Origin of the sequence: Microvirga lotononidis, from assembly GCF_034627025.1 — a bacterium.
Taxonomy (GTDB): domain Bacteria; phylum Pseudomonadota; class Alphaproteobacteria; order Rhizobiales; family Beijerinckiaceae; genus Microvirga; species Microvirga lotononidis.
Genome location: NZ_CP141048.1, coordinates 1,245,914 through 1,358,818, shown reverse-complemented (window position 1 = coordinate 1,358,818; position 112,905 = coordinate 1,245,914). Strand labels below are relative to the sequence as shown.

108 protein-coding genes and 1 tRNA gene (2 of these 109 only partly in view) are annotated in these 112,905 nt (G+C 62.2%); 49 read left to right on the top strand and 60 right to left on the bottom strand.

Features of this window, described 5'->3' with window-relative positions:
- From U0023_RS06405 to bcsN, 14 genes are all read right to left on the bottom strand, one after another.
- A protein-coding gene (locus U0023_RS06405; protein ID WP_009763163.1) for a response regulator crosses the window boundary here: on the bottom strand, nt 1-1,392 show its 5' portion. 525 nt of this gene lie to the left of the window's left edge; the window shows 1,392 of its 1,917 coding nt (coding positions 1-1,392); its start codon is at nt 1,390-1,392; its stop codon lies beyond the left edge, outside the window.
- Nucleotides 1,389-3,113 carry a response regulator gene (locus tag U0023_RS06400; protein ID WP_009763164.1) on the bottom strand — a complete coding sequence of 575 codons (1,725 nt, stop codon included), beginning with the start codon at nt 3,111-3,113 and terminating at the stop codon, nt 1,389-1,391. Before U0023_RS06400 ends, U0023_RS06405 begins: the two co-directional genes overlap by 4 nt.
- A complete protein-coding gene (gene cheB, locus U0023_RS06395; RefSeq protein WP_009763165.1) occupies nt 3,110-4,186 on the bottom strand; it encodes a chemotaxis-specific protein-glutamate methyltransferase CheB in 1,077 nt (358 codons plus the stop codon). The genes U0023_RS06400 and cheB overlap by 4 nt, the downstream gene beginning before the upstream one ends.
- A 10-nt stretch (nt 4,187-4,196) precedes the next feature.
- Nucleotides 4,197-6,410: a hybrid sensor histidine kinase/response regulator gene (locus U0023_RS06390; protein WP_009763166.1), complete on the bottom strand. Its 2,214-nt coding sequence runs from the start codon at nt 6,408-6,410 to the stop codon at nt 4,197-4,199.
- 27 nt (nt 6,411-6,437) lie between these two features.
- Nucleotides 6,438-8,114: a methyl-accepting chemotaxis protein gene (locus tag U0023_RS06385; protein ID WP_009763167.1), complete on the bottom strand. Its 1,677-nt coding sequence runs from the start codon at nt 8,112-8,114 to the stop codon at nt 6,438-6,440.
- A gap of 1 nt (nt 8,115) precedes the next feature.
- On the bottom strand, nt 8,116-8,715 hold the full coding sequence (locus U0023_RS06380) for a chemotaxis protein CheW (protein WP_009763168.1): 600 nt from the start codon (nt 8,713-8,715) through the stop codon (nt 8,116-8,118).
- Between the two features lie 2 nt (nt 8,716-8,717).
- A complete protein-coding gene (locus U0023_RS06375) occupies nt 8,718-10,157 on the bottom strand; it encodes a CheR family methyltransferase (RefSeq protein ID WP_009763169.1) in 1,440 nt (479 codons plus the stop codon).
- Entirely contained in the window at nt 10,157-10,663 is a 507-nt protein-coding gene (locus tag U0023_RS06370; RefSeq protein WP_009763170.1) for a chemotaxis protein CheW, read from the bottom strand. Before U0023_RS06370 ends, U0023_RS06375 begins: the two co-directional genes overlap by 1 nt.
- A 98-nt stretch (nt 10,664-10,761) precedes the next feature.
- On the bottom strand, nt 10,762-12,891 hold the full coding sequence (locus U0023_RS06365) for a tetratricopeptide repeat protein (RefSeq protein ID WP_009763171.1): 2,130 nt from the start codon (nt 12,889-12,891) through the stop codon (nt 10,762-10,764).
- A complete protein-coding gene (locus tag U0023_RS06360; RefSeq protein ID WP_245272984.1) occupies nt 12,867-13,151 on the bottom strand; it encodes a hypothetical protein in 285 nt (94 codons plus the stop codon). Before U0023_RS06360 ends, U0023_RS06365 begins: the two co-directional genes overlap by 25 nt.
- The gene (locus U0023_RS06355; RefSeq protein ID WP_009763173.1) at nt 13,144-13,980 is read right to left on the bottom strand and encodes a glycosyl hydrolase family 8; all 837 of its coding nucleotides are present in this window, start codon (nt 13,978-13,980) and stop codon (nt 13,144-13,146) included. Before U0023_RS06355 ends, U0023_RS06360 begins: the two co-directional genes overlap by 8 nt.
- On the bottom strand, nt 13,977-16,544 hold the full coding sequence (locus tag U0023_RS06350) for a cellulose biosynthesis cyclic di-GMP-binding regulatory protein BcsB (protein WP_009763174.1): 2,568 nt from the start codon (nt 16,542-16,544) through the stop codon (nt 13,977-13,979). Before U0023_RS06350 ends, U0023_RS06355 begins: the two co-directional genes overlap by 4 nt.
- A 9-nt stretch (nt 16,545-16,553) precedes the next feature.
- On the bottom strand, nt 16,554-18,749 hold the full coding sequence (gene bcsA / locus U0023_RS06345) for a UDP-forming cellulose synthase catalytic subunit (protein WP_009763175.1): 2,196 nt from the start codon (nt 18,747-18,749) through the stop codon (nt 16,554-16,556).
- A gap of 161 nt (nt 18,750-18,910) precedes the next feature.
- Nucleotides 18,911-19,876: a cellulose biosynthesis protein BcsN gene (gene bcsN, locus U0023_RS06340; RefSeq protein WP_322883775.1), complete on the bottom strand. Its 966-nt coding sequence runs from the start codon at nt 19,874-19,876 to the stop codon at nt 18,911-18,913.
- Between the two features lie 361 nt (nt 19,877-20,237).
- Here bcsN and U0023_RS06335 point away from each other — a divergent pair, with 361 nt between their 5' ends.
- Nucleotides 20,238-21,425: a multidrug effflux MFS transporter gene (locus tag U0023_RS06335; RefSeq protein ID WP_009763177.1), complete on the top strand. Its 1,188-nt coding sequence runs from the start codon at nt 20,238-20,240 to the stop codon at nt 21,423-21,425.
- Here U0023_RS06335 and U0023_RS06330 read toward each other — a convergent pair.
- Nucleotides 21,416-22,318: a LysR family transcriptional regulator gene (locus tag U0023_RS06330; RefSeq protein WP_009763178.1), complete on the bottom strand. Its 903-nt coding sequence runs from the start codon at nt 22,316-22,318 to the stop codon at nt 21,416-21,418. The two genes, U0023_RS06335 and U0023_RS06330, sit on opposite strands and share 10 nt — an antisense overlap.
- Before the next feature lie 134 nt (nt 22,319-22,452).
- Between U0023_RS06330 and U0023_RS06325 the strand changes: the two genes are divergently transcribed.
- The 3 genes from U0023_RS06325 to U0023_RS06315 are packed head-to-tail and all read left to right on the top strand — an operon-like array spanning nt 22,453 to nt 25,651.
- Complete coding sequence (locus U0023_RS06325; RefSeq protein ID WP_009763179.1) at nt 22,453-23,649, top strand: acyl-CoA dehydrogenase; 1,197 nt, start codon at nt 22,453-22,455, stop codon at nt 23,647-23,649.
- Between the two features lie 17 nt (nt 23,650-23,666).
- Entirely contained in the window at nt 23,667-24,473 is an 807-nt protein-coding gene (gene dapB / locus U0023_RS06320) for a 4-hydroxy-tetrahydrodipicolinate reductase (protein ID WP_009763180.1), read from the top strand.
- A gap of 2 nt (nt 24,474-24,475) precedes the next feature.
- A complete protein-coding gene (locus U0023_RS06315; protein ID WP_040638969.1) occupies nt 24,476-25,651 on the top strand; it encodes a CaiB/BaiF CoA transferase family protein in 1,176 nt (391 codons plus the stop codon).
- Nucleotides 25,652-25,666: 15 nt separating this feature from the next.
- Here U0023_RS06315 and U0023_RS06310 read toward each other — a convergent pair whose 3' ends face one another.
- A complete protein-coding gene (locus U0023_RS06310; RefSeq protein ID WP_009763182.1) occupies nt 25,667-26,239 on the bottom strand; it encodes a TetR/AcrR family transcriptional regulator in 573 nt (190 codons plus the stop codon).
- Nucleotides 26,240-26,403: 164 nt separating this feature from the next.
- Here U0023_RS06310 and U0023_RS06305 point away from each other — a divergent pair, with 164 nt between their 5' ends.
- Together U0023_RS06305 and U0023_RS06300 are read left to right on the top strand one after the other, a co-directional pair.
- Nucleotides 26,404-27,537 (top strand): efflux RND transporter periplasmic adaptor subunit, encoded by a 1,134-nt coding sequence (locus U0023_RS06305; protein ID WP_009763183.1) that lies wholly within the window; start codon nt 26,404-26,406, stop codon nt 27,535-27,537.
- 9 nt (nt 27,538-27,546) lie between these two features.
- A complete protein-coding gene (locus U0023_RS06300) occupies nt 27,547-30,630 on the top strand; it encodes an efflux RND transporter permease subunit (RefSeq protein ID WP_009763184.1) in 3,084 nt (1,027 codons plus the stop codon).
- A 105-nt stretch (nt 30,631-30,735) separates the two neighbouring features.
- Here U0023_RS06300 and U0023_RS06295 read toward each other — a convergent pair whose 3' ends face one another.
- From U0023_RS06295 to U0023_RS06265, 7 genes are all read right to left on the bottom strand, one after another.
- Nucleotides 30,736-31,188 carry a Fur family transcriptional regulator gene (locus U0023_RS06295; RefSeq protein ID WP_009763185.1) on the bottom strand — a complete coding sequence of 151 codons (453 nt, stop codon included), beginning with the start codon at nt 31,186-31,188 and terminating at the stop codon, nt 30,736-30,738.
- A 175-nt stretch (nt 31,189-31,363) separates the two neighbouring features.
- Nucleotides 31,364-31,801 carry a Fur family transcriptional regulator gene (locus U0023_RS06290; protein WP_009763186.1) on the bottom strand — a complete coding sequence of 146 codons (438 nt, stop codon included), beginning with the start codon at nt 31,799-31,801 and terminating at the stop codon, nt 31,364-31,366.
- Nucleotides 31,802-31,912: 111 nt separating this feature from the next.
- Entirely contained in the window at nt 31,913-33,088 is a 1,176-nt protein-coding gene (locus tag U0023_RS06285; RefSeq protein WP_009763187.1) for a Gfo/Idh/MocA family protein, read from the bottom strand.
- 17 nt (nt 33,089-33,105) lie between these two features.
- Nucleotides 33,106-34,167 (bottom strand): sugar phosphate isomerase/epimerase family protein, encoded by a 1,062-nt coding sequence (locus U0023_RS06280; protein ID WP_009763188.1) that lies wholly within the window; start codon nt 34,165-34,167, stop codon nt 33,106-33,108.
- A 124-nt stretch (nt 34,168-34,291) separates the two neighbouring features.
- The gene (locus U0023_RS06275) at nt 34,292-35,242 is read right to left on the bottom strand and encodes a substrate-binding domain-containing protein (protein WP_009763189.1); all 951 of its coding nucleotides are present in this window, start codon (nt 35,240-35,242) and stop codon (nt 34,292-34,294) included.
- A 66-nt stretch (nt 35,243-35,308) separates the two neighbouring features.
- Nucleotides 35,309-36,307: an ABC transporter permease gene (locus U0023_RS06270; protein ID WP_009763190.1), complete on the bottom strand. Its 999-nt coding sequence runs from the start codon at nt 36,305-36,307 to the stop codon at nt 35,309-35,311.
- Nucleotides 36,304-37,824 (bottom strand): sugar ABC transporter ATP-binding protein, encoded by a 1,521-nt coding sequence (locus U0023_RS06265; protein WP_009763191.1) that lies wholly within the window; start codon nt 37,822-37,824, stop codon nt 36,304-36,306. Before U0023_RS06265 ends, U0023_RS06270 begins: the two co-directional genes overlap by 4 nt.
- Nucleotides 37,825-38,096: 272 nt before the next feature.
- On the opposite strand from U0023_RS06265, the gene U0023_RS06260 reads away from it, so the two are divergent.
- Entirely contained in the window at nt 38,097-39,155 is a 1,059-nt protein-coding gene (locus tag U0023_RS06260; protein ID WP_009763192.1) for a LacI family DNA-binding transcriptional regulator, read from the top strand.
- Nucleotides 39,156-39,164: 9 nt separating this feature from the next.
- Here the strand turns inward: U0023_RS06260 and U0023_RS06255 are convergent, their stop codons facing one another.
- Entirely contained in the window at nt 39,165-39,482 is a 318-nt protein-coding gene (locus U0023_RS06255) for a hypothetical protein (RefSeq protein ID WP_245273014.1), read from the bottom strand.
- Between the two features lie 403 nt (nt 39,483-39,885).
- On the opposite strand from U0023_RS06255, the gene U0023_RS06250 reads away from it, so the two are divergent.
- Entirely contained in the window at nt 39,886-40,299 is a 414-nt protein-coding gene (locus tag U0023_RS06250) for a VOC family protein (protein WP_040638662.1), read from the top strand.
- Nucleotides 40,300-40,313: 14 nt separating this feature from the next.
- Here the strand turns inward: U0023_RS06250 and U0023_RS06245 are convergent, their stop codons facing one another.
- A complete protein-coding gene (locus U0023_RS06245) occupies nt 40,314-41,945 on the bottom strand; it encodes an alpha-D-glucose phosphate-specific phosphoglucomutase (protein WP_009763195.1) in 1,632 nt (543 codons plus the stop codon).
- 220 nt (nt 41,946-42,165) lie between these two features.
- On the bottom strand, nt 42,166-42,423 hold the full coding sequence (locus U0023_RS06240) for a hypothetical protein (protein WP_009763196.1): 258 nt from the start codon (nt 42,421-42,423) through the stop codon (nt 42,166-42,168).
- 203 nt (nt 42,424-42,626) lie between these two features.
- Between U0023_RS06240 and U0023_RS06235 the strand changes: the two genes are divergently transcribed.
- Nucleotides 42,627-43,613: a Bug family tripartite tricarboxylate transporter substrate binding protein gene (locus U0023_RS06235; protein WP_009763197.1), complete on the top strand. Its 987-nt coding sequence runs from the start codon at nt 42,627-42,629 to the stop codon at nt 43,611-43,613.
- A gap of 54 nt (nt 43,614-43,667) precedes the next feature.
- On the opposite strand, the gene U0023_RS06230 is transcribed toward U0023_RS06235, so the two are convergent.
- Nucleotides 43,668-44,465: a DUF1194 domain-containing protein gene (locus U0023_RS06230; RefSeq protein WP_154661115.1), complete on the bottom strand. Its 798-nt coding sequence runs from the start codon at nt 44,463-44,465 to the stop codon at nt 43,668-43,670.
- Between the two features lie 334 nt (nt 44,466-44,799).
- Here U0023_RS06230 and U0023_RS06225 point away from each other — a divergent pair, with 334 nt between their 5' ends.
- From U0023_RS06225 to U0023_RS06210, 4 genes are all read left to right on the top strand, one after another.
- Nucleotides 44,800-45,219 carry a DoxX family protein gene (locus U0023_RS06225; RefSeq protein WP_009763199.1) on the top strand — a complete coding sequence of 140 codons (420 nt, stop codon included), beginning with the start codon at nt 44,800-44,802 and terminating at the stop codon, nt 45,217-45,219.
- Between the two features lie 296 nt (nt 45,220-45,515).
- The gene (locus U0023_RS06220; protein ID WP_009763200.1) at nt 45,516-45,806 is read left to right on the top strand and encodes a hypothetical protein; all 291 of its coding nucleotides are present in this window, start codon (nt 45,516-45,518) and stop codon (nt 45,804-45,806) included.
- A 429-nt stretch (nt 45,807-46,235) separates the two neighbouring features.
- A complete protein-coding gene (locus U0023_RS06215; protein ID WP_195904211.1) occupies nt 46,236-47,000 on the top strand; it encodes a LuxR C-terminal-related transcriptional regulator in 765 nt (254 codons plus the stop codon).
- Between the two features lie 245 nt (nt 47,001-47,245).
- Complete coding sequence (locus U0023_RS06210; protein ID WP_009763202.1) at nt 47,246-47,461, top strand: hypothetical protein; 216 nt, start codon at nt 47,246-47,248, stop codon at nt 47,459-47,461.
- 97 nt (nt 47,462-47,558) lie between these two features.
- Here U0023_RS06210 and U0023_RS06205 read toward each other — a convergent pair whose 3' ends face one another.
- From U0023_RS06205 to U0023_RS06190, 4 genes are all read right to left on the bottom strand, one after another.
- A complete protein-coding gene (locus U0023_RS06205) occupies nt 47,559-47,759 on the bottom strand; it encodes a hypothetical protein (protein WP_009763203.1) in 201 nt (66 codons plus the stop codon).
- Between the two features lie 181 nt (nt 47,760-47,940).
- Nucleotides 47,941-48,831 carry a LysR family transcriptional regulator gene (locus tag U0023_RS06200; protein WP_009763204.1) on the bottom strand — a complete coding sequence of 297 codons (891 nt, stop codon included), beginning with the start codon at nt 48,829-48,831 and terminating at the stop codon, nt 47,941-47,943.
- Nucleotides 48,832-48,920: 89 nt separating this feature from the next.
- Nucleotides 48,921-52,565 carry a CheR family methyltransferase gene (locus U0023_RS06195; RefSeq protein WP_009763205.1) on the bottom strand — a complete coding sequence of 1,215 codons (3,645 nt, stop codon included), beginning with the start codon at nt 52,563-52,565 and terminating at the stop codon, nt 48,921-48,923.
- Between the two features lie 79 nt (nt 52,566-52,644).
- Nucleotides 52,645-53,673 (bottom strand): chemotaxis protein CheB, encoded by a 1,029-nt coding sequence (locus tag U0023_RS06190; protein WP_040638663.1) that lies wholly within the window; start codon nt 53,671-53,673, stop codon nt 52,645-52,647.
- A 219-nt stretch (nt 53,674-53,892) separates the two neighbouring features.
- Here U0023_RS06190 and U0023_RS06185 point away from each other — a divergent pair, with 219 nt between their 5' ends.
- The 3 genes from U0023_RS06185 (at nt 53,893) to U0023_RS06175 (ending at nt 56,105) form a co-directional block, all read left to right on the top strand.
- Entirely contained in the window at nt 53,893-54,633 is a 741-nt protein-coding gene (locus U0023_RS06185; RefSeq protein WP_322883774.1) for a Crp/Fnr family transcriptional regulator, read from the top strand.
- Nucleotides 54,634-54,704: 71 nt separating this feature from the next.
- A complete protein-coding gene (locus U0023_RS06180; protein WP_009763208.1) occupies nt 54,705-55,817 on the top strand; it encodes an NADH:flavin oxidoreductase/NADH oxidase in 1,113 nt (370 codons plus the stop codon).
- Between the two features lie 42 nt (nt 55,818-55,859).
- Nucleotides 55,860-56,105, top strand: coding sequence for a LexA family transcriptional regulator (locus U0023_RS06175; RefSeq protein ID WP_009763209.1), 246 nt, complete (start codon nt 55,860-55,862; stop codon nt 56,103-56,105).
- A 25-nt stretch (nt 56,106-56,130) separates the two neighbouring features.
- Here U0023_RS06175 and U0023_RS06170 read toward each other — a convergent pair whose 3' ends face one another.
- Both U0023_RS06170 and rocF read right to left on the bottom strand, forming a co-directional pair.
- Nucleotides 56,131-57,492 carry an NAD(P)/FAD-dependent oxidoreductase gene (locus U0023_RS06170; protein ID WP_009763210.1) on the bottom strand — a complete coding sequence of 454 codons (1,362 nt, stop codon included), beginning with the start codon at nt 57,490-57,492 and terminating at the stop codon, nt 56,131-56,133.
- A gap of 141 nt (nt 57,493-57,633) precedes the next feature.
- A complete protein-coding gene (gene rocF / locus U0023_RS06165; protein WP_009763211.1) occupies nt 57,634-58,584 on the bottom strand; it encodes an arginase in 951 nt (316 codons plus the stop codon).
- 93 nt (nt 58,585-58,677) lie between these two features.
- On the opposite strand from rocF, the gene U0023_RS06160 reads away from it, so the two are divergent.
- The 8 genes from U0023_RS06160 to U0023_RS06125 all read left to right on the top strand — a co-directional run bounded on the left by U0023_RS06160 (nt 58,678) and on the right by U0023_RS06125 (nt 65,953).
- Nucleotides 58,678-58,845 (top strand): hypothetical protein, encoded by a 168-nt coding sequence (locus tag U0023_RS06160; protein ID WP_009763212.1) that lies wholly within the window; start codon nt 58,678-58,680, stop codon nt 58,843-58,845.
- A gap of 105 nt (nt 58,846-58,950) precedes the next feature.
- Entirely contained in the window at nt 58,951-60,759 is a 1,809-nt protein-coding gene (locus U0023_RS06155; RefSeq protein ID WP_009763213.1) for a methanol/ethanol family PQQ-dependent dehydrogenase, read from the top strand.
- Nucleotides 60,740-61,318 (top strand): c-type cytochrome, encoded by a 579-nt coding sequence (locus U0023_RS06150; protein ID WP_009763214.1) that lies wholly within the window; start codon nt 60,740-60,742, stop codon nt 61,316-61,318. The genes U0023_RS06155 and U0023_RS06150 overlap by 20 nt, the downstream gene beginning before the upstream one ends.
- Before the next feature lie 7 nt (nt 61,319-61,325).
- Nucleotides 61,326-62,330: a cytochrome c oxidase subunit II gene (gene coxB, locus U0023_RS06145; RefSeq protein ID WP_009763215.1), complete on the top strand. Its 1,005-nt coding sequence runs from the start codon at nt 61,326-61,328 to the stop codon at nt 62,328-62,330.
- Between the two features lie 107 nt (nt 62,331-62,437).
- Nucleotides 62,438-64,339, top strand: a complete 1,902-nt coding sequence (gene ctaD / locus U0023_RS06140; RefSeq protein WP_040638975.1) for a cytochrome c oxidase subunit I — start codon at nt 62,438-62,440, stop codon at nt 64,337-64,339.
- Nucleotides 64,336-64,971: a cytochrome c oxidase subunit 3 gene (locus tag U0023_RS06135; RefSeq protein WP_009763217.1), complete on the top strand. Its 636-nt coding sequence runs from the start codon at nt 64,336-64,338 to the stop codon at nt 64,969-64,971. The genes ctaD and U0023_RS06135 overlap by 4 nt, the downstream gene beginning before the upstream one ends.
- 4 nt (nt 64,972-64,975) lie before the next feature.
- Nucleotides 64,976-65,326 (top strand): hypothetical protein, encoded by a 351-nt coding sequence (locus U0023_RS06130; RefSeq protein ID WP_009763218.1) that lies wholly within the window; start codon nt 64,976-64,978, stop codon nt 65,324-65,326.
- Nucleotides 65,327-65,380: 54 nt separating this feature from the next.
- Entirely contained in the window at nt 65,381-65,953 is a 573-nt protein-coding gene (locus U0023_RS06125; protein ID WP_009763219.1) for a c-type cytochrome, read from the top strand.
- Between the two features lie 21 nt (nt 65,954-65,974).
- Here U0023_RS06125 and U0023_RS06120 read toward each other — a convergent pair whose 3' ends face one another.
- The 8 genes from U0023_RS06120 to U0023_RS06085 all read right to left on the bottom strand — a co-directional run bounded on the left by U0023_RS06120 (nt 65,975) and on the right by U0023_RS06085 (nt 74,025).
- Nucleotides 65,975-66,832, bottom strand: coding sequence for a c-type cytochrome (locus tag U0023_RS06120; protein WP_009763220.1), 858 nt, complete (start codon nt 66,830-66,832; stop codon nt 65,975-65,977).
- Nucleotides 66,833-66,995: 163 nt separating this feature from the next.
- Nucleotides 66,996-67,403, bottom strand: coding sequence for a hypothetical protein (locus U0023_RS06115; protein ID WP_009763221.1), 408 nt, complete (start codon nt 67,401-67,403; stop codon nt 66,996-66,998).
- An 87-nt stretch (nt 67,404-67,490) separates the two neighbouring features.
- Nucleotides 67,491-68,384: a carbohydrate kinase family protein gene (locus tag U0023_RS06110; protein ID WP_009763222.1), complete on the bottom strand. Its 894-nt coding sequence runs from the start codon at nt 68,382-68,384 to the stop codon at nt 67,491-67,493.
- Nucleotides 68,381-69,451: an ABC transporter ATP-binding protein gene (locus U0023_RS06105; protein WP_009763223.1), complete on the bottom strand. Its 1,071-nt coding sequence runs from the start codon at nt 69,449-69,451 to the stop codon at nt 68,381-68,383. Before U0023_RS06105 ends, U0023_RS06110 begins: the two co-directional genes overlap by 4 nt.
- The gene (gene argH / locus U0023_RS06100) at nt 69,451-70,959 is read right to left on the bottom strand and encodes an argininosuccinate lyase (RefSeq protein WP_009763224.1); all 1,509 of its coding nucleotides are present in this window, start codon (nt 70,957-70,959) and stop codon (nt 69,451-69,453) included. Before argH ends, U0023_RS06105 begins: the two co-directional genes overlap by 1 nt.
- A gap of 5 nt (nt 70,960-70,964) precedes the next feature.
- Nucleotides 70,965-71,819 (bottom strand): carbohydrate ABC transporter permease, encoded by an 855-nt coding sequence (locus tag U0023_RS06095; RefSeq protein WP_009763225.1) that lies wholly within the window; start codon nt 71,817-71,819, stop codon nt 70,965-70,967.
- Complete coding sequence (locus U0023_RS06090; protein ID WP_407667409.1) at nt 71,819-72,694, bottom strand: carbohydrate ABC transporter permease; 876 nt, start codon at nt 72,692-72,694, stop codon at nt 71,819-71,821. The genes U0023_RS06095 and U0023_RS06090 overlap by 1 nt, the downstream gene beginning before the upstream one ends.
- A 77-nt stretch (nt 72,695-72,771) precedes the next feature.
- A complete protein-coding gene (locus U0023_RS06085; protein WP_009763227.1) occupies nt 72,772-74,025 on the bottom strand; it encodes an extracellular solute-binding protein in 1,254 nt (417 codons plus the stop codon).
- Nucleotides 74,026-74,197: 172 nt separating this feature from the next.
- Here U0023_RS06085 and U0023_RS06080 point away from each other — a divergent pair, with 172 nt between their 5' ends.
- The 5 genes from U0023_RS06080 to U0023_RS06060 all read left to right on the top strand — a co-directional run bounded on the left by U0023_RS06080 (nt 74,198) and on the right by U0023_RS06060 (nt 80,197).
- Nucleotides 74,198-75,451 carry an ROK family transcriptional regulator gene (locus tag U0023_RS06080; protein ID WP_009763228.1) on the top strand — a complete coding sequence of 418 codons (1,254 nt, stop codon included), beginning with the start codon at nt 74,198-74,200 and terminating at the stop codon, nt 75,449-75,451.
- Nucleotides 75,441-77,837: a PIG-L family deacetylase gene (locus U0023_RS06075; protein WP_009763229.1), complete on the top strand. Its 2,397-nt coding sequence runs from the start codon at nt 75,441-75,443 to the stop codon at nt 77,835-77,837. The genes U0023_RS06080 and U0023_RS06075 overlap by 11 nt, the downstream gene beginning before the upstream one ends.
- Before the next feature lie 6 nt (nt 77,838-77,843).
- Nucleotides 77,844-78,743, top strand: coding sequence for a DMT family transporter (locus U0023_RS06070; RefSeq protein WP_009763230.1), 900 nt, complete (start codon nt 77,844-77,846; stop codon nt 78,741-78,743).
- A gap of 412 nt (nt 78,744-79,155) precedes the next feature.
- Nucleotides 79,156-79,470, top strand: coding sequence for a hypothetical protein (locus U0023_RS06065; protein WP_009763231.1), 315 nt, complete (start codon nt 79,156-79,158; stop codon nt 79,468-79,470).
- A gap of 127 nt (nt 79,471-79,597) precedes the next feature.
- A complete protein-coding gene (locus U0023_RS06060) occupies nt 79,598-80,197 on the top strand; it encodes a M15 family metallopeptidase (protein WP_009763232.1) in 600 nt (199 codons plus the stop codon).
- 9 nt (nt 80,198-80,206) lie between these two features.
- On the opposite strand, the gene U0023_RS06055 is transcribed toward U0023_RS06060, so the two are convergent.
- Nucleotides 80,207-80,704 (bottom strand): DedA family protein, encoded by a 498-nt coding sequence (locus U0023_RS06055; RefSeq protein ID WP_040638664.1) that lies wholly within the window; start codon nt 80,702-80,704, stop codon nt 80,207-80,209.
- 186 nt (nt 80,705-80,890) lie between these two features.
- Between U0023_RS06055 and U0023_RS06050 the strand changes: the two genes are divergently transcribed.
- Complete coding sequence (locus U0023_RS06050; RefSeq protein ID WP_009763234.1) at nt 80,891-81,460, top strand: HNH endonuclease; 570 nt, start codon at nt 80,891-80,893, stop codon at nt 81,458-81,460.
- A 34-nt stretch (nt 81,461-81,494) separates the two neighbouring features.
- Here the strand turns inward: U0023_RS06050 and U0023_RS06045 are convergent, their stop codons facing one another.
- Genes U0023_RS06045 through U0023_RS06035 form a run of 3 tightly spaced genes read right to left on the bottom strand, consistent with a single transcriptional unit; the run spans nt 81,495 to nt 83,701 of the window.
- The gene (locus U0023_RS06045; RefSeq protein ID WP_009763235.1) at nt 81,495-82,577 is read right to left on the bottom strand and encodes a D-TA family PLP-dependent enzyme; all 1,083 of its coding nucleotides are present in this window, start codon (nt 82,575-82,577) and stop codon (nt 81,495-81,497) included.
- A gap of 29 nt (nt 82,578-82,606) precedes the next feature.
- Nucleotides 82,607-83,107 carry a disulfide bond formation protein B gene (locus U0023_RS06040; RefSeq protein WP_009763236.1) on the bottom strand — a complete coding sequence of 167 codons (501 nt, stop codon included), beginning with the start codon at nt 83,105-83,107 and terminating at the stop codon, nt 82,607-82,609.
- Nucleotides 83,108-83,119: 12 nt separating this feature from the next.
- Nucleotides 83,120-83,701, bottom strand: a complete 582-nt coding sequence (locus U0023_RS06035) for a YqaA family protein (protein WP_009763237.1) — start codon at nt 83,699-83,701, stop codon at nt 83,120-83,122.
- A gap of 250 nt (nt 83,702-83,951) precedes the next feature.
- On the opposite strand from U0023_RS06035, the gene U0023_RS06030 reads away from it, so the two are divergent.
- Nucleotides 83,952-84,036: transfer RNA gene (locus U0023_RS06030), tRNA-Leu, on the top strand.
- Nucleotides 84,037-84,172: 136 nt separating this feature from the next.
- Here the strand turns inward: U0023_RS06030 and U0023_RS06025 are convergent.
- From U0023_RS06025 to U0023_RS06015, 3 genes are all read right to left on the bottom strand, one after another.
- Nucleotides 84,173-84,868 (bottom strand): hypothetical protein, encoded by a 696-nt coding sequence (locus U0023_RS06025; protein WP_009763238.1) that lies wholly within the window; start codon nt 84,866-84,868, stop codon nt 84,173-84,175.
- 203 nt (nt 84,869-85,071) lie between these two features.
- Complete coding sequence (locus U0023_RS06020) at nt 85,072-85,782, bottom strand: ParB N-terminal domain-containing protein (protein ID WP_009763239.1); 711 nt, start codon at nt 85,780-85,782, stop codon at nt 85,072-85,074.
- On the bottom strand, nt 85,779-86,513 hold the full coding sequence (locus U0023_RS06015) for a hypothetical protein (RefSeq protein WP_154661118.1): 735 nt from the start codon (nt 86,511-86,513) through the stop codon (nt 85,779-85,781). The genes U0023_RS06020 and U0023_RS06015 overlap by 4 nt, the downstream gene beginning before the upstream one ends.
- Before the next feature lie 225 nt (nt 86,514-86,738).
- Between U0023_RS06015 and U0023_RS06010 the strand changes: the two genes are divergently transcribed.
- Nucleotides 86,739-87,344, top strand: coding sequence for a response regulator (locus tag U0023_RS06010; RefSeq protein WP_009763241.1), 606 nt, complete (start codon nt 86,739-86,741; stop codon nt 87,342-87,344).
- On the opposite strand, the gene U0023_RS06005 is transcribed toward U0023_RS06010, so the two are convergent.
- A complete protein-coding gene (locus U0023_RS06005; protein ID WP_009763242.1) occupies nt 87,226-87,780 on the bottom strand; it encodes a recombinase family protein in 555 nt (184 codons plus the stop codon). The genes U0023_RS06010 and U0023_RS06005 overlap by 119 nt on opposite strands.
- Nucleotides 87,781-88,005: 225 nt before the next feature.
- On the opposite strand from U0023_RS06005, the gene U0023_RS06000 reads away from it, so the two are divergent.
- Nucleotides 88,006-89,223, top strand: a complete 1,218-nt coding sequence (locus tag U0023_RS06000; RefSeq protein ID WP_009763243.1) for a hypothetical protein — start codon at nt 88,006-88,008, stop codon at nt 89,221-89,223.
- Between the two features lie 199 nt (nt 89,224-89,422).
- On the opposite strand, the gene U0023_RS05995 is transcribed toward U0023_RS06000, so the two are convergent.
- Nucleotides 89,423-89,779 carry a Rap1a/Tai family immunity protein gene (locus U0023_RS05995; RefSeq protein WP_009763244.1) on the bottom strand — a complete coding sequence of 119 codons (357 nt, stop codon included), beginning with the start codon at nt 89,777-89,779 and terminating at the stop codon, nt 89,423-89,425.
- Nucleotides 89,780-90,310: 531 nt separating this feature from the next.
- On the opposite strand from U0023_RS05995, the gene tnpA reads away from it, so the two are divergent.
- The 3 genes from tnpA to tnpC all read left to right on the top strand — a co-directional run bounded on the left by tnpA (nt 90,311) and on the right by tnpC (nt 92,739).
- The gene (gene tnpA / locus U0023_RS05990; RefSeq protein ID WP_009763245.1) at nt 90,311-90,682 is read left to right on the top strand and encodes an IS66-like element accessory protein TnpA; all 372 of its coding nucleotides are present in this window, start codon (nt 90,311-90,313) and stop codon (nt 90,680-90,682) included.
- On the top strand, nt 90,679-91,026 hold the full coding sequence (tnpB, locus tag U0023_RS05985; RefSeq protein ID WP_009763246.1) for an IS66 family insertion sequence element accessory protein TnpB: 348 nt from the start codon (nt 90,679-90,681) through the stop codon (nt 91,024-91,026). The genes tnpA and tnpB overlap by 4 nt, the downstream gene beginning before the upstream one ends.
- Nucleotides 91,027-91,122: 96 nt before the next feature.
- Entirely contained in the window at nt 91,123-92,739 is a 1,617-nt protein-coding gene (tnpC, locus tag U0023_RS05980; protein WP_009763247.1) for an IS66 family transposase, read from the top strand.
- Between the two features lie 9 nt (nt 92,740-92,748).
- Here the strand turns inward: tnpC and U0023_RS05975 are convergent, their stop codons facing one another.
- Nucleotides 92,749-92,973, bottom strand: a complete 225-nt coding sequence (locus U0023_RS05975) for a DUF6429 family protein (protein ID WP_009763248.1) — start codon at nt 92,971-92,973, stop codon at nt 92,749-92,751.
- Between the two features lie 48 nt (nt 92,974-93,021).
- Between U0023_RS05975 and U0023_RS05970 the strand changes: the two genes are divergently transcribed.
- A complete protein-coding gene (locus U0023_RS05970) occupies nt 93,022-93,420 on the top strand; it encodes a hypothetical protein (protein WP_009763249.1) in 399 nt (132 codons plus the stop codon).
- A 49-nt stretch (nt 93,421-93,469) separates the two neighbouring features.
- A complete protein-coding gene (locus U0023_RS05965) occupies nt 93,470-93,700 on the top strand; it encodes a hypothetical protein (RefSeq protein WP_154661120.1) in 231 nt (76 codons plus the stop codon).
- Nucleotides 93,701-93,728: 28 nt separating this feature from the next.
- Here U0023_RS05965 and U0023_RS05960 read toward each other — a convergent pair whose 3' ends face one another.
- The gene (locus tag U0023_RS05960) at nt 93,729-95,114 is read right to left on the bottom strand and encodes a site-specific integrase (protein WP_009763250.1); all 1,386 of its coding nucleotides are present in this window, start codon (nt 95,112-95,114) and stop codon (nt 93,729-93,731) included.
- 238 nt (nt 95,115-95,352) lie between these two features.
- On the opposite strand from U0023_RS05960, the gene U0023_RS05955 reads away from it, so the two are divergent.
- Genes U0023_RS05955 through U0023_RS05945 form a run of 3 tightly spaced genes read left to right on the top strand, consistent with a single transcriptional unit; the run spans nt 95,353 to nt 98,426 of the window.
- A complete protein-coding gene (locus tag U0023_RS05955) occupies nt 95,353-96,705 on the top strand; it encodes a phage integrase (RefSeq protein ID WP_154661121.1) in 1,353 nt (450 codons plus the stop codon).
- A gap of 7 nt (nt 96,706-96,712) precedes the next feature.
- Nucleotides 96,713-97,840, top strand: a complete 1,128-nt coding sequence (locus U0023_RS05950; RefSeq protein WP_009763252.1) for an HNH endonuclease — start codon at nt 96,713-96,715, stop codon at nt 97,838-97,840.
- A 1-nt stretch (nt 97,841) separates the two neighbouring features.
- Nucleotides 97,842-98,426 carry a class I SAM-dependent methyltransferase gene (locus U0023_RS05945; RefSeq protein ID WP_040638668.1) on the top strand — a complete coding sequence of 195 codons (585 nt, stop codon included), beginning with the start codon at nt 97,842-97,844 and terminating at the stop codon, nt 98,424-98,426.
- Nucleotides 98,427-98,457: 31 nt separating this feature from the next.
- On the opposite strand, the gene U0023_RS05940 is transcribed toward U0023_RS05945, so the two are convergent.
- Nucleotides 98,458-99,087, bottom strand: coding sequence for a GIY-YIG nuclease family protein (locus U0023_RS05940; RefSeq protein ID WP_009763254.1), 630 nt, complete (start codon nt 99,085-99,087; stop codon nt 98,458-98,460).
- Nucleotides 99,088-99,120: 33 nt separating this feature from the next.
- Here U0023_RS05940 and U0023_RS35520 point away from each other — a divergent pair, with 33 nt between their 5' ends.
- From U0023_RS35520 to U0023_RS05930, 3 genes are all read left to right on the top strand, one after another.
- A complete protein-coding gene (locus U0023_RS35520) occupies nt 99,121-99,660 on the top strand; it encodes an HNH endonuclease (protein ID WP_083861433.1) in 540 nt (179 codons plus the stop codon).
- A 213-nt stretch (nt 99,661-99,873) separates the two neighbouring features.
- Nucleotides 99,874-100,446 carry a hypothetical protein gene (locus U0023_RS05935; protein WP_154661122.1) on the top strand — a complete coding sequence of 191 codons (573 nt, stop codon included), beginning with the start codon at nt 99,874-99,876 and terminating at the stop codon, nt 100,444-100,446.
- Between the two features lie 445 nt (nt 100,447-100,891).
- Nucleotides 100,892-101,515, top strand: coding sequence for a hypothetical protein (locus U0023_RS05930; protein WP_154661123.1), 624 nt, complete (start codon nt 100,892-100,894; stop codon nt 101,513-101,515).
- A gap of 8 nt (nt 101,516-101,523) precedes the next feature.
- On the opposite strand, the gene U0023_RS05925 is transcribed toward U0023_RS05930, so the two are convergent.
- Nucleotides 101,524-102,195 carry a recombinase family protein gene (locus U0023_RS05925; protein WP_009763257.1) on the bottom strand — a complete coding sequence of 224 codons (672 nt, stop codon included), beginning with the start codon at nt 102,193-102,195 and terminating at the stop codon, nt 101,524-101,526.
- Between the two features lie 1,105 nt (nt 102,196-103,300).
- Here U0023_RS05925 and U0023_RS05920 point away from each other — a divergent pair.
- From U0023_RS05920 to U0023_RS05910, 4 genes are all read left to right on the top strand, one after another.
- A complete protein-coding gene (locus U0023_RS05920; RefSeq protein ID WP_009763259.1) occupies nt 103,301-103,573 on the top strand; it encodes a helix-turn-helix domain-containing protein in 273 nt (90 codons plus the stop codon).
- A complete protein-coding gene (locus U0023_RS35515; protein WP_083861434.1) occupies nt 103,570-103,782 on the top strand; it encodes an HNH endonuclease in 213 nt (70 codons plus the stop codon). Before U0023_RS05920 ends, U0023_RS35515 begins: the two co-directional genes overlap by 4 nt.
- Complete coding sequence (locus tag U0023_RS05915; protein WP_009763260.1) at nt 103,766-105,436, top strand: DEAD/DEAH box helicase; 1,671 nt, start codon at nt 103,766-103,768, stop codon at nt 105,434-105,436. Before U0023_RS35515 ends, U0023_RS05915 begins: the two co-directional genes overlap by 17 nt.
- A gap of 276 nt (nt 105,437-105,712) precedes the next feature.
- A complete protein-coding gene (locus tag U0023_RS05910) occupies nt 105,713-106,432 on the top strand; it encodes an HNH endonuclease (protein WP_009763261.1) in 720 nt (239 codons plus the stop codon).
- 876 nt (nt 106,433-107,308) lie between these two features.
- Here U0023_RS05910 and U0023_RS05905 read toward each other — a convergent pair.
- On the bottom strand, nt 107,309-108,238 hold the full coding sequence (locus tag U0023_RS05905) for a hypothetical protein (protein WP_154661124.1): 930 nt from the start codon (nt 108,236-108,238) through the stop codon (nt 107,309-107,311).
- Between the two features lie 520 nt (nt 108,239-108,758).
- Nucleotides 108,759-108,947 carry a hypothetical protein gene (locus U0023_RS05900; protein ID WP_009763263.1) on the bottom strand — a complete coding sequence of 63 codons (189 nt, stop codon included), beginning with the start codon at nt 108,945-108,947 and terminating at the stop codon, nt 108,759-108,761.
- 295 nt (nt 108,948-109,242) lie between these two features.
- Between U0023_RS05900 and U0023_RS05895 the strand changes: the two genes are divergently transcribed.
- Nucleotides 109,243-109,437, top strand: coding sequence for a hypothetical protein (locus U0023_RS05895; protein ID WP_009763264.1), 195 nt, complete (start codon nt 109,243-109,245; stop codon nt 109,435-109,437).
- 236 nt (nt 109,438-109,673) lie between these two features.
- Here the strand turns inward: U0023_RS05895 and U0023_RS05890 are convergent, their stop codons facing one another.
- From U0023_RS05890 to U0023_RS05875, 4 genes are all read right to left on the bottom strand, one after another.
- A complete protein-coding gene (locus U0023_RS05890; protein WP_009763265.1) occupies nt 109,674-110,375 on the bottom strand; it encodes a DUF1236 domain-containing protein in 702 nt (233 codons plus the stop codon).
- Between the two features lie 221 nt (nt 110,376-110,596).
- Entirely contained in the window at nt 110,597-111,145 is a 549-nt protein-coding gene (locus tag U0023_RS05885) for an RNA pyrophosphohydrolase (RefSeq protein ID WP_009763266.1), read from the bottom strand.
- A gap of 356 nt (nt 111,146-111,501) precedes the next feature.
- Entirely contained in the window at nt 111,502-112,818 is a 1,317-nt protein-coding gene (locus U0023_RS05880) for a S41 family peptidase (protein WP_009763267.1), read from the bottom strand.
- A protein-coding gene (locus U0023_RS05875; RefSeq protein ID WP_009763268.1) for a murein hydrolase activator EnvC family protein crosses the window boundary here: on the bottom strand, nt 112,818-112,905 show its final stretch. The gene runs 1,265 nt beyond the window's last position; 88 of the gene's 1,353 nt are visible here — the last part of the coding sequence; its start codon lies off the right edge, out of view — the gene reads right to left on this strand; its stop codon occupies nt 112,818-112,820. The genes U0023_RS05880 and U0023_RS05875 overlap by 1 nt, the downstream gene beginning before the upstream one ends.

Sequence of the window (112,905 nt, the reverse complement as noted above, 5' to 3'; positions counted from 1 at the left end):
GGGCAGCCCGAGCCCGGTTCCTTTGCCCACCTCCTTGGTGGTGAAGAAGGGTTCGAGCACTCTGGCCAGGACCTCGGGAGGAATGCCGCTGCCCGTATCCGCAACCGAGATCACTATATATTCGCCACCGCCCAAGTCGGGAATCCGGCCTTCGCTCACCCTCTCGTTGCGGGTCGAGAGGGTCAGAATGCCGTTTTCAGCCATGGCGTCGCGGGCATTGATGCACAGATTGAGGATCGCGAGTTCAAGCTGGTCCGGGTCGACCATGGCCGTCCACAGGGCCTCGCTCAAATGCCGCTCGATCCGGATCACGCCGCCCAGGGTGCGGGTCAGCAGGTCGTTCATGCCCATGATGACTTGGTTCACGTCCACGGCCTGAAGCCGCAGGTCGCGCTGGCGGCTGAAGCTCAGAAGCCGTTGGGTCAGGGAGGCGCCGCGCTCCGCCGCGTAGGTGGCATTCTGCAGAAGCCGGGTCAGCCGGGGATCGTCCGGAGCACGGCGCGAGGCGAGATCCAGGCTGCCGAGGACGGCCATCAGGAGATTGTTGAAGTCATGCGCGACGCCGCCCGCGAGGGTCCCGAGAGCCTGCATCTTGTCCGCTTGCCGCAGGCGCATTTCCATCAGCTTGCGCTCGGTGATGTCGCGCTCGATGGTGGCCAGGTTCGTGACCGTTCCCGCCTCGTCGAGGATCGGGATGTGATTGATGAGGATCCACTGGGTCGTGCCGTCGGGGGCGTTCCGCTCCTCGATCACCTCGTCCGGCGCGCGCGCCGCGACGGCACGGCGCTCAGCCTCCTCGATCATCGTGGCTCGCTCCGGCGAGACGTAATCCCGCTCCTTGCGACCCAGGCAATCCTCCGCGCCGCAGCCGAGGCTGCGCGCCTTGCTGGCATTCAGGCGGACGAAGCGGCCTTCCAGGTCCTTGAACGAGATCAGGTCCCCGGTGCTCTCCATCAGCCCGCGCAGAAGCGCGCGTTCCGTGTCGAGCTTGCGGGCCAGCATGCGCCGCTGATAGGCCGCAGCGACCATGTTGGAGAGGGCGGCCGGATCCCACGGCTTGGGGACATAGGCCATGATACGGCCCTTGTTGACCGCGCCGATGACGGCCTTGAGATCCGCGTATCCGGTGAGAAGGATCGCATCGGCATCGGTCTCGTGGCGGGCCTTCGCCAGGAACTCGTCCCCCTGCATCTCGGGCATGCGCTGGTCCGAGATGATGATGGCAATGTCGGGTTCATGCCGGATGATGTCGAGCGCCTGAATGGGCGAGGAGGCCGTCAGGACCCGGTAGTCGTTCTCGAACAGATCCTCGAGCGCAATGAGGATGTCCGGCTCGTCGTCGACGACCAGGATCGTGCCATGGGTTGATTTCATCTCGCTCGACAACGTCATGAAACAATACGCCTCGGGATCGTGATGGTGAATTGGGCACCCCCGTGGGGGCCCGCATCCACCGCGATCGATCCTTTATGGGCCTGAACGACGCTATAAGCGATGGCGAGGCCAAGTCCAGTTCCAGACCCTACGGGCTTGGTTGTAAAAAACGGTTCGAAGATGCGCTCCCGCAATTCTCCTGGGATCCCCGGCCCAGTATCGCTGATCTTGATCGTATAGGTTGTCTCGTTGCTCTCAGTTTCAATGTCTATGCCGCCGGTTCCCTTGATCGCATCGGCGGCATTCCCGACGATGTTCATGACCACCTGGTTCAGAAGGGCCGGCGAGCAGTAGAGATCGGGGACTGCATGGTAATGGCGACGCACATCGATCCGGGTGCCGAGCTTGTGGCCCAGAAGAGCCAGGACCGTTTCGATCGATTCCGGCACGTTGACCGTCTGGAAATCGCCTTCGTCCAGGCGGGAGAACCGTCTCAGATTGAGGACGAGTTCTTGGATCCGGGCGAGCCCCAGCTTCATGGCGCCGACCCGGTCGCGGGATTTCTGCACCTGTCGTTCGAGGCCGGCCTCCGGCGGAAGCTTCGCGGCGATCTCCGTCAGCAGCTTATCCACGGTCCCCTGATGAGCCTGAATGAAGGCCAGGGGATTGTTGATCTCATGGGCGATGCCAGCCACCAATTCACCGAGGGACGCCATCTTGGCGGCCTGGACGAGCTGCGCCTGCGTGCCTTTGAGGAGATCGTTGGCTTCCTCCAGCTCGCGGTTGGCATTGGCGAGCGCCTCGGCGGAGGCGGCCTCCGCCCGGGCCCTGGCGAGGGCCAGTTCCCGCTCGCGCAGTTCCGCCTCGATGCGCCAGTTCTCGTCCTGCATGAGCTTGCGCCGGACGAGCGCGCGGATGCGTACGCGCATCACATCGGCTTCGACCGTCGAGGGAACGATGTCGTCGACGCCCGCCGCAAACGCGCGTGCGAGCAGTTCACCGCCATCTTCGTGACCGAGCCCCACGATGGCAAAGCTCGGCGCGTCCGCGCCGGGCAGGGGAGCAAGGCCACGATAGAGGTTCAACTGACGGCACAATTCGATGCCGTCGAATCCCGCGCTCAGCAGATTGACCAGAATGCAGTCCCAGGTTGCATCTACCCTGCGGACGAGCCGGAGTGCTTCGGCTGGCTCCGAGGCTGGCGTCACCGCGTAACCTTCATGGGTCAGCAGGTTCTGGAGGTAGGTGCGGTGCGTCGAGCTGTCGTCCACGATCAGGACGCAGGCCCGGCGGAAGGTGCCGAAACTCGGGGATTGCCGCTCTTCTCGGGAATCTCCGATGGGAGAGGAGCGCCGGCGCAGGAGCGCCTTGATCCGCAGAACGACCAGTTCCTGTTCTGCAGATTTTGAAATATAGGCGTCCGCGCCGCTCTCCAGCCCCTGCCGCTCGACGGTTCGTTCCCTGGCTTCGGTCAGCATGATGACCGGGATCGCCCGCGTTCTTACGTTGAGGCGCATCTGGCGGGTCAGTTCGTCTCCATTCATGCCGGGCAGATGATAATCGGCGATGACGAGATCGGGCAGTTTCTCGTTCAGGCTGTCGAGAGCCGCTTCCGCCGTGGAGCGCCAGGAGACGTTGAACCCGTTCGTCTCGAGCATGTGGCGCAGCTGAAGGGCCTGGGTTTCCGAATCCTCGACCAGGAGAATCTCGGCCGCCTGGGCAACGGAACCGGCACTCATTCGCCCTCTCCCCGCGCCAGCCTCAGGATCCGGGGACCGATCAGGTCCAGGGGCAGGCTGACATTGACGCCACCCATGCGGGAGGCCGCGGCGGGCATCCCATAGACGACGGCGGTGCTTTCGTCCTCGCCGAGCCCGTAACCTCCGGCCTGGCGCAGTTCGACGAGGCCCTGCGCTCCGTCCTCGCCCATGCCGGTGAGGATGACCCCGAGGCCCCTCCGGCCCACAGACCGGGCCATGGACTGGAACAGCATGGTCGCGGAGGGCCGCTGGTTGCCCAAATGGGGCTCGGCGCTCACCTTCAGGGTACCGGCAGGGGAGAGCAGGAGGTGACGGTCGCCGGGCGCCACATAGACATGGCCTGCGGCCGGAATCTCCTGATCCTGCGCCAGGCGGACCTTCAAGGGCACCAGCCCGTTCAGCCAGGAGGCGAAGCCCTCCATGAACGGAGCGCCCATGTGCTGGACCAGGAGGACCGGCAGGGAGAAATCCGCTGGCAGGGCCCCCAGGACCTTCGCGAGGGCCGGCGGTCCACCCGTGGAAGCGGCGATCCCCATGATGCTCGGGCGTGCCGCGCTCCATTCCGGATCGCGCCTGGGAGGCGCGATCGTCGTCCTCTCGCGCCATGGGGCAAAGGAGCGCTGCCGGACCACCGGGACCTGACTCATGATGTAGAGCTGGGTGCAGATGGTGCTGGCAATTCCCGCATAATTGGCGCTGGAGAGGCCAACGGGCTTTTCCACCACCGTCAGCGCTCCGGCCCGCAGGGCATTCATGGAGATCTTGAGAGAGGAATCCTCGATGCTGTCGGCGATGACGACGATGGGCGTCGGGTGTTCCGACATGATCCGGCGCGTCGCCTCGAGCCCGTCCATTCCGGGGAGGCGGATATCCATGGATACCACATCCGGCTGCACGCGGCCGATTTCCTGGAGGGCTTCCTCGGCCGAGCTGACGGCGGCCGCCACCACAAGGCGAGGGTCGCTGGCGATGATATGGACGAGCAGCTGACGGACGACGAGGGAATCCTCGACGACCATCACACGCACCCGTGGCTGAGACGCCATGCTCATCGCCGGAAACTCACAGCACCTGCCCGATCGTCGCCAAGAGTTCGCGTTGATCGAACTTCTGCTTGGTAATATAGGCGCTCGCGCCCAGATCCAGGCCTTTGCGGACGTCCTCCGGGTCTGCCCGCGACGTCATGAGAATGACCGGAAGCGTGGAGAGCCGCGGATCGTTCTTGACCGCCTGCAGCAACCCGAACCCGTCCATGCGCGGCATCTCCACGTCGGCAATGACGAGATCCACGATGGCTTCGCCCGACCGCAGGACGTGAAGGGCGTCGATGCCGTCGACGCTGAGGAGGACCTCGTAGCCCTGCGCCTCCAGAATGCTCTTTTCGAGAGTGCGGGTCGTGATGGAATCGTCGACCACGAGGATCGTCCGCGCCCGCCGCTCTTCCTCGGGATTCCACCGGGCGAGCCCGAGGCCTCCGGCCGCGAGACTGCCTTCATTCTTGACCCAATGCTCGATCAGCTTGTCGGGGCTCAGCACCAGGGCCGGCATCTCGTTTTCCAGAAGGACGGTACCCGAGACCAGATCGTTGAGCCCGACCGCCTGAATGTCACTGACCAGCATCGTCCGGACATCGTGGAACATATTGACGGCGAGCGCGCAGGTGCGAGAGCCGTGACGGACGAGCACGGCCTTCACGTGTCCAGCCTCGGTGGGGAGGGGGGCATTCGGAGATCCTGTCAGGGCTGCGAGGGCGACGACTGGAACGATAACGTCCTGTCCCCCGATCTCGATCCGTGTCGTGGGGCGGCCTTCCACACTTTCCAGCGTGTCGGCAGGCAGCCGCAGGAGGCGCACCACCGCATGGGAGGGCAGGCCGAACATCCGCTCCTCCGCTTCCAGGAGCAGCAGGGGCTGACGCGCCGCCGTGAAGGGCACGTTCAGCAGAATCTCCGTCCCATGGGGATAGCGCGGTCGCATCAGAACGGAGCCCTGCAGTTTGCGGGCGGCCTCCGCAACCACGGACAGGCCCATGCCCCGGCCGGAAAGCCGGTCGACTCCATCTGCCGTCGAGAAGCCGGGGGCAAAGACGAGGGACAGCAGCTGGTCCATCATCGGCGGTGGATGGCCGGCAGCCCTTGGCTGCAGCAGCCCACGTTCGATGGCGACGTCCTCGATCCGCGCCAGGTTCGGTCCCCGTCCGTCGTCGCGAACGGTGATGACCAGGCGTCCGCCGCGGGAGGCCAATTCCAGGGTGACCTCGGCCCGCTCCGCCTTGCCCTTCGCGAAGCGCTCGTCCGGCGGCTCGATCCCGTGGCTCACCGCGTTGCGCAGGAGGTGCATCACGGGATCCTTGAGGGCTTGGAGCACTTGCCGATCCGCCTGGATGTCGAGGCCGATGCTGCGCACGTTCACGTCGCGTCCGGCCTTGCGCGCGATCTCGCGAACCATATGGCCGAACCCGCCGAAAACCGTCTCCGCCGACACGAGGGAGACGCGGTCGATGTTGTCGCGAACCAGACGCGCCGCTTGATCGATGGACCAGCTCGACTGCCGTCTGTCGCGGGACAGGGCGGACAGCCTGCGAAACAGCGCTTTCAGGCCTTGATCGAAATCGCGCAGGCGCGGGGCGAAGGATGGGCTGTTGCGGGAACCGTTGGCTTGGGGAGTGCGCTGCGTGGCGGACCCCAGCGTATTGACCTGCGCGTGAAGCTGATCCCAGCTTCGTCTGAGCCCCCGGATTTCCAGCTCGATCTGTCGCAACGTGTCGTCGATTCCCTCATTGGTCTGCAACTCGGCCAGAAGCTGATGCATGGAATCGGACAGTTCCTCCATCAGCCCGGTGGCGACACGGAGATAGGCTCCCGTGCCGGCATCGGTGTGGGCGGGAGCATCCGCCTTCGGCGCTGCCGGTTCCGGTTCGAGCGGCGCTGGCTTCGAAACCGATGCCGTCTCCCGCTCCGTCGGCTTCAGGATATTCGCGACCAGATCCTCGATGAGGTCGAGGTTCAGCCTCACATTCGCGATGGTGGGCTCGTCCAGGGATTGCTGGCCGTCGAGCACCTGGGAGAAGAGCGATTCGAGCTGATGGGCCACTTCCTCCACGGCCGGCAGGTCGACGGCGCGGGCTGCGCCCTTGAGGCTATGCGCCCGGCGAAATACGTCCGTCAGGTCGATCTCGCCCCCGGCGGCATGGTCGAGCGCGGTCCGGATCGCCTGAAGATGCTCCCGGTGCTCCGCCTCGAAGGCTGCCAAAAGCTGCTTGCGAATATCCGTCACGACACGCGCGTCCCCACCGTCGGCCGGTTACAGACGATAGCGCTCGGCGAGGCCGAGAAGCTGCTGCGCAAGGGACGACAGGTTGGCGGCCGCCGTATCGAGCTGGCGGGTGCCTGCGGCCGTCTGCTGGCTTGCCTGACGGATGTTCTGGAGAGCACCCATCACCTGCTCGATGCCGAGCTGCTGCTGATTGGTCGACGCGATGATCTGCTGGAAGGTCTGGACGCTCTCCTGAATCTGGCCGGAGATGCCGGTAATGGTCTGCTGGGTGATGTCGGTGCGCTCCTTGCCGGCCGCGACCCGCTTCACGGCTTCCTCCGTGAGCATCACGGACGAGTTGATGCCGCGCTGAATGTCGCCCAGGATCGAGCGGACTTGCAGCGTCGCATCCTTCGCCTGATCGGCGAGCGTCTTCATCTCGGAGGCCACCACCGCGAAGCTGCGCCCGTTCTCGCCGGCCGCCGCCGCCTCGATGGCGGCGTTCAGCGCGAGCAGATGCGTGCGTTCGGAAATGTCGTTGACGGAGGTGATGATCTCGCCGACGGCCTGCGTCTTCTCGCTCAGGGCGACGATGTTCTCCGCCACCGCTTCCGCCTGTTCGCGGATGGCGTCCATGGCACGGGCCGTTTCCTCGACAGCCTGCAATCCTGAGACGCTGGTCTGCGCCGCGGCCTGGGCGGATGCGATGACCTCCTGCGCACGCTTTCCGATCTGGGTTCCCGAATGCGTGATCTCGTCGACCGTCGCGGCGGTTTCCTGAACGGCCGCCAGTTGCTCCTCGACCGAGGCCGCCTGTTCCTGGGTCGAGGCCCGGATTTCCGCCGCCGCGGCATTCAGGTTTTCCGTCGCCTCCCGGCTCTGTTGGGCGAGCTGGCGCAGGCCGTCGACCATGGTGTTGAGCGTGGCGCCGAGATGTCCGATCTCGTCCTTGCCGGCCAGAGCCTTCTGGCCGCCGAGTTCCCCGCGCCCGACCCGCTCGACGAAGCTCATGAAGTTGCCGAGGGGGCCTGTTATCGAGGAGCGCAGGGCATAGGTGATCAGGACGCTCAGGAGCGCCGCGACCGCCACGGCCAGGATGATCGACATCCTGCTCTGCTCGTAGACCTCGCCGATCCGCCTCTGCCCGATCGTGATGGCTTCGCCGAGAACGCTGCGGGCCTGAACGAGATTCCTGTTCCAGGATTCGCGGCTGGCGTTGAGGCCGTTCTGGGTCGCGGCGACGGCTGCGAGATCATTGCCCTGCTCGGCGGCGAACTGCCTCTCCGTCAAGGTGCGGATCTGGCGCAGATCCCCGCTGGCGCGGCTGAAAATTTCGGCGATGCGCCGCCAGGCCTCCGCTCTCTGCGCGGTGACCGATCTGTTGACGAAATCATTCACCGTCGCGATGGCCTGGGCCATCGCAGATTCGGTGGCAGCGGCCTGCTGTTCCCAGGCACGGGTCAGATCTTCGCCCGATGATTGCTGCTGTCCCAGGGAGCGCAGGTAGAAGCGGGAGAGGATTTCCTCCCGCAGGCCTCGCATGTTGTTCTGCAGATCGCCGAGGTCCTCGATCTGACGCATCAGCATCAGATCGCGTGTCACGATCGTCTCCGTGGACTGGCGGACATCGTCCAGCTGGTTGATGGCGTAGACGCAGAGGCCGACCATCAGCGCGACGATGACGGCGAAGCCGAGAAGAATGCGGTTGGCGATCGAGATCGTCACGTCAGACTCCGGGAACAAGAGATGTGGGCAGGAAGGGTCGCAGGAGGCGCTCGGTGTCGAGAAGAGAGATCGTCTCGTCCTGCTCGTCAGGGCCGGATCGAAGCTTGCCGTAGCCGATGACCGCATCGTTGCGGAAGCCGGTGGCATCGTCGCCTGCCAGAGGCAGGATGTCCTCGACGGCATAGGCACGCTCGACCCGTAACGCCACCTGCGGCTGCTCGCGCCGCAGCAGGACGAAGTGCTGGTTCTCGTTTTCCGTGGAAGCCGGCTCAAGTCCGAGAGCAAGAGCGAGATCGATCACGCTCACCAGCCGACCGCCCCGACCGAACAGGCCGATCAGAGCCGGTGGCCCATCGGGAACGGGCATGCATTTCTGGGGCGGCAGGACCTCGGCCACGGCATCGACCGGAAGACCGAAGCGCTCACGGCCCGTGCCGCAGACCAGCGCGCGAAGCAGGATGTCCGCCGGAGCCGTCGCACCATCCTTTCGCGTTGCGAGGCGCTCGGTGCGCTCGTCGAGGATATGCTGCATGCGCTCCTCGGCGGAGCGGACGCGGACACGTTCCATCAGTTTCAGCTTCCGGCGCGCGGATCTCGCCACGATCAGCTCCTGCGCTGGGGCGGCGTCGCCGCTTCGAGGTGGATCCGGATCAGGTTGCGCAGATCTCCGGCGGTGAGACCGTCGGCCTCATCGAGCAGATTGTCGTCGGGCATCGCAGCGGCAATGCGGGCCGCATTGGTCAGGGCACGCCGTCCGGGAGTCGAACGCCCTTCCGCGAGCAGCAGCAATCCGAGATGGTAATGGGCCATGGCAAAGCTTTTATCGAGATAGATGCTCTTAAGGAAGCTTTTCTCGGCCTCGTCGGGCCGTCTGAGCCCTTGCAGGATGAGGCCATGGTAAAAATGGAGGGCGGCCCTCAGTGGCTCGACGATCAACGCTCTTCGACAGAGAGCGTCGGCCGTTGCGAAGTCGCCCGTATTGGCGCTTGCTCGGACTTCCTCCAGCAGGGAACCCGGTCCTTGGGAGGAATTGGGGGCTTGCGGCTGTGACGGAACCGTCGCGGGAAGATCGAGACGCCTCGGCTTGGCCGGCTCGATCCGCTTGGGTGGGGGAAGAAGCGGCGCCCAATCCTGTGAGACAGGGCTGACTGGTTCGACGGCGGCGGCCGAAGATGCCGTTCCCGCGCCCGGCCGATAGGCCACGGTCCCTGGCAGGTTCAGGGTCTGCATCAGGGCGGAAAAGGCCGGGTTCGGCTCCGCATGCCCCAATAGCATCCACCCGCCCTCCGTCAGGCGGTCGCGTAAGGCCTCGACGATCCGGACCACGGTATCGGGGTGAAAGTAGATCAGGACGTTGCGGCAGAGGATCAGGTCGAAATCGGTGAGTTCGAGCGGAGAGGTGCCGTCGAGAAGGCTCAGGAGATTGTGCTTCTCGAAACGGACCAGGGACCGGAATTCCGGTCTGACCTGCCATTGGTCCTTTCCCGCATCGAGGAAATAGCGGTCCCGTTCCGTGGCCGGCATGGAGCGAAGCGCCCATTTGCCGAACCGCGCCTGCCGGGCGAGGGTGAGGAAGCTGTCGTTGATATCCGTTCCGACGATGCTGACGCGCCATGTCCCGAGGCGCTCACCGAGGATTTCCTTGACGAGGACCGCGAGAGAATAAGGTTCCGCTCCCGTCGAACATCCGGCGCTCCAGATGCGCAGCCGCTGCGTGCCGCCCTTCCGGTCGATGATCTCGGGCAGGATCGTCTCGCGCAGGGCCGCAAACTGCTCCGCGTAGCGGAAGAAGAAGGTCTCGCCGATCGTGATCTCGGCTTCCAGCTTGCCCCATTCCGCCGGACCCGAAATCGCATCGTCCAGGAGGCTCAGGTATTGGGTGGAACCGGAGAGGCCCGTCGCGCGCAAGCGCTTGCGCACCCGCTCCCAGAGCAGGTCGTCCTTGTCCTGGTAGTAGAAATGACCGGTACGCTCGATGATACGGCTTTTCAGGTCTGGAAAGCCGGGATCGATCAGCGGGACGGCAATGGCACGTGGGGCCATCAGGCCTCGACCGCCCATTCGCTGAGACGGTTCTGCGCCTGTTGCCCGAGCTCTGCGAGGGCCCGCTGCTCTTCGGCCATGAGAATGCGTTCGACCGAGAGCAGGTGGACGAGCCGCTCGTCCCACGTGACCTCCGCCTCGACGCAGCCGTTCAGAGTGCCCTCCTGGCTGACGGGAGACAGCTGGGACGGCGCGACGCTCACGACATCGAGAACCCGATCGACGAGGAAAGCAGTCGTCCCAGATCCGGTGAACCGATCGATCAGGATCAGATGCCGGTAGAGGTTCGCCTCGGCACCGTCGTCCATCCGCTCAAGGCCGAACAGGACATCGAGCCGAAGCACCGGAACCGCGTGGCCGCCCAGGTTGAAGAATCCCGCCACGGGGCGAGGCAGGGCCGGGGGGCGCCACAGATGAGGCATGGGCAGAAACTCGCGGACGGCGCTTCTGTGCAGGGCACAGGCGGTGCCGCACACGTCGAACACTATGATCTGCAAGTTGGCCATGGATTCGGATCGAGGGAGGAAACCGTCTGCAGGCTGAGAGCCCATTCGGACATTAGATAGGTGCAGGGCCAGATCTGGCAACAGCTTCGAGGCAGCCGTCAGTACCTTATCTGGCCTGTGACTTCGCGAATGGCGTTCAGTCCGGCAGCGGCTTCTTCGGAATATCCGGTCTGTTGGACGGCGCGGAAAACCTTCTCGGCATCGCCATAGCGGCCGAGCTTGAGATAGGACCAGCCGCGGATGAGCAGAAGATCGTTCTGTTCCGGGACGATCCGGGCCCGCTCGGTCAGGGCGAGCAGGGTTTCCACATAGCGCCCGTCCCGATAGGCCGCCAGCGCCCGCTGGGTCAGGATCGAGGCGCCGAGCTCCACCCGGCGCTCGCGGGTCTGCGGCGCCTCGGCGGCCGCAACGGCCGCCTCGGAGGTCAGGTTCTTGCGCAGGTAGGCGAGAGACTTGCCGTAGGCCGCTTCCTCCCGGGTGCGGCTGCTGCCGGTGGCGCTGGCCTGATCGAAGGCCGCCACGGCTTCCATGGGGCGGTTGATCTCCATGAGGCACCAGCCCCGGGTGAGGGCGCTGTCGCCGGACAGCCCGGCCGGATTGCGCGTCATGGCGCAGGTGCGTCCGAGGGTCGAGCGGGCTTGACTCTGCCTGCGCCGCACATTGGCTTCCGTCCGGGTGAATGTCTGCTCGGTCTCGATCCGCTCCACCGTCACCTGAGGGGCAGCCGGGCGAGACTGCACCGGGAGGGGAGCGCTCTCGGCGGGCTGAGCAAGTGGGACCGGCGCCACGACAGCGGGCGTGGCGGCAGGTTGCCGCCTGGAGGCCGGAATCGTTCCATCTGCCAATTCGGCGATGCGCTGAGAGCGGCCGCGCCACTGAGCAACCACGGCGTTGAAGCCGGCGCGGTCGTTCAGGCGCTGGGTCGTCAAGGCCAACCCGTAGGCGGAGGCCTCGTCGTCGGCCTTCCAGGTGAGGGCCGTGCGGAACCAGTCGCGCGCCGTGCGGATCTGCTCGGTATTGTAGGAGTACCAGCCGAGGGCCTGGGCCGCGTCCGAGAAGCGCTGCGCGGTGACGACCGGAACGATCCGGGCCAGCACCTGCGGTTCGAGGCGAGGCGGCGGATCCTGGCTGAGGAGCGCGGTCGCGATGTCGAGATAGATCTTCATATTCTCGGGTGCGCGCTCACGCCATTCGTAAGCAAAGGCTTCCGCTTCCGCGAGCCGCTCAAGGGCCCGCAGCGCCATGGCATAGCCTTCCGCCGCCTTCGTTCCGCCATTGCGGTCGAGGGCGATCTTGAACAATTCGAGCGCCCGCGCCGGATTGCCGTGATGATAGTTGTACCATCCGAGAATCAGCACGGGGCCGGCTTCATTGGTGTTCTGGATCATCCGCTCGACCACGGCGAGATCCTCGGCCGAGGCCGTGAGTTTGCTGTCGAGGGAGGCACGCTCGACCCGGCGGCGGGCGAGCTCATCCCGGATGGACGTGAAGTCGTCGGGGTTTTCGCCGGTCTTGCGCTCGAACTGGAGCAGGGCGGTCACCTGCGGCTCGGGCAGCAGGGTCAGCGCCTTCTGAAGAGTCGCCAGGCGTTCGCCAGGATTGGCGCAATTCTGCAGGAGATAGGTGTAGACGTCGCGCGTCCGGTTCGGCTGGTCCGTCCGGGCGAACGCCTCCGCCACCCGCCACATCACGTCCACGTTCGTGCAGGTCAAAAGGCCCGGCGTTTCGGTGGCCACCTGGAGGACCGTCCGCCATTGGCCCGTATCGGACGCATTGGTCAGGCGGCGGCGCGCCTCGACCATGTCGAGGGCCGTGACGAGTTCCTCCGGGGGCTTCCAGTTCGGATCGGCGGTCTGGCGCTCGGCGATGGCGGCGCGAACCTCGGCGATCCGGTCTTCGCGATAGAGGTTCCACAGGCGTTCGATGAGCGGGTCGGGGGCCACGGCTCCGGCGGCGCCGGAGAGCTGCGAGAGATCACTGGGCGGCGTCCAGTTGGGATAGAGCGCGCGCAATCGCGCGATCTCGGCGTTCACGCGCCGGGTATCGCCCTGGGATGCGAAATAGCGCAATGCGGATTCGTCGACCGGAGGCTGAGACCCGTTCGCAGGCGGCGTTGGCGGCGGCGATCCGGCTGGCGGCTGATTATTGCCGGTGCCTGTTTGCTGCGCGATGGCTGCGAAGCCCAGGATTGCGACCGCAATCGTTATGGCACTGCCGACGAGACGCATTGCGGATATTTTTCACCAAGCAGGGATTTCGCCAAAAGGTACAGGGTCGACGGATAATAGAGGGTCGGCTCGAAGGCTTTCAACGTTTCGGGAACAGGCGTTCCGTCGAGTGCACAGGCCAAAGCCGAGGGCAGGATGGCGTAGCCTTGGTCGGTCAGCCGCTCCCGGACCTGTCCGGTCACCACATTGACCACGGCAACTCCCTCGTTCTCCGCAGACCAGCGCTGCCTGAGAGCCCTCAGCCACTCCATATCAGTCATTCCTGCTCTCATACAGGTAAAGCGGTATCCTTAACGAGTTGTAACCAAACTCGGGCGGAAAGCCATCCGCAGGTTGCGGTTGGAGGCCGTTGTGAAGCGAGATCCAGTCGGCCGGGAGCCTGATGCGGCCGGAGGTTGTCTGCTGCAGCAGCATCACGCCGTCACGCCAGACCCGGCTCCACTCGTATTCGGGCGCCAGGGCGGCCATCACCGGAAAGGCTTCGAAGACCCAATAGGAAAGGTTGACGACGGGGCCATCGGGACGGTCGGATGCGCCGAAGCCATGGGCGCCGGGCAGGAGGGTCAGGGATGGCCCGTTACGGCTGAATGTGGTCTTGCCGATGGCCTTGGCGAGCTTCTGCGCGGCTGTCGTGTAGCGGGGCTCCTGCCAGGCCGCGCCGGCCTTGGCCAGGGCATAGGCGATGAGCAGGTCGCCGTCGGTGGCATTGTTGCGGTCCGTCACCCGCGGCTTCGAGGCCGGATCCCACTTCCACGCAGCCAGACCATCGTCCCGAATGAGAAGCTCGGTAAAGGTGAAGTTCCAGATCCGCTCGAAGGCGCTCCGGTCGGCCGCGGCAAGGGCGAGCAGAAGCCCGTATCCCTGACCTTCGCTGTGGCTGATATTGCCGTTGGCGGTATCGACCACGCGTCCGTTATCTTCCACGAAGCGCGAGCGATAGGCCTCCCAGTCGGCCGGCGAGACAGTTCCCACCACGTTCAAGGGTTGAACGGACAGGGTCTGGGAGGATGCCATCGGCGCCATGACAAGGAACAGGGCGGCACAGAGCCAGGGGAAAAGCGAGATGGGCCGGCTCGTCCATGGCGTCATGAGTGGCGCCCCAGGCGGTTCAGGAGCAGCGAGGTCGCGATGCCCAGGAAGGTACAGCACGCCAGCATGAGAAGCGCATAGGGAAGAATATTGGCGGACATCCAGTTCGCAGCGACCAGGCGCAGGTTCGACAGGGATGGGGGCTGCGTCTGCACGAAGCGGTATTCCTTGATCGGCTCGACCTGCAGCTTCGTCTCCCTGGGGTCGAGCGCCACGGCGCGGCCGGCGACCTGGGACCAGATCATCGGGTTCGCCAGCCGGGCCGTCTCATCCGCGAGGGCTTTGTCCGTGCGGGCCGTCACCAGGGTCCAGACCCCGGACGCATCGGTACGGCTCTGCGCCACGAGCAGGGATGCCCGCTGCGGTGGCTCATAAGGTGCATCGGTGCGCTCGTTCAGCGAAAGCGACTTGAGGGAGAGGCTGAATGTCTTTTCCATCCAGTCCTGCACCGTACCGATCGTCTGCTGAAAGACGCCACGCCGCTGAAACGTTTCCGACCAGCGCTTGCGGACCTCGTCCGTCGAGGCGGCAGCCATGCGATCCGGGGAGCCCTGAGGAGCGGGAAGGCTGAAATCCGTGTTGGCTGCCTGCGGACCCGTCCGGTCACCTGCGGTCGGCGTCGAAGGCCAGATCATGCGCAGATGTTCCGACACTTTCACCCGGTTGAGGAGTCCTGCAGGGATCTGATCGACAGCGCCGATGAAGAGCACTGATTCGTCGTCCGCCGAGGCCGCGTTGGCGAATTGCGCGCGCACCGGGGCGCCGGCGCTGCGCGCCATGCTGGCGAGCAGGGTTCCGGCTGCGGAATAGTTCAAGGGATCGGGCCGGGCCAGAACCACGGTCGTCGGAAGATCCTCGTCCGGGAACCGGCCCGAACTCAGAACCGCGAGATCCGGCAGGCGGCCGATGCGTCCATAGGTCGGGAACTCGAGCGTGGTGGTATCGAACAGGACGAAGCGGTTCGTCTCCGACAGGGTCTCGCCCGGGGTGCAGCGCTCATCGGCGTCCGTCAGCAGCGCGGCCTCGACGGTGATGTGGTTGAGCCCGGCTTTGAAATTCTTGAGTGGCACGCGGACGTTGTAGCGCTTGACGATATCCCCCTGCGAGGTGATCGTCATCTGCGTGCTGATCATGCCGTTGACGAACACGTTGACGTGGCTGCCGGGCCTCACGGCGGACGTGTAGGCGGCATCGAGATGCAGGATGGTCTCGCCATATTCGGTCGCGTAGAAGTCCGGCGGCAGGTTGATGGAAAAGCCCACCTTCAGCCGCCGCCCGGAGAATTCCTGCGTGGGGACGCCGAGATCGGCGAAACGGAAGCTCTGCGCGCCGAAGGCGGTCGGCACTTCCGGCCACTGCCATGAGGCGGTGTCGATCATCCCGCGCTCGGCCTGAGAGACACCCAGGCCCCGGGTGCCGACGATGCCGATGGCGGTATCGAGATCCTGCCAGGTCGGCCCGGAGACGACCAGGGTGGAGCCCAGGGAGCCCGGTTCCTGCATCATCATCGTCAGCGGCTGGATCGAGGCGGCATCCGGCACGCCCGTGACCAGCCCGCGCAGCTCGCTGGCCAGGCCCATGGCCACCTTGATCGTGCCGACCGGGGAGGGACCCGGATCGGACTCCACTACCTGGATCACGGGATGGGCATAGCGCCCACGCAGGGCGACGAGCTGCACGAGACGCAGCAGGCGGTCGCGGATTTCGGGGCGATAGATCTTGGGGGCGACCACGCGGATCGTCGTCACGCCCGCGTTGTCGACGCCGACGGCGGGCAGATCGTCCAGGCCACGCAGCGTCTTGGTGGCGCCCTCGGCGAAGACGAGCTTCGTGGAAGCCGAGTCCACGTCGGTCCAAAGCTCGTAGGTCGCATCCACCGTGCAGTCGGTCCGGTGGCGCTGGAAGGCTTCCATGCGGATGATGTTCTGCCCCGCCCGCAGGAGGCCGGGGCGGATCGATGCCGTCAGGCGCTTGATGTCGCTGGACGATGAGATCGGCGTATCGACGACGGGTTCGCCGTTGATCGCAATCCGCAGGCGCGAGCCCTCGGGCATGACCACGACGGCGTTCTTGTAGCCGAGTGCGATGCTGGCGCCGCTCGAGGCCTCATCCTGGGTGAGATGGACAGTCCAGGACCGCGCATCGGTCTCACCCTCGAGCCGGACCGTTTCGAAGGGGAGGATGGGACGTTCGATCCGCGTCGGGCTGCGGGCTGCCGCGGCTCCCGCGGCGGGTCTGGCGGGAGCCGGAGAGCCGGCCTGGGCTGGAGGAGCCGGGCGCTGGGGCGCAACGTTGAAAGGTGGCGCCCCTGCGGAGGGAGGCGCTGACTGAGAAGGAGCAGCCGGCACCGCCGTGGACGGGCCTGAGGGGGCGGCGCCCTGCTGGCGCATCTCGAAGGGAGCAGTGGATGGAGCCTGCTGCGCCGGCTGCTGCTGTGGGGCAGGCTGGGCTGCCGGAGGCGGGCTCGGCGCACCCGGCGACATGCTGAAGGGTGTCTGCGCAATGGCGCTCTGCGCGCCCAGCGCCTGGATGGCCAAAAGAGAGGAGATCAGGACCCGACGCACGATGGACCTCTATTTGGCAGCCGATGCGACGGACGGCGCGGAGGGCTTCGAAGCGCCGATCTTTTGCAGACCGAAGAAATAGGAGAGGCCTCGTCCCGTTTGATAGAACGCGACCATGAAGAACCAGAGCGTTCCCCGGAGAACCCCGATGTCGTGGTGCCGGTTCTTCTGGAACTGGCTCCACTGATCGGCATTCGCGAAGACCAGATCGGCGATCATCCGGCGATGCTCGGGCTTCTCGATGAGGAAGCGGCAGCCGAGCAACAATCCCTTGTCGTCCATGCCGACCTTGCGGATTTCCATGGGCAGGTGCTGGATGGGGAGATTGGAGAAGGGCTGGAACTCGAGGGTGCCGGCGGCTCCCTTCTTTAGCTTCGGCTCCGCCGACGGCGGGACGTGGACCCTCGCGCCTCCGACCGAGACGTCCCTCACGACCGCGTCGATGGCCTCATCGCCTATGATGAAGCGGCAGGGGCGTTCGACCCGAACGCGATGGCTATGGCGCCTCGTGGCCCGTTCCGACACCACGCCCAGGGCGCAGCCGGCGATGATGAGGTTGAGGACGTTCCAGGCGCCTGTCACGAGGGTGAGATCCGCCTTGTAAGGCTCCGCCCAGACCCGGATTCCGGTGGCGATGACGCCGAGGATCAGGATGCCGAAGATGATGAAATACGGCGTGCCCAGTTCCGAGACCCGGCTCTCCTCCATGGACTCGTTCTTGGCCGTGACCTTGAAGGTGGGCTTGCTGGGATTGGCGATCACCGACAGCACGGCCGGCAGAAGGTAGATGGTCTGGATGTACTCGTAGAGATCCGAGATCCAGGGCCAGCGGTAACGGCCGTAGAGGTAGTTCTGCATCATGAAGTTCACCATCATGTAGGTGAACGTATAGGCGAGGAACTCCCCACCCGATGCGGTGAAGATCTCGAGCGAGAAGAAGAGATAGCAGAGCGGCGAGATGAGGAAGCAGAACCGCGAAAACGGGAACAGCCAGAACATGCTGCTCGACATGTAGCAAAGGCGCTGCGAGATCTTCAGACCGCGCTTGAGGGGCGGAAACTTGTAGCGCAGGATCTGCATCATGCCTTGCGCCCAGCGCGAGCGCTGGCCGATGAAGCTTGCGAAGCTGTCCGGCTGAAGGCCGGCGATCAGCGGCTTGTCCACGTAGACGCTCGTCCACCCGCGGGAATGAAGCTCGAGGGCGGTCTCGCAATCCTCGGTGATGCTGACGCCGCTGAACCCGTTGGTTTCCTGAAGGGCTTCGCGCCGGAGCACGGCGGCCGAGCCGCAGAAGAACGCCGCGTCCCATTTGTCGAGACCGCGCTGAATGACGCCGTAGAACATCTCGTTCTCCGACGGCATGGTCTGGAACGTTCCGAGATTGCGCTCCAGCGGATCGGGATTGATGAAGAAGTGCGGCGTCTGAACCAGGAACAGGTTCTTGTCCTTGGTGAAATAGCCGACCGTCTCCATGAGGAAGCTGCGCGCGGGGGCATGGTCGGCATCGAACACGGCCACCAGGTCGCCGGTCGAGTTCTCAAGGCCGTTGTTGAGGTTGCCCGCCTTGGCGTGCAGGTTGCGTGCCCGGGTCAGGTACTTCACGTCCATGACCTCGCAGAGCGCCTGGAGTTCCGCGCGGCGCTCGCGGGCCTCCTGGGCGGCCTTGGCGTTGCTCGAATTGCACTTCTCGTCCGTGCCGCCGTCGTCCAGTAGCCAGACCGTGAACTTGTCCGCGGGGTAGGTCATGGCCTTCGCGGCGGCCAGGGTCGTCGCCAGAAGGTCGGAACCCTCGTTGTAGGTCGGCACGAAGACGTCGACGGTCGGCAGGTTCTCAGGGTCGATCTGCGGCGCCTTGCGGGATTTCAGGGGGCTCGACACCACGAAAAGGCTCAGGAACAGCATCATGACGCTGTACATCTCGGCCAGATACAGCAGGAAGCCCGGGATGAAGCTCGCGATCTCGGTGATCGGCGGGATCGTGCTCGTGGTGCGCCAGAAGACGTAGCGCAGGACGATGGCGGTGCCGAGGGCCAGCGCGATCAGCCGCCAGATGCCCTGGGCGCGGAAGAATTTCAGGATGATCATGCAGGCCACGACCGTGAGACCTGCAACGAGATGTGCCTGAATGCTGATCGGAAGAGCAACGATCGAGATGATCAATACCGCCGCCACAGCCCAAAAGGCCACGATAAGACCTGCTCGCATCGTCTGGGTTCTCGGCTCAAAGGTTTGCGTGGGAGATTGCACGCTTAGTTTAAGACTAAAGACGGGTCTATTAATATATCTATAGTGACACTTAGGCCTAATGTCACAGCGGTAAACGAAATGTTTTTATATGTAACATCAATACGCAAGGTGAGCTGACGTTACTGAGCAGGAGGCGGAGGCACGACGGGGTAACCGCTCGTCGGAGCGGCTTCCGGCTGCGCAGCGGGAGACGGGACGGCAGGAGCGACCGTATCCTTGTCGATGGTGCGACGGGGCACCCGAACCGAGGGCGTAACCGGCTGCATCCTCTCGGTGATGGTCCTTCGGCGGACGACCGTGGCTTTTCCTTCGCTGCCGCCGAGGCCCAGCGGGTACATCGGAGCGTCCTTCTCGCCGAGGTGTTGGGGCGGCGAGGGCGGATCCCCGTACGGGTTCCAGGATTCCTGACGGTAATACGCCGCGATCGTGTAGCCGTAGAAAACCCGCAGCAGCTGATCGACGTTGGCGTCCGCATCGCAGAGGCGCAGGCGGACGGAGATCGCTCCTCCCGGCACGAAGATGGCGGGCTCGCCCGGCTCGATCTGCTGCCAGGCATACAGGCACAGGTCGCCCGTGGAGGAACGTCCGGTGGCAAAGCCGAAGGGGCCGAATCGGTTCTGCACGTAGACGAGCGAGGTTTCCATCTCCACGCCCGGCATTCGCTCCTCCATTTCGCGCTGGAGGCGGTCAGGGGTCATGGAAGGCAAGGACAGGGAATTCGGGACTTCCATGTTGCCTGCTGTGTTGTTGAGCAGGCTCACGTAAAAGGCGTTCTGGCCCGTGGTCCGGGACGCCGTCGAGAGAGCGATCTCCTGCGAAAGGCCGTCCTGGTATTGCTGTTGCAGCACAGCGACCACCGATGGGCCGCCGGGCGGCGGGATGACGATGGCCCGCGTTGCCGGAACTTCGGACATGAGGCTCGCATAGCCCAGGTCCGAGCGCCCCGCACAGGCGGATGCCGCCATCAGGACGGCTCCGGCAGCAACGCAGCTCAGCGCTTTGCGCGCCCCGACCAGGAGCGGGCGGATGGAACCCGGGCGTCGCACGGAATGGGCAATGCTGAGACACGTCTGATTCGGAGGCATCGAGGCGGTCATGAAGAACTTTGATATCTCTGGATCTGGCCAGGCGGCCGCACTGGCTGCCGTGAAGGAGGGAAGGGGCTTCGCGGGTCGGCCCATCCGACTGGATGGTTAATCAGCTATGACCATTCATGGTTAACGAACCGTAAGTATTATAGCCAGGGCGGACTATAATCCAATGACGGATGACGGCTGTCTTGAACCGCAGCACCGAAGGCCCTACAAGCAGGCGCATGCCCGGCGGTGCTCCTGACCCAAGGCGAGCCGGGGCCATTTTCTGTTCAGATTGCTTGACCTGTTCTCACGATGGACAGGCCGTTTTCTCAATCCCGGCTCGACGCCGGGGCTACGAAAGCCGTTCTCCATGAAGTCCGCCTTTTTGCGCAACGCGCTCGTCCTCGGCATGCTCTCGGCTGTCGGGCCCTTTGCCATCGACATGTACCTGCCGTCCTTTCCGGCCATCGCCCGCGAGTTCCAGGTGGATGTCAGCGCCGTGCAGATGAGCCTGATGAGCTTCTTCCTGGCGGTGGCGGTCTGTCAGATCGTCTACGGGCCGCTCTCGGACCGGTTCGGCCGCAAGCCGCCGCTCTATTTCGGTCTGGGCCTTTTCATTCTGGCAGGCATCGGCTGCAGCTTCGCACCCAATGTGGAAACCCTCATCGCCTTCCGTTTCCTCCAGGGCGTCGGGTCCTGCGCGGCCATGGTCATTCCCCGGGCCATCATCCGCGATCTGCATACCGGCCATGAGGCGGCCCGACTGATGGCGACGACGATGCTGGTCTTCAGCGTCTCTCCCATCCTGGCGCCGCTCGCCGGCAGCACCCTGACGGCCTTCTTCAGCTGGCGGGCGATTTTCTGGGCCATCGCCGTGATCGGCCTTGCCGGTCTTGCCGTGGTCCTCTTCCTGCTGCCGGAGACGCATAAGCCGAACGAGGGACGCAAAGGAATCGGACATGCCTTCTCCACCTATCGAGGCCTTTTGAAGGACCGTCGCTTCCTGGGTCTCGCCTTCATCGGCGGCTTCAGCCAGGCCAGCTTCTTTGCCTATCTCGCCGGCTCGTCGGTCATCTTCATCGAGCATTACGGCCTCACGCCGTCCGCCTACAGCATGGTCTTCGCGTCGAACGCCATCGCGTTCATCGGCAGCGCGCAGTTCAACAGCTTCTTCATGCGCCGCTTCGGCGCCGAAAGGGTGGTGAGAACCGCGATCTCCTGCTTCGCCGCGCTGGTTATCCTGCTGTTCGTGCTGACCATCCTGGGCGTTGACAACGTGTATGTTCTCTGGGGCCTGCTCTTCGTCTCCTTCGGTTGCCTCGGCTATGTCATTCCCTCGACGGCCGTTCTCGCGCTCGAGGAACATGGTCCGGTGGCCGGGACGGCCTCGGCGCTCATGGGAACGCTCCAACTCAGCACGGGCGCGGTGATCATCGTGCTCGTCAGCGCCTTCTACAACGGCACTCCGCTCTCGATGGTCAGCGCCATCGTGGTCTGTGGAATCGTCGCGTTCACCCTGAGCTTCCGTATCATGAAGCCGAAGCGCGTCTATCCCTGACGGATCTCGCTCAGGATCCAGTCGCGGAAGGAGCGCAGGAGTGGCGTCTCTGCCTTGTGCTCCGGATAGACGAGATAATAGGCGCCGCCGCTGACGAGGCTTTGGGGGAACAGGATCTCGAGGCGGCCGGACGCCAGCTCGTCGGCGATGAGGAAGTTGGGGATGAGCGCGGCCCCGAGCCCCGCCGCGGCCGCCTGGGCCACCATGGCGAATTGCTCGAAGCGCGGGCCGCGCAGCGGATTGCCGACGCTCACGCCGACGCTGGCGAACCACTCCGCCCAGGCCGTCGGGCGTGTGCTCTGCTGAAGCAGGGTGGCGCGGGTGAGATCCTGCGGTGCGCGCAGGTTCTCCCGCTCCCGATAGGCCGGGCTGCAGACCGGCACGACCTCCTCGTTCCGCAGCAATTCGCAGACCGCCCCCGGCCAATGCGGCTCACCGAAATGAATGGCCGCATCGAAGGGGTCGGCGGCGAAATCGAAAGGGACGAGGCGCACGCCGAAATTGACCGTCGCGCCAGGGTGCCGGGCGAAAAAGGCGGGGATGCGCGGAATGAGCCAACGGGTGCCGAAGGTCGGCAGGGTGGCCAGGTTCAGGACCCCGCTCGTGCCCGAGAGCGCAATGGCCTGATGGGTCGCGTCCGAGAGTTCGGACAGGGTGCTGCGAACCTGCGAGGCATACATGCGCCCTACATCGGTGAGCACGACCCGCTGGCGGGAGCGGCTGAACAGGGAGACGCCGAGGGATTCCTCCAGCTGCTGGATCTGGCGCGAAACGGCGCTCTGGGTCAGGTTCAGCTCCTCGGCGGCTCTCGATACGCTGCCATGGCGGGCTGTGGCCTCGAAGGCCAGGAGGTTGCCCACATTGGGCAGAAAGCCGCGACGAAACACATTCATTCCATTTGAGAATAACCTGCTGCGAAGATGTCGATTTACATTTTCCCTGTCCAGCGCGATTTTGCCGCTCAAATTCAATGGCTTTGGTCGGCCTGGAAGGCTGGCCGCGCAAACTTTCGGGAAGGATGACCGTCATGGCCGGTGCTCAGGAATATGCGAAGTTCAAATGGGATGACCCATTCCTCCTCGACGATCTGCTCACCGACGACGAGCGCATGATCCGCGATACGGCCCGCGCCTATGCCCAGGACAGGCTCCTGCCGCGGGTGATCGAGGCCTATCGCGAGGAGAAGACCGACCGCGGCATCTTCAACGAGATGGGCGAGCTGGGCCTCCTCGGCGTAACGCTGCCGGAGGAATACGGCTGCGCGGGCGCTTCCTACGTGGCCTACGGCCTCGTGGCCCGCGAGGTTGAGCGGGTCGATTCCGGCTACCGCTCCATGATGAGCGTGCAGTCCTCCCTGGTCATGTACCCTATCTACGCCTACGGCTCCGAGGAGCAGCGCCGGAAGTACCTGCCCAAGCTCGCCTCGGGCGAGTTCGTCGGTTGCTTCGGCCTGACCGAGCCGGATGCGGGCTCCGACCCGGCCGGTATGAAGACCCGCGCGGTGAAGACGGATGGCGGCTATCGCCTCATCGGCTCCAAGATGTGGATTTCCAACTCCCCCATCGCGGATGTCTTCGTGGTCTGGGCCAAGTCCGAGGCGCACGACAACCAGATCCGCGGCTTCGTGCTGGACAAGGGCATGAAGGGCCTCTCGGCCCCGAAGATCGGCGGCAAGCTTTCGCTCCGCGCCTCGATCACCGGCGAGATCGTCATGGACAATGTCGAGGTGGGCGAGGATGCGCTGCTTCCCAACGTGTCGGGCCTGAAGGGGCCGTTCGGCTGCCTCAACCGGGCGCGCTACGGCATTTCCTGGGGCTCCCTGGGGGCTGCCGAGGATTGCTGGCACCGTGCCCGGCAGTATACGCTCGACCGCAAGCAGTTCGACCGGCCGCTCGCCGCGACCCAGCTCGTGCAGAAGAAGCTTGCTGACATGATGACCGAGATCACCCTCGGCCTTCACGCCTCCCTGCGGGTCGGCCGCCTCTTCGACGAGGGTCGGGTGGCGCCGGAGATGATCTCGCTGGTCAAGCGCAACAATTGCGGCAAGGCCCTCGATATCGCCCGCCAGGCCCGCGACATGCACGGCGGAAATGGTATCCAAGAGGAATATCATGTCATGCGCCATGCGCAGAACCTGGAAACCGTGAATACCTACGAGGGTACGCACGACGTCCACGCGCTTATTCTGGGCCGGGCGCAGACGGGCCTGCAGGCGTTCTTCTGAGAGAGGACTGGTCGCTCATGTCAATCCGGATCACTCTGGCGGGATCGACCGGTTGGGTCGGCAAGGCCCTCGTGGCGGCGATCGCAGCCGCCGACGACCTCGTGCTTGTGGGGGCCGTCAGCCGCAGCGCCGCCGGCCAGGATGCGGGCGAGGCCGCAGGGTTGCCTCGCCAGGGTGTTACGGTCAGCGCGACCCTCGAAGAGGCGCTCGCCGTGCCCTCCGACGTGGTGATCGACTACACAAAGCCCGGAGCCGTGAAGGCGCATGCCCTGACAGCCCTGACACAGGGCCGGCACGTGGTCATCGGCACGTCTGGTCTCTCGGGCGGGGATTACGCGGATCTCGACCGCTATGCGCTCGCGGCGGAGCGCGGGGTGCTCGCAGCTGGCAATTTCTCGATTACAGCGACCCTCCTGCGCCGCTTCGCCCTGGAGGCAGCCCGCTACGTGCCCGACGTGGAGGTCATCGACTATGCGTCCGCCAAGAAGCCCGACACGCCCTCCGGCACGGCCCGGGAACTGGCGGAGCTTCTCAGCGAGGTGCGCCTGCCCGCGACGTCGAAGGCGGTCGATGAACTGGCTGGCGTGAAGGAGACCCGCGGCGGCGCCCTTGGGACGAGGGAGCCGGTGCAGGTCCATTCCCTGCGCATGCCGTCCTTCGTCCTGTCCTGCGAGGCGGTGTTCGGGGCCGACAACGAGCGGCTGGTGATCCGCCACGATGCGGGCGCGTCGGCAGCTCCCTATGTGGCCGGCACGCTTCTGGCCGCCCGTCGCGTTTCGTCCTTCATCGGATTGAAGCGCGGCCTCGATGCCGTGATGGATTGACGATCATGAAGCCGCTCGAAGGCCTCAAGGTCCTGGAGCTCGCGCGCATTCTCGCGGGTCCCTGGGTCGGTCAGCTTCTCGCCGATCTCGGCGCCGACGTGGTGAAGGTGGAACGGCCCGGCGCCGGGGACGATACCCGCGGCTGGGGGCCGCCCTTCGTGGAAGGCGCGGAGGGCGAGCATCTCTCGGCCGCCTATTTCCACTCCTGCAATCGCGGCAAGCGCTCCATCGCGGTCGATTTCGAAACGCCCGAGGGGCAGGAGCTCGTGCGCAAGCTCGCGTCCCATGCGGATGTGGTGATCGAGAACTTCAAGGTCGGCGGCCTGAAGAAGTACGGGCTCGACTACGAGAGCCTCAAAGCCGTCAATCCGCGCCTCGTCTATTGCTCGATCACCGGCTTCGGACAGGACGGCCCCTATGCCTCCCGGGCCGGCTACGACTTCATGATCCAGGGCCTCGGCGGCATCATGGACTTGACGGGAGATCCCGACGGCGAGCCGCAGAAGATCGGCGTGGCCTATGTGGACATCTTCACCGGTGTCTATTCCGTCGTCGGAATCCTGGCGGCCCTCCGCAAGCGCGACGTCACGGGCGAGGGGGCTCACCTCGACATGGCGCTCCTCGACGTGCAGACGAGCGTGCTGGCCAATCAGGCCATGAACTATCTGGCCTCCGGAAAGTCGCCCCGGCGCATGGGCAATGCCCATCCCAACATCGTGCCCTATCAGGTGTTTCCGGTGGCCGACGGCCATGTGATCGTGGCGGTGGGCAATGACGGCCAGTTCGGCCGATTCGTGTCGGTGCTCGGACGGCCGGAGCTGGCGCAGGACGAGCGTTTCAGGACCAATGCGGGCCGCGTCGGCCATCGCGCCGAACTCGTGCCCGTGCTGACCGAGCTCACGCTCCACTTCACCCGCGAGGATCTCCTGGCGGCTTTGGAAAAGCAGGGAGTTCCGGCCGGGCCCATCAACACGGTGGCGGATGTCTTCGACGATCCGCAGGTGATCGCCCGGGGCATGAAGATCGACCTGTCCTCGCAGGCGGCCAGGGGCGGGGCCATCCCGTCCGTCCGGTCACCCATCGTGATGGACGGGCAGGCGATGGCGGCCAGCCGGCCCTCGCCGCGCCTGGGCGAGCATACGGACGAGGTCTTGGGCGATCCGTCCTGGATCGCCTGACGCGGGAGCGAAACTTTACTCGGCGATGCCCTTGACCACGACCCGGTCGATGGCCTTCACGATCCGGTCGCGGTCCTCGTCGGTGAACGGGCTGAGATTGTGCATCTCGAGGTTGCTGAGACCTTCGGTCGCGAGCCAGCCCAACAGGGCGGCATCGAGATCGTCCGAATTGGCCTTCAGCTGATCCAAGGTGTTGCTGATCACCTGACGGACCGGGTCGAGGAGGCCGGGATTCTCGGCCGTGGCCGCCATCATGCCTGTGGCGAATTCCTGCATCTTGCCGCCGCAACAGATGTTGAGCAGGGTCTTCGTGACCACGCGAGCTTCCAGATTCGGTCCGGGCTCGACCGTTTCCCGCAAGGCCTCCTTCTCGGAGGTGACCTGCTCGATCATACGCTGGATCATGCCCTGCAGCAGGGCTTCCTTCGTGGGAAAGTTGTACAGAAGCCCGCCCTTGCTGAGTCCGGCCTTCTCGGCCACGGCATCCAGGGTGAGCCGGCCGGCGCCGATTTCGGCGACGAGCTCCGCCGCCGCGTCGAGGATCTTCTCGCGGGAACTCTTGCGACCTCTGGTACAGGGAAACAGCATCTACATCTCTTGTCTTGTGCGCCGACGCACTTGCAACTAAACCGTCCAGCCGGTATATAAATTCCCTCTCACGGCATGGGCGTCAAGGTAAAGTACGCTGTTGCCGCACCCACCATAGTCGTACAGGGCTCTCGGGAAGGAGCCCTAACTCTCGGAAAAAGCCTATGAAACGGCGCATCGTAGTTGCTCTCGTCTTTATTCTTGCAATCGGACTTTGCGCCGGCCTGATCTGGTTCAACTTCTTCCGCGACAAGATGATCACCCAGTTTTTCGCCACCATGCAGCAGCCGCCGCAGGTGATCTCGGCCGCCAAGGTCGAGGCCAAGACCTGGACGCCGAGCATCAGCGCCATCGGCACGGCCAAGGCCGCCAACGGCGTGGAGCTGGCTTTCGAGACGGCGGGCATCGTCAGCGAGATCAAGTTCAAGGCGAACCAGAACGTGCGCCAGGGTGAGGTCCTCGTCCAGCTCGACGACTCGGTCGAGCGCGCGGACATCCAGGATGTTCAGGCGAACGTCAAGACCGCCGAGAGCAGCTTCGAGCGCGCCAAGACGCTTTCGTCCCGCGGTTACGGTACGGAAGCCAATCTCGATCAGGCCAGCGCCCTGCTCGCGGCGGCGCGCTCCCGTCTGGCGCGCCTGCAGGCGACCATCGAGCAGAAGGCCCTGAAGGCGCCCTTCTCGGGCGTGATCGGCATTCCGCGGGTCGATGTCGGACAGTACCTGCAGCCCGGAACGGTCATTGCGAGCTTCCAGGATCTGTCGTCGATGAAGGTCGACTTCACCGTGCCGGAGCAGCGCGCCGGCGAGGTCAGGCTCGGCCAGGAGATCCATCTCGGCACCACCGAGGGCAACTTGCCCTTCAAGGGCCGCGTCATCGGCAAGGACCCGCGCGTCGACCCCAAGACCCGGCTCGTCGCAGTCCAGGCTCTCGTCGAGGACAACAAGGACGGGGCCATCCTTCCCGGCCAGTTCCTCCATGTGGAGGTGATCCTGCCGGAGCAGCCCAACGTCATGACCGTGCCGCAGACGGCCGTGATCGCCAGCCTCTACGGCGATTACGTGTACACGATCGACGAGGAGCAGAAGGACGGCAAGCCGGTGCTGGTGGCCAAGCAGGTCTTCGTGAAGACCGGCCGGCGCCGGGGCGGCGCTCTCGAGATCGTCTCGGGAGTCAATGCGGGTCAGCAGGTTGTCGCCTCCGGGCAGAACAAGCTGCAGTCCGGCGCGGCGGTCAAGATCGACAACACCATTGATGTGACGAAGCTCGACGCGTCCAAGCTGGCGAGCGGGCAATAGGCATAAGCCATGAGTTTCACCGAACTTTTCATCCGCCGCCCCGTCCTGTCGATGGTGGTGAGCCTCCTGATCCTGCTGCTCGGCGCGCAGGGTCTGATGAGCCTCCAGGTCCGTCAGTATCCTGAGGTCGAGGAAACCACGATCACGATCACGACGACCTATACGGGCGCCAGTGCCGATCTGATCCAGGGCTTCATCAGCACGCCCATCGCCAAGTCCGTCTCCAGCGCGGAAGGCGTGGACTACGTGACGACGCAGAGCCGGCTCGGCATCAGCACCGTGTCCGTGCGCATGCGCCTGAACACGGATCCGAACGCGGCGCTCACCGAAGTCACCGCGAAGGTGCAGCAGGTGCGCGCGCAGCTTCCCTCCGAGGCCGAAGATCCCGTGATCATGAAGGGCACGGGCCAGAGCTTTGCCCTCATGTACCTCACCTTCGGCAGCACGGAGATGAATCCGGAGCAGGTCTCCGAATTCCTCACCCGCGTGGTGCAGCCGCGCTTCGCGACGCTCGACGGCGTCGGCAACGCCGAGATTCTCGGCGGGCGCGACTTCTCCATGCGCGTCTGGCTCGACCCCGTGCGCCTGGCGGCTCGCGGCGTCACGGCGGGCGATGTCGTGCAGGCGATCAACGCCAACAACTTCCTCGCGGCGCCCGGCAAGACGCAGAGCGAGTATGTGGCCTACCGGCTCGACATGCAGACCACGCTGCAGACGCCCGAGACCTTCGGCATGCTGCCGATCCGCTCGGCGGGCGACCAGGTCGTGCGCCTGCGTGACGTGGCGGATGTGGAGCTCGGCCCCAAGAGCACGGACACCATCGTCAGCTTCAACGGCAGCCAGGGCACCTTCATCGGCATCACGCCGACGCCCTCGGCCAATCCGCTGACCGTGGCGGCCGAAGTCACGAAGGCCATCGACGCGATCCGCCCGACCCTGCCGAAGGGCATGAGCGTCGAGATCGTCTACGACGCGTCGAACTTCATCTCGGCCTCCATCGAGGAAGTGTTCAAGACCATCGGTGAGGCGGCCCTCATCGTCGTGGTGGTGATCCTGCTGTTCCTGGGCTCCTTCCGCTCGGTCCTGATCCCCATCGTGACGATCCCGCTCTCGCTCGTCGGCGTGTGCTTCTTCCTCTATGCGCTCGGCTATTCGATCAACCTCCTGACCCTGCTGGCCATGGTGCTCGCCATCGGCCTCGTGGTCGACGACGCCATCGTGGTGCTGGAGAACATCCACCGCCACATCGAGGAGGGGCTCAAGCCCGTCGATGCCGCCATCGTGGGCATGAAGGAGATCTTCCTCCCCATCGTGTCCATGACGGTCACGCTGGCGGCCGTGTACGCGCCGATCGGGTTCACGCAAGGGTTGACCGGCTCGCTCTTCCGCGAGTTCGCATTCACCCTCGCAGGGGCGGTGGTTATCTCGGGCATCATCGCGGTGACGCTCTCGCCCATGATGTCCTCCAAGCTGCTGAAGGCGCATGGCGGCCAGGGACGGTTCGCCGCCTTCGTGGACCGCACCTTTACGCGGCTCGAGAACTGGTATGGACGGCGCCTGAAGGGCTCGCTGGACTATCGCGGCGTGACCCTGGTCATCGTCGCGGTCCTGCTCGGCACCACGGCGTTCCTGTTCACCAAGACCTCCTCCGAGCTCGCGCCGGAAGAGGATCAGGGCGCCTATCTCGGCATCGTCAACGTGCCGAAATACGCCACGGCCGAGTACACCCAGGCCTTCTCCAAGCAGTTCACGAAAGCGGGCGAGAAGATCCCCGAGATCGAGGACAGCTTCCTCATCGTCGGCATCGACGGCGGCGGCGGCGGCTTCTTCGGCTTCAAGCTGAAGGAATGGGGCGAGCGCGACAAGAAGGGCGCTGCGACCAAGCAGGACATCCAGAACCTTCTGAACGAGAATGCGGGCGTGCAGGCCTTCGCCTTCGCACCTCCGTCGCTTCCCGGTGGCGGTGACGGCCTGCCGGTCCAGTACGTGCTGCGGACCATCGGCGACTCGTCCCAGGCCTACGAGGTGGCCGAGCAGATTCGCCAGCGTGCGATGAAGTCCGGCAAGTTCATCGTGGTTCAGAACTCCATCTCCTACGAGACCCCGCGCGCCCGCATCACGGTGGACCGCGACCGGGCCGCCGCTCTCGGCGTGCCGGTCTCGGAGATCGGCAACACGCTCGGCGCTCTCGTGGGCGGCGCGCCGATCTCGAAGTTCGACCGCGACAGCCGGAGCTACGACGTGGTCAGCCAGGTCCGGCAGCAGGACCGCCTGAATCCGGAGCGCCTGGCGGAGTACTATGTGCGGGCCTCGGACGGATCCATGGTTCCGCTCTCCGCGCTCGTCAGCATCAAGACGGACGCGGCTCCGGCGGTGATCGAGCAGTTCAACCAGCTCAACTCGGCGACCGTCTCGGCGCTGCCCCTGCCCGGCGTGACCACGTCGGAAGGTCTGGCGACGCTGCGCGCCATCGGCAAGGAGGTCATGCCCCAAGGCTTCTACGAGGATTATGCCGGCCAGTCGCGTCTGGAGATCCAGGAGGGAAGCTCGATTTTCCTCGCCTTCGGTCTCGCGGTCATCGTGATCTATCTGGTGCTGGCGGCGCAGTTCGAGAGCTTCCGCGATCCGTTCATCATCATGATGTCGGTGCCGCTCTCCATGTTCGGCGCCATGATCTTCCTGAACCTCGGTCTCGCGACGCTGAACATCTACACGCAGGTCGGTCTGATCACCCTCGTGGGTCTGATCACCAAGCACGGCATCCTGATGGTGGAGTTCGCCAACGACCTGAAGGAGAAGCACGGCGTCAACAAGCGTGAAGCCATCGAGGAGGCGGCGCGCGTGCGTCTCCGCCCGATCCTCATGACCACGGCCGCTATGGTGCTCGGCGTCGCGCCGCTGCTCTATGCCAGCGGTGCGGGCGCGGCGGCGCGCTTCTCCATGGGTCTCGTGATCGCATCGGGCATGTCGATCGGCACGATCTTCACGCTCTTCGTGGTGCCGATGTTCTACACCTTCATCTCGAAGGAGACCGTGCGGGCCGGCCGGGCGGAGGAGGCGCATCCCCATCGCCAGGCTCTGGCGGCCGAGTAAGGCCGTCCGCTCCAGTACGACAAAGAAAAGGCCGGGCAATGCCCGGCCTTTTGAGTTTGAGGGTCGAAAGGCAGGGTCCCGCTATCGTTCCTGCCTTTCCTGCGATCAGTGGGCGATCTCGCCCTCGACTTCCATGAACGGAGAGACGGACTTGAAGCCGGCCTGCTCGGCGGCCTTCTTCACGGCTTCCGCGACCTCGGTCGAGTGAACCTCGATGGTCTCGCCCGTCTTGGAATCGACGAACATGATCTTCATCGCGTTCACGTCCGGCTGGCCGTGGGAAATGACGTAGGAGTTCTGGGTCGCCAGACGATGGACGAGACCGGCATCGCGCAGGAAATCGAGGGCGCGATAGATCGTGACCGGGGCAAGACGCTTCTTCTCGCTGCTGAGACGGTCGACGAGATCGTAAGCTCCGACCGGGCCGCCGCTCTGAACCAGCTCGCGATAGACGCGCTCGCGAATCGGCGTGAGCCTGAGGTTGTTCTGGCGGCACAGATCGTCTGCACGGCGGAGGAGGTTTTCCTCTTCTTCTTTCCTGAGGGCCTTGGTGCTCATGAGCCACACTCCTGTTATTACGGAACCTACATATTCATATAGGGAAAATGGCCGGCTGACAATGTGCTATCGTTACTGGAGGGGCTTGCAGCTGTGCATATTCCTCAAAGGAAGCGGGCGTTTGAACAAAACGACGGCCGATTTCGGAGGTGATCTAACAAAATAACGTAGAATTTTAGGCCGATGTTCCTGAGGATAAGCTTTGCTTTGCGCAGCTCTCGCACAGACCGCGGATCTCGACCGTCACCTTCTTGGTGCGGAACGCATGGCCGTCGCCCCAATGGGAGAGGCGTTCGCTGATATGCGGGTCGGTGAATTCCTTGACGAGGCCGCAGCTCTCGCAGATGGCGAAGGCCGCCATGTCGTGCTCGTGGTGCGGATGCTTGCAGGCCACGTAGGCATTGAGGCTCTCGAGCCGGTGGGCGAGCCCCTTTTCGATCAGCTTGTCGAGAGACCGGTATACGGTCGGGGGCGTGACGGCGCCCTTGGCCCGCATCTTGTCGAGGACCTCGTAGGCCGAGAGCGGGTTCTGGGCAGAGCACAGAATCCGGTGCACCCGCTTCTGGGTGTCGTTCAGGTCCTCGAGGCCGTTGTGGTGATGCGTGGAAGCCATCTTGAAATCGTCTGATCCGCGTAGGGGCGATGACCCTATACGTCATGATTGCGGAGGCGATTTCAAGGGAAGAGGGGCGGGGGCCGGTGAAGCCGGCCCCTTGTTCCCCGTCTAAAGATCGACCCAGGCGGCCTTGCGCTGCGACGAGCGCACCGCCGCCTCGATGAAGCGCACGCCGCGCACACCGTGCTCCACGGTCGGCACCTGGAGCGAGAAGGGATTGGGCTCGCGGTTCTCCATCCGGGCGGCGATCTGTTCGGCCACGTCCGTGTAGAGCTGCGCGAAGCCTTCGAGATATCCTTCCGGATGCCCGCCCGGAATGCGCGATGCCGCGCGGGAGACCTCATCGGCCCCGTAGCCGTTGCGGCGGATCGTGCGCGGCGGCTCGCCCAGGGGCGAGAAGGTGAGATAGTTGGGGTTCTCCTGGTGCCATTCGAGTCCGGCCTTCTCGCCATAGATGCGGATCTTCAGGCCGTTCTCGAGTCCTGCCGCCACCTGGCTGCACCAGAGCATGCCTTTCGCGCCCGACGCGAAGCGCAGCATCATGTGGGCGTTGTCGTCGAGCCTGCGACCCTCCACGAAGGTGTGCAGCTCCGCCGCCAGGGACGTGACCTCGTCGCCGGCAATGAACTCGGCGAGATTGAAGGCGTGCGTGCCGATGTCGCCGACTGCGCCGGCGGGACCGGAGCGCGCGGGGTCCGTGCGCCATTCCGCCTGCTTGCTGCCGGTTTCCTCCATGCGCGTGGCGAGCCAGTCCTGCGCGTATTCCACCTGCACCACCCGGATCGCCCCGAGTTCGCCCGCCTGCACCATGGCGCGGGCCTGCCGTACCAGTGGATAACCCGTGTAGTTGTGCGTGACCGCGAAGATGAGGCCGGATTCGCGCGCGAGCTTGGCGAGCTGGTCCGCTTCGCGTCGCGTGGTCGTGAGCGGCTTGTCGCAGATCACGTGGATACCGGCCTTGAGAAAGGCACGCGCGGCCGCCGCGTGGGCGTGGTTCGGCGTCACGATCGCGACCGCATCGATGCCGTCCTTCAGCCGCCGCTCGCGGCGGGCCATCTCGTCGAAGTCGCCATAGATGCGGTCCGGCTTCAGGAGCAGGTCCTCGCCCGAAGCCTTCGCCCGTTCCGGATCCGACGAGAGTGCGCCCGCCACCAGCTCCCACCGGTCGTCGAGGCGGGCGGCGATGCGGTGCACGGCGCCGATGAAGGCGCCGCGCCCGCCGCCGACCATGCCGAGGCGCAAGCGGCGGTTCAGCTTCTGATCCGGTGATCCTGCAATCGTCATATGTGCCCCCTTTTCGCCTAGCCGACGTCGATGCCGAGCATCCGGCGGTTCGCGGCTTCGTCCGTTCCGCCCGCGGCGAAATCGTCGAACGCCTTTTCCGTCACGCGGATAATGTGCGCCTTGATGAATTCCGCGCCTTCGCGCGCGCCGTCCTCGGGATGCTTCAACGCACATTCCCATTCCAGCACGGCCCAGGAATCGTAATCGTACTGCGCGAGCTTGGAGAAGATGGCGTTGAAATCCACCTGCCCGTCGCCGAGCGAGCGGAAGCGTCCGGCGCGGTTGATCCAGCTCTCGTAGCCGCCATAGACGCCGACGCGTCCGGACGGGTTGAACTCCGCGTCCTTGGCGTGGAACGCCTTGATGCGCTCGTGATAGAGATCGATGAAGGCCACGTAATCGAGCTGCTGCAGCAGGAAGTGGCTCGGGTCGTAGTTGATGCAGGCGCGGCGATGTTCCCCGACAGCGTCGACGAAGCGCTCGAAGGTGGCGCCGTCGTGAATGTCCTCGCCGGGATGAATCTCGTAGCAGACGTTGCAACCCGCATCTTCATAGGCATCGAGAATGGGTTTCCACCGCCGTCCCAGCTCCTCGAAGGCGGTCTCGACGAGACCGGCCGGGCGCTGCGGCCAGGGATACATGAAGGGCCAGGCGAGCGCGCCCGAGAAGGTGACGCTGGCATTCAAGCCCAGGCGCTTCGAGGCCTTGGCCGCCATGAGCATCTGGTTCACCGCCCATTCCTGCCTGGCTTTCGGATTGCCGCGCACCTCAGGGGCCGCGAACCCGTCGAAGGCCTCGTCATAGGCGGGATGCACCGCGACGAGCTGGCCCTGCAGGTGGGTGGAGAGTTCCGTGATCTCCATGCCGTGCGAGCGCACGATCCCGGCGATCTCGTCGCAATAGGCGTCCGATTCCGCAGCTTTCTTGAGGTCGAACAGGCGCGGGTCGAAGGTGGGAATCTGCACACCCTTGTAGCCGAGGGAAGCGGCCCAGCGGCAGATGGCGTCGAGCGAGTTGAACGGAGCCTCGTCGCCTGCGAATTGCGCAAGGAAAAGGCCAGGGCCCTTCATGGTCTTCATGGATGAACTCCCGAGGTGGCGTGAGCGAGGGCGAAAATCGGCAAGGGCAAGCTGCACGCGGATCGCGCAGCTTGCCGTTGCCTCGCCTCTTCCTGATGGAAGAGGCGAGAGCCGCGCGGTTCGCTTAGAATGGCGACTTCGGGAAGTAGTGGTCCTTGGCGTTGTCCTTCGTGATCAGCTGGGCGTTGAGCACGTAGGTTCCGCGCATGGGCGCGTTGCTGTAGAAGTGCGCCGCGGTGACGCCCATGGCGGTGGAGATCATCGACGGCGGATAGGAGACGTCGGCGGGGATCATCTTGTCGCCGTCCATCACCTTCTTGATCATGTCCTTCATGCCGGCGCCGCCGAGCACAAACTTGATGTCTTCGCGCTTGGCCTGACGGATCGCTTCCATGATGCCGAGCGCCATGTCGTCGTCCGAAGCCCAGACCGCGTCGATCTTCGGGTGCTTGGACAGGAAGTCCTGCATCACCTTGAAGGCGTCGTCCCGGTTCCAGTTGGCGTATTGCTTGTCGATCACCTTCACGCCCGAGCCTTCGAGAGCCTTCTCGAAGTTGGAGACGCGCTCCTCGTCGATGACGGTCGGGATGCCGCGGAAGACGACGACGTTGCCCTGCTTCAGGTTGTCCACGAAGTACTTTCCGGCGACGCGGCCGAATTCCGGATTGTTGCCGGCGACGTAGATGTCCTGGATCGACGGATCCTTGAGGCCGCGATCGACCACGGTGATGAAGGTGCCGCGCTTCTTGATCTCGCGGACGGGGTTCGTCAGCTCGTCGGAGTTGAAGGGCAGAACCACCAGCGCGTCGACCTTCTGCGACGTCAGGTCGTCGAGGGCGTTCGCCTGCGATGCGCCGTCCGGAGAGGTTTTCACGATGACCTTGAGGCCCGGATAACCCTTTTCGAGAAGCTTAGCGGTTTCCTGCGCATGGTAGACGACGCCGCCGGTCCAGCCATGGGTCGCGGCCGGGATCGAGACGCCGATCGTCACGTTCTTCTGCTGTGCCATCGCGCCGGTGGCGACGCCGGCCATGAGGCCTGCCGCCATGGCGATCTTCAGTACCGTTGCTTTCATCTCATTCCTCCCTGAAGAGTTCGTTTTAAGCCCTTTGTCCCTTGTCCGGTGGGCTCAAGCCCGGTTTCATCGCCCGCGGTGGACTGACCGCTGCACGAGCATGGCGATAATGATGATGGCGCCCTGAACCGCGCCCACGAGAAACTCGGAGACGAAGTTCGACAGCACCATGATGTTGGCGACGAGTTCGAGGATCACGGCGCCGACCACCGTACCCCAGACGCGGCCGACGCCGCCCTTCAGCGCGGTGCCGCCGATGACCACGGCCGTGATGGCCTGCAGCTCCCACAGAAGGCCGGTCGTAGGCGTGGCGGAGCCGAGGCGCGGCACGTAGACCAGCACGGCGATGCCGACGCAGATGCCTTGGATGACGTAGGTGAGGGTGCGCACGCGCCAGATCGGCACGCCTGAATAGCGGGCCACGTCTTCGTTCGAGCCGAGCGCCACCACATGCCGGCCGAAGGACGTGCGATAGAGGATCAGCGCTCCGATCGCCGCTACCACGAGGAATGCGATGATGGGAATCGGAATGCCGAGAATGCTGTCGAAATAGACCGGGCGATAGAGTTCGCGCAGATCGTAGTTGCGCATGGTGATGGTGCCGCCCGCCGCCAGCCAGATCACGAGAGATCGATAGATCCCCATGGTGCCGAGCGTCACGATGAAGGGCTCGATGCGCCCGAAGGTGACGATGAGGCCGTTCGCCAGGCCGCAGGCCGCGCTCAGGGCGATGGCCGCCAGCATACCGAGCGCGAGCGTTCCCACGTCCCCGCCGCCGAGATTGTTCAGGGTCAGGATCATGACGCCGGCCGTGAGCGCCGCCATGGAGCCGACCGAGAGATCGAGCCCGCCGCCTGCGATCACAAAGGTCGCTCCGACGGCGATGATGGCGATGAAGGCCGAGCGCGTCACCACGTTGAGCAGGTTCGACGCGGTGAGGAAATCCGGATTGATCAGCGCGCCCGCGATGATGAGCGCGATCAGCGCGATGAAGGGCGATAGAGCCCGCATGTCGAGGTTGAGCCGGCGCTTTTCGGCGGTGGAGCGAAGCACGGTTTCGGTCATGCGTGGCCTGCGGCGATTTCCGCCGCCCTTTCTTCATGGACGCCGGTGGCGAGATAAACGATGGAATCCTCGGACAGGTCGGCCTGGGCGACTTCGCCCGCGACGCGTCCGTTGCGCATCACGACGACCCGGTGGCACAGGCCGATCAACTCCTGCATCTCAGACGAGATGACGACGACGGCGCGGCCTTCGGCAGCGAGAGAGGCGATAAAGCGGTAGATCTGCTCCTTGGTGCCGATATCGACGCCGCGCGTCGGCTCGTCGATGACGACGATGCGCGGCTCGACCAGCATCATCTTGGCGAGCAGAAGCTTCTGCTGGTTGCCGCCGGAGAGCTGGCCGGCGAGAAGGTCGCGGCGGCGGGTGCGGATGTCGAAATCCTTGATCGCCTTGTCGAGCGCCTGCTCCTCGCCGCTTCCATCGAGGAAGGAGCCTCGGCTGAACTTCTCCAGGGCCGCCAACGTCAGGTTCACGCGAAGGTTCTGCTGCAGCAGCAGGCCTTTGCCTTTCCGGTCTTCGGAGAGATAGACGATACCCGCTTCCATCGCCTCGCGGGCGTCGCGGAAATGAACCTGCCTGCCGTCGAGGGTGATCGTCCCATGGCCGGGCCGAAGGCCCACCAGGGCCTCGAACAGCTCGGTGCGGCCCGCCCCGATCAGGCCGCCGAAGCCGAGGATCTCGCCGCGATGCAGGGTGAAGGAGGCGTTCTCCACATAGCCCGGTACGGTCATGTCGCGAACGGTGAGAAGAGGCTGGTCGGAGGCGGCGGCCGGTTTCTCCGGGTAGAGCTTCGACATGTCGCGGCCGACCATGAGGCGCGCCATCTCGAGCGGCTCCAGGCCCTCGATTTCGCGGGTCGCCACGTGGCGGCCGTCACGCAGCACGGTGACGCGATCCGCGATCGCCTTCACCTCGTTCAGACGGTGCGAGATGTAGAGCACCGCCACGCCCTGGGAACGCAGCTTGCGGATGATCTCGAACAGGCTCTCGGCCTCGATGGGCGTGAGAACCGCCGTCGGCTCGTCGAAGGCGACCACCTTGTGCGGCACGAGCAACGCGCGGGCGATCTGCACCAGCTGCCGGTCGGCGATGGACAGGCGGCCGACCTCCCGGTCGGGATCGATTCGGGTGCCGAGTTCACGCAGGATGGACCGCGTCTGCTCGCGCATCGCCTTGTCGTCGACGAATCCGAAGCGCCGGATCTCGCGTCCGAGGAAGAGGTTCTGCGCCACCGTCAGGTCGGGCGCGAGGAGAATTTCCTGATGCACGAGGACGATGCCGTGGCTCTCCGCATCGACCGGCCCAGAAAAGGTGATCGGCCGGCCGTTCAGGTGCAGGTTGCCCTTCGTAGGCGCGATATGGCCCGAGAGGATCCGCATCAGGGTCGATTTGCCGGCCCCGTTCTCGCCGATGACCGCATGGACCTCGCCGGGTTTCAGATCCAGCGAAATGCCGCTCAGGACCTCGATCGGTCCGAAGGATTTCGAGATGTTTTCGGCGCGAAGTACGGATTCCATAAACGGCTCCGGATGAGCGGCATCACTCGCTTCCGCATGGGAAGACGATCATCGAAGGAATGCGACGTGGATCAGCTGGACGGGGCGCGGGCTGGCATTCGTTTCCTCCTGGATGATCGGCTCTGTCCTCTGCCGGGACAATTGACGATCTCGGGTTATCATGACGATCTAGGGTTATCCCAGGGGACGACAACGGCCCCATGTAATCGATTACATGAAACTTTACCGAAACCCCGGGTTCTGTCAAACAGAACCATGGTAGGGGGAGGTTCATGGACGATATCGGGCACAAGGACAGGCCGGAGCACGAGGGCATTGTGGTCCGCGCGGCGCGGATCCAGGATGTCGCCAAGCTTGCCGACGTCTCGACCGCGACGGTCAGCCGGGCGCTTGCGACCCCGGAACGGGTGTCGCCCGAGGCCCGTGCGCGGGTCCTGGAGGCAATCGCCAAGACCGGCTACGTGCCCAACCCCGCCGCACGCACCTTACGGTCCCAGAAGACCTACATGGTCCTGGTCGTTCTGCCGGATCTGGCAAACACCTTCTTCTCCAAGATCCTGCGCGGCATCGAGGAGACCCTCTTCGAGGCCGGATACGGCATGATCATCAGCGATCTCGATGGCTCGCCCGAGAAGGAGGCCCATTTCGCCGCCTTCACGGCGGCGGGCCGCGTGGATGGCGCGATCCTCCTGAACGGTCATCTCTTCGGGCAGAGCCGCGAAGGGGAGGGGAACCCGGCCCGCATCACGATCCCGCTCGTGGCGCTCTGCGAGGGCATTCCCGGCGCCGACATTCCCCAGATCGAGATCGACAACCGCGCTGCGGCCTCCCGGATGACCCAGCATCTGGCGTCTCTGGGCCATCGCAGCATCGCCTATGTGAGCGGCCCCCCGGGCAACATCCTCGAACGCGAACGCTTCCAGGGCTTCAAGGACGGGCTGGCGGCCTCAGGTCTCCCGTTCGATCCGGGCCTCCTCATCGCTGGGGATTACACCATCGAGTCCGGCATGCGGGCAGGGCAGGACATCGTGGTGCGCCAGGACCGTCCGACGGCCGTGTTCTGCACCAGCGACGAGATGGCCATCGGGCTGATGCGGACTCTCTTCTCGGCTGGGCTCAGCATCCCGACGGACATCTCGGTGGCGGGGTTCGACGACATCGAATTCGCCGCGGTGGCCGAGCCGGCGCTGACCACGATCCGCCAGCCACGGCGGGAATTGGGGCAGGCGGCGGCATCGGCCCTGATCGATCTTCTCCAGGGCCGGTCGTCGCCCAAGCGGATCAGGCTGGAGACGGAGCTGGTGATCCGGGACAGCGTGGCGCCGCTTTAGCGCATCGGGTCAGAAGATCGAAACGGCACCCACGAACAGGACGAGCACCAAGCCGATGAAGCCGACGAAGGCGTATAGGGCCTTGCGGGAATCCTGGTGGGCATAGCTGTCCTTGTCCACACCCTCCTTCCAGCGCGCGGACGATTCCTGATGACGGGCGCGATCGACCTGCTCCGGGGTCGGAGGGGTGCCGGCCGCCTCGTCGTCGGTCCCGAGCGGAGAGAGGCCGGGATCGAACACTTGCGTCTTGTCGCCCGTGCGGCCGCTGTCGATGTCGCCCTTCAGCTGCGCGGTCGTTGATCCTTCGGTCAGCGGCGGCGCATCCATGGGCTCGACGGTCCGCGTCGGAGGAATGTCGGCGTGATGATGGTCTGAACGGGTGGACATCTGACTCTCCCGGGCTCCGTTGCAGGAGAAACCTTCGGGATTCCGGGATGTTCCGGTCCTGAAGCCTCGGGCCATTCGGGGTTCAGGCAAGAAAAAAGGCCGTTGTTGCCAACGGCCCGAAGTTTAGGGAGGAAACGCCCAAGAAGGGCAGCAACGCTGCGACGCCAATCGCCGTGTTGCATTGCAAGAAGTAAGGGGTCGGCCGGCCCGTTTCAAGACCAAAAGGTCAGCATCATTGCCCAATTTTTCGCCGCTCTGAACCGCGCTGTTTCCAAGGCGCGCTGGACATGGGAAGGGGGCCCGTGAGCAAAATACAGGCAACGAGGTTTGTACGATGCCCCCTATGCCGACGCTCAATGCCGTTCTAGAGACGGCCCTGTATGTCGACGACTTGTCGCGTGCCCGAGCCTTCTATGAGGAAGCCCTCGGCCTGAAGGTGCTTTTCGGCAACCAGCGCATGTGCGCCTTCGACGTCGGTGGGAAAAGCGTGCTGCTGCTCTTCCTGCGCGGTGCGTCGCGGGAGGATATGTCCACGCCCGGCGGGACGATCCCTGGCCATGACGGGCAGGGACCGCTGCATATAGGATTCGCCGTTTCAGCCGACGAGCTGCCGGCGTGGGAGAGCCGGCTTCAGGAGAAGGGCATCCCCGTCGAGAGCAGGACGACGTGGTCCCGCGGCGGGACCAGCGTCTATTTCCGGGATCCCGACGGCCATCTTCTGGAGCTGGCGACGCCGGGCCTCTGGGAGACGTATTAAAGGTCCGATGCCCGTCAGGTCACGACGCTGGGCTCGTTGCGCCCCGTGCGGGATGCAATCTCGGCAATCTCGTTCGCCGCCCGGACGACGGGAGCCAGGACCTCGGCCGTCGACAGGCCGTGCCGGTCGGCATTCGGCTCGAAGCGTTCGAGATAGACTCGCAGGGTCGCGCCCGACGTGCCGGTGCCCGATAGGCGGAACACGGCGCGGGCATCCTCCGCGAACAGAATGCGGATGCCCTGCTTCGGCGTCACGGATTGGTCGACCGGATCCGTATAGGCGAAGTCGTCGCAGGATTGGACCGTAAGGTCGCCGAAACGCTGGCCGGGCAGGCCGGGGAGCTTGGCCCGCAACGCATCCATCAGCGCGTTGGCTGGCGCCGTCTCGAGTTCCTCGTAATCGTGGCGGGTGTAGTAGTCGCGCCCGAACGTCGCCCAATGTTCGCGTACGATCTGGTCCGCCGGTTTGCGGGTGACGGCCAGGATGTTGAGCCAGAGCAGCACCGCCCAGAGGCCGTCCTTCTCGCGGATATGGTTCGAGCCCGTGCCGGCGCTCTCCTCGCCGCACAGGGTGATGAGGCCCGCGTCCAGAAGATTGGCGAAGAACTTCCAGCCCGTGGGGGTCTCGAAGCAGTTGATGCCGAGCTTCGCCGCGACTCGGTCGGCTGCGCGGCTCGTCGGCATGGAGCGGGCCACGCCGGAAAGTCCCCCGGCATAGCCGGGCGCAAGATGGGCATGGCTCGTGAGGATGGCGAGGCTGTCGCTCGGCGTCACGAAGAGGCCTTTTGCCACGATCATGTTGCGGTCGCCGTCGCCGTCGGAGGCGGCGCCGAAATCGGGCGCGTCGGGCCCGTACATCAGCTCCATGAGATCATGGGCGTGGACCGGGTTCGGATCGGGATGGTGGCCGCCGAAATCGGGTTTCGGCTCGCCGTTGACCACCGTGCCGGCCGGCGCGCCGAGGCGGCCTTCGAGAATGGTTTTCGCATAGGGCCCCGTGATGGCGCTCAGCGCATCGAAGCGCATGCGGAAGCCGGAGCGGAACAGGGCGGCGATGGCGTCGAAATCGATCAGCCGCTCCATCAGCTCCGCGTAATCGGCGACGGGGTCGATCACCTCGACCGTCATGGTGTCGACCTTGCTCTGTCCGATCGTACCGAGGTCGATATCGGCCACATCGGCGATCTCGTATTCGGTGATCGCGCTGGCGCGCTTGAACACAGCTTCCGTAAAGGATTCCGGCGCGGGGCCGCCGTGGGACATGTTGAACTTGATGCCGAAATCGCCGTCCGGCCCGCCGGGGTTGTGGCTCGCAGAGAGCACGAGGCCGCCGATGGCCTTGTGCTTGCGGATCACGCAGGAGGCGGCCGGCGTGGACAGAAGGCCCTTCTGGCCGACGAGAACGCGGCCGAAGCCGTTCGCCGCCGCCATCTTGATCGCGATCTGAACGACGGATTCGTTGAAGAAGCGCCCGTCGCCGCCGATGACCAGGGTCGAGCCGTCCTTGTCCTCGACGGTGTCGAAGATCGACTGGATGAAGTTTTCCACATACCGAGGCTGCTGGAAGACGGTGACCTTCTTGCGCAGGCCGGACGTGCCGGGACGCTGGTCGGAAAACGGTGTCGTCGGAATGCGGGTGGTCACCATCGGTGCAGATCACTTCCTTGAGGCGGCCCGGCAGGGCCAGTTCTCGAAATCCTTCGTCGATCCCGGAGGGGATCACGGACCATTTTAGGGTCACTCAGGGCAGATGCCACTGCCAAGATGAAGGCAGGATGAAAGATCCGGCAATCGAATGGAAGCTCCTGCCGCAATCTCCGGCATGTCCTGTCACAAGGCCATGCCGGAGAAGGGCGCGGGAAGAGGTCTAAGGATTGTTGCCGCCGGACGGCCGCTTGGGCGCCTTGCCCACCTGGGCGGGATCGGTGCCCTCCGGGGCGTCGCCTGCGGGCTTCACCTCGTCCGGATTGGACACGGTGGTGTTGACGGGCTCCCGCGCGGGCTCCTTCTGCGGGGGAGGGCCGGCGACGGCCGATCCGCCCATATAAGAGGGCGGGTCGCTGGCCGGGAAGGAATATTCCGAGCCGGCATCGACCAGTTCGTCTTCTTCTTTTTTCACGCCCATGGATGATCTCCTGTCTTGGCGAAGCTTTGCGTGCTCAAGAGGAGAATGCAGGTCGTGCCGCCATGTTCAGGCGGAGCGGCAAAAAACTGAGCCGACCGCACACGGAGCCTCAACTTAGGTCGGCCTTGTGGCCGCCAAGGGCCACGCTATCTCCGGCCGGTCGAACAAGTCCTGAAAACGGGACCAATCCCTGGGAGAACGCCATGAATCCGATCCGCCGCACCCTCCTCAAGACCCTGGCCGCCGGATCCGCCGCCGCGGCCCTGGCGCCCTGGCCGGGCTTCGCGCAAACCGCTTATCCCGCCCGTCCCGTGCGGGTGATCGTGCCCTATGCGGCCGGCGGCGGAACGGATTTCTTCGCCCGCCTCGTCTTCGGCGCCATGGGCGAGAAGCTCGGCCAGCAATTCGTCATCGAGAACAAGCCCGGCGCCGGCACCAATATCGGAGCCGATACGGTCGCGCGGGCGGAGCCCGACGGCTATACGCTGCTCCTGGGCGATACGGCGACCTTCGCGACGAACCGGACCCTTTACCGGAAGCTGTCCTTCGACCCGTACAAGGATTTTACCCCGATTTCCCTGACCGGGCGCTTTGCCCTGGTGCTCCTCGTCAATACGAACAAGCTGCCGGTGAAATCGGTCCAGGAACTCGTGGCCGAGGCAAAGAAGAATCCCGGCCGCATCAACTATGCGACGCCAGGACTGGGCAGCCCGTTCCACCTTGCCACGGAGCTGCTGGGTCAAGGAGCCGGGATCAAGCTCACCCACGTGCCGTACCGGGGCGCCGCGCCGGCCGTGCAGGATCTGGTGGCCGGGCAGGTGGACATGATGTTCATCGATTTCGCCACGGCCCGCTCGCAGCTGTCCGGCCCGATCCAGGCGATCGCGGTCGCTTCGCCGAAGGAATTCGCCGGCCTTCCCGGCGTTCCGCCGGTGGCGGCGAATCAGCCGGGCTTCGAGGCCTGGGCCTGGCAGGGCTTCGTCGCGCCGGCCGGCACCCCGTCCGAGATCGTCGCCAAGCTCAACGCCACCTATCGCAGCGTGATCGGCAATGCGGAGATCCGCGACAAGCTGGTCGGCGCCGGCATCGACGTGCTCCAGAGCTCTCCCGCCGAGATGGCCGCCTACATGCAGGAGGAGGGCAGCAAGTGGGAGAAGGTGATCAGGACGGCCAACATCACCCTGGAATGAGCTTGGCCTGAGACGTGTTCATGCCCCTTATACGGGGCCGACCGGCCCGTGACGTCAGTTCCGGTCCCAGCGATACGTTCCCCGCTCCCCGTCCTGGCAGCTGACGGGCGGCTCCGCCTGGGCCTCCCGGATCAGGGACGGCGTCGGAAGGGCTGCGATCTCGCGGATGATCTTCGTGCGGATCGCGTCGGCGAATTGCTGCCGCTCCCGCACGGGGACGAGGAAGGCGCCCTGTCCGCCGATGACGCAGGTCTTGTAGTAGAGATCGAGGTTCTCCATGTCGCCGAAGCCGGTCGGGCGCTTGAGCATGATGGGAAGCCCATTGATGGTGATTCCCTTCGCGACGGCCTCGTCGCGGACCGCCACGACGCCCCTTCCGCTGCTGTTGGGGCCATCGCCCGAGATGTCGATCACCCGTCGGATCGGCTCGACGCCGGTCTGATCCAGCAGTTTCGCTCCGAAGTCGATGGCGCCCGAGATCGACGTCCGCCGCAGGCGGCCGATCGGGCTGTCCTGCAGGCCGTCGGCGAACTTCACGGCCGCGTCCGGGCCGTCGATGATGGTCCATGGCACGATGACGCGCTGATAATCGACGCCCGACCACTCGAAATAGGTCACGATGATCCGCCCCACCATGCCGTTCTTGATGGCATCGTGCACCTGCGGCGAGCGGAAGGCCTCGATGAAGCCCTGGCGCTGAAGCTCCTGCTCGTCCGGGTCCATGGAGCGGGACACGTCCACGGCGAGGACGAGCGCGACATCCACTTCCGTTTCCGCCCTCGCGGCGGAAGCCGGCAGCCAGAGCGATGCCGCCACGAGAACCGCGACCATGCTGAGACGCCTGAAACCCATCCCGACCTCCGTTTCCGCCTCCGCCCTGCCCGCCATCCCGGCCCTCAAGGCGAGGTGGCCTCCAGTGCTCTCTGGATGCTCCTGCGCGACGCCGCTTCGCGGCCCATCAGGACAAGGGGGAGACGGATGAGACGGACATGACCAGGGGAGGCTGACACGAATCTCCCGTCGGGCAAGGCTGGATCGTCTCGAGGATCGAGCCGATGGCCTCAATTTAGCGTGAGCTGTCTGCAAGACTGCGCCGTGGCCTGATCCTCCCGCGCGCCATATAACCCGGTCGGCGGAGATCCGGGCCTGCCTGGGTATCCCGATCGCAAGCAGGAGTTCCCCTCGCATGTTCGCTACCCTGGATCGTTGGTCCCCCCACGCCCTGGCTGTCCTGAGGATCGTCGCGGCCCTGCTCTTCATGGAACACGGAACGCAGAAGCTGTTCGGCTTCCCGGCCCCGCCCGAGGGCGGCATGCCGCCGTTCTTCTCCCTGTTCGGGATCGGAGCCGTCCTCGAACTCGTCGGAGGCTTCCTGATCCTGGTCGGCTTCCTGACCCGGCCCGTGGCTTTCCTGCTCGCCGGCGAGATGGCCGTGGCCTATTGGATGTTCCACGCTCCCCACAGCCCCTACCCGGCGCTCAACGGCGGCGATGCGGCAATCCTCTTCTGCTTCGTGTTCTTGCTCTTCGTCTTTACCGGCCCGGGAGCCTGGAGCGTCGATGGGGCGAGGCGGACGGCTGGACCCAGGCATTCCTGGGAGCGGTGATCCGGGACCAGCCTTGGCCGCGGTTGGGATGAAACGCCACGGCCATCCGTTGAGGACCACCGGCACGGAGCGCGTGATGACATGGTAGGTTCCTCAGCCGGCTGCCGATGGGCAGAAATTCCGAGATGAGGTGCGTCACGACGCCGGGTTAATCCGGAAGAAAGCGATCACTTTCCCGTCCTTCGCGATTATTCTCTGGAACGGTTTTCAAGAACCGCTCGTTTTCGACGCAGGCCCCATGACCTTTGCGTCGGAAGAGGATAAAGCGGGGCACGATGCGTTGCGTGGAGTAGGACATGGCGGAGATCATCGCGTTCAAGGATCTCAAGAAGATCGCCGATCGGTGCGAAGTGCTGACGTTGTTCGAGCCGAAGCGGGCTGTGAAATCGAAACCCTGCTCCGAGTCCAAGAGCTTCGAATTTCCGAGCTCCCGCCCTTTCATCTCCGGAAATCTGACCGACCTGTTCGAGCAGGCGAATGCCGTCGCCATGCGGCATTACCATGGTGATCCGAAGGTGGCGGGCGTTATCGCCGCGAAATGCATGGAGCTTATTCAGGCTCTGGAAGAGCACGCCCAGCCGGAATGATCGCTGCGCTCTTTTGATTGAAAGCAGCGGGGTTGCCGGTTCGGTTCCAGCGCGAGCCGATCACGCGATCGTCACCGCGCCTTTCTTCGAAACAAGACGTATGCTGCGTCGGTTCTCGCAATCGTGCGAGCAGCGAAACGCGATATCTGTCGCTCGCGTTTCATGCGCGGATTCATGGGGCCCGGTGCAGTGATGCAAACGGCACGGGACTCTCTTCCGGGCCTGCATCAAGAGGAAGAGTTACCCCTTCGTGGGCCGTGGTATCAAGGAACTAATGCCTGTAGGGATTGTTGTTGCCACGCTCGATCCAATGAAGGATCGGCTTTATGGATCAGGCTCCTTTCGTTGAAGGCTGTCCGCCTCGCGTTGCATACGAACGGTGTCACGATCCTGATCGACATACCGCTGAACGAATGGGGGGCAGCACACATGAGGCATGATGTCGTCTACAACGAGCAGATTCTTGCCGTCGCGCAGGATCCTTTCCAGAACGTCGCGACTGTCCTGATCTGTCCGAACCTTCTCCTTCGCACCGGCATCAGCCACATCCTCTCCGGCACGCGCTTTGCCATGGTGGATGGGCTGTGTGACGACCCGTCGAACCTGCCCGCGCTCGACGACACGATGCCGGTGCTTTTCATGATCTGCGAAAACCGGGCGACGGAGGAACTCGTCGCCATGGTGGATACGCTTAAGACGCAGCATCCGCTCTCGCGTGTGGTGGTTCTGGCGGACGCGATGGATCCGGACACGGTCATTCAGCTCTGCGGTGCCGGCATGGACGGATTCTGCGCCACGAGCATGGATCGGCATGCGCTGGTCAAGGCTCTCGAAATCGTCATACTCGGTGAAACCTACATTCCGGCTTCGATCGGGCTGGCCCTTCTGGAACGGGCCCGGCAGTCCCGGGCGCATCATGCCCATGACGGCGCCGGCATGCCCGTCAACACGCCTGCGGAGGCTCTCGACAAGCTGTCCGAGCGGGAGGCCCAGATCCTGCGCTGCCTGACCCGGGGCTCCTCGAACAAGGTGATCGCACGCGAACTCGGGGTGGCGGAAGCCACGGTGAAGGTGCATATCAAGGCGATCCTGCGGAAGGTGAAGGCGACCAACCGAACCCAGGCGGCCATTTGGGCGACCGGGCATTTCGATCTTGCACAGGACAATGTCCGGGCTCTGGCTGCGGGCGAGTGAGAATAAGTGCCGGGCCGGTGATCCGAACTGGCCCAATTCCGCGATTCTTCCTATGATGTCAGGCCGCCGATGGGCGGCCTACTCCTTCGGGGGTAGCTCATGTGGCGAGTTGCGGATCACTCAAGGTGGACGGTAAGCCTAATATGTCCTGGCGGCAGATCAGCGAAATAAGAAGTGTAAGTGCGTATTCGCGCCGCGGGCCTAAAGCGAAAACAAGATCACCTGAATGGTGAAGTGGGGCATCAATGGATTATCAAGTGGAGCTGGTTGCTCGCGCATTTTACGATGCCGAGTATGAGGACTGCCTGTGGGATGCCGAGGCTGAGGTCATAAAGCAGGACTTCCGCGAATATGCGCGCAATGCCATCAATCTTCTGAACGAAGACATCGGCGTTCTGCTGATGGCTCTCGATCAGGCCACGGCCGAGGAAAATCCGAGCCGGGCGCGCGCCGCTGCTTGAACCGCCGGTTCTGCATAAAAAATCAAGACATGACATCCAAGAGCATCGTGCGGTCCTCCAGGATCGCACGATGCTCGTTTTATGGAGCGCAGGATTTTCAATGCGCGTCCGGCGGCAGATCGACGATCCGCTTGATCTCGTAAACCACTAGCATCAGGAACACGGAGAGGATCACGAGGCCGAGGGCGCTCGTGAAAACGCTTGAGCTGACTCCCGATGTCGACGAGACGAGAGCGAGCAGGATCAGGAACGGAAGGCCGACGGCAATCGACAGAACAGCGAGAACGGACCGTGACATGGGGATGGTGCCCTGAGGGTTTCCGGGAAAACGTTAGGTAGCCTAAGAATCGTGGAGAAAATGAGGTTCGCACCGAACGATGCGCTGTTCAACGGGCGGAGCAGCGGATCGGATCCCATCCGGTGATCGGATTCCTGCCGACGCCGACTTGCGCGCCGGAGATGAAGCGTCGGTCCGCTCTTCAGAAATCCCAGCGTTGCGCTTTGGAGACGAGAAAGTCGCGGAAGACCTGCACGCGCGCCACGGAGCGCATTTCTTCCGGATAGACGAGATAACTGTCGAGGGTCGGCATCTCCTCGTCGCGCAGCACCTGCTTGACCCGTGGATTGGTGCTCATGGCGTAGTCCGGCGCCATGCCGATCCCTGCCCCGTTCTCGATCGCCTGCCGCAAGGCCAGAGAGTCGTTGACAACGAACCGGCTCGGACGGGGATCCCTGGGATTGCGCCCGAGCGTCGTCAGGCGATGCAGATCGAGAATGAAGGACGGCTGGTCGCCGCCGAGGCAGAGAATGGAATGGTTGTCGAGATCCGCGATGGTCTCCGGCTCGCCGCAGCGCTCGATATAAGCATGGGACGCATAGGCGTGGTACTGGATGGTGAAGAGGCGGCGCTGGATCAGGTCGGGCTGCGCCGGCAGGCGCAGGCGGATGGCGATGTCCGCTTCCCGCATCGCGAGATCGAGCTCGTCGTTCGTGAGGATGAGCTGGATGCGCACCTCGGGATAGAGGTCCATGAATTCCGTGATGCGCCGGGCGAGCCAGATGCCGCCGATGCCGACCGTCGCCGTCACCCGGAGGTCGCCCGCAGGCCGCTCGCTGGTTTCGGTCAGGCGCTGGCGTGTCTCGTCCAGGCGCAGGCGGATGTCCTGCGCGGCCCTGAAGAGCACGTCGCCGTGCTCCGTCAGCACCAGGCCGCGCGGGTGTCGGTGGAAGAGCGGGACCTTCAGGTCGTTCTCGAGGGCGCTGATCTGCCGGCTGACGGATGACTGGTTGACGCCGAGCTTCTCGCCGGCACGGGTGAAATTCCCCGCGCTGACGACTTCGTAGAACAGTCTGATCTTGTCCCAGTCCAATGCGGATCCTTAAGGCTGGATGTTGGGCATGCGGCAGCTTTCGACAGCCGAATGGAGAACAGGGCGACCGTTCAGGTCAAGCCCAATCTTCACGAGGGGGAAAGCCGCTCGTTGGGCCGGTCGTCCTCTTCGGAGCCGTCCGAGGGTTGAACGTGGCTCAGGAGAGCGGTCCGCTGATTGAGCGGAAACTCGATCACGCAGCGCACGCCGCCGGGCGAAAATTCCAGCACCGTCTTGGCATCGATCTCGTAGGGAAGGGTACGCTCGATCAGCTCGGTGCCGAACCCGCGCCGGCGCGGGGCCGCACTCGCGACGTGGACTTCCGTTTCCCGCCATTCCAGCCTGAGCATCCGCTCGCCGTCGACGCCCTCGATGATCCAGGTCACGTCGATATGGCCGCCACTCTCTGCGAGTGCCCCATACTTGACCGCGTTGGTGGCGAGCTCATGGATCGCCAGACCCAGCTTTTCCGCAACTGCCGTCCGCAGCCTGACGGGCGGTCCGTCGACATGGGCCTTCTCGTCGTCTCTCACCGCATGGGCGAGCAGCTCGTCCCTCACCAGCTCTTCCAGGTCGATGACGGAATCGGCCGAGCGCGTCGCCATGGTCTGCGTCCGGGCGAAGGCCTCGATCCGCCCTTCGAGATGCATGGCGTAATCGTCGACCGTACTGCTGTTCGCCGCAGTTCGCCGGGTGATGGAGCGCACGATGGCGAGGGTGTTCCGCACGCGGTGCTGAAGCTCGGCCAGCAGGAGCTTCGTATGCTGCTCGCTCTCCCGCAGGGCCTCCTCGGCGCGGACGCGCTCGGTCAGGTCGATGGCGACGATCAGGCTGCCCACCACGGCTCCCGACGCGTCGCGACGAGCGCTGACATTGTTCCGCACCCAGGTGATCGAGCCGTTGGGACGGCGATGACGCTTCTCGCTGATGGACGATTCTCCGCTCGAGAGCGCCTGCTCGATCAGCGCATCGTTGCGGTCCTGGTCGTCGGACGGGATCAGCTCCTGGATGGAGCGGCCGACGATCTGATCGCGGGGGAGGCCGAGGATCGCGCAGTAGCGGTCGTTGACGTAGATGGCGCGTCCCTCGCGGTCCGTCATCGCAATGCCCACCTCGGCCTGCTCGGCCATGGCGCGGAAGCGTTCCTCGCTCTCTCGCAGGGCGAGCTGCGCCCGGGTCAGCGGCGTGACGTCCATGAAGGTGACGACGGCGCCGCCGATATAGTTGTCGATGCTGCGGTAGGGCAGGACGCGCACCATGTAGCGTGTGCCCGTCGCGGGATCCTCGATCTCCCGGTCGACGCTCCCGAGCGAACGGATCACCCGGCGGGCATCGTCCTGGAGTTCGTCATAGGTGATGCGTGACTTGATGTGCCCGATGGGACGTCCGACATCGGTCTCGACGAGGTGGAAGATCTCGGTCACGGCCGGCGTGTAGTTCATCACGCGCATGTCGTTGTCGAGGAAGATGGTGGCGATCTGCGTGCTCTCCAGGAGGTTCTTCAGGTCGCTGTTGGAGCGGCCGAGTTCCTGCACCCGGTGGGCGAGCTCGCCGTTGACGGTGGTCAGCTCCTCGTTGACGGATTGCAGCTCTTCCTTGGAGGTCTCGAGCTCCTCGTTGGCCGATTGGAGTTCCTCGTTGAGCGACTGATACTCCTCGTTCGAGGATTTCAACTCCTCGTTCGTGCTCTCGAGTTCCTCGATGGTGGCCTGGAGCCTTTCGCGGGTGACGCGCAGATCCGTCTCGAGCCGCTGCACGTGCTCGTCGCGCAGGAAGGAGCCGCCGGCCAGGGTGTCGGCCTCCTCCTCGGGAGGCGCGGGCCGATCCTTGAACACGACCACGAAGCCCGGGGCTCCGTTGGGCTGATCCCGCACGGGCTCGACGATAATGTCGACGATGAGGCGCTTGCCGTTGGTGCCCATCCGAAGGCCGTCGACCTGAACGATCTGGTGCTCTTCCGCCGCCTTGGTCAGGGCGGCCCGCAGGTCGAGGCGCAGGTCGTTGTGGACGAGGTTCAGCAGGTTGAGGGTCGCGGCTCCGCCGGCGGGCTCGATGAAGCGTCCCGTCCGGCCGGAAAAATGCATGACGTCGAAATTCTCGTCCGTCACCACATAGGCCGGGGCATGACGTTCCGCGATGGCCTCGGCCTGGCGAGCGAGGCTGGCCTCGATCCGGCGCGGGCGCAGAAGGGACGAGCCTCCCTCGGCAGGCCTGCGGTCAACGGCCGTGAAGGGAAAGTCCGGCAGAACCCGCGCGCTCGTCTCCAGGCGCTGGAAGATGCGGAAGCCTCGATCCACCGGGGCAAAGAGCCTGGTGTGGCGCGAGATGTTCTCGGAATTCCCGAGGAACAGGTAGCCGCCCGGGCGCAGGGCGAAATGGAACAGGGGGATCACCCGGTCCTGAAGGTCCGCGTTGAGATAGATCAGCAGGTTGCGGCAGGAGATCATGTCGAGCCGCGAGAAGGGCGCGTCCTTGATGACGCTGTGCTGCGAGAAGATGCACATCTCCCGCAGTTCCTTCACCACGCAATAGGTATTGCCTTCCTTGACGAACCAGCGGGCCAGCCGCTCGGGCGTCATGTCCTTCGCGATGGCCTCGGTGTAGCGGCCCACCCGCGCCGACGCGAGGGCGCGGCCGTCGATGTCGCTCGCGAAGATCTGGACGTGGGGCACCGCGTCGAGCACCGCCATGTGTTCGCGCAGAAGAATGCCGATGGAATAGGCTTCCTCGCCGGTGGAGCACCCGAGCACCCAGATCCGGATCTGGTCGTTGCGGGTCTTGCCCTCGAAGAGCTTAGGGATCACCTGGGCTTCCAGAAGTTCGAACTCGCGGCGGTCGCGGAAGAACTGCGTGACCCCGATCAGCAGATCGTTGAAGAGGTTCTGTGATTCCTCCGGCTGCGCCCGCAGCACCTCCACATAGGCGTCGATCGTCTCCACCTGGACGACCTGCATGCGGCGCTGAACGCGCCGGAGGAAGGTGTTCGGCTTATAGCCGTGAAAGTCATGGCCGGTGTTGTTGCGCAGGATCGTGGCGATGCTCGCCAAGGCGCCGGAGACTTCGACGGCTTCCGCTTCGAGATGGGCAGCCTCGTCGTACCGGGCGGAGTGGCTCACATGGAGCTGCACCCGTTTTGCCAGCTCCTCCGGAGGCAGGACGAAATCCGCGATCGCGACAGGACTATGGTTGGGAACAATCCCTTCGGCCGAAATCTCCGGGCTTTCCTCCGCCAGCGTCAGGCCGCCTGCTTCCTTGAGGGCCGTGACGCCGAGCGTCCCATCTCCATTCGTGCCGCTAAAGACGACGCCGATGGCCTTGTCCTCCCGGTCCTGGGCCACCGAGATGAGGAAGCTGTCGATGGTCCCCCGCTCGCCGGGAGGCTCCTGGGCGTCGCGGATCTGAAAACGCCCGTCCTCGACGGTCAGGATCGTGTTGAGGGGAGACCAGTAGATCCTGCCCGGCTCGACGAGGGCCCCGTGAACGGCCGTGGTGAGAGAGCGCCCATGCTCCGACAGCGCCGCCGTGAACCGGCCGTCGTCCAGCGCCTCCCGGTGCTGGAAAACGAGAACCACGGCCATCTCGTCGTCAACCGTCAGCGTGGCCAGGAAGCGCTCCAGGGAATGGCTTTCCGCCCCCGAGGCTCCTGCCGCGACGATGAAGGGAGTGCTTTTCGGCTCCGTCTCGGCATTCTGGGCGGTGTCGGAGGAAGTTGTCTCGTTCTTCTTGGCGGCCACGATCAAGATTCCCAGCTCGGGAAGGGGTTTGCCATACTACGGAGAATTGCACCACCTCTCAAAGTTCATGGTCCATGGTCTATCCGCCGTTGTCCTGCCCGCCCTCGTCCATGCGAGAGGCGAGGGGAGCCATGGATTTCAGGACAGCCTTACGCAGGGTGTCGGCATATTGACGGTACTCGAGGGCTCTCTCGTCATACATTTCGGCGACGGTTTTGCGGCCGCTCCTCCGTCCATCCTCGGCCATGCGGGATACCAGCTCGGCCCGCTCCTCGATGATGCGCAGGGCAATCCGCAGAGCTTCGTCCACGGCATTCTCCTGCTCCTTGGCCACGAGATCGGCCGTCACAGCGTGCCCGACCTGGCACCGGAAACGAAGCGGCTTGCCGTTACGGACTTTGGACAGAACGCCGCTGCAATTGGGGCAGGTGAGCGCCACCGGATCGGCAAATTGGCCGATGATCTCGCTGTCGACCCGTTCACCTGCCGCGATATCGACCTCCAGGCGGATGTCTGAAGGAATCGGGACGCCGGGTCCCGCCGGTTCACGCACGAGGTCGTACAGCACGTCGCCGATCCGGAGGCTCGGGGCCGACAGATCGACATCGGCGGCCTGCAGGGCGCTCCGCGGCATCTCATCGGCGACGGCGTCGGCCGGATCCTGCACGATGGCGATCCCACCGCAGCGCTTCACGGCTTCGAGGCCCGAGGCCCCATCGTTGAGAAGGCCGCTCAGGATGACCCCGATGACCCGAGAGCCATAGGCCGCGGCGGCGGACCGGAACAGGGGGTCGATGGCGGGCCGAGCCATGTTTTCCCGGGGGCCACGGCCCAGCTTGATGTGCCCGTCGGCCAGGATGAGATGGTGATCCGGGACAGCCAGATAAATGTTGCCCCGCTTGATCGGCATGCCGTCGACCGCTGCGTGAACGGGCAGGTGGGCGGCTGCGGCCGTAACGGTCGAGAGGATGCCGATGCTCCGGGCCGGAATGTGCAGGACGATGAACACGGCCGCCGGCAGGTCCGGCGGAAGAGCGCCCAAAATGGTCTTGAGGGGGGCGGTCGCCCCCGAGGATCCGCCGATGACGATGATGTCACGATTGCTCATGAAGCGGTCCTTAGATTGCACTCCGTAAGGGTAAGACATTTTGTGACCGCCTGTTCCTCAAAACCATGCGGGTACGCCGATTTTCGGCAAAGCTGGTGCAACGGAACGTTCCGCGCCCGCATTAACACCGAGGAAATGCCTTCATGCAGGCATGACGTGGGTGACCGTTGCCGGCCCGAGGCTGCACTATCGTACTCTGCCGTCAGGGCTGGAGGTGCTATGATGAGCTTCGCCATGCAGAAACAGGCCAGCACCCGTCCCCTGCTGTGGAAGCTCGACAGCATCGTCAGCCTGTCCGATGAGGAAAAACGGGCGCTTCTCGATCTGCCCATGACGATCAAGGTCTTCGACCCGGATAGCGACATCGTCCGCGACGGGGACAGGCCTTCGGAATGTTGCCTGGTCCTGAGCGGCTTCGTCTGCCGGTACAAGGTCCTCTCGGATGGCAGGCGCCAGATCATGGGCTTCTATATCCCTGGCGACATTCCCGACCTGCAGAGCCTTCATCTGAACGTGATGGACCACAGCATCGGGACGCTCGTGACGAGCAGCATCGCCCTCATCCCGCACGAGAGCCTGCGCAATCTCCTGACGCAACATCCCGGTCTCGCGGCCGCCTTCTGGCGGGATACCCTCATCGACGCCGCCATGTTCCGCGAGTGGATGATCGGCATGGGGCGCCGCTCGGCCTATCAGCGGATCGCGCATCTTCTCTGCGAGCTTCGGGTGCGCCTGAAGGCGGTCGGTCTCGCCGGCGAGGGAGGCTACGACCTGCCGGTGACCCAGAACGAACTCGGCGACGCGCTGGGCCTCTCGACCGTTCACGTGAACCGCGTCCTCCAGGACCTGAGGAGCGAGGGGCTGATCGTCCTGCGCGGGGGCTCGCTCCACATCCCGGACTGGGAAGCCCTTCAAGTGGCGGGCGACTTCGATCCCACCTATCTTCACCTCAGGCGATGAAACCCGGACGGGTGTTTCGGAGTCTCCGAATTCCTGACAAAGATATTAAACGGCAACCGAAGAGGCAGCCCATGTCGCACGCGAAGCTGTTCACGCCCTTCCGGGTCGGAGACCTCGAACTCGCCAATCGGATCGTCATCGCGCCCATGTGCCAGTACTCGGCCGAGAACGGCTGCATGAACGACTGGCACCTGATCCATCTGGGCCAGCTCGCGCTCTCGGGCGCGGCGCTCCTGACCATCGAGGCGACGGCGGTCACGCCCGAGGGGCGGATCACCTATGGGGATGTAGGCCTTTATTCGGACGAGTGCGAAGCAGCCATGCGCCGCGTCCTCGACGGCATCCGGCGCTGGTCCGACATGCCGATCGCCATCCAGCTGGGCCATGCCGGGCGCAAGGCCTCCACTGAGGTTCCCTGGAAAGGCGGCAGGCAGATCTCACCCGACCATGCCAATGGCTGGCAGACGGAGGCCCCTTCCGCGATCCCGCACGGGGCCGACGAGGTGCCGCCTGCGGCGCTCGATCAGGATGGCCTTGCGCGGGTGCGCAACGCCTTTGCCGATGCGGCGCGGCGCGCCGGACGCCTCGGCCTCGCGGCCGTGCAGATCCACGTGGCTCACGGTTACCTGCTGCACCAGTTCCTGTCGCCGCTGTCCAACCGGCGCGACGACCAGTACGGCGGCTCCCTCGAAAACCGGATGCGCTTCCCGCTCGAAGTGTTCGATGCGGTTCGCGCCGCTTTCCCTGCCGAGCGACCGGTGACGGTGCGCGTGTCGGGCACCGATTGGGCCAAGGGTGGCTGGACCATCGAGGAGACGGTGGAATTCGCGAAAGCCCTCAAGGCACGCGGCTGCAGCGCGATCCACGTGTCGAGCGGTGGCCTGACGCCGTCGCAGGCAATCCCCGTGGGGCCGAGCTATCAGGTGCCGCTCGCCCGATCCCTGAAATCCGTCGGAATGCCCGTCATCGCCGTGGGTCTCATCACGGATTTCGTGCAGGCGGAATCGATCCTCGTCACGGGCGATGCCGATCTGATCGCCATTGCACGCGCGGCTCTCTACGATCCGCGCTGGCCCTGGCACGCCGCCGCGCATTTCGGCGCGGCCATCAAGGCGCCGCCGCAATATTTCCGCTCTCAACCGCGGCAATATCCCGACCTCTTCAAGATCCGGGCGGACGATTGATCCGGCGAAGGGAGGGAGTTCAACGCCTCTGGGGACATGCAAATGGAGCTGAGCGAGACCGCATGCGAGATTCTCGACTACATCCGCGAGACGCACCGCAGGCCGGGAGCGCGCCTCACCATGGCCACGCTCGATGCGCATTTCGGGACGGATCCCTCGGTGGCGGTGGCCGTGTCGGAATTGGCCCATCTCGGGTATGTCGTCGTGCCCGATGCCCGAACGATCGAACTGACGGATCGCGGCTTCGACGCGATCCATGGCCGGACATATCGCGACAGTCACGAATGATGCCCGCGCGATGTCGTCCGGTGCATCAACGCCAGTCGGCTCGGCCCAAGCGCGACTGATTGCGCTCAGGTCCTTGGCTCACTTCGACCGAAGAAGGCAGCGGACGCGCCTTCTCGTCCCGGGCCGTGGCTTGTTCGGCCGGGCCATCCGTGATGAGGCGTGCCCCCCGCTGAAGGGTGAGATAGTTCCAAAGCCAGGTGAACGCCACGACGGCACGGTTGCGCAGGCCGATCAGGAAATAGACATGCGCGATGCCCCAGAACAGCCAGCCGATGAAGCCCGTGAGGTGAATGGAATCGAGCTTCACCACGGCGGATTTGCGCCCAATCGTGGCGAGGTCGCCCTGATGCCGGTACCGGAATGGCCCGGGTGATGTCTTCTTCTCGACCTCCGCGGCGATGACCCGGGCCACATAGCGGCCCATCTGCTTGGCCGCCGGGGCGATGCCCGGCACGGTCTTTCCATCCGAATCGACGACTGACGCGGTGTCGCCGATCGCGAAGATCTCGGACCTGCCGGGAACCTTCAGGTTCGGCTCGACCTTGATCCGCTCGGCGCGGTCGTGTTCCGCCCCGAGCCACTCGGCGGCCGGGGAGGCCACAACGCCGGCCGCCCATATGACCGTTCCGGCCGCGATCTGCGTCTCTTCCAGGTCGACGCCGGCTTCGGTGCAATCCGTAACCCGTGCATTCGTCCTGACCTCCACGCCCATCCGCTCCAGGGATGTCTGCGCATAGGCCGCGAGATCCTCGGGAAAGGCGGGCAGCAGGCGGGGTCCCGCCTCGATCAGGATCACCCGGGCGGAATGGGGGTCAATCCTCCGAAACTCGGCCGATAGGGCATGGTGGGCTACTTCCGCGATGGCCCCTGCCATTTCGACGCCGGTCGGGCCGCCGCCCACGACCACGAAGGTGAGCAGGCGGCGCTGTTCGTTGGCATCGTCGGTCAGTTCGGCGTGCTCGAAGGCGAGAAGGATCTTGCGGCGGATCACCGTCGCATCCTCGATCTGCTTCAGTCCCGGGGCCACGGAGGCCCATTCCGGATGCCCGAAATAGGAGTGCGTGGCGCCGGTCGCGAGGACGAGGTAATCGTACGGGATGCTCAACGATCCCGCCTGGACCATGCGTGCCTGCGCGTCGATGCCGGTGACATCCGCCAGGAACACCGTCGCGTTCTTCTGGCGCCTCAGAATGCCGCGGATCGGCCACGCGATGTCGGCCGGGGACAGGGCCGCCGTGGCGACCTGATAGAGCAGGGGCTGGAAATAGTGAAAGTTGTGCCGGTCGATGATCGTCACATCGACCGGAGCCCGCGCCAGTGATTGAGCCGCGGTGAGCCCGCCGAACCCCGCTCCAACGATCACAACCTTTGGTCTTCGAGCGGTCATCGCGACCCTCGCTTTCGTCGCATCGGAATGGCTTCGTGCGCGTCGGCAGCCCTCATCCAGGCTAATCGGTGCAGGCCGCCGATGTTCCGCGCCCACGGCGGTCTGGAGCCTTCACATCCCGTCGTCCAACGATCCTCCGGCTCAGCCGAACTTGGGGGTATAACGATAGCTCTGGGTCGGCCGGTCGAGCACGCGCCGCCCCATCAGGCTCGCCACGAGATCGACCATGAGGAGGGCCGTGCGGCCGCGCTCGTCGAGGAACGGGTTGAGCTCGACGAGGTCGAGGCTGCCGACGAGACCGCTGTCGTGCAGAATCTCCATGATGAGATGTGCCTCGCGGAAGGTCGCGCCACCCGGAACCGTGGTGCCGACGCCGGGCGCGATCACAGGGTCGAGGAAGTCCACGTCGAGACTCACGTGGAGAAAGCCGTCCGCCGCCGCCACGCGCTTCAGGAAGCCATCGAGGAGGGACACCACGCCGTTCTCGTCGATGGACCGCATGTCGTGAACCGTCACGCCCGCGCCCTGCAGGGCGGAGCGCTCCGCGGGATCGACGCTGCGGATGCCCATCATGCAGACGTTCTGAGGCTTGATGGGAGCGGCGAGCGGCGGGAAGTAGCCGTCGAAGCCCTCACGGCCCGTGGCATAGGCCATCGGCACGCCGTGCAGGTTGCCGCTCGTGGTCGTGGCGAGGGTATGGAAATCCGGATGCGAGTCGAGCCACAGCACGAAGAACTCGCGGCCGTCCTCCGCCGCGCGGCGGGCGAGCCCGGTCATCGAACCCGCCGAGAGGCTGTGGTCGCCCCCGGCGAAGATCGGCATCCCGTCGCCGGCGGCCCGATAGGCCGCCTCGGCGATGGCCTCGGTCCAGGCGACGGTCTCGGCCAGGGCCTTGATGGCGACGTTCGGGTGCCGCAGCTCCCGGAGCGGCCTGGGCGCGATGTTGCCCCGGTCCTCCACCTGGTAGCCGAGGTTTTGCAGTTCGGTGAGCAGGCCCGCGGTCCGGAAGGCGCTCGGGCCCATGTCGCAGCCGAGACGGCCCGCGCCCTCCTGAACCGGCACGCCCAGAACGATGCACGGCTTCGATGTCATTCGGTTCTCCTCAGGACCCGCCCGGGCCAATGCGCGGAACACGATGGTCGTGTCCCGGTTGCCTCCATAGCATAAACCACTCCGGGATCGACGATGACAGAGCCGCGGATCAGCTCGTTGCGCAAGGATTTCCGTATTTTCCGCGACCGGGGTTTCCTGGTGACGCTTTTCCTGATCGGGCTTCTGGCCGCGATAAGCGCGATCGTTCTCGTCGGGGCCTCCAACGAATACGGCATCCCGCTCTCGCAGGTCTGGCGCTGAGGTTCCCTGGAAGAGCGATCACAATCTCGGGAACCTCGGCCAAGCTGAACGGTTAGAGTCGAGCCGCTCTCGAAGCGGTGAGTCCAGGCGTTGCGGAGGACAACTTTGGGTGGAGCTCGTCTTGCCCTCGTTCTGGCGATTCTGCTGAACTTGCAGCCTGCCTCCCAGGCTTTGGCCCAGACAGATCCACCTCAGCCCGCCGTCCCATCCTTCGCCTCGGCGCCTGAGGACGGGCAGTGGACGATTCCGCAGAAGAACTCCGCCTCGACGCGCTTCAGCGACCTGTCCGAGATCAACACGGAGAACGTGAAGAACCTGCAGGTCGCCTTCACCTTCTCGGCCGGGGTCAACAAAGGGCAGGAGGCGGCTCCGCTCGTGGTCGGCGGCACGATGTACGTGCTCTCTCCCTTCCCCAACATTCTCTACGCCTTGGATCTCACGCAACCGGGCGCGCCGCTGAAGTGGCAGTACAATCCCAAGCCTGCATCCGCCGCCCAGGGCGTCGCCTGCTGCGACGTGGTCAATCGCGGTCCCGCTTTCGCAAACGGGCGTATCGTCTTCACGACGCTCGATGCCCACGTGGTCGCGGTGAATGCCGAGACCGGCGAGGAGGTCTGGAAAACCCGGCTCGGCGATATCACCCGCGGTGAGACCATGACGATGGCGCCCTTGGTGGTGAAGGACAAAGTCATCGTCGGTGTTTCCGGAGGCCAGTTCGGCGTTCGCGGCTGGATCGAGGCGATCGACATCAATTCCGGCAAGAGCGTCTGGAAGGCGTACAGCACGGGGCCCGATCAGGACGTCAAGATCGGCCCGAACTTCAAGCCGTTCTACGACGGCGACAAGGGGCAGGATCTCGGCGTCACCACATGGCCGGCGGATGGCTGGCAGCAGGGTGGCGGCACCGTCTCGGGCTGGCTGTCCTACGATCCCGACCTCAACCTCATCTATCACGGCACGGGCAATCCCGGTCCCTGGAATCCAAATCCGCGCCCCGGCGACAACAAATGGACGGCGGGCATCTTCGCCCGCGACGCCGATACGGGCGAGGCGCGCTGGTTCTATCAGATCGCGCCTCACGATCTCCACGGCCGGAGCGGCGACAACGAGACGATCCTGCTCGACATGGAATGGGAGGGAAAGCCCCGCAAGGTGCTGGTGCATCCGGGACAGACAGGCTTCGTCTATGTCATCGACCGCACCAACGGCGAGCTGCTGTCGGCAAAACCGTTCCATGCTCTCACGGCCGCCACGGGCGTCGATCTCGCGACGGGGCGCATTCAGTACAATGCCGACAAGGAGCCGGTGGACCGCCGCGTCGTTCGCGACATCTGCCCGGCGGCCTCGGGCGCGAAGAACTGGAACCCCAGCGCCTTCTCCCCCAAGACCGGTCTTCTCTACATCCCGCATGTGAACCTGTGCATGGATTGGGAGAGCACCGATCCGAACTACATCGCCGGAACGCCCTATGTCGGCGCCGAGATTCGCATGTTCCCCGGGCCCGGCGGCCACATGGGCGAGTTCTCCGCCTGGGACATCAGGCAGGGCAGGGAACTCTGGACCATCAACGAGCGCTTCCCCCTCTGGGGCGGCGCGCTCGCGACCGCTGGCGACGTCGTATTCTACGGCACCATGGACGGCTGGTTCAAGGCCGTGCATGCGCGCACCGGCGAAGTGCTGTGGCAGTTCAGGACGTCTTCGGGGATCGTCGGACAGCCCACCACCTATCGTGGACCTGACGGCAAGCAATACGTGGCGATCCTGTCCGGCGTCGGCGGATGGGCCGGATCCATCGTGTCGGGCGATCTCGATCCGCGCGACGCAACGGCCGCGCTCGGCTTCGTCAATGCCATGCGGGACCTGAAGAACGTCACGACCAAGGGAGGAACGCTCCATGTGTTCAAGCTCCCTTAAGGCCTTGGCCGTGTCGATTCTCCTGGTGGCTTTCGCTCTCGCGGCGTGCCAACGCGAGGAGCGGGATTTGCGCTCCCGTCCCACGGCCGACGAGACGGAGGAGCAGGTCTCGCTGGTGCCGTTGTCTCCGGGGCCGAGCGGTCCCGTCGAACAGCGCTCCGGCACGGCCAAGAAATACGAGGAGAACGCCTACCAGATCGCGCAGGGCCAGCGCCTCTATGCATGGTACAATTGCAACGGCTGCCACGCCAACGGAGGCGGAGGGTCGGGGCCGCCGCTGATGGACGACATGTGGATCTATGGCGGGCAGATCGAAAACATCGTTCAGTCCATTCGCGAGGGGCGTCCGAACGGCATGCCGTCGTTCCGCGGCAAGGTTCCCGACGAGCAGATCTGGGAAATCGCCGCCTATGTGCGCTCCATGGGCCGCAACGTGCCGAAGGCGGCGGCGCCGGGCCGCAGGGACGACATGAGCCCGGGACCGGCCGAGCAGCGCAGGCCGCCCGGCGAACCGATCAACGGCGGACAGACGCCGCCGTCGGCCCAGATGCCGCAATGAGGCGCAGATGAGAAGGGGCCGTCCATTCCTCCTGCTTGCCGTCCTGCCCCTCGGAGGCTGCCAGGGCTGGCAATCGGCCCTCGACGCGCAGGGTCCGGCCGCGCGCACCCTTGCGGACATGTTCTGGATCTTCCTCGCCATCCTGGCCATGGTGTGGCTTCTGACCATGATCATTCTCGTTCTGTCCCTGCGCCGGCGCCGCCCTGCCGACGCGGATCCCTTGGCGACGAATCCGGACACCGAGCGGCGGATGACCGTCACGATCTCCGTTGCCGTCGGCCTGACGCTCGTGACGGTCCTTTCCCTGACGGGTCTGAGCTATGCGGCCCAGAAGGTGCTGTTCGCCCGTAAGGATGGAGCGCTGACGTTGCTGGTCACCGGTCAGCAATGGTGGTGGGAGGTCACCTACGAGGATTCGCAGCCGAGCCGCGTCTTCACGACGGCGAACGAGATTCACATTCCGGTCGGGGAACCGGTGCTGATCAAGCTCGAAGCTGGCGATGTCATCCACTCGTTCTGGGTTCCCAGCCTGACGGGCAAGATGGATCTGATCCCGGGGCGGCAGAACCAGATCCAGATCCAGGCGGATCGCCCCGGCCTCTATCGCGGGCAATGCGCCGAATTCTGCGGCCTCCAGCACGCCCATATGGGTCTGCTCGTCATTGCTGAGACGAAGGAGGATTTCGAGCGCTGGCGCGACCGGCAGGTGTCCTCCGCCACGCCGCCGAGCGATTCCCATCGACAGCGGGGCATGGAGATCTTTCTCTCCAAGCCCTGCGTCATGTGCCACCAGGTGCGCGGCACGGATGCGGGCGGCAAGGTCGCGCCCGACCTGACCCATGTGGGAAGCCGCCGGTACATCGCGGCCGGAACCCTGGAGACGACGCGGGGCAATCTCGCGGCTTGGATCCTCGATCCGCATGGCATCAAGCCCGGCGTGAACATGCCCGCGGTCCGTCTCGACCCCGACGAGATACAGCCTCTCGCGGATTACCTGGAGGGGCTGAAGTGACCCGGGCGATCACACCAAACGAGCTCGATGCCGTTCCTGAAATCTCGCGTCTCGCCACGGGCGAGCGGGGCGGCCTGCCGGGCGTGCAGAGCCAAGCCGACGAGCCCATAAGCCCGGACGAATTGCGCGACGATCAGGTGGACGGGCCGGAGCTGACGGCTCGCCTCGCCAAGACCTGGGGAACGGACAAGGGGATCATCGGCGCCCTGTCGACGGTGGATCACAAGGTCATCGGCCGCCGCTTCATCGCGACGGCAATCCTCTTCCTGTTCCTGGGCGGTCTCTCCGCCATTCTCATGCGCATGCAGCTGGCCCTGCCGGAGAACAGGCTGATGGGGCCTGATTTCTATAACCAGCTCTTCACCATGCACGGCACCACGATGATGTTTCTCTTCGGCGTGCCGATCGGCGAGGCCTTCGCGGTCTATCTCGTGCCGCTCATGGTGGGCACGCGCAACATCGCCTTCCCGCGCCTGAACGCCTATGCTTATTACGTCTATGTTTTCGGCGGACTGCTGATCTGGGTCGCCTTCGTCCTCAACATCGGTCCGGATGTCGGGTGGTTCGCCTATGTTCCGCTCTCGGGACCGGAATACTCGCCCGGCAAGAGGGCGGATTTCTGGGCCCAGATGATCACCTTCACGGAAGTGTCGGGCATCGCCGTGGCGATTTCCGTCATCGTGACGGTCTTCAAGTTCCGTGCACCCGGCATGACCCTCGATCGCATTCCGCTGTTCGTCTGGGCGGAGCTCATCAATTCCTTCGTCATCATCTTCGCGCTGCCTGCCGTGGTCACGGCCTCCGCTACGCTGATGATGGACCGGCTCGTCGGCACGCATTTCTTCAACCCGGCCGAAGGCGGCGATGCGTTGCTCTACCAGCACCTGTTCTGGTTCTTCGGCCACCCGGAGGTCTACATCATCTTCCTGCCCGCGACGGGCTGGGTCTCCGCCATCGTGGTCACGTTCTCGCGCCGCCAGGCCTTCGGCTACATCGCCCTGGTGCTGTCGCTCATCGCAACCGGTTTTCTCTCCTTCGGCCTGTGGGTGCACCACATGTTCACCACCGGCCTGCCGCAGCTCGGCGCCAGCTTCTTCACCGCGTCCAGCATGCTCATCGCCATCCCGAACGGCATCCAGATCTTCTGCTGGATCGCCACCCTGTGGGACGGCCGGCCGGTCTTCCGCACGCCGCTTCTCTTCATCGTCGGCTTCTTCTTCATCTTCGTGGCCGGCGGATTGTCGGGGATCATGCTCGCATCCGTGCCGCTCGATACCCAGGTCCACGACACCTTCTTCGTCGTCGCTCACTTTCACTACGTGCTCATCGGCGGCAACGTGTTTCCGCTGATCGGCGCGGTGTATTACTGGTTCCCGAAATTCACCGGCCGCATGATGAGCGAGCGGCTGGGGAAGTGGCATTTCTGGCTGGCCTTCATCGGATTCAACGCGACCTTCTTTCCCATGCACATCCTGGGACTGATGGGCATGCCGCGCCGAGTCTACACCTATCTGCCGGAGATGGGCTGGGGGAGCCTGAACCTCTTCACGTCCCTCGGAGCGGCCCTGTTCTTCGCGAGCTTCGTGCTTTTCCTCTACAACATCGTGTCGAGCGCGCGCCGCGGGGCTGTCGCCGGACCCAATCCCTGGAATGCCGGAACGCTCGAATGGGCGTCCGCGTCTCCGCCCAGGCCGCAGAACTTCGACCGCATCCCGGTCGTGACGAACCGCGAGCCCCTGTGGGCCCACCGCGACGATCTGCCGGTGGTCGCGGGCCTGAGTGTCGAGAACCGGGAGCAGCTCGTCACGACGGTCACGGATGCACGCGCGGATCTGCGTGAGACGACGCCCGAGCCTTCGATCTGGCCGTTCATCGCGGCGATCGCGACGGCGATCCTGTTCATCGGTTCCATGTTCACGCCCTGGGCCCTGGTGTGGGGCAGCGTTCCGCTCGCATTGGCCCTCATGGGCTGGTTCTGGCCCAAGCCGAGCACGGAGGACGAAAGATGACTCTGGGTCCTCAGCCCGATAACGCCATGCTGCCGCACCGGGTCGTGATGAGCGCGAGGTCCATGCCGGGTTATGCCTATGGCGCCCGCAGTCCGATCTGGTGGGGAACGGTCGGCTTCGCCGTCGCCGAAGGCATGGGTTTCGCCATCGCGGCGGCCATGTATTTCTATCTCGTCTTCATCAACGGGAACTGGCCGCTGAGCGCGCCGCCGCCTGATCTTCTCTGGTCGAGCCTCTTCACCGTCGTGCTGCTCGCCAGCATCTGGCCGAACCAGCGCGCCAAGAGGGACGGGGAACGGGAGGACCTCGCATCAACCCGCCGCAATCTCGTGATCATGAGCCTCTTCGGCGTCGTTCTGCTGGTCATCCGCGTGTTCGAGTTCGGCACGCTTCACGTGCGCTGGGATCAGAATGCCTACGGGTCCGTGGTGTGGCTCCTCCTCAGCCTGCACACCTTGCATGTTCTGACGGACCTGGGCGACACGATCGTCCTCACGGTTCTGATGTTCACCCGCCACGGCCACGGCAAGCGCTTCTCCGACGTGGGGGACAATGCCTTCTACTGGTATTTCGTCGTGGCCTCCTGGCTTCCGATCTATGTGATCATCTACTGGTTCCCGAGGTGGTGGTGAGATCATGACGGCTTGGCTCTCCCGCGGCGTTCCATCGGCCGGCATCTATGTCGGACCGCTTGCGTGGCTCATCAACACGCAGTTCGCCTATGCGGCGGTGCCATGGGTCTGTGCCCATCAAGTTCCGCTCATCCCCATCTTCGCCCTCGCCATGGCGATCCTGAGCCTGTTCGGCGGCTTCCTGTCATGGCGCAGCTATGCCGCCGCGGCGCCGACGCCCCGGACGGATACGACGGGAGCAGGCCGGCCGCACCGCTTCATGGCGCTCATCGGAGTCTCCATCGCCCTGCTGTTCACGGTGATCATTCTCCTCCACGGCGTTGCCGGGCTCGTCTTTCAAGGATGCGAGCGATGAAAACTCTGACGATCTCCGTTGTGCGGCCTTGGCAACAGAGTGAGAGATGCGCTCATGCCGCGCGGTAGGCCCCTGGCACTGATGGCCGTCCCGATAGCCATTCGGTTGGCAGGGATCGTTCTCAGCGTCGGTCGCACAGGCTCCGGTCCTCCCCCCGGTAAGGAGACTTCCCCCGGCCGCGAGACGTCCCTGCGTGGCATGCGCATGGACAGGCGGACCCGGTCCTTCCTCGTCTGGTCCTCGGCGGCTCTCACCCTGCTTCTGCTGATCGCGGGCGGCATCTATGTGGGATATCGCGTGAAGTCGGACCGCGATGCCCGTGCCCGTGCCATCGCGCTCACCGGCGGCGATCCAGACCTCGGCCTTCGCCTGGCGCAGCGTTATGGCTGCGTCGGCTGCCATATCGTTCCCGGTATTCCCGGAGCTCAGGGCAGAGTCGGACCGACGCTTCAGGCCTATGCTGCACGGGTCTATGTCGGCGGCGTCGTTCCGAACTCGCCCGACAACCTCATCCGATGGATCGAGAACCCGCGTTCCATCGATCCCCAGTCGGCCATGCCCGTCACCGGCATTTCGCGGGACGAGGCGAGACATGTTGCGACCTATCTCTACACGTTGCGGCCATAGCTTCCACCGCACGCCGTCGCATCAGCGCAGCGAGTAGAGATAGGTCGCGATGTCGCGGGCATCGTGGTCCGAGACACCCAGGTTAGGCATGGCGGAGAGAGGGTCGATCCGCTGCGGATCGCGCAGCCAGTCGATCATGTGCTCAGGCGTGTTGCGCAGGACGCCCGCGATGTAGAGCTGTCCCGCGATGCCGGCGAGCGGCGGGCCCACATGCGCGTCGGGTCCTCGGATTCCGGGAATGACATGGCAGGTCTCGCAGGCATATTGCAGGATTGCCACCCGACCGCGCTCGATCGCGTCCTTCGGCTCCCATGGGCCCTCGGGCTTTCTCGGCTTGGGTCGCTCCTCGCTGTCCCCGGTCGCCTGCTCCCGTCGCGCCCTGAATTCGGCAGGCGTCAGGTTGAGGGAGCTTTTGACGAATGCGGTGACAGCCCAGCGCTCGGGCTCGGTCAGGCGAAACCTCCAGGCGGGCATCCCGGTCAGCTTGATTCCGTTCGAGACGGCCCAGTAGATCTCCGGCGCCGAAAGGTCGCGGCCCATCTGGGCGAAGTTCGGCGGCGCCGGCATCATGCCGAGTCCGATGGCATCCGGCGGAAGCCCGGGCGCACCATGGCATTGCCTGCAATGCTGGTCGTAGAGGGCAAGTCCCGTTGCGACCACATTCGCATCCGCGAGGTTGGAAGGCGGAGTTTCGCCGATGACGCGGGCCCGGATCGACTGGCGCCGTGCCGTCGTGAGGGCCCAATAGACCGGCGCGATGTGCTGCTTGGTGGCGGCGATGTCGTAGATGCCGGAAGAGATGTAAGCCAGCGCGCCGCCCGCCGCCAAAACCAGGACAAGGGCTCCCCAGAAGATCAGACGAGGAAGCGAAAGCCGCATCGAACGTTACCTACCGACCTTTCCGATCCGCAGCCTGCTTGAGGCAAGCATTGCCCGCAGGCTGCGGATCGATCGACGCTCGTAGCGTCCCCGCGCGGAGCGGACCGGGCATAAAAGCATGATACGCGGTCAACCAGCTTGGCAGTGCTAAGTTCCTCCCCGATCAGCGGCCTCGGGCCCGGCCGAGCGGCACGAGCTCGATGTGAGCGGGATTGGGCGTATGATCGAGCATAGCGCCGTTCGCGGCATCGAGCACCAGACCGACCGAACCACCAGGGAGCACCGCGTTGCCGATCACGCCGGGAGCCGCCTTGTCGGTGAGCGTGGATTTTACCAGCAGCAAGCCGGGCCGGTATCCCCGCGCCTCGGCATAGGCGGTGAACTCCGCCTTGCGGTCGACCTTCACCACGCAAGGAGATCGGGGGCATTCGTGGCCGAGCGAGGTCCTGATGCGCGCGGAGGCGGGACTGGCGCTGATCGTCACTTCCTCCACGGTCCCGCGCGTCACCGTATTGCAGGCCGCCAGGGAGAGAAGGCTGCCGACGGCGCAACTGAGAATTCGCATCCGCATGGATCGTCCTTGCCGCGAGAGGGGGCATGCAGGCCCCGTCCCGACAGCAGATAGCGCATACGGCTCAGTCTGCCAGACCGCGCCTTATCACCGGCGCGGCGGGGCGCCGCCCGGGGACTGGACGGAGAGGGCGCCGGCCTCGATGCCGGCCGCCAGACCTCTTTCGATGTCGGCCGTGCCGAGCCAGGAATGCAGGAAGCCGGCGTTGAATGCATCGCCCGCGCCCGTCGTATCGACCACGGTGACAGGCATCGCCCGCGCCGAAACCGAGGCCGAGCCTTTGGACGCCACGGCGCCGTGTTCGCCGCGCTTCAGCACGACCAAGGGAAAATGCTCCCGCAAGGCGGACAGGATGGCCTCGGGCGATGCTTCACCGGTCAGCGCTTCTCCCTCTTCCACGTTGGGGAGAAAGACATCGACACCGGCGCAGGTCTCGAAAAACCCGGCATCCTGGCGGATGAGCTCGTCGTCCCAGCTCGGATCGAGCGAGACCGTCAGGCCGCGCTCTCTCGCCATGGCGATCACATCGGGGTTGTCCTTCAGGGTGGCGAATTCCGCGATGTGGAGATGGGCGATGTCAGGTGCCGCGAGCGCTTTCTCCAGGGAGGCGGGCCTGGAGGTTCCGGCGCGCCGGGACACGAAGGCTCTTTCGCCGTCCTTCACCAGGGCGACGGTCGGCTGGGGTCCGGCATCGGGGGATCGCTCGACGAACGTCAAGTCGATCCCGCTGCCTTCCAGTTCAGGATCAAGGCCCTTTGAGAGCGGGTCCGTCCCAAGACGCGTGAGCAAGGCCGATGGTCGCCCGAGGGACGCAAGATGGGCCGCTGTAATATAGGCGCCGCCGCCTGCGACGACCGTCACGTCGTCCGCAAAGCGTTCGCGCCCGAGCACCGGCATGTCGCGCAGGCCCGTGAAGATGATGTCGCAATAGATCCGGCCAAGGCACAGGACCTTGTTCCGCTCAGAGACTCGTTCGGTCATTGGGCGGCCAAGGCCTTCTCAGTCGCCTTATCGAAGTAATACAGCCTCTCGGTCGGGGCATGCAGGGTCAGCTGCTCGCCGATCTTCGGGATCTGCCGTCCCGGCGCCGATCCGATGACGGTCTGGTTCCCCTTCTCGATATGGACGAGAGTCTCGGAGCCCAGGGTTTCCACGACCACGACATTGCCCGATACGGCGAGGCCCGGAACGCCGAACGTTGCCGGAGTCAGGTCCTGCGGGCGAACGCCGACCAGGATCTCGGGCGATGTCGCCGAGACGGCCGGGACTTTGACGGAGCCGCCTGCCGACAGGTTCGCATGACCTTCCTTCAACGAGGCCGGAAGCAGATTCATCGTCGGGCTGCCGATGAAGCGCGCCGTGAACACGTCGACGGGCCTCTCGTACAGCTCCAGAGGCGAGCCCACCTGCAGGATCCGGCCGTCGCGCATGACGACGATCCGGTCCGCCATGGTCATGGCTTCCACCTGATCGTGGGTCACGAAGACGGACGTGGTGCCGAGCCGGTGATGGAGCCGCTTGATCTCGATGCGCATCTGGGTGCGCAGCTGGGCATCGAGGTTGGACAGAGGCTCGTCGAACAGGAACGCCGCGGGATCGCGGACCATGGCCCGTCCGATGGCGACGCGCTGGCGCTGTCCGCCCGACAATGCGGACGGACGGCGCTCCAGGAGATGCGAGAGCCCGAGCGTCTGCGCAACCTGTTCCACTCGCGCGCGCTTCTCGCTCTTCGAGAGCTTGGAGCGGTAGAGGCCGAAGGCGATGTTGTCGGCGACGGTCACGTGGGGATAGATGGCGTAGTTCTGGAACACCATGGCGATGTTCCGGTCCTTAGGCTGCAGGTCGTTGACGACCCGCCCGTCGATCCTGATCTCGCCGCCGCTGATTTCCTCGAGGCCGGCGATCATGCGCAGGGTCGTGGACTTGCCGCAGCCCGAAGGGCCGACCAGGACGACGAACTCGCCGTCCTGGATCGCGAGGTCGATGCCGTGGACGACGGCCGTCTGCCCGTATCTCTTGACGAGGCGATCGATTTCGATGGTCGCCATTAGCGGGCTCCAAGAAGTGCGTTGAAACGGGATTGAAGATCCTGCGCGGAGGCCTGGGCGCGGCTCGACGCGTCCTGCATCCGGGAGCGGATCGTCGCGATGTCCTGGTTGTATCCGGCGATGGCCTGGGACAATGCCCTGGGCGCGGGGCCGCCGAACCGGTCGCGGACGGCGACGAAGTTTTCCGCCGAGACGATCTCTGCGAACCGGTCCGGCTCGATGCTCGTCTCGCGGCCGGCGCAGCGCCGGAAGGCTTCCCGGAAGGCCGCATATCCGTCGGCCGCGATATCGCCCCCGATGGCCACGACGGCACGGGCGACTTCGGCGGCGATCTCGTGCGCCTCGCGGAAGGACAGCCCTTCCAGGCGCACGAGGCTGTCGGCGAGTTCCGTCACGGTGATGCAGCTGCGGCGGATGTTCTGGCGAACCCGGTCAGCGTCGATCCGCAATGATGGAACCAGCGCGGCGAGGAGGTCGAGGACGCGTCCGCCACTCTCGAAAGCGCCGTAGCCGAAGCCCTGGCTCTCGCCTTCGCTGTCGTTCATGTCGGTGAACGGCGTGTTGTGCATGATCGTGAGCATCGCCTGCGCCCGGCCGACGGTCTGCGACGAGAGATGGCGCATGTGCTCGATCGGCACGGGATTGCGCTTCTGCGGCATGATCGACGAGATCTGCACGAAAGCATTGGGAACGTAGATCTGCCCGACTTCGAAGCTGGTCCAGAACTGCAGGTCCTGGATGAAGCGGCCGAGATGCAGGAAGATCAGCTCGAGGGCCGAGTAGGTGGATGTGATGTAGTCGATGGACGCGATGCAGCCATAGGAGTTCTGCAGAGGACGGCTGAATCCGAGCAGGCGGGCCATCAGTTCGCGGTCGATGGGAAAGCCGCTCGTGGTGATGGCAGCAGCCCCCATGGGGCTCCGGTCGACGATGTCCCGCGCTGCCTCCAGTCGCGCAATGTCGCGCAGCAGGGTCTCGAGAACGGCGGACAGGTAATGCCCGAAGACAGTCGGCTGCGCCGGCTGTCCGTGGGTATAGGCGACGATCAGCGTCTTGCTTTCCCGCTCCGCTACGGATGCGAGCGTCTCGGCCAGGTGAACCAGGCGCTCCAGCAGCGGGTCGATGCGATCCTTAAGGCCGATCTTGAACAGGGTGTGGTCGATGTCGTTGCGCGAGCGTGCCGTGTGCAGGCGTCCCGCAAGATCGGGTCCGAGGCGGGCGCGAAGCTGCTTCTCGATGAGGAAGAAGAAATCCTCGACCTCGCCCGTATAGGTGAGGGCGCCGACATCGACCTCGCGGTCGATGTCTTCGAGGGCCTGGGCGATGGGGCGGGCCTGCTCGATCGTCAGGATCCCGGTCTCGTGAAGCATGACAAGATGCGCCCGGTCGATGAGGCGGAAGCCCTCGACGTGATGATCCTTCGCGCCGTCGAACAGGGGACGCAGGACGGTCTCCTTGTAGACCGGATCCGGGAAGGTGGACGTGTCGTTGAAGGTGCCTGCATTCATCGGCTTCAGCCTTTAAGTCCGGCCAGCATCACGCCTCGGACGATGTAGCGTTGGAGGAACAGGAAGATGATGAGGGTGGGAAGGGTGGCGATGCTCGCGCCCGTCATGATCTTTTCCCACTGGATGGATTGCTCGACCGCGAAGCTGGAGAGCCCGACCGGCAGCGTGTAGAGCTCCGCGCTCGTGGTCACGATGAGCGGCCAGAAGAAGGCCGTCCAGTTGCCCAGGAAGGTGAAGATCGCGAGAGCCGACAGGGCAGGAGTGACGAGCGGCATTGCGATCTTCCACCAGATGGTGAATTCGTTCAGGCCGTCGATCCGTGCCGCTTCGAGAAAATCGTCCGGCACGCCCTCGAAGAACTGCTTCATCAGGAAGGTGCCGAAGGCCGTCATCATGCCCGGGAACATGATGCCCCAATAGCTGTCCAGCCATCCGAACTGGCTCGCCATCAGATACCAGGGCAACACCAGCATCTCGGTCGGAATCATCAGCGTGGACAGGATGGCGATGAAGACGATGTAGCGGCCCCGGAACCTGAACTTGGCGAGCGTGTAGCCGACGAGGCTGTCGAAGAACACGTTCGAGAGCGTGACGAGCACCGCCACGACCATGGAATTGACGAACCAGCGCGTGAAGCGCCCGTCGCCCAGGATCTCGATGTAGTTGTCGAGGGTCGGCGCCGCCGGAATCACGCGCAGATCGTAGACCTGCGAGGCATCCTTCAGGGATGTCGACAGCATGAAGAGGAGGGGCGTCACCATGATGACGCCGCCGATGAACAGGAGCGTCCAGGCGACGATCCGGCCGGGCCTGATCCGGGGCATGGGCAGAGACCCGTGGGACGATGCGGCTTGGGTCATCAGCGGTCTCTCATGATGCGCAGTTGGACGAGGGAGATCACGAGCAGGATCAGGAACAGAACGACCGTCTGGGCGGCGGCGTATCCCATCTCGTAGGAGCTGAAGGCAGTCTGGTAGATCATCAGCACGAGGGGTTTCGTCGAGTTCAGCGGGCCGCCGGGATCGTTCGTGTTGATGTTGTAGACCTGATCGAAGATGCGCAGGAATCCGATGGACGAGAACACCACCAGGAAGACCAGCGTCGGCTTCAGCAGGGGAATCGTGATCTTGCGCAGGATCGCGCCTTCCGACAGGCCGTCGATGCGCGCGGCTTCGTAATAGGTCGAAGGTATCGCCCGCAATCCGGCGAGGAAGATGATGATCTGGAAGCCGAGGCCCGCCCAGATGGCGGGTGCGAGGACGGCCGGGAGGGCTTGCGTCGTGGAGCGCAGGAATGGCTGCTGCGGGATGCCGAAGCTCGCGAGAACGTCGTTGATCACGCCGATGGGGACGGGCTGGTAGAACCAGCGCCAGACCCACGCCATCGCGGCGGCGGTCGTGAGAAACGGCAGGAAATACAAGGCGCGGATGAACGAGTGCATGAACCGCACCCGGTCGAGGTAATAGGCCACGACGAACGAGATCAGCAGGCTGATCGGCGTGCCGATGATCAGGTACAGGAAGGTGTTGCGGAACACCTGCCAGAAGAGCGGATCGGCGAAGAGCCTCTTGTAGTTCTCGAAACCGACGAAGGAGGCGGGCCGCGTGATGCTCCAATCCGTCACGGACAGGTAGAAGGCCTGGAAGGTCGGCCAGAACCGGATGACGACGTAGAAGAGAAGGGGAACCGCGAGGAAGCCCCACGCCCATATCAGCTGCTTCTGGCCAAGGCTCATCCTCGACCAGAGGCCGCCTGCGGCGGCCTCCCGATGTGCGACGACGGACATGAAAGGTTCCTCGCGGTCTCGACGTGTCAGCGCTTGGCGCGATCGATGATCGCCTGCTCGGCTTCGGCCGCCTTGGCGAGCGAGGCCTTGGGATCCTCGTTACCGATCAGGACGCGGTTTGCCATGTCGATGGCGACCTGACGCTGGGCGGCTTCATCCTTGAACAAGGTCGTGTGGGCGTATTCCAGACCCTTGAGGAATGGGCCATAGACCGGATGCGCGGTGTTCTCGGGCGTGAGGGCTGCGGCGCGGCGTGCCGGCAGCTCGCCGACGACGTCCATCCAGATCTTCATGGCTTCAGGGGAGGAGACGTATTTCAGGAACTTCTCCGCCGCCGCGAGCTTCTCGCCTTCCGCCTTCGTGGTGATCGCGTTGGCGAAATAGCTGGCGTAGTTGCTGCGTACGCCCTGAGCATTGGCGGGGAGCTCGGTCACGCCCCATTCGAAACCCTTGATCGTATTGAACGATCCGAGGCGGAACGTACCGTCGATGGTCATGGCCGCAAGACCAGCACGGAAGGCGGCCTGGCCTTCGTCCATGAAGCCGGCTTGGCCGACCTTATGCTTCTTCTGGAGGTCCGTGTAGAAGGTGAGCGCCTTCAGGCCCGCCTCGTCGTTATAGGCGACCTTGGTGTCCTCGTTCGTGTAGGGAACGCCGCCGAACTGGCGGATCAGGACTTCGCGCCACCATTGGTGATCCTGTCCGGTCATGTCGAGGGTCATGCCGGCAGAGATGAGATTGCCGCTGCCGTCGCGCTTGGTGGTCTTCTCGGCTGCGGCGACGAGCTCTTCGAGATTCTTGGGCGGGTTGTTGGGATCGAGGCCCGCGTCCTTGAAGGCCTTCTTGTTGTAGAAGAGCGCCAGAGAGCGCACGGCGGTCGGCAGGCCGTAATAATCGTTGCCGCGCTTCATGGCGCTCACGATCGGGAAGAAGTCGCGCTCGATCTCAGCGGCAGGGAAAGCCTCGGCGCGCAGGGGGCGGATCATCTTGCCGGAGATGAAATTGTCGGTCCAGCCGTAGAAGAGCTGCACCACGTCGGGGCCTTGGCCGGCCAGGATCGCGGCGGCGACCTTCGTCTGGTAATCCGCATAGGGGAAGGTGGTCTGCTTGACCTTGATGTCGGGATTGGCTTCCTGGAACTTCGTGATCAGCTGGGTCATCGCCTTGACCCGGGTGTCGAAGACATACTGCCAGTATTCGATTTCCACGGCCTTCGCGCCGGTGGCGGCCAGGGTGATGGCGCCCAAGGCGACGCTCGCGAGCATGTGACGAAAACGCATATCCCTCTCCATTTTATCGCCGGCGCGGGGCCAGGCATCTCTCTGGTGTGGCGGCCTTCGAGAGGACCGTTCCAAGTCCAAGGCTCGTCCAGAGTCATGCACCTGTCAATAAGATAATTCACTTGAGTTATTCATTGCCCGGGTTCATCGTCGGTCTCACGGAGTGGTGGATATGCCGAGAAAAGCCAAACCCGGGACGCCATCGACGATCGGAAGCAATCCGGAGCGAAATCGCTCCCACAACCGGCGGGTGGTGCTGGACGTGGTGCGCCAGCTCGGGCCGGTCGGGCGCATGGAAATTTCGCGCCACGCGCATCTGAGCACTCAGGCGGTCTCGAACATCGTCGAGGATCTCGTCGCCGACGGCCTGCTGATCAGAACCGGACGCCTCAGGGCCGGCCGAGGCCTGCCGCCGATCCAGTTCGACGTCAATCCGAACGGCGGAATGACCGCCGGGATCGAGATCGCAGCCGACCATATCTCGACGCTGCTGGTGGATATCGGCGGACGCGTCCGCGCCCAGCGCAGCATCCCGCTGCCGCAGAACGACCCCGAGACCGTGCTCCCCGTCATCAAGGCCGAGATCGAAGCCGCGCAGGCGCAGCTGGAGCCTCCCGTTCCACAACTCCTGGGCGTCGGGGTCGTGATGCCCGGTCCCTTCAACGTCGAGGGCATGACGTCCGTCGGGCCGACGACCTTGTCCGGCTGGTTCGACTTCGATGCGGTCGCCCGCATCGGCGACATGCTCGGTGCGCCCGTGACCCTGGAGAACGACGCTACCGCGGCGGCAGTCGGCGAGCGCCTGCATGGCGTGGCCAGGAACCTGAAGAATTTCTGCCTGATCTATTTCGGCCAGGGCCTCGGCCTCGGGATCATGATCGACGGACGTCCGTATCGCGGGGCGAACGGCAATGCGGGCGAGATCGGGCATGTGCGGGTGGCGAAGGGCGGGCGGCTCTGCTCGTGCGGACAGCACGGTTGCCTCGAGGCCTATGCCTCCTTCCACTCCCTTGCGCAGAAGCTGGCGGCGGCCGGAATCCACGGGATCGACTACGCGGAGCTGGAGCGTCTCCACCGTGAGAAGCATCCCGTCGTGCTGGCTTGGATCGAGGAAGCCGCCGGGTACCTGGCTCCGCAGGTGGCGATGCTCGAAAACCTGTTCGATCCGGAAGCGATCGTGCTCGGCGGCGTTCTGCCGCCCGGTCTGCTGGAGGATCTCGTGGAGGCCATGCAGCCGCTTCCCCTGTCCGTCGCCCGGCGCAGGAACCGCAGCGAGGCCCGCCTGATCCACGGGCGAACCGGCGGCCTGACGGCAGCGCTCGGCGCTGCCGCGTTGCCGCTCCTGGAGACCATGACCCCGCGTCTCGACACGGCCCATGCGGCCGAACGCGAACATACGAACGAGGAGACCTCCCTTGCCGGATGACCATAGCCGTCTCGCCCACGCCGTTCATCAGCCCGCCCTTGTCCGCCTGCACCGCGCCCTGAGCCGGCTTCCGTCTGTGCTGACGATGATGAACACGGGCGCACATCCGGACGACGAGCACAACGGCCTGCTGGCCGCGCTGCGCTTCGCCTATGGCATGCGGATCGTGGTCGCGTGCTCGACCCGCGGCGAGGGCGGGCAGAACGCCCTCGGGCCGGAGCGGGGCGGCGCCCTCGGCGTGCTCAGGACCGCCGAGATGGAGGAAAGCGCCCGCCGCATCGATGCCGACGTGGCATGGCTCGGTCATGGACCCGACGATCCCGTCCACGATTTCGGCTTCTCCAAGAACGGGGACGATACCCTTCGGCGCTGGGGCGAGGAACGGATCATTGAGCGGCTTGTCCGGGCCTATCGCCTGTATCGGCCCGACATCGTGCTGCCCACGTTCCTGGACGTGCCTGGACAGCACGGCCATCACTGCGCGATGACCCGCGCGGCCGAAACCGCCTGGGCGCTCGCGGCCGATCCGTCCGCCTTTCCGGAACATGCGCGACAGGGGCTGGCGCCCTGGCAGGTGTCCAAGTTCTATCTCCCGGCCTGGTCGGGCGCGAGCTACGCCTATGACGACGAGGTGCCGCCGCCGCCAACAACGCTCAGCGTTCAGGTTCTCGGGGGCGATGCGGTCACGGGCCTGGCCTATCGCCAACTCGGCGAATGGTCCCGCGCCGCCCATGCGTCCCAGGGCATGGGCGTGTGGCGGGACGGTCCCGTCGACCAATGGAGCCTCCACCTGAAGCTGCGGGCCGGTGCGGCCTCGGGGCCGGAGCGGGATATCCGCGATCACCTGCCGGCCAGGCTCGGCGATCTGGCGGCCCAGCCGGGCGTGACGGACGCGGCCGGCGCGGCCCTGCGGGAGGCACAGGAGCACCTCGATGCCGCTGTGGCGGCATTCCCCGATCGGGAACGGATCGGCGCGGCCCTCGGCGCCGCGGCACGGCTGATCGAGGGTGCGCGGAAGGGCACGGACCGGTCCATCCTCGACCAAGTGGGCCATCGCCTCGACCGCAAGCTCCGGGAGATCGATGCCGCGCTCTTCGAGACCCATGCGAAGACCGCAAGGGTGGTCTTCCAAGGCGCGAGCCATCCGGGCGCCGAAACGGCCCTCGACGCGGCCGTCGATGCGCCAGGGATTGCCGATCTCGCGATCACGCTCCGGCTCCCCGAGGGGCTGGAAGCGGCGGAAGCCTCCCGCGAGACTGGACGGGTCCGCTATGCGATCACCATTCCTGACACGGCTCCTCATACAGGTGATTACCCGGAGACCTTCGATCCCATGGGCGGCAACGGCCCGGCGGGTATCCGCATCGCCGGCACGCTCTACGGCCGCAGGATCGGGGTCGATCTCGATCCCGAGGAGCCGTTCACCATTGGGCCGAAGCGATCCCTTTCCGTCGATCCGACTTTCGCGGTCGTCAGGATCAACGAACCGGCATCCGGCATTCGGGTCCGCGCCATCGGGGCGAAGCCGACGGACTGGGAGATGCCGCAGGGCTGGAGCGTCCGGCAGCAGGACGGCGACTGGATGATCGATCCGCCGCCCGCGGCCGAGCCCAGTGTCGCGCGCCTCGTCCCGATCCTGGAGGGCAGGCCTGCGAGCGCGGTGCAGTCCATCGCCTATGCGCACATCCGGCCGGTCTCGTTCGCGGCTCCGGCGGAGTTCAAGGTCCTGACGCTCGACGTGGCCCTGCCGCAAGGGGCCCGCATCGGCTATGTCGGCGGCGGAAGCGACAATGTCGGCCAACATATGCGCCGCCTCGGGTTGGACGTGACGGATCTCGCGGAAGCGGATCTCAAGGACGGCTCGCTTGCGGCGTTCACCACCATCGTCGTCGGCATCTTCGCCTTCGGCCTGAGGCGCGACCTCCAGGCCGCCACGGGTCGGCTGCATCGTTTCGTAGAGGAGGGCGGACATCTGGTGACGCTCTACCATCGCCCGACGGACGGCTGGGACCCGGACCGGACGCCGCCTCGTCGCCTCGCCATCGGCTCTCCGTCGCTGCGGTGGCGCGTGACCGATCCCGCCGCTCCGGTGACCGTCCTGAAGTCGGACCATCCGCTGCTCAAGGGTCCGAACAGGATCGAGGCGCGCGACTGGCAGGGTTGGGACAAGGAGAGGGGGCTGTACTTCGCGGCCGATTACGATCCGGCCTACGAAGAGCTCCTGTCCCTGAACGATCCGGGTGAGAACCCGCTCAAGGGCTCGCTGGTCTCGGCCCGCATCGGCCGGGGGCGGCACACCCATGTGGCGCTCGTGCTGCATCACCAGCTGGACAAGCTCGTTCCCGGAGCCTTCCGCCTCCTGGCGAATCTCGTTCAGTCCGCCTGATCCATCATGGCAGCCGGGCCGGACAGCCAATCGGGCGCGCCTCCTGTTCCCCTCTGGGTCAGTGCAGGATGGCTGCTGCTCGACATGGCTCTGGTCACGACCATGCAGGCCCTGGTCAAGGCCGAGGGCGAGACCTATCCGGCGATCCAGCTGGTCTTTCTGCGATCGCTGGTCGGTTTCATCTCGGTGGCGCCGCTGGTCTGGCGCCACCGCCGGAAGCTGGCGGACCTGTCGAACATCCGCGGCCATCTCACGCGCGTGGCCTTCAACTCGGCGGCCCTCACGCTCAATTTCGCGGCCTTCGCGGCACTGCCCCTGGCGCTCGTCACCGCCATCGGCTTCACCCGGCCGCTTCTGCTGCTGGCGATGGCCGCCATGATGCTGGGAGAGCGCGTGAGCGGCATTCGCTATGCGTTCACGGCGCTGGGTTTCGTCGGCGTCATCATCATGGTGCAGCCGGATGCGATCCCATGGAACATGGGATTGGTCGCGGCATTCGGTTCCGTGTTCTTCGGAACCCTGGCGGTCGTTCAGACACGGCGCCTGGCCGGCGAGAACACCGTCGTCCTGATGCTCTTCTACACGGTCGGCCTGACGCTCCTGACGTCCATTCCGGCCGCTCTCGCCTGGGTGCCGATCCCCTGGAGCGAGGCGCCCAGCATCATCCTCGTCGGCGTGCTGGCGCAGCTCGGCCAATATTGCTGGCTCCAGGCCTACCAGAAGCAGGAGGCGCGCCTCCTCGCGCCCATCGGGTATCTGTCGATCCTGTTCTCGGGATTTGCGGGCTGGCTCTATTTCGGCGAGATCCCGTCCCTGTCTCTCTGCATCGGCGCCGCCATCGTGGTTCTCACCACGGTGCTGGCGACTCCTGCGGAACGCTGGCTCAAGGCGCGGAACAGGGCCTGAGCGAAAAGCAACCGTCGGTTCAACTTCGCACAGTTCGGTAACGGTCTGTTAACGTCTCGGGCGCAGCCTCTTCATGTGCCGAAACGGCACGGTCGTAGTTTCCTCTGGAGCTGGCCGTGAAAGGCGGCCTCCCTCGAGCGCCATGGGCAACTGGCGCTCTTTCTTTGATGAAGGCTCCGTGCAACCATTGGACATGTCGGCGAAGATCGACATGGGCATCGTGCGACCCTGCGGGGCCGCGTCGAACGATGCGCCAGCCAAGAGAGGGAGCCACGGATCAATCCCGGAATGGGGCACATTTCACGTCCGATGCTCTAGCGTCAATCAACCAGCATCGCGACGGTTTCGGAGCGACGGCTCGGACCGTCTCTGTGCATCGACCGAATCTCAAACGGTACAGAGGGGAATAATCATGACTTTCCGCATCATCGCAACGACGGCACTTCTGCTGACGGCCACGAGCGCCATGGCCGCGCCGGCAAAGCCGGCTTCGGCCGTCCTCATCACCAATGCCCGCGAGGTCGCCGTGACCGACTTCACCGTCGAGGCCGGCGGGAAAACCGTCAGGCTCGCGAAGCCGCTCGCGCCGAAAGCCAAGACCACGTTGAAGCTGCCGAAAATGTCCGGATGCATCGTGGCCGTCGCGGCGACATTCGAGGACGAATCGACCGCCGACCTGTCCGAGTTCGATGTGTGCAAAGACAAGAATGTCCGCTTCACGGATTGAGCATCGACCCGCGACGAGCATCGTGCGGGAACGCCCTTGATTTCGCACGATGCGCTCGTCGAGGAGATGACCGTCCCGGCGCCGACACCTTGATTTGGGACTATCCCGTTGCGATGGTTCCGGCGCCATGATTCAGAAAGCGCCTTCCGTTTGCCTCGTTCTCTTCGGCCTTGCATCGCTCTGTTCAAGCCCGGATGCCTGGGCTCAGGTGGAGCCCGCCGGCGACCCGCAAGGATTGCCTAACGTAATCAACTCTTCCCTCTATGGTCCGGGCGGCGTCTACGCGAAGATCCCGGCCAGGGACGATCTCGGGCGGGATCAGCTTGTCATGTTCCGCGCGTGGAACCCGGATCCGGTCGGATCCCACGAGGCGAATCTCAGGGCGCTCAATCCCGCCCTCGCCAGCGTGGTCCGGAGGGCGCAGGACGTGCTCCCGGGCCAGCGCTTCGTCATCGGCTCCGGCAAACGCGACGGGAGGCTTCAACGGATGGCCGTGGCTTGGGGCTGGTCCCGGACGCAGGACAGCATGCACCGGTCCGGAAACGCCGTCGATTTATGGCCGCTCGACCGGGAGGGGAGGGTGATCTTCGATCGGGCAGCCCAGAACCGGATTGCCGATGCGATGAAGAGCGCTGCCGTGGAGCTGGGCGTGGCCATCCGCTGGGGAGGTCATTTCCAGAGTTTCAGGAACGCCGACCGGTCGCATTTCGAACTCGCGCTTCCTTAAACGAGACGGTCAGACCAATTGCTTGAAGGCATCCGTGAAGAAATATGGGCCGAAGCTCCACAGGCCCGCCCACAGCAGGCCCCCGAGGGCATTTGCCACGACGAAGTGAGGCCAAGGCATGCCGGCCGACCCGGCGATGAGGCCATTGAGCTGCCGCAGCACGACGATGAAGCGCGCCGTGAGGACCATGAAGAAACCCTTGGTCTCCACCGTCTTTTCGAGACGGGACAGGCGTTCCGGCGTGAGCTTCACCAGGTAGCCGAACCTGTTCAGGAGCGGGCGTCCCCCGATCCGGCCGATCAGGTAGCCGGTGCTGTCGCCGAGCACGGCCCCAAGCCAGGCCGCCATGAAGACGTGGCCGATGGCGAGATCGCCGCGGACCGCCAAGAGGGACGCCGCGATGAGAGCGCTCTCGCCGGGCAGGGGAACCCCGAACGATTCGAAGTAGAGAATCACCAGCAGGGCCAGAACGCCATAGGTGACGATGGCGGGTTCGATCCAGGCCAATCCTTGGTGGAGAAAATTTATCAAGGGCACCCAAGCTCCCGAGGTAGAGGCCTTATTTCGCCCATGCCGCACTTCCTGTGGGTGCGTCACAAACGTCTCGGCCCCGGATCTTCACAACGGTGTCATATTGCCTATAGTCTAATCCAACGGGATACGACGCTTCTCTTAAGTTGAAGAGGAGGTGAGGTGACGATACACGTCCAGCCTGTTGTGCGACCGGAGGCCTGCCCGGCCCTTGTTCTCAATGCCGATTACCGGCCTTTGAGTTACTACCCCTTGTCCATCTGGTGTTGGCAGGATGCGATCAAGGCGGTGTTCCTGGACAGGGTCAACATCGTCTCGGAATACGACAAGGTCGTGCGAAGTCCGACCTTCGAGATCCGCCTTCCCTCGGTCATTTCGCTCAAAACCTACGTCAAACCATCACGTCACCCAGCCTTCACCCGCTTCAACGTCTTCCTGCGCGACCGCTTCAGCTGCCAATATTGCGGAGACCGCGAGGACCTTACCTTCGATCACGTGATTCCCCGGTCCAAGGGCGGGCAAACCACTTGGGAAAACGTCGTCGCCGCCTGCGCGCCCTGCAACCTCAAGAAGGGGGACAAGCTGCCCCGCGAGGTGGAAATGTGGCCCCGGCAGAGCCCCTTCGCCCCCACGGTCCACGATCTCCACTCCAACGGCCGCCTCTTCCCGCCTAACTATCTCCACGACAGCTGGATGGACTATCTTTACTGGGACAGCGAACTGGAACCCTGAGAACCCTCAGGATTCCCGTTCAGGCCCGGATTCGTCAGGTCAGGCGCCCGCGGGCCGCGACACGCAGTTCGCCGACGATTTTGTCGCCACGGACGGTGACCAGCCGGTCCACCATGTTCACCACCACGCAGACATGGTTCGGCACGATGCGCACCACATCGCCGATACTGGGGCGGTCGTTGCAGGCCGACAGATCGAGGAACCCGTGCTCCTCGGCGAAGCGGGCGATCTTGGCCTGCGGGTGCTCGAGAATGAGGCCGTGGCCCTCGAGGCCGCCCGTGTCGCTGGTGAGGGTCTTCGAGCCGGAATCGACAATGCCGCGTTGGGGGCCGGCGCGGCTGACCACCGTCGCATAGACGGTGAGCGCGCAATCCTCCAGCTGGGCGACGCCGGCCGCCAGCATCATCCGGTCGTTGAACACGGATGTTCCGGCCCGGTGCTCGGTGACGCCCTTGACCTTGCCCAGGTTGACCAGATTGGGCGTGCCGCCCGAGGAGACCATGCGCGGCTCGAGGCTGAGCTCCCGCACGCCGGCCGTGGCCGCATCGAGGAAGGCCTGCGTCTCGGCCATGGCATTCTCCGGCGGATACAGCATGAAGCCGGCGAAGGAGAGCCCAGGGCGGGACGCGATATCCTTGGCGAGCGCGACCGCCTCCGCGACCGTCTCGACCCCGGCCCGCTTGCGGCCCGTATCGCATTCCACGACCACGTCGAGCGCGCGCCCGGCGAGGGCGGCCGCCTGCGGCAGGCCCGCGACGACGACCGGATTGTCGGCCGCCACGGTGACCTTTGCGCGGGACAGCAGCCGTCCGAGCCGGTTCAGCTTCTCCTCGCCCAGGATATTGTAGGAGATCAGGATGTCATCATGGCCGCTCTCGGCCATGATCTCGGCCTCGCCGAGCTTCTGGCACGTGATGCCGCGCGCGCCCGCATCGCGCTGCATGGCGGCGATGACCGGGCTCTTGTGCGTCTTGATGTGCGGACGGTTGGCCACGCCCGCCGCATCGCACAGGGCCTGGACCCGGGCGATGTTGCGCTCCACCACGTCGAGGTCGATCACCACGGCGGGCGTCCCGAACTGCCGCGCGACTTCCTCTTTCAGGGCCTGGATGCTCATGAAATATCTCCGACGCTGCAGGCGGGGCCTCAGCCCCCGATGCGGAAGCCCTTGCGGGCGGCAGTGCTGGCCGCGAAGGCAGCCAATCCTAAGGAAATCAACACGTTCCATCCTGCCAGCGACAGGCCGAGGAAGCGCCAGGCCGCTTGGGTGCAGCTCACGACCCGGGTGTTCTCCAGTTGGCTCATGAAATCGCCGACATTGCCCACGGCTGCGCCGGATCCGCCGCCGCAATCGCTCGGTCCGACGAAGAAGCCCCACTCGACTCCGGAATGGTAGGCCCCGAGACCCGCGCTGACGACGAAGACCAGGGCCAGGAGCCAGAGCCCGGCACGGGCGAAGCGGGGCGGCAGGAGCGCGGCCACGAGGCCCAGCGGGATGGCGATGTAATAGGGATTGCGCTGGATCAGGCAGAGCTTGCATGGCACATAGCCGAAGACGTGCTCGAAGACGAGCGCTCCGCCAACCGTGGCGGCTGCTCCCAAGGCCACCGCCAGAGCGGCCTGCCGCATGGTGAGGCTGATCCGCATCGGACCCTCCCTCTAGAAAAGATAGCGGAAGGCGACGAAGCCGCCGACGAAGGTCACGATAGCCAGGGCCGCCACCAGGTTGAAATGGTTGTCGATGATCGATTTGATCTTGGGCCCGAATTTGCTCATCAGGAGGGCCACGATGAAGAAGCGGGCCCCGCGGGTCAGGATCGACAGCAGGATGAACCAGCCCAGGTGATAGCCCGCAAAGCCCGACGTGATGGTCACGAGCTTGTAGGGAATGGGCGTCAGTCCTTTCAGCAGGATCACCCAATGGCCGTACTCGGCATAGGCGTGCCGGAATGTCTCGGCGCCTTCCGTAAGGCCGTAGAGCTGGAACAGCCAGGCTCCGATCGAGTCGTAGAGGCCCAGACCGATGAAGTATCCCAGGATGCCGCCGAGCACGGACGCGACGGTGCAGATCAGCGCATAGGACCAGGCCTTGTCGGGCCGCGCCAGCATCATCGGCACGAGCATCACATCCGGCGGAACGGGAAAGAACGAGCTTTCCGAGAAAGACACCAGGGCCAGCGCATAAGGGGCCGAAGGGCGGGCCGCGAGGGACAGGGTCCAGTCGTAGAGGCGTCTCAGCATGGGGTTCCGACAGGTTCAGATCCGGACGGGGTCTTGGCACCCCGCGTCTCTTTGAGCACAAGGCGTCTGGAATTGCGAGGGTTAACGCATCGTGCGGAAAAGTGGACCCGGTTTTCCGCTCTCAACGATGCGTTCTTCAGAAGGTGGAGCATCGGACTCAAAGTAGGTCCGATGCTCTTACCCATGCGGCTTCCCTTCACATCTCGCGCATTGACCAACCTTTGCCGCCCATGGTACGTCGCGGGTCCTTGCCCCTGTGGCGGAATTGGTAGACGCGCTCGACTCAAAATCGAGTTCCGCAAGGAGTGCTGGTTCGATCCCGGCCAGGGGCACCATCACCTTTCAGATGGTACGACGCGAAGCAGACGATAAGTCAACGTCTTCAGAGGTTTATGGGAGCATACTAGATCGGAAGCTGCACGCCTCACAAGCCTGTTTGTACCCTTTTTTGTATCCCCCTCGCGCAAGGCACTAGGCTTCTAACAGCGATTTATGAGACTTGAGCTTGGATGGAAGACCCGCTTGCTCCTCAAAATCGTCAATGAATGAGATAGCAGTCTCGACAGCCCACTTTGTGCAGCTATGGCTAAACCATGCGCCTGGGAATATCATTTCACGGTGTGAAGCCAGCAGACTTGGCTTGATGCGCTGAATGAGACGATCCGAGAGTTTCTTATGTGCCTTCGGCTCATCCTCCCACTCCGGCTTAAAATGAACCAAAGCATTACGGAGTTTTATCAAAAGCTCCATATCCTTGTACGACGCTGCGTCTTGCTTCAGCGTGGGACAACCTCTCAACACAAGTGCATAATCAAACTTGGGGAGGATACTTTTTCTTTCGTAGTCTTCCCATAGCTTATCTAACACCGCAGAGGCATAGCCAGGAAACGTTGATCCTCTGTCAAAAAACAACTCATTGGCATAGGCTTCAACAGCGGCTACCGATGAGAGTACGCAAGCAGACGAGTTAGCAAAGGCCCTCTCATAGTAGTCCGCTGTTGCTTTCTCTATCTGCTCTTGTTCACCTTCCCCTACCAGCCGTGAGAAAGACGCCGCCGCACCCAAATGAGCTAATGAGAAGTTCATTCTTAAGCGGAACTGTTCGCCGTCCTTATCCGAGTTAACATAAAGATCGTAGTTAATCGTAGAGAGGCGATATTCTGTCATAATTTCGGTTCTCCACTCATTTCAGCAGCACGCCCCAAGGCCCCGAACGCGGGAACCCTATAATGTGGGCGCACTCTCATCGTGTTTGTTGCGTTATCGGGGAAGGAATACTTACTACGCAAGGGTTTGGCGCTGCTTGTGTTGATACGGGCTGTTCAAAATAAACAGTGCTACGCTCAAACCCTTGTTTCACAAGGTTTTTATCAAAAGTCAGGAAGCATCGGAGGCACCCAGTTTCCAGACTGCTTCATATCAGCGAGTAGTTCGTCCATACGGCTGATAATCTCACCCCTAACATTTGGATCAACCGTGCTTTGGAAGGCTCTGTGGGCCTCCTGTAGTCCCTGCATTGCATTAGCTTGGATGCTAGACAGATCGTGACTGCTCCTTAACCCGCCTGACCCTTTAAACTCGTCGTTTCCACCCAATCGGGCTGCGGTGCGGGGAAAGTCCTTGAACATCCAAGTTCTGATCGTGCTGTATGAGATGCTTAGATCGCTTTGCATCTCCCGATATGACTTGTAACGCCCTCTACCCTTTTTGTGTTGTCCTGCCCTAATGTATGCTCTGAAAACCTTCCGCTGCTCACTCTTCTTGAGCGGGAGGCCATGCTCCATGTTGGCCTTTGCCGCTATCCAATAAGCTTCCTGCTCGGTTGCTTCCAAGATAACAGCTTCAGCCTCCGGTTTACCAAGCTGCTCCATAGCGGCAACCCTGTGCCAACCATCCATCAACACAGGGGCATCATTGATGAAAACGACTTGGATCGGCGGCATGGAGTTACCAGCCTTGAGAACCTCAACGTACCTATTGATCGTGGGCTGATCTAGCTTTCGCCTCACCTGAAACTTTGGGTCACGGATGAGATGGGAAAGGCTGACAATCTGCGTCTCTACGCTCCCTGTGTAACTCATTGAAGATCATCCAGGGCTTGGTGATACTCGGTCAGCTCTCGCAGCCGCTTCTCATGGTCCTGTCTCTCAAGCCTAGCCAGAGTCACACCAGCAGCACCGAAAACAGCAGCCAGTCTTTTCCCCATGCACTCAACAGCGCGGGGGCTAAGCTCCTTGTAAGCAACCTTCCTCTTGCCTGTACTTCCATTCGTCCATGATCCAGCATTGAGCGGGGTTAGCCCTCTGACGCGCCGTACCATCTGCGTCAGGAACGCCCTGTCGCTCTTGATCTTTCTCGGCTCCTGATCGTGCAGGACATACATGGCGAGTACGGTTTCAATTACCTCCTCAGGCTTCACGGCATTGGACAGCTTCACCAGTTCAAGAGCGGTCATCCTCTTGAAGCTCGGCATGGCTTGGCCCTTACGCGATTGCTCCAAGGTGGCTTGAGCATCGTCAATGACTGCTCGCCACATGAGCTTGAGCTTGTCCCACAGCTCCTTGTCCCTGTTCTTCTCAATCCGCCCCCTGACCAAGTTGCGGTAAATGCTCAGGTCAGCCTTCGTGATTGCCTCTTGGTTGATCGCTCCGTGCCGCCTCCTGCGCGACCTATGCGAGTGACAGTAAACCCCATAACGCGATGCCGCCTTCTCGCTGCATCCAGGGGCTTTGCAGACGTAGTGCAATACTCTCTCCTCTTCTGCGCCCGTACCCGCACAGACAGACCAGAAGAAGTATTCACGAGTCAACATTAAATCGTATGCTTAGTGCGAGAAAGTTTTATGCTTACAACTTGCCTTGCATCAGAACTTTCACTTTAGGACATAGCTCTAATCATATCAGTTTTAGCAAACATAACTGTCTTACTCATGGCGCAAACATTAGCACCCTAACATGCTCAGCTCTATCCTTAGCTGTGGGCTTGACCCTTTATACTTAGTTTTAGCCATAGCAGTTTCCTCACATTGCCAAATGCGATGAGGGCTCTAATTTGCCCCGGTTCAAGTACTAAGCCTTCCGGTGTCCGCACTATGTCTAATCAGTTCGTGGGAGTATCGGAGCCGCTTGCGTCCTCAATCATAGTGCTTGTCGTTGAGGATGACCCTCTTGTGCGAGCCATCGCGGCGGATACGCTTGAAGAGGAAGGCTTTGAGGTTATTGAAGCTCCGTCTGCTGATCATGCTGTGTCAGTTCTGAAAATCCGCAACGATATTCGTGTACTTTTTACCGATGTGACAATGCCTGGAACAATGAATGGCTTTGACCTAGCCCGACTGGCTCAGCAGCAATATCCGCACATCGCTGTCCTAGTGACTTCGGGGGCGTTGCCACCAGGGTTTAACAGCGTAGCGCCAGAGGCTCGGTTCATCCCCAAGCCCTACAAAGTAAGAGAAGTGGTGTCGCTGATCCGTCAGCTAGTCTCTGAGAAACCCGCGATTATCGTGACCGCTCAAGAGACAGAGGTTAGCTCCGTGCCGATGCCAGAACCCGATAAACACTCGCCACCCCTATCCCAAGCTCTTTCGCTACCTGCTCACGACTCAGGCCATTCTCAACTAGGCGCAGAACGTCCTCCATCTTAGCTTTGGCTGTAGGTTTACGGCCCTTGTATTTGCCTTCGCTCTTTGCCTTAGCGATGCCCTCACGCTGACGCTCAAGCATCAGCTCACGCTCAAACTGAGCGATAGAACCCAGCAGGTTCAGCATCAGCTTTCCGGTTGGAGTCTCAGTATCAAGGTTGAGGTTGAGAACCCGCAGAGATGCACCCTTAGCCTCAAGCTGCTTAGTAATCTCAACCAAGTCAGCAACCGACCGCGCCAACCGATCCAGCTTCGTTACGATCAGCGTATCGCCATCCCTCACGTAATCCAGAGCATCAGCAAAAGCCTTGCGCGGCCCTGTGGCGCTGATTTGCTCCTGAAAGATACGCTCAACCCCAGCAGCTCTTAGATCGCGCTCCTGAGCCTCTAATCCCGCCTTCTGGTCCGTGGTGCTGGTTCGCGCATAACCGATGATCATGACTGCTCGTCCTATCAATAGAGTAAAGGAGTTTGTGATAGGACAGCTATCAAAAGTCAATACCCATTCATATGATAGGGCAAGCTCAAGCTTGGAGCGGCTATCGCTAGGGCAAGGCTTAACGATAGTTTTGTTAAATCGGAGCTTTCTCTCGTATGCCGCTTGGCAGTCGCGACAGTTACATCTAACTCGCAATTGCGAGAGTTCAACGTTCAGGTAGCTACAATGCGTCTATGGTCAACTGATAATTCTGTAGAAATGGAGGAGATTTCAGCGTTAGCGGTAGGAGAAACTTTGCTTGCTGCCGTGATAAGCTACCTGATATACTGGCGCACAGGCAGTATTATCCATATTGCTGTTTCAGCGTCACTTGCCCCATTTCTGCTTCTACGAACAAAATATTCAACTGAATTAGGCTTAAGGTTCGGAAACTGGGCATCATTATTTGTAGAGGAAGTGTTCAGTTTCATACCTAATATAAATAGGCTTTTTGCGGAAGGAAATTATAGTAATTATGTAAGATATTCATTCATAGTATTTCTAACGCCTCTGTACGTTCTTTTCCTTCTCACTTATGTTATAGTAACTCTTATTTTATTCACCTTATGCAAAGTGGCTGCTACCATCTTAGGAGTGCTCAGGCATCCACTTGAGTCATTGGGAAGCATTGCCTATAACTGGCGTAAGGCTGTTCTCTATGTTGATATTATGCGCACTCCAGAACTAATCCCTGGAGTGGAAGGCGTACCAGACAATTCTGTGAGTTTGAAGTATATAAAGGAATTCAAGAATAGTCAGCTGATACACAACTTAATTTATGAAGATTTATCGTACTTAAAGTTTCCTGGACGATATTTGATCGCAATCGCTTACTGCGCTGGGATGGTATTCCTTGTTATTCCTGCCATCGTCTATCGCCTGTCGTTGAAGTCAACTAGCGTACTTTGGAGCCCACTGCTTTGGGTAGTCCGCCCAGCAGCAGACGCTAGCTCCATCGTTCAAACGATGCAAAGGTTGGTCCGCAGAGATGTGATGCTCGTCACGCGTGTCTATTCTGTATTAATTATTGCTTTGTTTTTTACGAAGCTGTTCTTGTCGTATCATTGGGCAGAACTTCGGGTCTGGATAGAACCTTCTATGCTCTGGAGTCTTGTTGCTCCACTCGTCGCTCCGAATGAAATTCCTTGGTGGCAGCTCGCAGCACTTACTAATGCTTTCTTGACTATAGCCCTCTATGTCGCTGCGGATTATTATCTGAAGGAACTACAGATTAAAGCATCAATCCCTGAGCACGCCCTCCAATCATCAGTTAAGTCTGTTTTTATAATCCGGAACATCCTGAGTATTTATACGATGTTATGCACCATCTACATTGTTATTACGAATGTAGACTATGAACGTTTTCCGGTGATTGGAACTAAATTATTCCCTTGGTTGAATTGATTTAAGATCAGCTTTGTATCCTATTTAAGGGTACTGCACAGTGCCACTCGGTGATGGTTAAATCGCTTGAAGGGGCACGGGGGATAGTACTTCAACCCGCACGAGAGGATCGGCTCAGACGATTTTGCATAAAAATTTTGAATGCACCTTCTCCGCTCAAGAGGCTTCCGACTAAGAGCCGACTACGCAACCCCCAACGCTATTCCTTGCAGGGCCAAGCCTCACGCATCGCCTTATGCGCCAAGATAAAGAGGTTTTCGTGCATTTCCCCTGGATGCTTGTCCATGTAGGACACCACCACGCGAACACCTTGGCGCACTGGCGCAGCACTTGGCGGACAAAACTTTCCTGCGTCAGGATAATACGGACCACTCAGCATCAGAGCGTTAACCATTCCGGCACAAGCCCCTTTCATAAACGGGTCACCACCTGCTGAGCGATCCATCCAATTCTTGCAGTGGATGTAGTGACCATTTCCACTTGTTACGTCCTGCGCTACTGCCAGACTCGGAATGAAAGCTCCCCCAACTGCTGCGAGAACCAAACCCCACTTCATTGTGCCCCTCGTCGTATCTTTGAAGCTATCCTGTACGGAACGCCCTTAGGGCGCAAGCAGAGGTTCCTGCGCCCTCTCCAAAGCCCCGGACAGCATGACCAAAAGCAAAATAGGTTTGCATAACCTCACTGCCCCATTGTCTTTTGTCAGCCTCGGCCTTCAGTTCCCAACCAGTTGTCCCGCATCCTGTGCGGCATAGAGAAGATTGGAACCTGTTGATGTTGAAGGCGAGAGCAATCCTTGGAGCGGTAATCGTTACGTCCGTAATCACCTCTGCATCCGCCCAAACTAAATCAACATCAGATTGGCGTCAGGCAGCAGCCGCATGGCGATGGGAAGAAGCAACACCGCTAGAGCGAGAAGCTTACTCTTGTTCAGCCATATTCCTAATCCTGACAGCTGTTAAGCAGAACCCCGAGCAAGAGAAGCTGGTGCAGTTTGCAGGTAAGCACCCGGCGTGTGCCCTCTTGTGAGAGTGAGGTTTGCGCGTGACGTTCTGACCTTAAGGCTCGCTTTAAGGTCAGTAGATCGATGAAGATCGAAGTTCTCGGCACAGAGCGCCGGCGGCGCTGGAGCGTCCAAGACAAATTCCAGATCGTGGAAGAGACGATGCACCCGGGCGTGACGGTGACCGAAGTGGCCCGCCGCCATGGTCTCGCGCCCAGTGTCGTCTTCACCTGGCGCCGGCTGGCCCGCGAAGGACGGCTTGGCGACGCTGGTCCGGCCTTCGTGCCGGTCGAGATCACACCCGTCCCAGGGCAGACCACGCCGATAGCACCACCACCGCGGCGCACCGGCTTGATCGAGATCGTCTTGAGGCACGGGCGACGGATTCGCGTGGACCGCGAGGTCGATGCCGAGGCGCTGCGGCGGGTGCTGCAGGTGGTGGAGAGCCTGGCATGATTCCGGTCCCGACCGGCGTGCGCGTGTGGCTCGCCACCGGCCACACCGATATGAGGAAGGGCTTCGGCGGCCTCTCCCTACTCGTGCAGGAGGCGCTCAAACGTGATCCGCATTCGGGCAACCTGTTTGTCTTCCGTGGCCGCAGAGGCGATCTGATCAAGGTCCTCTGGTATGACGGCCAGGGCCTGTGTTTGTTCTCGAAGCGCATTGATCGGGGTCGTTTTCTGTGGCCCTCGCCGGCCGACGGCACGGTGGCGATTTCCACCGCGCAGTTGGGCTATCTCTTGGAAGGCATCGACTGGCGTAATCCCCAGCAGACCTGGCGTCCGACTGCGGCCGGATGAGTATCAAAGCCTTGCCATGCAACGCTTCCGTGGCACACTGGAGACGTGGCAAATCACCCTGATCCGCTTCCCACCAGTCTGGCTGACGCTCACGCGATGATCCGCGCCGAGCGCGCTGCCCGTCTGGCGGCCGAAGCCCGCGCGGGGGATCTGGAGATCGCTCGCGCTGCTTTGGAAGTCGCCCGGCTCGAAGTCACCCAGGCCCACGCCGCCCGCTATGCCCTGGAGTTGGAGATCGAGCGGCTCAAGCTGCAGATCGCCAAGTTGCGCCGTCAGCACTTTGGCACCTCGTCGGAACGCAGTGCCCGTCTCGAGCAACTGATGCTCGCTCTGGAGGATCTGGAGGAGAGTGCCGCTCACATGGATGCCGAAGCGGAGGCGAAGGATGCCGGCGCGGCGCCGGAGGCGCCCCAGTGGACGGTTGAGGAGTTGAAGCGGGCCAAGCCCGCCCGCAGGCCCTTGCCCGGACACCTGCCGCGCCGGCGCATTGTCCTTCCTGGCCCGACCGCGTGCGCCTGCTGCGGCGGAGGCCTGCGCAAACTCGGCGAGGTGGTGAGCGAGACCCTGGAGCGCATCCCGGCGCGGTGGGTCGTGGTGGAGACGGTCCGCGAGAAGTTCAGCTGTGCGGCGTGCGAGACGATCACTGAGACACCAGCGCCGTTCCATGCCATTCCGCGCGGCCGCGCCGGTCCCCACTTGCTGGCTGAGATCACGGTCGGCAAGTTCGGGCTGCATCTGCCGCTGACCCGCCAGAGCACAGTGTTTGCCCAGGAAGGGGTCGATCTGGATGTCTCGACCTTGTGCGACTGGATCGGTGCGGTCGCGGTGGCGACCCAGCCTCTGAGCACGCTGATCACCGAGCATGTCCTCAAAGCCGAGCGGCTGCACGCCGACGACACGCCGGTGCCGGTGCTGGCCAAGGGAAAGACCAAGACCGGCCGGCTCTGGACCGTGGTGCGGGATGATCGGCCCTTTGGCGGCGCCGATCCGCCGGCTGCGGTCTACTTCTACTCGGCCGATCGCAAGGGTGAGCATCCGCAGTCTTTCCTGAAGAGCTACAGCGGGATCCTGCAGGCGGATGCCTATTCCGGCTTCGGACAGCTGTATGAACCGGGTCGTGCGACCGGCCCGGCGACTGAGGCAGCGTGTTGGGCACATGCACGCCGCCAATTCTTTGAACTGGCTGAGTTGAAGAAGGGGCCGATCGCGATCGAGGCAGTCGAGCGCATCGATGCGCTGTTTGCGATCGAGCGCGCGATCATCGGCCGGCCGCCTGACGAGCGACGCTCTATCCGTGTGGCCCAATCCAAGCCTCTGGTGGATGATCTGGAGAGTTGGTTGCGGGCGCAACGTGGACGGTTGTCGCCCAAGAGTGAGACGGCCAAAGCCATCAATTACATGCTGCGGCGTTGGTCTTCGTTCGCGCTCTTCCTCGAGGACGGGCGGGTCTGCCTGTCGAACAATGCCGCCGAGCGAGCGATCCGCGGCATTGCCGTCGGGCGCCGGAACTGGACCTTCGCGGGCTCGGATGTGGGCGGGCATCGGGCGGCCGCGCTGTACACGTTGATCGAGACCTGCAAGCTCAATGAGGTCGACCCGCGCGCCTGGCTGGCCGACATTCTGGCGCGCTTGCCGGAGCATCCAGCCAAGCGCCTTGCCGAACTCCTGCCCTGGAACTGGAAGGCGCTGCGGGACGAGCAAGCCGCGGCCTGAGGCTCAGGGCTATCGCGTGAACAGCGCCTTGAAGAGCTCTTCGGCTTTCTGCAAGCCTTCCTCGGTGAGGACGACGGACTTGGTCTTGTTGGCGGGGTCGCAGATGAACCCCTTCTCGTAGAGCCGATCGGTCACAGCCCAATCAAAGCTCTTCCAGGCTCGGCATCCATCGTGCAGCGTCAGCCACATCAGGGCGAGAACCGCCTCGTCGATCTTGTCGTGATCGATCGCCATGGCAGTACTCTACCACATTGCAGCCAGCGATTCCGCGGTCGTCGCCGGATGCGTACGTTTGCAGTAGCGGCTCAGCAGATACTCCGCCCGATTGCTGGCGCAGTGACGGAGAAGCGCACGGGATTGAACATTACAAATGGCTTTACCGCCGCCGTCCGCGACCGCGAAGTGCGGACACTCGCGATCAACTATCAGAGCGACAAGAGCAAAATTATAGAGAAATCATCACAGTGTTATGCTTGGACAATGTTGATAGTTAAGGACATTCAAGAGGGTAAACTAACCGATCCATCCCAAGTGGCCCTTCCAGCTGCCCCGCTCCCTGTTGCCGCAATAGCAGCCGATATGGAGAAGTGGGTTACGGCCTCGTTCCAAGCGTGGAAGGAAGAAGGAGCCTCAACCCCTTCCGAGTTTAAAGACGCACTCAAGCGTAGCCTTGAAAAATAGAATGGCAACAGGCCGGACTATGCAGGAAAGAATGGAGCCGAAGGGCAGTATGTACACTCTTGTAGCAGCAGGTTTTGGAGCCTTCATTGGCGCTGTTATCATGATGACCTTCCTGGCAGCGGCATACGTTGTATTGCTTGTCTTTGGCGTCTCCTACCCTGAGAAACTTTTGGTCGCGCTTATTTGGGGCGACTATCTTCCTTACGCCCTCCTGTACTTCGGCGCTGTTGGAGGCTTCATCTTTGGTAAGCAATACAGCAGCGAGAAGACCAAGCAATAGACGCTGTCCTTGGCTGCTTATTCCTCACTCATATGACCAATGGCTCTAGTGCCTTCTCAAGAGCATCAGCCAGTAGCTTAATGTCTGGCCCCCTTCCATAGTTTGCACTCACTCCGTCCCCTGTATGACCCAGGATGCGGTTTTGCAGATCAGGAGGGACGCCAGCGTTACGCATCAAGTCTTTCACTGTATGACGCCATGAGTGCCAGACAAGACGCTCATCTTTGATGTTAGCCTTGGACCTTAGCATCTTCATTAGGGCTGCCGATGCTCTAGTCGCTCCTTTGGCTCCATCTGCGTAGCGAGGAAAGAGCGGACCCGTCGGATGCGACACCTTCGCTTCCCTGAGTGCATCAAGAGCAAGACCCACAGGGGCGATTACCCTCTGACTGGCCTTGTTCTTCACAGTTCTGATGCCATTGGGATAGATGGTTAACGAAGGCGTTTCCGCTTCTAGGTCAACATCCTCTGCGGTTAGGCCGCTTATCTCTTTCAGACGCGCTCCAGTTAAAGCCGAGACAAGTCCAACCCTTCTCAGATCCACATTGGCTTGGGCGAGGACGGCAATGACTGCTCTGCCCTGCTCTAGCGTGAATGAGTCCCGTTTATCTCTGTCAGGCACGTTGTCATGGACCCGCAGCCCTTCCCATGGATTACGCTTCTCTAGTTCAAGCTCCCGATAGGCTGCGTCAAAGATCGCCTTGAAAAGATATAGCTCCTTGTTCGCTGTTTCCGGCTTGTAGGCTTTCCGTACCTTTTCAAAGTAGGAACGCGCTTCGTGGCGGCTCACTTCGCCGATGAACCTATTCCCGCCCAAATGAGCTATCAGACGGTCAACCGACCGCTCCCGATCCTTCTCAAACTTCGCTCGGTTATCAGAGCCTTTGTCCTGCCTGTCTCGCAGGTAGAGCGTCAGGGCGTCCTTGATCGTAAGGCGTGGCCGCACGTTGTCTCCCTGCGCCAACGCAATCGCATAGCTCGTAATGCGGAAGTTCTCGTCTCTTGGAGCATTATGCTCCCAATCGCTCACTCCTGAATACTTCCCTGAGTACTTATCACCTACGACCCAATCAGCAGCCTCAAAACGCAACTCATGAGGATACGGACCAAGAGCAGCAACCAACTCGCTAGCCTTCTCAAACTTCTCAAGCTCACCCATTGGCTTAGCCTGTTCCGCTCTGAGCTTACGGAACAGCTCATCATAGTGCTTATCCAACGCCTCAGCCTTAAGAAGAGCCATTCGCTGATCTTTAGTACCAAGGCTCTTCAATATCTCACGCTTACCAACAACCTCACGCAGATCAGCAGGAACGCCCTTACGATAGCGATAAACTCCAAACTTAGTAAGTTGAACGTTGGTCATTGATATGAACATGCCGCGCGTTTTTCTTCTTTCTCTTCTTTGTACGGCCATTTGTACCTCCAAGGCAATATGAAAACCCTGAAGGCATTGCGCTTATTCTTCTTTCGCGCCTAAGTTAGACAGAGGCCAGGGGCACCAAGTTCATCTTGGTTTTGCCATTATTTCCAGTGTCTTAGGGCCGATTGCATGGCGCTCATGGTGATACATGAGGTGATACGCCGTGGGTTTTTGTTTGCTCGATACTGGGTTTTTTGCCGTGACAGTCCGCTACTCACTCCTGAAGAACGGAGTGTATTTCTATTACAGACGAATCCCTGAGGATCTGCGGAGCCACTACGGAGAGAAGCGCTTCCGCAGGGTCAGCCTGCAAACGAACCAGCCCCACATTGCGGCTAAGAAGATTGCGGCTCTTGCGGCCAAGGATGATGCGCTTTGGGCATCCCTGAGATCTTCTGAGGGTCAGGAATTGGGTTTGACTACTGCCCAGGCGCGGGAGGGTGCTGAAGCGCTCATCGAGAAACTCGGCCTGGCTCCGGGCGATGGCTTTCGTGCCAACCAAGTCGCCTACGGGAACGTCGTGGACGTTCTCGATGACTATTTTGGTTCCCGATACAGCGACTATCAGAGAGCACGGAATGACGAGAACTTCGGTTCCTTGTTCCCGCCTGAGTCCTTCTACACCCCTGTAGAGAAGGAAGCTGTCCGCCTCATCATGGATGATCCCAAGAAGCGTTGTGCCTTGCTGACCGATGCACTGGAGATCTACCTCAAGAACCATGACAAGGGTGAACAGGAGAAGTTCGCTAGGGACACCCGGCGCGCTATTCAACATGTCGTTGCAGCAGTGGGCGACTTCCCTCTGAACGTATACCGACGGGAGGACGCTAACGCGGTTCGAGAGCATCTCGTCGCTAAGGGCATCAAAACCGGGACAGTTCGGCGAGAGATCAACCGCATCAAGGCTGTCTTCAACGTGGGCCTGATCGAGTTCGATCTTGGGTCCGTGAAGAACCCGTTTGAGAAGCTTCGCATTGCAAACGAGGAGCAGGACGCCGAGAATCGGGAACCCTTCACTGCGGAAGAGCTGCGGACTATCGGCAGGAGCTGCCAAGAACAGGATGACGATATCCGTCACATTATCGCACTTCAGACAGATACAGGGGCTCGTCTGGGGGAGATCGTGGGCTTACGTGTTGAGGACGTGGCGCTGACTCATGACATCCCGCATGTCCATATCAGGCCTCACCAGAAGCTCGGCAGAACCCTCAAGACGGATGCCAGCGAACGCAAAGTGCCTTTGGTCGGGGTAGCGCTTTGGGCGGCTCAGAGAGCCTTGGAGGCCAGTAGAAAGTCTGGTCGTAAGTGCGGATGGCTATTCCCAAGGTATGCATCAGACAGCGCTATCAAAGCCACCTACGCCTCCAACACCATCAACAAATGGCTCCAGACCGTGACCAAGACGGACAAGACGAGCCATTCCTTCCGTCATTCCATGCGGGATCGCCTACGCCATGTAAATGCACCTCAGGACATTCAGGATGCTATCGGTGGTTGGGGTTCCCGCACGGTTGGGATGGGCTACGGCGAAGGCTATCGCTTGGAGCAACTCAGATTGCATATTGAGAGAGTAGTCTTGCACTAGGAATCATGTGAATGGATGGTATCTCTTCGACGAGCTGGCGGCTGCTCCTCGTGCTGGTATCCCGCCGCCCAAACAGACGAGAATATATAAATCTGCCGTGCCGACATTCCTGACATCCACCCCGTCTCTTGAGGACAACTGGCGTGCGGTTATCCTTTTTGGAAGAAACACAGCATCGTACAAGTTCGCATTGGGACAAGCCTTACTGTCTCTAGGGAAAAATCAGGATGACGTCGTCCGACTAGACGAACTTGCCACTCCATATGCGAGAGCGTTGTGTGATCACCTGAAGCAGGCTCCAAAGCAAGGTACGTTCCAAAAGAGTACCTTCCTGCAGGAATGCCAGCGTTGGATTGACCGCGTATACTCCGACGACCAGCTCCGCGATGCGACGGTAAAGCATGGTTTCGGCGATGTGCTGGATGCTTTTCACAATCTCGGCGGAGGGCGCGAGAGCGTCCGCTTCTTCCATAAGGAGCAGCGGCCCCAGAAGGGCATCCGCCTGACCTCTGAGTTCTTCCGTCTAGCCAACGAGGGCATTGCCCCTGATCTGGAGAGGGAGGTTGAGGGCCGATGGCGGCTAGTGGAGACGGCATGGGAGGCTGGCGTAAGCGTTCCACTAATCGAAACAGACGATCAGGGTGAACGCCTCATTGCTTTGTTCGGAGAGGAGGAACAAGGGCTCAACCAACCGAGGCGGGTCAGCGTCACATCCTCCCGCGATGCTCTGAACGGCTATCAGAAGGGCCACTGTTTTTATTGTTTTGCTCAGATCGGAATTACCGCAGGGGCAAATGATCTAGCAGATGTAGATCATGTGTTTCCCCATGTGCTCGGGCCGCGACTGCCTGGGAACGTTAACGGGATCTGGAATCTGGTTCTGGCCTGCCGTGACTGCAACAGAGGTGTCAGCGGCAAATCCGATTTGGTCCCAGCGCTGGAGCTTGTGGAGCGCCTCCATACCCGCAATGAGTTCCTGATCGGGAGTAAGCATCCACTCGGAGAAACTATTGTGCGGCAGACTGGAAAATCGGCATCTGCTCGGGCAGACTTTCTCCAGAAGTGCTTCAATGCGGCTATTACGAATCGTATAGCGACCTGGAAGCCCATTATTCGTGCCACGCCGGTGTTTTGAGATGTCCATCAACTATTATGAGCGCAATGCTGATCAGTTCTTTGCTGATACTGTCGCGGCGGATCTAAGCCAGCTTCAGGCTCGCTTCGTCCGTGAGTTGCCACCTTCAGCCCATGTACTGGATGCTGGTTGTGGATCTGGCCGTGATGCCAAGGCCTTCGCGGACCTCGGCTTCCATGTGACTGCGTTCGACGCTGCAACTGAGATGGTCAGGCGTGCGGCTCAACATACAGGTCTTCCTGTACTTCACATGGCCTTTGATGACATGGGGTGGACTGAGGAGTTCGATGGGATCTGGGCAAGTGCGTCCCTCCTTCATGTCCCTCGGGTGTCTCTCCCCAGCGTACTCGCCCGTTGCCATAAGGCCCTGCGGAATGACGGCATCCTATATACATCCTTCAAGTATGGCTCAGGAGAACGCGAGAGTGATGATCGCCGATTTACCGATCTGACGGAGGAGACATTTCGAGAGGTAATCGCCGAGGCTGGAGGCCTTCAGATCATTGAACTGTGGCGCACGGGGGATGTGCGGCCGGGTAGACAGAGCGAAATCTGGCTTAACAGTATGGTTCGCAAGCAAGGCTGAAGGCTGCTGTGCCAGCGTCTGCTGAATGCACCTACAATCTTAGAGCCTTTCGTGGACCGCCATTATCCGCAACGACTTCCATGTTCTTAGCCTGCTGCTTTGCCTTGGATCGTAAGGCACTGAGCGCAGCCACCGTCTCTGGCTGGGAATTGCCGTTTATGTTGAGCGGCAGGCATAGTCCCGATGACAGAATCCTGCTCTCCAACTCCCACGGCCGGTCGGTGGCCACCCAAGCGACAAATGCATGGTTTTGCATCCACCGATCCAAGACCTGCTCGCCGGGATTCGTGAATGTATAGCGCGTGCCGCTTCCAACCCTCCGCAGCTTGATCCCGAGTTGTTCGCTCAGCAGGCATCCAAGGGTCAGGCGCAGGGTCGATCCTTCTGCATTCCCGCCGTAATGGGTCTGGAGGCGCTTGCGAAGCGTGGATCGGCTTGGAGGTTTGCCATTGGTCGGTGGAGCCTTGGGCGAGATGCCCACATACAGGAGCGTGTGATCACCATGCCTGTGACAGGCAGCAGCATCCACAAAGCTCGGCACCTGACTGAAATACCAGGCATAGACACCAGCACTCCCAGGGACGAGACTTGGGCGAGCGAGTACTTCTGACGCGCTGTAAAGGCGATCAGGGTGGAGCAGGCGTTCGGTCAGGCTGTTCAAGGTCGGCTCAGAGAATGGAGATGCGGACGGCTGATGGGCAATACAAGCACATGCTATCGATGCCCGAAAAAGCGGTCAAAGGCCGATTTCATTCAGCGGGTGGACGACCGGCACTACGGCATGTGCAGGCATTGTCTGACAGAGATCCTTAGGAACAGGACAGGCGGCAAGCAGCGGCTCCCACACACGGAAACGCACCGCACCTGCTATCTCTGTCGACGAGTTCTACCTAACTCTGGGTTCACTCGCAGGAGCAAAGGCACCTACTTCTCAGCGTGCAAGGAGTGTAACAGGCATGTGTTTGCTCAACGCCGCCGTGCGCGCCTAATTCAAGCCGAAGGAGAATACAGCGTTCGTGAGTGGCTGGATCTCCTAGCGCAGCATGCCTATTGCCCCGGATGCAGGCGGCATTGGGCAGACATCCCGCTTCCCAAAGGAAGGAAGACGGTGGTCACGGTAGATCACATCATTCCGATTAGCAAAGGAGGCCGCAACAGCTCTGATAACCTACAGCCCCTATGTTTCTCTTGTAATTCCCGCAAGGGCGACAAGATCGCGAGGTCAGAAGATTAACGTGATCGGCGGCATCGAGAGAAGATCCTGACCGGACATAAGAATGTCTTCACGCCTTATGATATAAATCTAAAATATCGTATTTACGTTTCTAACGTAATTGTCATGTATTATTCGGAATTTTAGCGGCAAATTATCGTTCTTGCAAAGTGGCAACCTGACATCTTTTCTTTAGGCAAGTTGTCGTGTTTTTGCGCTCTTCATCCGCAGAGCATGAATCTACATCAAACCGCCGAAGGAAAGATTATGAATGGACGTTTTCACGATTGCGCTCAAAAGGCCGAGCAGCTCCAGAGCCTCCTGAACTCTATGGGTGTTACGCTCCCAAGTGAAAAGTGCGAAGAGGTTGTCGCTCAGCTGGATCATGGCGGAACAGATGCTGCCTCAGCCGTCAGAGGCGCGCCCAGTGAGTACCATTTCATCGTTCACTGCTCCTTTACAGAAGGCGAAGGTGAGCAGGAGCGCCATGGCTATTTCGACTACCACATTCCAGCGTGCTCTGATGAGGAGGTCACGGACAAGCTGCGGCAAGAGCTGGAGCGACTTCCCACGCCCGAGAATGGTAGTCCGTTCATGGCAGGAGCGAATATTTACATCGATGCGATCACAGAGGTCACAGCTCTGCCGCGGAAGGGTTCTCTCCTTATGCTCCGCTCTCACCAAGCGAGGGATTGGGCTCTGGCATGGAGCCACGCGCCGCTCGAAGTCGATGAAAACTTGGTGCTTTATAACTATGTCCAAGTGATCTCTCCAGAGGATACGGTTGTGCCGTTCTTCACCGTTTAACCTTGTTCATGCCGAGTGCGCTTACGAGAATAGCCCGGTGGGATAGTCTCTGCTCGACCCGGACGCACTCGGCATGCTGCGAGACCGCTCATATGCCCTACACAAGCCACTCCTGGGGTCGCATACTGGCGTTTGGTCTCGTGTGTTGCGCCTAGAAGCACCCAAGATCTAGCTGCCCTCTCTGCCAGCACATTCTGTTATCGCGACGGTATCCTTTTGCGAGAAGGTGGGATGTGGAAGGTAAAACCTCAAAGCTAACTCTGGCCCAAGTGAAATTCATCTAAGGGATCGACTTCTTCGTAGGCGCGATCTCGTCAGAGGCCCCACAGGTCTTTTGATCTGAATACATTACCCATGACATTTACAGGTCCGGAAATGACCGCTCTTGCCATCAGTCAGCTTGTGCTCCCAGCGAACGGGCCTTTTCGGACACGGACTCAATCGCGTGATTTACACAGCAGAAACTCTTGATCGCTCTACAGGCGACCTTAAGGAGGTCAGCCTCGGGAACTGGGTGACAGTGACTGAACTAGCACATCTCTACAATGTAGGTCCGAAACAGATCAGGGTCATTTTGCACCATATGGGCCTTCTGCAATCAGAAGGACGTCACGGCTGGTATCGGCTGACGCGGCGTGCGGTTGAGCAAGGTTTTGGGAAACGGATCAACAGACCAAAATCAGGATACCCCTTTGATGTTATCAGTCCGTCTGGACAAGTCTTGATCGATCAGGTTTGGCAAGAGGCCGTTGCTGATTTGCAGCAAGAACGCTGCAGCGATCCTCGACCAGCGGAAGCCCGAGCGACACTGATCGCTTTCAAAGCAGTGCGATTGTCTCCCCTGACGACACAAGAGGAGGTATGTTGGATGAAGGACCACTATCCAGACATGCCGCACGAGCAGATCGCAAGTGTGCTGGAAATCTCTCCTGGCTTGGTATCACGCTATACCAACAAGCGTCGAGAACAGCGTGCTTACCATGCGCGCCAGAAGGAGACGGCCGCTCCCGACAAAGCTCTCAAGGCCTACCTTCCTGACGACGAGGCCAACCAACATGAGAGGCTTTAGAGCGACGATTAGATTGGGTCAGGAGCAGCCCGCTGGATGATATCTTTCACCGCAACGTGGCTGATTGTGTAACCTTTAGCTTTCATAACTTCTGAAATTGCGCGGAGTGGCCTTCCCTGGGCTTTAAGCTCGACCATCTCACGGATTGCCTGCTGCTGCTCAGCGACTTCGACAAGCTCCCCGTCAGATCCGACCTTGTAGCCAAACGGCACCTTTCCTCCTAGATAGCGCCCCCGTTGTTTTTGGTCCTTCTTAACGTCAGTGATGCGCTCACGAATGCGATCACGCTCAGCCTCAGCCACAGCGGACAGTATCGTGAAGACCAGCTTGGAGATGCCGTTGCCCGTTACATCGCCTCCGAGATCGATCATGTGTAAGGATACACCGCGAGCCTTGAGCTTGCCCAAAACCTCCAGAGCGTCCAGGGATGATCTAAACATGCGGTCGAGCTTGGGCGTAATGATCGTGTCGCCGGGCTTCACCAGCGCTAGCAACTCAGCCCCCTCAGGACGGGAAGCGAGGGGCACTGAACCACTGACGCCTCTCTCCACGAAATGCCGATTGACGGTGAGGTCAATCATTTGAGCATAGCCCTCGACGCGTCGCTGTTGTGCGCCAAGGCTTTCGCCCTCATCCGCTTGTGTCTGTGTGCTGACGCGCGTGTAACCGTAGACAGCCATGAAGCCCACCTTGTTAACTTGTAAAGGTGTACTTGTTCGGCAGCGTTCTGTAAAGTTGCTTTAGCAAGCTAACGAAGATCGGCCCGCGCTGTTGTTTACGGTGGTGCCTATAGGCGAAAACCACTTCAACCTTCGTGGGAGGCTCCTGTGGAATATCCATCGTGGCCTGCTCATGAGAATAATCGAAATGCCCTATAGCACGAGCAAACGATAGAACAGCTCGGGACAGGAGCCTTCAGCTTTCCCAGAGAACCGTAGTCAAGAAGTTAGAGCCCTACGATGTCTATGATTCTAGGAGTAGTAGACCAAGCCCTCCTCAAAAAGACAGCAAAGGTGAAGGCGCTTCCGTTAACCTCAGGTGAGTGCTGTGCAGCCTTCCATGGGAACATCACATCTCAGCCTCTATGGAATGATGGCACCCCACTACCAAAGAGCTAGGAACACCTCGCTCGCACGCGAAATCTGCACAAATTCCCCTGTCGAAAACAGGCTCTAATCCCATAAGGGCAACACATTCCCTTGGCTGTACTTTGAACTGTCCAACTAGGAAGGTGCACTCTACTCCAAGGCCTGAAGAATGAATCAAACTAGTTAGCTCTTACGAGCGGCAGCAAGCGGTAAATCGGTATCAGTTCTCAATCGTTAGTTTCACTTGCCTAGCGGATTGCTGCATACGATATTCCAGAACCGGATCAAATTCCTTCCCTCTGGTCGAGTGCTGTGAGCCTCAGTGAAACTCCATCTAAGGTCACACCGAAGCCACCTCGATTGAGGGGCATTCGGCTTGTAGTTTCGGTTTTCGAGGAGTTGCATCGACATCTTGGTGAGGAGTTTTCCGTCGCTGAGCTTATGCAAGCGGCTCAACAACTCGTTGAGGTTTCCAAACAAGAATACATTAACATTCTTGAGAAGGAGCGGCGGCAAGTCCCTAACTATTTCTCCCAGGAACTCTTGGTCGCTTTTCAAGGAATGCCGTGGCGGGTCACATGCGTCGAGAATAGGTTGTGCGCCACGGGGGATTACGAGGATGGTATCAGACCTGAAGCATGGCTTGAGTTAAAACTTATCTTACAAGGGGTAGACGAAAGGATGTGGGACTTCTGAAATGCCGAACGCAAGCTATCAGCCTTCTATGGCGCTACGCGAGCACATGCTAAATGGTGAGCGCGTCTCCTTGCTAGAAGCCATGTTACTTTTCGGCGTACAAAACCCGAATGCAGAATTCGACCGCATCAAGAAAGATGGCTTTCTCATAAAGTCGGACCGAGTTCCCATGGCGAAGATCTTGCGGCGGATCAATGAATACGCCGTGTGCAAGCCGCCTGAGCAGCTACCTATCCGCGAAATACAAATGACCGAGTACTGGATCAGTCGATGAAGCGTCTGTTCTCAAAGAGGCAGCGGACAATTCTCCGAATCCTGGCGGGAAACCAGTGTTCCATCTGCGGGGCACCGCTTCCGAAGCGCTTCCACGCGGATCACGTACGTCCTCATTCAAAGGGCGGCGAAACAATCTTACAAAACGGGCAAGCATTGTGCCCGAAATGCAATACATCCAAGGGAGCTAAATATGACAATCCGGCTTAGGCCCTGGCAAGACGCAGCAGTGAGAAAGGCTCTCACTTGGCTCACCGAGACTCGGCAGGATCGCCATTTCTTGATCAACGCAGCTCCCGGCGCAGGCAAGACTATATGCGCATCAATGATCGCACGCCGTCTCATCGAAATGAATGAGATCGACCGCGTAATAATAATTGCGCCGAGAGCTGAGGTAGTCCGCCAATGGGCTGAGGAGTTCAAGTTCGTAACAGGCAGACCGGTCACTAGGGTTACAGGCGCGGATGGGGAGGTGGATGACTACGGTACAGACCTCTGCGCTACCTGGGCTGCGATACAGGGCCTGCAAGACGCGTTCCAACAGGTATGTATGCGTTCCAACACACTGATTATCTGCGATGAACATCATCACGCAGCAGTTCAGGCCAGCTGGGGAACAGATGCGGACAGCGCATTTGCGGAAGCGAAATATGCCCTTATTCTAACTGGAACACCGATCCGATCAGATGGCCAAGAGTCTGTATGGCTGGCGTTTGATAGCCATGGACGTATCGATCATCCAGAGGCAGGCTCTTATACGCTTACTTATGGTGAGGCCGTTTCGTTAGGCTATTGTAGGCCGATCACCTTCCACCGGCACGAAGGACGTTTCTCGGTTGTTGTGAACAACGGAGAAGAGGCGATTGCTGTTTCTGGAACGGATAGCCCCTCAATCCCGCAGAGCCTCAAAGGAATCAAGGGTCTACAGCAGGCTCTTGACTTCTTCAAACTTGCATGCACGCCGAAGTATCTACCCGATGGTGTCACGCCGGATACGAATTCCTATCAAGCTTCGATGCTCGAATGGGGAATTTCCAAGCTGAATGATTTGCGTGATACAGTCCCAAATGCCGGGGGCCTTATCATTGCACCTAGCATCCCCGTCGCGCAGTACATGGCAGACCTCCTCGAGATTCTTGATGGTGAGAAGCCCGTTCTAGTCCATAGCCAACTTCCAAATGCTGAAGCTCGCATCGCCAGCTTCAAGAACACAAATAAGCGGTGGTTGGTTTCCGTCAGCATGATCTCTGAAGGCGTGGATATCAAACGGCTTCGTGTTCTCGTGTATCTCCCTTACGCACAGACAGAACTCGCGTTCCGGCAGGCCATGGGGCGAGTGGTTCGCAGCCTGGGCGATGACGACTATTCTCGAGCTTACGTTGTAATGCCAACCCACCGCATCCTTGAGGAATATGCAAGGCGCGTGGAAATGGAGATGAGGCCAGCTGATCGTGTCGATGAGTCGAGGCCGAGGCAGACTAAACTATGCGGGGTATGTGGAGCTGAAAATCCCAAGACTGCAACGTCCTGTTCAGAATGCGGTAACGACTTTCCAGCTCGATCCGAGCGCTTCAAGACCTGTGAAGACTGCGGCCAACTAAACCCAATCAGCGCAGACAGCTGCCAAAATTGCGGTGCATCGTTTCGCGCCGAGTACGATATTACACTCAATGAAGCTCTTCGACTCGGAGCTATCGTGCGAGGAATGGACCTTGATGAAGATGAGGTTCGTGCTAGCGAAGCGAATAAGACTGTGATCATCGATCAGGTCCTAAGAAGTGGGGATGATCTCTTGATCAACCTAATCAAACAGGTTCCTGAAGAGGGTTTGGAGCGGCTCCGCCGAATTCTGAACCGCGATTAGCCTGCTTCCTACCAGAGAATTCTGTGGGTGAGCGCCTCAAACGATCGCAGACAGGCTCAATCATTCTCTTCCATGATCGTGGCCTGCCTGCTGCACGCTCGGTTGGCGCCACTTCCCGCGCAATGTTGGTTTACGCAGGAAGTTCAATGCACATGGGAATGCTGGACTGCCGTTGTGCAAACTCTGCTAATGGTCGTCGAGGCTCGAGATTAGCAGACTTGCGCCCGATCTTACGTTACTAGAGCTGAGTTATATCAGGCGGAGAACAGCCGCAAAATGGACTATGGTAGGGGATGGACGGACCAGGAACTCGAAGCGGCTGTGAACGCATATCTTGAAATGCTTGAACGCGAGATTCGTGGGGAGGCCTTTAACAAGAAAGCTATGAACCGCGAACTTCGAGACGGACCGCTGGCGGGTCGCACAGCCAGCTCCGTTGAATTTCGCATGCAGAACATCTCTGCTGTACTAAATGACCGGCAACTCAGATGGCTTTCCGGCTATAGGCCAGCCGCAAATGTCGGCGAAGGTGTGAAAACTCGCATCAGTATGATGCTCGAGAAAAGGACCTGGATCGGCACACCGAACGATGAGCCCGTTGTAATTGGTGCGGAACTTGAGCAACGTACGAGGGCCGCTCGGGCCCGCATTGGCAAGAAGCCGCCTGTGCAACCTCCACAAGGGAGGGAAATACCCGATGCCGTTGCGACAGTGTCGATGCAGTATAAGAGAGATCCAGAAGTCAGAGCGTGGGTGCTTGAGATTAGCAATGGACGCTGTGAAGCATGCGACAGTCCAGCTCCATTCCTCGACATCTATGGCGATCCGTTCCTTGAGGTGCATCATGTACGGCCGCTTGCAGAGGGTGGCCCAGACAAGGCGGAGAATTCAGTCGCAGTCTGCCCAAATTGCCATAGACGTCTCCACTACGGCCATGATCGGGAGCAGTATCGTCTCCAAATTCTCGACAAAGTGGAGCGATTGGTCGCGTACTGACGTACCAGATCTAACCCAAAATAATCGCATTACTGATTGAACAGTATCATTCTGACGGACAGGGCTATTCCTGCACCACAGAGAGTAACTCGATGCGCTTTCAGGCTAAGCGTGAGATCACCCATAAGCCAATTCTTGAATGTCTGCTTTGAACCTGCCTCTTGCCACTGCTCCCAAGGTTCAGTCTCGGCAGCTCAAGGGCACACGGTGCTCCTCTTCTCATGCTCAATACAGAACCGTAGTCGTGAGGTTTAGGAGTCCCGCTCTTTCGCGGGCAGAAAACTTAGATCCACATCCCGACTTAAAAAAATCCGGTAAAGGCTCGTCGTTGTTGTTGAGTCAGCCTTAGTAGAGCGGATCACCTGATCTTAAGACCATACCTGCGAATGTTCCGCCCACTGCAGCTCAGATAAACTCAAACCCTAAGCAACGACCTTTTCACGCTCCCGCGAGAAGTCCTTCTTATACCGATGTGCAAGCTCGCGCAGGTCCAATCCAGTTGGTCTCCCAGCTTGCGCTCCATCCACTAAGACGGGGAACGTGGACTGAACTAGTCTCATCAGTTCAGATGTAGGCTTTCCACCCAGTCGCTCACGAAGATTCGCAACAATTCGCTCCTCGTCTGCAGACAACATATCGGACGGAGAACCCAAGCTGGAAATGAAAGCATCGCTGCGTCTAAGGCAAGAGAGAGCCTTTGAGGAAAACGGCCCCCAGGAAGCTATTTGCCAGTCCGCATCGCTAAGTGGGCGATCAAGATCAAGAGCGCCTTTCCAGTCGGCGAGGTAGAGAAGGAGCATACCACGCAGCGCGTCCTCTTTTCCTCTCACTGGTCCTACTCCAAGTCGCCGCAGAACCGCACCAGTCCGCGCCATATCAGAGTCCCTCCGCCAATGCATCATCGAGCGAAACGATGTGTGGTTCAAGTGCCTCCAAAAGTACTACCAGAGGCCGAGACCGAGCCTCCAAATCCAGCCTACTAACGTTTCCAAGTCCGTTTCGTTCAGTACTTTCAACGCAAAGTATTGCTATCCGCTCTCCTGTCCGAGGATCGTTCAACGCTAAAGACTTATACACCCTGCTCTTCATTGTGAGCGCCCTGACCACCTCAGGCGGGATCTCAAATTTCCTGTGGATTTCTCCACAGTAGCGCCGAAGGTTGTTGGGGTTTGCATCGATCCTCGCCTCTTTCCAGCCAGCCTCCCAGGCCTTTTGGAGCACTCCTTGGCCCCAAGGGTAGTATTTGCGATGTGCCCGGTTGTATTCAGCATGTTCAGAGAAGCGAGCGAGCAAGAAGAACTTACCCGCACTTACCCTATAGAGCGACACTCTCTCACTAACGCCGAATCCAAAATCATCAGCAACATGTCTTAGTATCAGACTTAACACATAGTATGTATCAATTCTGAAAGTTTGCAATTTAGATTCGGCCAGCCCCGATATATCTCGGAGCAAAGATATCTGCTCTTCTTGCGAAGAAATGCTATCTTGGAGCTTATTGATAGTCTCCTTGTCAACGAAGCCAGCAATAGAACCGGCAGCTGTTATTATGAGTCCAATTAGAATCAGCCATCCTTCATTCGTTTTGAAAACGAACGGGATCAAACCATAGAGACACGATTTTTCTGGTCTACACGCAGCCTCGAACACAGGGACTGCTGTAACACTCGCAACAATCAATCCGAGTGTGACTAGGGCAGCTCCAAAAGCTGGAGCAATCCATGAATGCCGTGCCAGAAACTTCCATGCTGGGGTGTGAGTTAGCCATGCCTTAAATGACACATTTTCAGACATGAACTGGCGCACGAGGCGGTCTCTTGGAAAGGAGAAGCAGCAAACCATCTGGCTCCGATGGCTTAGACTTCTGCTTGGATTAGAACACTCCGCGGTAGTTACTCAATTAGCCGACGTATTTCTAGTGGGGGCAAGGGCGGCCGCACTAAGCACGCGGAACAGAAACCTATTACCCCTAGCATGCCTCAAGAACGCTTCTGACAAGGAGCAAGCCTGGAGCGATAAGGCCAATGGCTCTGTTCACAAGGAAGCCCGTGCCATTTAGGAGCACCCATTCTCAACTGCTGTGGCAATGCTCCAGCTGACTTCGTACCCCAGTCAAGGTGATACACAAGGTGATACATACGCTTGAAAGCACAAAAAATTCTTTGTATTGACAGTGACTTAGAGCGCCCGAGCACAGCCAAGACACCGGCCAGGGGCACCATTCCCGTTCAGCATGACGTCTCGCGCCCGGGTCTCGGGCGGCTCGGTCTTCAGGTTCCTGACGATCTGTCCGGATGGTCTTGTGCCCTGTCGCGAACCGTCGAGGCTATGGCTCGTCCTCCACGACGGGTTGACCGGTTGCGTCCTGAACGGGTTCCTCGTCCTGGTTCTTATGGACCTTCGGATGCACCTTGTCGTGGGGCGGGGCATCCTGTCCGGTTCGCGCATTCTCGGCAGCGGGGGATTGGAGAGGCCTTCCGTCCGGCGGTTTCACGTCCTCAGGTTTTCTGGCCATGGGGAACCTCCGAGCTTCACGAAGGACAGGCCAATCGCAGCCAGCCCTCGGTCTCGACGCCCTTAAGAGGCGTCATGAAGCCAACAGCCGGGGCTTGTCCGCGTTCCGGATATCCCATGGCCATGCTTTCGGGTTACCCCCTCTTCAGGCTTGCCGAGGACATTTCCTTTCGAACAAATGGCCGAAGCCGAAGAGAGATGCGGATTCTTGACATCGGGGCGGCGCGAACCGGCGCCATGGGGGATTTTCGGCAGACATCGTTGATTGTCTTCAAAGCCGCGAGGAGGGGCTTGTGATGGAAGCCGAAATCGAATTCGTTGCGCGTGCTCTCTATGATGCCGAAGATGATGCGCAGACATGGGATTGCGAGCCCGACATCATCAAGGACGAGTTCCGTCGTTATGCCCGCGCGGCGCTGGAGCTGCTGGCAGAACACCGCAAGCCGAAGATTCGCGGCGTACAGACCCTCGTCGTTCCCTACGCAGCCTAAAGCATCGAACGCAAAAGCGCGGACCGGTTTTGCGTGGAAAGATGCGTCAAATCAGAAAGTGAGAGCATAGGACCTGAATTCGATGGCACGTCCGAGGCTCTAGGAGCTGGTCGCGCCGGCTGTTCGCAGCCTCGCGACAACGGCTTCACATCCGGTCGCTCGAGACAGACGAAGCCCGCGGCCATGCGACCGCGGGCTTCGCTTTCTCAGGACAACTCTACGACAGCGGGACCGGATCAGCCTCGATGCTCGATCACCGTCACGATCCGCCGGGTGCGCGGCTCGACGATCACGATCTGATCCTTCACGACCACGTACTTGCACTCGGGCAGGCCGGTCAGGATGCGCTCGACATTGTTCGGGCAGTCGTAAAGGGTCGTCACGGAGGTCGGAATGGTCGAGCCGACGCTGACGCTGAAGTTCACGTTCGTGAGCGGCTGAACATGCACGCTGCGGAACGATTCCGAGATCTGCGTACGCTGCTCGGACGTCACGTTGACATGCGTGGAACCGGACGAGGCCGTGCTGCCGGTCGTATTGTGGGCGGCTCCGCCCGTCTGGCCGGCCGCATTGCCGGTCGTGCTCGTGGTGCCGCTCGTTCCACCCGTAGCGTTGCCGGAGGTCGTGCTGCGCGCTCCACCGGAGGTGCCGGAGGAGTTGCTGTCCGCCGAGCTGCCGGACTTCTCGGAAGGAGCGGTCGCGCCGCTGGATGCGGAGCCCGATGTCGTCCCGCTCGAGTTGCCGGATGCGGCACTACCCGCACCGCCTGCGCCGCCGCCGGACGAGCCGCCAGGCGTCATGACCGTCGAACCGCCTGAAGCGCCGCCCGCCGCGCCACCGGAGGCGCCGCCGCTCGAACCGCCGCTGGTCTGAGCCATGGCTGCCACGCTCAAGGAAAGAGCCGCCACCGCAACTGTCGCCATCATCGTTTTACGCATCGAAGATCTCCCATGAACAGAGGACACAGCGAGCCCTCCATGATGCGTGTCAACGAGATGTTTTCGGCTGTGTTCCGTTCTTTTGCGAAAGGCTTGAACGTGTACATCTCCCATTCATCTTCATGAACAGGATCCGCAGCAAAGTTTACTGTCCGACGGCTTAGATAAAACACGGATCGTCGAAGCTTAAGCTGACGCGATCCGTGTTTGACTTAAGCGTATCAGGGGTGGTCGGAGGCCTGAAGGCCGTGGGAGGAAAGCGGCGCGAATGCCTCCACGACCTTCTCGTAAACGGGCCGCTTGAAGGGGATGATCAGTTCAGGGAGGCGGTCCATGGTCTCCCAGCGCCATTCGTCGAATTCCGGCCTGTGGCCGCCGCCGCCAGGTTGATGGATGTTGATCTCGCTCTCGTCACCTTCGAAGCGGAACGCAAACCATTTCTGGTTCTGTCCACGATAGCGCCCGCGCCAGGCGCGGCCCGCAACCATGGATGGGAGATCATAGGCATACCAATCCGGCGCTTCCGCCAGGAGGCTCACCGAGCTGACGCTGGTTTCCTCATAAAGCTCCCGCAAGGCGGCTTCGTAAGGTTCTTCACCGGGGTCGATGCCGCCCTGGGGCATCTGCCAGGAATATCCGTCGGCGGCCGCATCGGCTTCCGAACGGCGTCGGCCAATGAAAACGAGGCCATCCTTGTTGATCAGCATCACGCCGACACAGGAGCGGTAGGGCAGATCCTTTCTGGCCTGTGATCCTCTTGCGCTCCTCATACGACACTTACTCCTTCGATGGCGGAAACACCCGGCGGCCGGTTCCTGAAGAGCCCCGGTGCCGACCCATGGTTCCAAAGCAGGCTAGAGCCTCGGACCCGAAAGGGGAATCCACTTTTGGAGCGGATCGATGCTCAACCCTTATGCGGCTCAACGTCGGAGGTGAAAAGGCGGATCCATTTTCCACTGACGCGGCCCGTCGGTTCCGCAGGGTACGTCGGAAGAGTGCCGTTTCGCGGCGCCTTTCACAAGCCTTTCGAGGCTGTTGCCGGCGCTCGCATGTGAAAAGGGCCTGATGGATCGCTCCGTCAGGCCCTCTTGCATCATTGTTTCTCGAACGAAAGAACGAGTATCGATCAGTTCGGGGTCGTAGTCGTGTTGGCCGCACCCTTACGCACGCCATGCAGCAGGTCGTAGGCAGCGAGAAGCTGCTTGTCCTTGGCTGGATCCGGCGGAACGTAAGCGGAGGATCCGCCGCGCTCTTCCTTCTCGCCGCCATTCTGCAGGTGGCCGCGCAGACCGGCTTCACCCTTGGTCTCGTCCTTGCCCTTCAGCTCGTCGGGCACGTCCTGCAGCACCTCGATATCCGGATCGATGCCCTTGGCCTGGATCGAACGGCCGGACGGGGTGTAGTAGCGCGCCGTGGTCAGGCGCACGGCCCCATTGCCGCCGAGCGGAATGATGGTCTGCACGGAGCCCTTGCCGAAGGAGCGCGTTCCGAGAACGGTGGCGCGCTTGTGATCCTGCAGGGCGCCGGCGACGATCTCCGAGGCCGAGGCCGAACCGCCGTTCACGAGAACGACCAGCGGCTTACCCTTTGTCAGGTCGCCAGCCTTGGCGCTGAAGCGCTGCGTATCCTCGGCATTGCGGCTGCGGGTCGAGACGATCTCGCCGCGCTCCAGGAAGGCGTCGGAGACCATGATGGCCTGGTCGAGCAGGCCGCCCGGGTTGTTGCGCAGGTCGACGACGAAGCCCGCCACCTTGTCGGCACCGATATCGCTCGTGAGCTTCTCGATTCCCGAGCGCAGACCCTCGTAGGTCTGCTCGTTGAACTGGGTCACGCGCAGAACACCAATGTCGCCCTCGGCACGGGCGCGCACCGGACGGACCTTGATGGTCTCGCGGGTCAGCTTCACCACCACCGGATCCTTGGATTCCTTGCGCTGGATCTTGAGGGTGACCGACGAGTTGACCGGGCCGCGCATCTTGTCGACGGCCTGGTTCAAGTTGAGGCCCTGAACGGGCTCGTCGTTGATGTGGGTGATGACGTCATTGGCCAGAATGCCGGCCCGCGAGGCGGGCGTCTCGTCGATCGGCGTCACGACCTTGACGAGGCCGTCTTCCATGGTGACCTCGATGCCGAGACCGCCGAACTCGCCACGGGTCTGCACCTGCATGTCGCGGAAGCTCTTGGCGTCCATGTAGCTCGAATGCGGATCGAGGGAGGTCAGCATGCCGTTGATGGCGGACTCGACGAGCTTCGACTCATCCGGCTTCTCGACGTAGTCGGTACGGACCTTCTCGAACACGTCACCGAAAAGGCTCAGCTGGCGGTACGTATCAGCCGAGGCGGCGACAGCGCTCATGCCGGACAGGAGGCTCGTCTGCGACACCATGGTCGCGCCGCCTGCGCCGATCGCCGCACCAAGAATCAAAAGGGATAGTTTGCGCATTATCCGCGAACCTTTTCGCTTTGCGATTTTGCCCACCAGGGACCTGGGTCAATTGAACCGCCGTCTTTCCTGAACTCAACATAGAGG

What these genes read in the sequence shown, in the direction of transcription:
- U0023_RS05960 (WP_009763250.1), bottom strand. Translation starts at nt 95,114, where the DNA reads ATGGCCGTACAAAGAAGAGAAAGAAGAAAAACGCGCGGCATGTTCATA.
- U0023_RS06045 (WP_009763235.1), bottom strand. Translation starts at nt 82,577, where the DNA reads ATGAGCATCCAGGCCCTGAAAGAGGAAGTCGCGCGGCAGTTCGGGACG.
- dapB (WP_009763180.1), top strand. Translation starts at nt 23,667, where the DNA reads ATGTCAATCCGGATCACTCTGGCGGGATCGACCGGTTGGGTCGGCAAG.
- coxB (WP_009763215.1), top strand. Translation starts at nt 61,326, where the DNA reads ATGAGAAGGGGCCGTCCATTCCTCCTGCTTGCCGTCCTGCCCCTCGGA.
- U0023_RS06080 (WP_009763228.1), top strand. Translation starts at nt 74,198, where the DNA reads ATGCCGAGAAAAGCCAAACCCGGGACGCCATCGACGATCGGAAGCAAT.
- U0023_RS05920 (WP_009763259.1), top strand. Translation starts at nt 103,301, where the DNA reads ATGCCGAACGCAAGCTATCAGCCTTCTATGGCGCTACGCGAGCACATG.
- U0023_RS06245 (WP_009763195.1), bottom strand. Translation starts at nt 41,945, where the DNA reads ATGGTGACCACCCGCATTCCGACGACACCGTTTTCCGACCAGCGTCCC.
- U0023_RS06285 (WP_009763187.1), bottom strand. Translation starts at nt 33,088, where the DNA reads ATGACGATTGCAGGATCACCGGATCAGAAGCTGAACCGCCGCTTGCGC.
- U0023_RS06240 (WP_009763196.1), bottom strand. Translation starts at nt 42,423, where the DNA reads ATGGGCGTGAAAAAAGAAGAAGACGAACTGGTCGATGCCGGCTCGGAA.
- U0023_RS06070 (WP_009763230.1), top strand. Translation starts at nt 77,844, where the DNA reads ATGGCAGCCGGGCCGGACAGCCAATCGGGCGCGCCTCCTGTTCCCCTC.
- U0023_RS06190 (WP_040638663.1), bottom strand. Translation starts at nt 53,673, where the DNA reads ATGAGCAATCGTGACATCATCGTCATCGGCGGATCCTCGGGGGCGACC.
- U0023_RS06375 (WP_009763169.1), bottom strand. Translation starts at nt 10,157, where the DNA reads ATGGCCCCACGTGCCATTGCCGTCCCGCTGATCGATCCCGGCTTTCCA.
- U0023_RS05895 (WP_009763264.1), top strand. Translation starts at nt 109,243, where the DNA reads ATGGAAGCCGAAATCGAATTCGTTGCGCGTGCTCTCTATGATGCCGAA.
- U0023_RS06035 (WP_009763237.1), bottom strand. Translation starts at nt 83,701, where the DNA reads ATGCTGAGACGCCTCTACGACTGGACCCTGTCCCTCGCGGCCCGCCCT.
- U0023_RS05965 (WP_154661120.1), top strand. Translation starts at nt 93,470, where the DNA reads ATGTACACTCTTGTAGCAGCAGGTTTTGGAGCCTTCATTGGCGCTGTT.
- U0023_RS05915 (WP_009763260.1), top strand. Translation starts at nt 103,766, where the DNA reads ATGACAATCCGGCTTAGGCCCTGGCAAGACGCAGCAGTGAGAAAGGCT.
- U0023_RS05885 (WP_009763266.1), bottom strand. Translation starts at nt 111,145, where the DNA reads ATGAGGAGCGCAAGAGGATCACAGGCCAGAAAGGATCTGCCCTACCGC.
- U0023_RS06095 (WP_009763225.1), bottom strand. Translation starts at nt 71,819, where the DNA reads ATGACCCAAGCCGCATCGTCCCACGGGTCTCTGCCCATGCCCCGGATC.
- U0023_RS06010 (WP_009763241.1), top strand. Translation starts at nt 86,739, where the DNA reads ATGAGGGCTCTAATTTGCCCCGGTTCAAGTACTAAGCCTTCCGGTGTC.
- U0023_RS05935 (WP_154661122.1), top strand. Translation starts at nt 99,874, where the DNA reads ATGAATCTACATCAAACCGCCGAAGGAAAGATTATGAATGGACGTTTT.
- U0023_RS06265 (WP_009763191.1), bottom strand. Translation starts at nt 37,824, where the DNA reads ATGGAATCCGTACTTCGCGCCGAAAACATCTCGAAATCCTTCGGACCG.
- U0023_RS06225 (WP_009763199.1), top strand. Translation starts at nt 44,800, where the DNA reads ATGTTCGCTACCCTGGATCGTTGGTCCCCCCACGCCCTGGCTGTCCTG.
- U0023_RS06220 (WP_009763200.1), top strand. Translation starts at nt 45,516, where the DNA reads ATGGCGGAGATCATCGCGTTCAAGGATCTCAAGAAGATCGCCGATCGG.
- U0023_RS06330 (WP_009763178.1), bottom strand. Translation starts at nt 22,318, where the DNA reads ATGAATGTGTTTCGTCGCGGCTTTCTGCCCAATGTGGGCAACCTCCTG.
- U0023_RS06275 (WP_009763189.1), bottom strand. Translation starts at nt 35,242, where the DNA reads ATGAAAGCAACGGTACTGAAGATCGCCATGGCGGCAGGCCTCATGGCC.
- U0023_RS05970 (WP_009763249.1), top strand. Translation starts at nt 93,022, where the DNA reads ATGCGTACGTTTGCAGTAGCGGCTCAGCAGATACTCCGCCCGATTGCT.
- U0023_RS06365 (WP_009763171.1), bottom strand. Translation starts at nt 12,891, where the DNA reads ATGCGTCTCGTCGGCAGTGCCATAACGATTGCGGTCGCAATCCTGGGC.
- tnpA (WP_009763245.1), top strand. Translation starts at nt 90,311, where the DNA reads ATGAAGATCGAAGTTCTCGGCACAGAGCGCCGGCGGCGCTGGAGCGTC.
- U0023_RS06040 (WP_009763236.1), bottom strand. Translation starts at nt 83,107, where the DNA reads ATGCGGATCAGCCTCACCATGCGGCAGGCCGCTCTGGCGGTGGCCTTG.
- U0023_RS06175 (WP_009763209.1), top strand. Translation starts at nt 55,860, where the DNA reads ATGGAGCTGAGCGAGACCGCATGCGAGATTCTCGACTACATCCGCGAG.
- U0023_RS06000 (WP_009763243.1), top strand. Translation starts at nt 88,006, where the DNA reads ATGCGTCTATGGTCAACTGATAATTCTGTAGAAATGGAGGAGATTTCA.
- U0023_RS06105 (WP_009763223.1), bottom strand. Translation starts at nt 69,451, where the DNA reads ATGGCGACCATCGAAATCGATCGCCTCGTCAAGAGATACGGGCAGACG.
- bcsA (WP_009763175.1), bottom strand. Translation starts at nt 18,749, where the DNA reads ATGCGAGCAGGTCTTATCGTGGCCTTTTGGGCTGTGGCGGCGGTATTG.
- U0023_RS06335 (WP_009763177.1), top strand. Translation starts at nt 20,238, where the DNA reads ATGAAGTCCGCCTTTTTGCGCAACGCGCTCGTCCTCGGCATGCTCTCG.
- U0023_RS06115 (WP_009763221.1), bottom strand. Translation starts at nt 67,403, where the DNA reads ATGCGGATGCGAATTCTCAGTTGCGCCGTCGGCAGCCTTCTCTCCCTG.
- U0023_RS06370 (WP_009763170.1), bottom strand. Translation starts at nt 10,663, where the DNA reads ATGGCCAACTTGCAGATCATAGTGTTCGACGTGTGCGGCACCGCCTGT.
- bcsN (WP_322883775.1), bottom strand. Translation starts at nt 19,876, where the DNA reads ATGCCTCCGAATCAGACGTGTCTCAGCATTGCCCATTCCGTGCGACGC.
- U0023_RS35520 (WP_083861433.1), top strand. Translation starts at nt 99,121, where the DNA reads ATGGGCAATACAAGCACATGCTATCGATGCCCGAAAAAGCGGTCAAAG.
- U0023_RS06250 (WP_040638662.1), top strand. Translation starts at nt 39,886, where the DNA reads ATGCCGACGCTCAATGCCGTTCTAGAGACGGCCCTGTATGTCGACGAC.
- tnpB (WP_009763246.1), top strand. Translation starts at nt 90,679, where the DNA reads ATGATTCCGGTCCCGACCGGCGTGCGCGTGTGGCTCGCCACCGGCCAC.
- U0023_RS06005 (WP_009763242.1), bottom strand. Translation starts at nt 87,780, where the DNA reads ATGATCATCGGTTATGCGCGAACCAGCACCACGGACCAGAAGGCGGGA.
- U0023_RS06205 (WP_009763203.1), bottom strand. Translation starts at nt 47,759, where the DNA reads ATGTCACGGTCCGTTCTCGCTGTTCTGTCGATTGCCGTCGGCCTTCCG.
- U0023_RS05995 (WP_009763244.1), bottom strand. Translation starts at nt 89,779, where the DNA reads ATGAAGTGGGGTTTGGTTCTCGCAGCAGTTGGGGGAGCTTTCATTCCG.
- U0023_RS05945 (WP_040638668.1), top strand. Translation starts at nt 97,842, where the DNA reads ATGTCCATCAACTATTATGAGCGCAATGCTGATCAGTTCTTTGCTGAT.
- U0023_RS06020 (WP_009763239.1), bottom strand. Translation starts at nt 85,782, where the DNA reads ATGAGTTACACAGGGAGCGTAGAGACGCAGATTGTCAGCCTTTCCCAT.
- U0023_RS06400 (WP_009763164.1), bottom strand. Translation starts at nt 3,113, where the DNA reads ATGAGTGCCGGTTCCGTTGCCCAGGCGGCCGAGATTCTCCTGGTCGAG.
- U0023_RS05880 (WP_009763267.1), bottom strand. Translation starts at nt 112,818, where the DNA reads ATGCGCAAACTATCCCTTTTGATTCTTGGTGCGGCGATCGGCGCAGGC.
- U0023_RS06355 (WP_009763173.1), bottom strand. Translation starts at nt 13,980, where the DNA reads ATGACGCCATGGACGAGCCGGCCCATCTCGCTTTTCCCCTGGCTCTGT.
- argH (WP_009763224.1), bottom strand. Translation starts at nt 70,959, where the DNA reads ATGAATGCAGGCACCTTCAACGACACGTCCACCTTCCCGGATCCGGTC.
- U0023_RS06310 (WP_009763182.1), bottom strand. Translation starts at nt 26,239, where the DNA reads ATGCTGTTTCCCTGTACCAGAGGTCGCAAGAGTTCCCGCGAGAAGATC.
- U0023_RS06270 (WP_009763190.1), bottom strand. Translation starts at nt 36,307, where the DNA reads ATGACCGAAACCGTGCTTCGCTCCACCGCCGAAAAGCGCCGGCTCAAC.
- U0023_RS06360 (WP_245272984.1), bottom strand. Translation starts at nt 13,151, where the DNA reads ATGACTGATATGGAGTGGCTGAGGGCTCTCAGGCAGCGCTGGTCTGCG.
- U0023_RS06295 (WP_009763185.1), bottom strand. Translation starts at nt 31,188, where the DNA reads ATGAGCACCAAGGCCCTCAGGAAAGAAGAAGAGGAAAACCTCCTCCGC.
- U0023_RS06210 (WP_009763202.1), top strand. Translation starts at nt 47,246, where the DNA reads ATGGATTATCAAGTGGAGCTGGTTGCTCGCGCATTTTACGATGCCGAG.
- U0023_RS06065 (WP_009763231.1), top strand. Translation starts at nt 79,156, where the DNA reads ATGACTTTCCGCATCATCGCAACGACGGCACTTCTGCTGACGGCCACG.
- U0023_RS06130 (WP_009763218.1), top strand. Translation starts at nt 64,976, where the DNA reads ATGACGGCTTGGCTCTCCCGCGGCGTTCCATCGGCCGGCATCTATGTC.
- U0023_RS06015 (WP_154661118.1), bottom strand. Translation starts at nt 86,513, where the DNA reads ATGTTGACTCGTGAATACTTCTTCTGGTCTGTCTGTGCGGGTACGGGC.
- U0023_RS06085 (WP_009763227.1), bottom strand. Translation starts at nt 74,025, where the DNA reads ATGCGTTTTCGTCACATGCTCGCGAGCGTCGCCTTGGGCGCCATCACC.
- U0023_RS06325 (WP_009763179.1), top strand. Translation starts at nt 22,453, where the DNA reads ATGGCCGGTGCTCAGGAATATGCGAAGTTCAAATGGGATGACCCATTC.
- U0023_RS05925 (WP_009763257.1), bottom strand. Translation starts at nt 102,195, where the DNA reads ATGGCTGTCTACGGTTACACGCGCGTCAGCACACAGACACAAGCGGAT.
- U0023_RS06185 (WP_322883774.1), top strand. Translation starts at nt 53,893, where the DNA reads ATGATGAGCTTCGCCATGCAGAAACAGGCCAGCACCCGTCCCCTGCTG.
- U0023_RS06305 (WP_009763183.1), top strand. Translation starts at nt 26,404, where the DNA reads ATGAAACGGCGCATCGTAGTTGCTCTCGTCTTTATTCTTGCAATCGGA.
- U0023_RS06300 (WP_009763184.1), top strand. Translation starts at nt 27,547, where the DNA reads ATGAGTTTCACCGAACTTTTCATCCGCCGCCCCGTCCTGTCGATGGTG.
- rocF (WP_009763211.1), bottom strand. Translation starts at nt 58,584, where the DNA reads ATGACATCGAAGCCGTGCATCGTTCTGGGCGTGCCGGTTCAGGAGGGC.
- U0023_RS06025 (WP_009763238.1), bottom strand. Translation starts at nt 84,868, where the DNA reads ATGACAGAATATCGCCTCTCTACGATTAACTACGATCTTTATGTTAAC.
- U0023_RS06060 (WP_009763232.1), top strand. Translation starts at nt 79,598, where the DNA reads ATGATTCAGAAAGCGCCTTCCGTTTGCCTCGTTCTCTTCGGCCTTGCA.
- U0023_RS05890 (WP_009763265.1), bottom strand. Translation starts at nt 110,375, where the DNA reads ATGCGTAAAACGATGATGGCGACAGTTGCGGTGGCGGCTCTTTCCTTG.
- U0023_RS06170 (WP_009763210.1), bottom strand. Translation starts at nt 57,492, where the DNA reads ATGACCGCTCGAAGACCAAAGGTTGTGATCGTTGGAGCGGGGTTCGGC.
- U0023_RS06280 (WP_009763188.1), bottom strand. Translation starts at nt 34,167, where the DNA reads ATGAAGACCATGAAGGGCCCTGGCCTTTTCCTTGCGCAATTCGCAGGC.
- U0023_RS06290 (WP_009763186.1), bottom strand. Translation starts at nt 31,801, where the DNA reads ATGGCTTCCACGCATCACCACAACGGCCTCGAGGACCTGAACGACACC.
- U0023_RS06230 (WP_154661115.1), bottom strand. Translation starts at nt 44,465, where the DNA reads ATGGGTTTCAGGCGTCTCAGCATGGTCGCGGTTCTCGTGGCGGCATCG.
- U0023_RS06090 (WP_407667409.1), bottom strand. Translation starts at nt 72,694, where the DNA reads ATGAGCCTTGGCCAGAAGCAGCTGATATGGGCGTGGGGCTTCCTCGCG.
- U0023_RS05910 (WP_009763261.1), top strand. Translation starts at nt 105,713, where the DNA reads ATGGACTATGGTAGGGGATGGACGGACCAGGAACTCGAAGCGGCTGTG.
- U0023_RS06180 (WP_009763208.1), top strand. Translation starts at nt 54,705, where the DNA reads ATGTCGCACGCGAAGCTGTTCACGCCCTTCCGGGTCGGAGACCTCGAA.
- U0023_RS05900 (WP_009763263.1), bottom strand. Translation starts at nt 108,947, where the DNA reads ATGGCCAGAAAACCTGAGGACGTGAAACCGCCGGACGGAAGGCCTCTC.
- U0023_RS06150 (WP_009763214.1), top strand. Translation starts at nt 60,740, where the DNA reads ATGTGTTCAAGCTCCCTTAAGGCCTTGGCCGTGTCGATTCTCCTGGTG.
- U0023_RS06120 (WP_009763220.1), bottom strand. Translation starts at nt 66,832, where the DNA reads ATGCGGCTTTCGCTTCCTCGTCTGATCTTCTGGGGAGCCCTTGTCCTG.
- U0023_RS06260 (WP_009763192.1), top strand. Translation starts at nt 38,097, where the DNA reads ATGGACGATATCGGGCACAAGGACAGGCCGGAGCACGAGGGCATTGTG.
- U0023_RS06135 (WP_009763217.1), top strand. Translation starts at nt 64,336, where the DNA reads ATGACTCTGGGTCCTCAGCCCGATAACGCCATGCTGCCGCACCGGGTC.
- tnpC (WP_009763247.1), top strand. Translation starts at nt 91,123, where the DNA reads ATGATCCGCGCCGAGCGCGCTGCCCGTCTGGCGGCCGAAGCCCGCGCG.
- U0023_RS06110 (WP_009763222.1), bottom strand. Translation starts at nt 68,384, where the DNA reads ATGACCGAACGAGTCTCTGAGCGGAACAAGGTCCTGTGCCTTGGCCGG.
- U0023_RS06235 (WP_009763197.1), top strand. Translation starts at nt 42,627, where the DNA reads ATGAATCCGATCCGCCGCACCCTCCTCAAGACCCTGGCCGCCGGATCC.
- cheB (WP_009763165.1), bottom strand. Translation starts at nt 4,186, where the DNA reads ATGAGCATGGCGTCTCAGCCACGGGTGCGTGTGATGGTCGTCGAGGAT.
- U0023_RS06255 (WP_245273014.1), bottom strand. Translation starts at nt 39,482, where the DNA reads ATGGATGCGCCGCCGCTGACCGAAGGATCAACGACCGCGCAGCTGAAG.
- U0023_RS06125 (WP_009763219.1), top strand. Translation starts at nt 65,381, where the DNA reads ATGCCGCGCGGTAGGCCCCTGGCACTGATGGCCGTCCCGATAGCCATT.
- U0023_RS05975 (WP_009763248.1), bottom strand. Translation starts at nt 92,973, where the DNA reads ATGGCGATCGATCACGACAAGATCGACGAGGCGGTTCTCGCCCTGATG.
- U0023_RS35515 (WP_083861434.1), top strand. Translation starts at nt 103,570, where the DNA reads ATGAAGCGTCTGTTCTCAAAGAGGCAGCGGACAATTCTCCGAATCCTG.
- U0023_RS06215 (WP_195904211.1), top strand. Translation starts at nt 46,236, where the DNA reads ATGAGGCATGATGTCGTCTACAACGAGCAGATTCTTGCCGTCGCGCAG.
- U0023_RS06160 (WP_009763212.1), top strand. Translation starts at nt 58,678, where the DNA reads ATGACAGAGCCGCGGATCAGCTCGTTGCGCAAGGATTTCCGTATTTTC.